This is a genomic window from Streptomyces sp. NPDC001492, from assembly GCF_053597275.1.
Genome location: NZ_JBSFHW010000016.1, coordinates 39,985 through 155,327, shown reverse-complemented (window position 1 = coordinate 155,327; position 115,343 = coordinate 39,985). Strand labels below are relative to the sequence as shown.

The 115,343-nt window shown below is 70.9% G+C and carries 91 protein-coding genes, 1 tRNA gene and 2 pseudogenes (1 of these 94 running past the window's edge); 27 read left to right on the top strand and 67 right to left on the bottom strand.

Going from position 1 to position 115,343, the window contains the following annotated elements:
- The 6 genes from ACWC1K_RS21750 to ACWC1K_RS21725 all read right to left on the bottom strand — a co-directional run.
- Positions 1 to 519 carry the 5' portion of a helix-turn-helix transcriptional regulator gene (locus ACWC1K_RS21750; RefSeq protein WP_450833469.1) on the bottom strand. The gene continues 507 nt to the left of window position 1, outside the view, so the window shows 519 of its 1,026 coding nt (coding positions 1-519); the start codon lies at positions 517 to 519; its stop codon lies beyond the left edge, outside the window.
- A gap of 19 nt (positions 520 to 538) precedes the next feature.
- On the bottom strand, positions 539 to 1,492 hold the full coding sequence (locus tag ACWC1K_RS21745) for a helix-turn-helix transcriptional regulator (protein WP_450833467.1): 954 nt from the start codon (positions 1,490 to 1,492) through the stop codon (positions 539 to 541).
- Between the two features lie 130 nt (positions 1,493 to 1,622).
- Positions 1,623 to 1,994 carry an FKBP-type peptidyl-prolyl cis-trans isomerase gene (locus ACWC1K_RS21740; protein ID WP_030945962.1) on the bottom strand — a complete coding sequence of 124 codons (372 nt, stop codon included), beginning with the start codon at positions 1,992 to 1,994 and terminating at the stop codon, positions 1,623 to 1,625.
- Positions 1,995 to 2,054: 60 nt separating this feature from the next.
- Complete coding sequence (locus ACWC1K_RS21735; RefSeq protein WP_450833466.1) at positions 2,055 to 3,056, bottom strand: FKBP-type peptidyl-prolyl cis-trans isomerase; 1,002 nt, start codon at positions 3,054 to 3,056, stop codon at positions 2,055 to 2,057.
- Between the two features lie 135 nt (positions 3,057 to 3,191).
- A complete protein-coding gene (pafA, locus tag ACWC1K_RS21730; protein WP_059196529.1) occupies positions 3,192 to 4,553 on the bottom strand; it encodes a Pup--protein ligase in 1,362 nt (453 codons plus the stop codon).
- A 9-nt stretch (positions 4,554 to 4,562) separates the two neighbouring features.
- A complete protein-coding gene (locus ACWC1K_RS21725; protein ID WP_450833464.1) occupies positions 4,563 to 5,822 on the bottom strand; it encodes an MFS transporter in 1,260 nt (419 codons plus the stop codon).
- Positions 5,823 to 5,984: 162 nt separating this feature from the next.
- Here ACWC1K_RS21725 and ACWC1K_RS21720 point away from each other — a divergent pair, with 162 nt between their 5' ends.
- Positions 5,985 to 7,001, top strand: a complete 1,017-nt coding sequence (locus tag ACWC1K_RS21720) for a LacI family DNA-binding transcriptional regulator (protein WP_450833462.1) — start codon at positions 5,985 to 5,987, stop codon at positions 6,999 to 7,001.
- Positions 7,002 to 7,073: 72 nt separating this feature from the next.
- Here the strand turns inward: ACWC1K_RS21720 and prcA are convergent, their stop codons facing one another.
- The 6 genes from prcA to arc all read right to left on the bottom strand — a co-directional run bounded on the left by prcA (position 7,074) and on the right by arc (position 13,239).
- Positions 7,074 to 7,826, bottom strand: a complete 753-nt coding sequence (gene prcA / locus ACWC1K_RS21715) for a proteasome subunit alpha (RefSeq protein WP_450833460.1) — start codon at positions 7,824 to 7,826, stop codon at positions 7,074 to 7,076.
- 61 nt (positions 7,827 to 7,887) lie between these two features.
- Entirely contained in the window at positions 7,888 to 8,733 is an 846-nt protein-coding gene (prcB, locus tag ACWC1K_RS21710; RefSeq protein ID WP_450833458.1) for a proteasome subunit beta, read from the bottom strand.
- On the bottom strand, positions 8,685 to 9,296 hold the full coding sequence (locus ACWC1K_RS21705) for an endonuclease VII domain-containing protein (RefSeq protein ID WP_450833456.1): 612 nt from the start codon (positions 9,294 to 9,296) through the stop codon (positions 8,685 to 8,687). The genes prcB and ACWC1K_RS21705 overlap by 49 nt, the downstream gene beginning before the upstream one ends.
- Positions 9,297 to 9,340: 44 nt before the next feature.
- A complete protein-coding gene (locus tag ACWC1K_RS21700) occupies positions 9,341 to 9,559 on the bottom strand; it encodes a ubiquitin-like protein Pup (protein ID WP_011027899.1) in 219 nt (72 codons plus the stop codon).
- Positions 9,560 to 9,715: 156 nt separating this feature from the next.
- Positions 9,716 to 11,227 (bottom strand): depupylase/deamidase Dop, encoded by a 1,512-nt coding sequence (gene dop, locus ACWC1K_RS21695; RefSeq protein ID WP_450833454.1) that lies wholly within the window; start codon positions 11,225 to 11,227, stop codon positions 9,716 to 9,718.
- A gap of 245 nt (positions 11,228 to 11,472) precedes the next feature.
- Positions 11,473 to 13,239 carry a proteasome ATPase gene (gene arc, locus ACWC1K_RS21690; RefSeq protein ID WP_099927637.1) on the bottom strand — a complete coding sequence of 589 codons (1,767 nt, stop codon included), beginning with the start codon at positions 13,237 to 13,239 and terminating at the stop codon, positions 11,473 to 11,475.
- Positions 13,240 to 13,797: 558 nt separating this feature from the next.
- Between arc and ACWC1K_RS21685 the strand changes: the two genes are divergently transcribed.
- Positions 13,798 to 14,103, top strand: coding sequence for a ferredoxin (locus ACWC1K_RS21685; RefSeq protein ID WP_351466187.1), 306 nt, complete (start codon positions 13,798 to 13,800; stop codon positions 14,101 to 14,103).
- A 57-nt stretch (positions 14,104 to 14,160) separates the two neighbouring features.
- Here ACWC1K_RS21685 and ACWC1K_RS21680 read toward each other — a convergent pair whose 3' ends face one another.
- The 3 genes from ACWC1K_RS21680 to ACWC1K_RS21670 all read right to left on the bottom strand — a co-directional run bounded on the left by ACWC1K_RS21680 (position 14,161) and on the right by ACWC1K_RS21670 (position 17,369).
- Positions 14,161 to 14,733: a hypothetical protein gene (locus ACWC1K_RS21680; RefSeq protein ID WP_450833452.1), complete on the bottom strand. Its 573-nt coding sequence runs from the start codon at positions 14,731 to 14,733 to the stop codon at positions 14,161 to 14,163.
- Positions 14,734 to 14,955: 222 nt separating this feature from the next.
- A complete protein-coding gene (locus ACWC1K_RS21675; RefSeq protein ID WP_351466181.1) occupies positions 14,956 to 15,855 on the bottom strand; it encodes a tRNA (adenine-N1)-methyltransferase in 900 nt (299 codons plus the stop codon).
- A 38-nt stretch (positions 15,856 to 15,893) separates the two neighbouring features.
- Positions 15,894 to 17,369 (bottom strand): site-2 protease family protein, encoded by a 1,476-nt coding sequence (locus ACWC1K_RS21670; protein ID WP_450833450.1) that lies wholly within the window; start codon positions 17,367 to 17,369, stop codon positions 15,894 to 15,896.
- A 174-nt stretch (positions 17,370 to 17,543) separates the two neighbouring features.
- On the opposite strand from ACWC1K_RS21670, the gene ACWC1K_RS21665 reads away from it, so the two are divergent.
- Together ACWC1K_RS21665 and ACWC1K_RS21660 are read left to right on the top strand one after the other, a co-directional pair.
- Positions 17,544 to 18,488 (top strand): RecB family exonuclease, encoded by a 945-nt coding sequence (locus ACWC1K_RS21665; RefSeq protein WP_450833448.1) that lies wholly within the window; start codon positions 17,544 to 17,546, stop codon positions 18,486 to 18,488.
- 482 nt (positions 18,489 to 18,970) lie between these two features.
- Positions 18,971 to 19,642 (top strand): response regulator, encoded by a 672-nt coding sequence (locus ACWC1K_RS21660; RefSeq protein WP_099927643.1) that lies wholly within the window; start codon positions 18,971 to 18,973, stop codon positions 19,640 to 19,642.
- A gap of 70 nt (positions 19,643 to 19,712) precedes the next feature.
- Here the strand turns inward: ACWC1K_RS21660 and ACWC1K_RS21655 are convergent, their stop codons facing one another.
- From ACWC1K_RS21655 to metH, 4 genes are all read right to left on the bottom strand, one after another.
- Positions 19,713 to 21,293 (bottom strand): ABC transporter substrate-binding protein, encoded by a 1,581-nt coding sequence (locus ACWC1K_RS21655; protein ID WP_450833446.1) that lies wholly within the window; start codon positions 21,291 to 21,293, stop codon positions 19,713 to 19,715.
- Between the two features lie 68 nt (positions 21,294 to 21,361).
- Positions 21,362 to 22,966 carry an ABC transporter substrate-binding protein gene (locus tag ACWC1K_RS21650; protein ID WP_450833445.1) on the bottom strand — a complete coding sequence of 535 codons (1,605 nt, stop codon included), beginning with the start codon at positions 22,964 to 22,966 and terminating at the stop codon, positions 21,362 to 21,364.
- 463 nt (positions 22,967 to 23,429) lie between these two features.
- Positions 23,430 to 24,125 carry an HAD family hydrolase gene (locus ACWC1K_RS21645; RefSeq protein WP_450833444.1) on the bottom strand — a complete coding sequence of 232 codons (696 nt, stop codon included), beginning with the start codon at positions 24,123 to 24,125 and terminating at the stop codon, positions 23,430 to 23,432.
- Between the two features lie 197 nt (positions 24,126 to 24,322).
- Positions 24,323 to 27,844: a methionine synthase gene (gene metH, locus ACWC1K_RS21640; RefSeq protein WP_450833442.1), complete on the bottom strand. Its 3,522-nt coding sequence runs from the start codon at positions 27,842 to 27,844 to the stop codon at positions 24,323 to 24,325.
- 295 nt (positions 27,845 to 28,139) lie between these two features.
- Here metH and ACWC1K_RS21635 point away from each other — a divergent pair, with 295 nt between their 5' ends.
- From ACWC1K_RS21635 to ACWC1K_RS21615, 5 genes are all read left to right on the top strand, one after another.
- Positions 28,140 to 28,904 carry an IclR family transcriptional regulator gene (locus ACWC1K_RS21635; RefSeq protein WP_099927649.1) on the top strand — a complete coding sequence of 255 codons (765 nt, stop codon included), beginning with the start codon at positions 28,140 to 28,142 and terminating at the stop codon, positions 28,902 to 28,904.
- A gap of 387 nt (positions 28,905 to 29,291) precedes the next feature.
- Positions 29,292 to 30,092: an MIP/aquaporin family protein gene (locus tag ACWC1K_RS21630; protein ID WP_450833441.1), complete on the top strand. Its 801-nt coding sequence runs from the start codon at positions 29,292 to 29,294 to the stop codon at positions 30,090 to 30,092.
- A gap of 78 nt (positions 30,093 to 30,170) precedes the next feature.
- Positions 30,171 to 31,712: a glycerol kinase GlpK gene (gene glpK / locus ACWC1K_RS21625; RefSeq protein ID WP_450833439.1), complete on the top strand. Its 1,542-nt coding sequence runs from the start codon at positions 30,171 to 30,173 to the stop codon at positions 31,710 to 31,712.
- 52 nt (positions 31,713 to 31,764) lie between these two features.
- The gene (locus tag ACWC1K_RS21620) at positions 31,765 to 33,381 is read left to right on the top strand and encodes an FAD-dependent oxidoreductase (protein WP_450833438.1); all 1,617 of its coding nucleotides are present in this window, start codon (positions 31,765 to 31,767) and stop codon (positions 33,379 to 33,381) included.
- Between the two features lie 158 nt (positions 33,382 to 33,539).
- Positions 33,540 to 34,109, top strand: a complete 570-nt coding sequence (locus ACWC1K_RS21615) for an SMI1/KNR4 family protein (RefSeq protein ID WP_450833437.1) — start codon at positions 33,540 to 33,542, stop codon at positions 34,107 to 34,109.
- Here the strand turns inward: ACWC1K_RS21615 and ACWC1K_RS21610 are convergent.
- Positions 34,098 to 34,740, bottom strand: a pseudogene (locus tag ACWC1K_RS21610) (phosphotransferase); the annotation flags it as partial. The gene ACWC1K_RS21615 and the pseudogene ACWC1K_RS21610 overlap by 12 nt on opposite strands.
- Here ACWC1K_RS21610 and ACWC1K_RS21605 point away from each other — a divergent pair.
- From ACWC1K_RS21605 to ACWC1K_RS21585, 5 genes and pseudogenes are all read left to right on the top strand, one after another.
- Positions 34,741 to 35,304: pseudogene (locus ACWC1K_RS21605) on the top strand (S-methyl-5-thioribose-1-phosphate isomerase); the annotation flags it as partial.
- Between the two features lie 153 nt (positions 35,305 to 35,457).
- Positions 35,458 to 36,129 (top strand): FadR/GntR family transcriptional regulator, encoded by a 672-nt coding sequence (locus ACWC1K_RS21600; RefSeq protein WP_344404324.1) that lies wholly within the window; start codon positions 35,458 to 35,460, stop codon positions 36,127 to 36,129.
- Positions 36,130 to 36,290: 161 nt separating this feature from the next.
- Positions 36,291 to 37,271, top strand: a complete 981-nt coding sequence (locus tag ACWC1K_RS21595) for a PAC2 family protein (protein ID WP_450833436.1) — start codon at positions 36,291 to 36,293, stop codon at positions 37,269 to 37,271.
- Positions 37,272 to 37,526: 255 nt separating this feature from the next.
- Positions 37,527 to 39,248, top strand: coding sequence for a S8 family peptidase (locus ACWC1K_RS21590; protein WP_450833434.1), 1,722 nt, complete (start codon positions 37,527 to 37,529; stop codon positions 39,246 to 39,248).
- Between the two features lie 34 nt (positions 39,249 to 39,282).
- On the top strand, positions 39,283 to 39,867 hold the full coding sequence (locus ACWC1K_RS21585) for a hypothetical protein (protein ID WP_450833433.1): 585 nt from the start codon (positions 39,283 to 39,285) through the stop codon (positions 39,865 to 39,867).
- A 100-nt stretch (positions 39,868 to 39,967) separates the two neighbouring features.
- Here ACWC1K_RS21585 and mshC read toward each other — a convergent pair whose 3' ends face one another.
- The 4 genes from mshC to ACWC1K_RS21565 all read right to left on the bottom strand — a co-directional run bounded on the left by mshC (position 39,968) and on the right by ACWC1K_RS21565 (position 43,473).
- Positions 39,968 to 41,197 carry a cysteine--1-D-myo-inosityl 2-amino-2-deoxy-alpha-D-glucopyranoside ligase gene (gene mshC, locus ACWC1K_RS21580; protein ID WP_450833431.1) on the bottom strand — a complete coding sequence of 410 codons (1,230 nt, stop codon included), beginning with the start codon at positions 41,195 to 41,197 and terminating at the stop codon, positions 39,968 to 39,970.
- A gap of 94 nt (positions 41,198 to 41,291) precedes the next feature.
- Positions 41,292 to 42,122, bottom strand: a complete 831-nt coding sequence (locus ACWC1K_RS21575) for an SCO1664 family protein (protein WP_450833429.1) — start codon at positions 42,120 to 42,122, stop codon at positions 41,292 to 41,294.
- Positions 42,086 to 42,676 (bottom strand): DUF3090 domain-containing protein, encoded by a 591-nt coding sequence (locus ACWC1K_RS21570; protein WP_389075517.1) that lies wholly within the window; start codon positions 42,674 to 42,676, stop codon positions 42,086 to 42,088. Before ACWC1K_RS21570 ends, ACWC1K_RS21575 begins: the two co-directional genes overlap by 37 nt.
- A 110-nt stretch (positions 42,677 to 42,786) precedes the next feature.
- Positions 42,787 to 43,473 carry a histidine phosphatase family protein gene (locus ACWC1K_RS21565; RefSeq protein ID WP_450833428.1) on the bottom strand — a complete coding sequence of 229 codons (687 nt, stop codon included), beginning with the start codon at positions 43,471 to 43,473 and terminating at the stop codon, positions 42,787 to 42,789.
- A 62-nt stretch (positions 43,474 to 43,535) separates the two neighbouring features.
- Here ACWC1K_RS21565 and corA point away from each other — a divergent pair, with 62 nt between their 5' ends.
- Positions 43,536 to 44,534: a magnesium/cobalt transporter CorA gene (corA, locus tag ACWC1K_RS21560; protein ID WP_450833427.1), complete on the top strand. Its 999-nt coding sequence runs from the start codon at positions 43,536 to 43,538 to the stop codon at positions 44,532 to 44,534.
- A 1-nt stretch (position 44,535) separates the two neighbouring features.
- Here the strand turns inward: corA and ACWC1K_RS21555 are convergent, their stop codons facing one another.
- Positions 44,536 to 45,324, bottom strand: a complete 789-nt coding sequence (locus tag ACWC1K_RS21555) for a ferritin-like domain-containing protein (protein WP_450833425.1) — start codon at positions 45,322 to 45,324, stop codon at positions 44,536 to 44,538.
- 264 nt (positions 45,325 to 45,588) lie between these two features.
- On the bottom strand, positions 45,589 to 46,644 hold the full coding sequence (locus ACWC1K_RS21550; protein WP_450833424.1) for an LLM class F420-dependent oxidoreductase: 1,056 nt from the start codon (positions 46,642 to 46,644) through the stop codon (positions 45,589 to 45,591).
- Between the two features lie 112 nt (positions 46,645 to 46,756).
- Here ACWC1K_RS21550 and ACWC1K_RS21545 point away from each other — a divergent pair, with 112 nt between their 5' ends.
- Entirely contained in the window at positions 46,757 to 47,743 is a 987-nt protein-coding gene (locus ACWC1K_RS21545) for an aldo/keto reductase (protein WP_450833422.1), read from the top strand.
- Positions 47,740 to 49,932 carry a helix-hairpin-helix domain-containing protein gene (locus ACWC1K_RS21540; protein WP_450833421.1) on the top strand — a complete coding sequence of 731 codons (2,193 nt, stop codon included), beginning with the start codon at positions 47,740 to 47,742 and terminating at the stop codon, positions 49,930 to 49,932. Before ACWC1K_RS21545 ends, ACWC1K_RS21540 begins: the two co-directional genes overlap by 4 nt.
- 189 nt (positions 49,933 to 50,121) lie before the next feature.
- On the opposite strand, the gene ACWC1K_RS21535 is transcribed toward ACWC1K_RS21540, so the two are convergent.
- Positions 50,122 to 50,829, bottom strand: coding sequence for a hypothetical protein (locus tag ACWC1K_RS21535; protein WP_450833419.1), 708 nt, complete (start codon positions 50,827 to 50,829; stop codon positions 50,122 to 50,124).
- Between the two features lie 47 nt (positions 50,830 to 50,876).
- Here ACWC1K_RS21535 and ACWC1K_RS21530 point away from each other — a divergent pair, with 47 nt between their 5' ends.
- Positions 50,877 to 51,065 (top strand): DUF5703 family protein, encoded by a 189-nt coding sequence (locus tag ACWC1K_RS21530; RefSeq protein ID WP_005485166.1) that lies wholly within the window; start codon positions 50,877 to 50,879, stop codon positions 51,063 to 51,065.
- A gap of 114 nt (positions 51,066 to 51,179) precedes the next feature.
- On the opposite strand, the gene ACWC1K_RS21525 is transcribed toward ACWC1K_RS21530, so the two are convergent.
- The 3 genes from ACWC1K_RS21525 to ACWC1K_RS21515 all read right to left on the bottom strand — a co-directional run bounded on the left by ACWC1K_RS21525 (position 51,180) and on the right by ACWC1K_RS21515 (position 54,137).
- Positions 51,180 to 52,298: a chaplin gene (locus ACWC1K_RS21525; protein ID WP_450833417.1), complete on the bottom strand. Its 1,119-nt coding sequence runs from the start codon at positions 52,296 to 52,298 to the stop codon at positions 51,180 to 51,182.
- 141 nt (positions 52,299 to 52,439) lie between these two features.
- Positions 52,440 to 52,673 (bottom strand): chaplin ChpH, encoded by a 234-nt coding sequence (chpH, locus tag ACWC1K_RS21520; RefSeq protein WP_030947654.1) that lies wholly within the window; start codon positions 52,671 to 52,673, stop codon positions 52,440 to 52,442.
- A gap of 138 nt (positions 52,674 to 52,811) precedes the next feature.
- The gene (locus ACWC1K_RS21515) at positions 52,812 to 54,137 is read right to left on the bottom strand and encodes a M20/M25/M40 family metallo-hydrolase (RefSeq protein WP_450833415.1); all 1,326 of its coding nucleotides are present in this window, start codon (positions 54,135 to 54,137) and stop codon (positions 52,812 to 52,814) included.
- Between the two features lie 186 nt (positions 54,138 to 54,323).
- Here ACWC1K_RS21515 and ACWC1K_RS21510 point away from each other — a divergent pair.
- The 4 genes from ACWC1K_RS21510 to ACWC1K_RS21495 all read left to right on the top strand — a co-directional run bounded on the left by ACWC1K_RS21510 (position 54,324) and on the right by ACWC1K_RS21495 (position 60,243).
- A tRNA-Leu gene (locus tag ACWC1K_RS21510) sits at positions 54,324 to 54,411 on the top strand.
- A 263-nt stretch (positions 54,412 to 54,674) separates the two neighbouring features.
- Positions 54,675 to 56,810 (top strand): glycogen debranching protein GlgX, encoded by a 2,136-nt coding sequence (gene glgX / locus ACWC1K_RS21505; protein WP_450833414.1) that lies wholly within the window; start codon positions 54,675 to 54,677, stop codon positions 56,808 to 56,810.
- Between the two features lie 4 nt (positions 56,811 to 56,814).
- A complete protein-coding gene (locus ACWC1K_RS21500) occupies positions 56,815 to 58,962 on the top strand; it encodes an AGE family epimerase/isomerase (protein ID WP_450833412.1) in 2,148 nt (715 codons plus the stop codon).
- Between the two features lie 66 nt (positions 58,963 to 59,028).
- Positions 59,029 to 60,243 carry an IS701 family transposase gene (locus ACWC1K_RS21495; protein WP_450833518.1) on the top strand — a complete coding sequence of 405 codons (1,215 nt, stop codon included), beginning with the start codon at positions 59,029 to 59,031 and terminating at the stop codon, positions 60,241 to 60,243.
- On the opposite strand, the gene ACWC1K_RS21490 is transcribed toward ACWC1K_RS21495, so the two are convergent.
- Positions 60,186 to 61,898: an ABC transporter family substrate-binding protein gene (locus tag ACWC1K_RS21490; RefSeq protein WP_450833411.1), complete on the bottom strand. Its 1,713-nt coding sequence runs from the start codon at positions 61,896 to 61,898 to the stop codon at positions 60,186 to 60,188. The two genes, ACWC1K_RS21495 and ACWC1K_RS21490, sit on opposite strands and share 58 nt — an antisense overlap.
- 174 nt (positions 61,899 to 62,072) lie before the next feature.
- Here ACWC1K_RS21490 and ACWC1K_RS21485 point away from each other — a divergent pair, with 174 nt between their 5' ends.
- The 4 genes from ACWC1K_RS21485 to ACWC1K_RS21470 all read left to right on the top strand — a co-directional run bounded on the left by ACWC1K_RS21485 (position 62,073) and on the right by ACWC1K_RS21470 (position 67,870).
- Positions 62,073 to 63,056, top strand: coding sequence for an ABC transporter permease (locus ACWC1K_RS21485; protein WP_450833409.1), 984 nt, complete (start codon positions 62,073 to 62,075; stop codon positions 63,054 to 63,056).
- The gene (locus tag ACWC1K_RS21480) at positions 63,053 to 63,934 is read left to right on the top strand and encodes an ABC transporter permease (protein ID WP_450833408.1); all 882 of its coding nucleotides are present in this window, start codon (positions 63,053 to 63,055) and stop codon (positions 63,932 to 63,934) included. Before ACWC1K_RS21485 ends, ACWC1K_RS21480 begins: the two co-directional genes overlap by 4 nt.
- The gene (locus ACWC1K_RS21475; RefSeq protein WP_450833406.1) at positions 63,931 to 66,039 is read left to right on the top strand and encodes a dipeptide ABC transporter ATP-binding protein; all 2,109 of its coding nucleotides are present in this window, start codon (positions 63,931 to 63,933) and stop codon (positions 66,037 to 66,039) included. The genes ACWC1K_RS21480 and ACWC1K_RS21475 overlap by 4 nt, the downstream gene beginning before the upstream one ends.
- 469 nt (positions 66,040 to 66,508) lie before the next feature.
- Positions 66,509 to 67,870, top strand: a complete 1,362-nt coding sequence (locus ACWC1K_RS21470; RefSeq protein WP_450833404.1) for a helix-turn-helix domain-containing protein — start codon at positions 66,509 to 66,511, stop codon at positions 67,868 to 67,870.
- 40 nt (positions 67,871 to 67,910) lie between these two features.
- Here ACWC1K_RS21470 and ACWC1K_RS21465 read toward each other — a convergent pair whose 3' ends face one another.
- From ACWC1K_RS21465 to ACWC1K_RS21400, 14 genes are all read right to left on the bottom strand, one after another.
- Positions 67,911 to 68,516, bottom strand: coding sequence for a DJ-1/PfpI family protein (locus tag ACWC1K_RS21465; protein ID WP_450833402.1), 606 nt, complete (start codon positions 68,514 to 68,516; stop codon positions 67,911 to 67,913).
- A gap of 2 nt (positions 68,517 to 68,518) precedes the next feature.
- On the bottom strand, positions 68,519 to 70,198 hold the full coding sequence (locus ACWC1K_RS21460) for a thiamine pyrophosphate-binding protein (RefSeq protein WP_450833401.1): 1,680 nt from the start codon (positions 70,196 to 70,198) through the stop codon (positions 68,519 to 68,521).
- 30 nt (positions 70,199 to 70,228) lie between these two features.
- On the bottom strand, positions 70,229 to 71,074 hold the full coding sequence (locus tag ACWC1K_RS21455; protein ID WP_123964054.1) for a type 1 glutamine amidotransferase domain-containing protein: 846 nt from the start codon (positions 71,072 to 71,074) through the stop codon (positions 70,229 to 70,231).
- Positions 71,075 to 71,308: 234 nt separating this feature from the next.
- On the bottom strand, positions 71,309 to 72,961 hold the full coding sequence (mdlC, locus tag ACWC1K_RS21450; RefSeq protein WP_450833399.1) for a benzoylformate decarboxylase: 1,653 nt from the start codon (positions 72,959 to 72,961) through the stop codon (positions 71,309 to 71,311).
- 5 nt (positions 72,962 to 72,966) lie between these two features.
- A complete protein-coding gene (locus ACWC1K_RS21445; RefSeq protein ID WP_450833398.1) occupies positions 72,967 to 74,469 on the bottom strand; it encodes an FAD-binding oxidoreductase in 1,503 nt (500 codons plus the stop codon).
- 102 nt (positions 74,470 to 74,571) lie between these two features.
- Positions 74,572 to 74,868: a hypothetical protein gene (locus tag ACWC1K_RS21440; RefSeq protein WP_450833396.1), complete on the bottom strand. Its 297-nt coding sequence runs from the start codon at positions 74,866 to 74,868 to the stop codon at positions 74,572 to 74,574.
- On the bottom strand, positions 74,865 to 75,497 hold the full coding sequence (locus ACWC1K_RS21435) for an NADPH-dependent F420 reductase (protein WP_450833394.1): 633 nt from the start codon (positions 75,495 to 75,497) through the stop codon (positions 74,865 to 74,867). Before ACWC1K_RS21435 ends, ACWC1K_RS21440 begins: the two co-directional genes overlap by 4 nt.
- 11 nt (positions 75,498 to 75,508) lie before the next feature.
- Complete coding sequence (locus ACWC1K_RS21430; RefSeq protein WP_123964059.1) at positions 75,509 to 75,907, bottom strand: cupin domain-containing protein; 399 nt, start codon at positions 75,905 to 75,907, stop codon at positions 75,509 to 75,511.
- Between the two features lie 19 nt (positions 75,908 to 75,926).
- Positions 75,927 to 77,165, bottom strand: a complete 1,239-nt coding sequence (locus ACWC1K_RS21425; RefSeq protein WP_450833393.1) for an MFS transporter — start codon at positions 77,163 to 77,165, stop codon at positions 75,927 to 75,929.
- Entirely contained in the window at positions 77,152 to 77,868 is a 717-nt protein-coding gene (locus tag ACWC1K_RS21420; RefSeq protein ID WP_450833391.1) for an EthD domain-containing protein, read from the bottom strand. Before ACWC1K_RS21420 ends, ACWC1K_RS21425 begins: the two co-directional genes overlap by 14 nt.
- Positions 77,869 to 77,906: 38 nt before the next feature.
- A complete protein-coding gene (locus tag ACWC1K_RS21415) occupies positions 77,907 to 78,215 on the bottom strand; it encodes a muconolactone Delta-isomerase family protein (RefSeq protein WP_266953722.1) in 309 nt (102 codons plus the stop codon).
- Positions 78,216 to 78,239: 24 nt separating this feature from the next.
- Positions 78,240 to 79,274, bottom strand: coding sequence for an ankyrin repeat domain-containing protein (locus ACWC1K_RS21410; protein WP_450833388.1), 1,035 nt, complete (start codon positions 79,272 to 79,274; stop codon positions 78,240 to 78,242).
- On the bottom strand, positions 79,271 to 79,708 hold the full coding sequence (locus ACWC1K_RS21405; RefSeq protein ID WP_450833386.1) for a nuclear transport factor 2 family protein: 438 nt from the start codon (positions 79,706 to 79,708) through the stop codon (positions 79,271 to 79,273). Before ACWC1K_RS21405 ends, ACWC1K_RS21410 begins: the two co-directional genes overlap by 4 nt.
- 27 nt (positions 79,709 to 79,735) lie before the next feature.
- Positions 79,736 to 80,188, bottom strand: a complete 453-nt coding sequence (locus ACWC1K_RS21400; RefSeq protein WP_450833384.1) for a nuclear transport factor 2 family protein — start codon at positions 80,186 to 80,188, stop codon at positions 79,736 to 79,738.
- Between the two features lie 353 nt (positions 80,189 to 80,541).
- Here ACWC1K_RS21400 and ACWC1K_RS21395 point away from each other — a divergent pair, with 353 nt between their 5' ends.
- Positions 80,542 to 81,417: an LLM class F420-dependent oxidoreductase gene (locus ACWC1K_RS21395; protein ID WP_450833382.1), complete on the top strand. Its 876-nt coding sequence runs from the start codon at positions 80,542 to 80,544 to the stop codon at positions 81,415 to 81,417.
- Between the two features lie 59 nt (positions 81,418 to 81,476).
- Here the strand turns inward: ACWC1K_RS21395 and ACWC1K_RS21390 are convergent, their stop codons facing one another.
- From ACWC1K_RS21390 to ACWC1K_RS21285, 22 genes are all read right to left on the bottom strand, one after another.
- Entirely contained in the window at positions 81,477 to 82,373 is an 897-nt protein-coding gene (locus ACWC1K_RS21390; RefSeq protein ID WP_351466051.1) for a LysR family transcriptional regulator, read from the bottom strand.
- 111 nt (positions 82,374 to 82,484) lie between these two features.
- A complete protein-coding gene (locus ACWC1K_RS21385) occupies positions 82,485 to 83,588 on the bottom strand; it encodes a LuxR C-terminal-related transcriptional regulator (RefSeq protein ID WP_450833381.1) in 1,104 nt (367 codons plus the stop codon).
- A 92-nt stretch (positions 83,589 to 83,680) separates the two neighbouring features.
- Positions 83,681 to 84,664: a TauD/TfdA family dioxygenase gene (locus ACWC1K_RS21380; RefSeq protein ID WP_450833379.1), complete on the bottom strand. Its 984-nt coding sequence runs from the start codon at positions 84,662 to 84,664 to the stop codon at positions 83,681 to 83,683.
- A gap of 5 nt (positions 84,665 to 84,669) precedes the next feature.
- Entirely contained in the window at positions 84,670 to 85,773 is a 1,104-nt protein-coding gene (locus ACWC1K_RS21375) for an amino acid kinase family protein (RefSeq protein ID WP_450833377.1), read from the bottom strand.
- Positions 85,770 to 86,813, bottom strand: a complete 1,044-nt coding sequence (locus ACWC1K_RS21370; RefSeq protein ID WP_450833375.1) for an aspartate-semialdehyde dehydrogenase — start codon at positions 86,811 to 86,813, stop codon at positions 85,770 to 85,772. Before ACWC1K_RS21370 ends, ACWC1K_RS21375 begins: the two co-directional genes overlap by 4 nt.
- Entirely contained in the window at positions 86,810 to 87,709 is a 900-nt protein-coding gene (locus ACWC1K_RS21365; RefSeq protein ID WP_450833516.1) for a DMT family transporter, read from the bottom strand. The genes ACWC1K_RS21370 and ACWC1K_RS21365 overlap by 4 nt, the downstream gene beginning before the upstream one ends.
- A gap of 90 nt (positions 87,710 to 87,799) precedes the next feature.
- On the bottom strand, positions 87,800 to 88,744 hold the full coding sequence (locus tag ACWC1K_RS21360; protein WP_450833373.1) for a transporter substrate-binding domain-containing protein: 945 nt from the start codon (positions 88,742 to 88,744) through the stop codon (positions 87,800 to 87,802).
- 187 nt (positions 88,745 to 88,931) lie between these two features.
- On the bottom strand, positions 88,932 to 90,209 hold the full coding sequence (locus tag ACWC1K_RS21355; RefSeq protein ID WP_450833371.1) for a methylaspartate mutase: 1,278 nt from the start codon (positions 90,207 to 90,209) through the stop codon (positions 88,932 to 88,934).
- Positions 90,209 to 90,673, bottom strand: coding sequence for a cobalamin B12-binding domain-containing protein (locus ACWC1K_RS21350; RefSeq protein WP_450833369.1), 465 nt, complete (start codon positions 90,671 to 90,673; stop codon positions 90,209 to 90,211). Before ACWC1K_RS21350 ends, ACWC1K_RS21355 begins: the two co-directional genes overlap by 1 nt.
- 85 nt (positions 90,674 to 90,758) lie before the next feature.
- The gene (locus ACWC1K_RS21345) at positions 90,759 to 90,980 is read right to left on the bottom strand and encodes a LuxR C-terminal-related transcriptional regulator (RefSeq protein WP_450833368.1); all 222 of its coding nucleotides are present in this window, start codon (positions 90,978 to 90,980) and stop codon (positions 90,759 to 90,761) included.
- Between the two features lie 16 nt (positions 90,981 to 90,996).
- Entirely contained in the window at positions 90,997 to 92,358 is a 1,362-nt protein-coding gene (accC, locus tag ACWC1K_RS21340; RefSeq protein ID WP_450833367.1) for an acetyl-CoA carboxylase biotin carboxylase subunit, read from the bottom strand.
- A gap of 18 nt (positions 92,359 to 92,376) precedes the next feature.
- A complete protein-coding gene (gene accB / locus ACWC1K_RS21335) occupies positions 92,377 to 92,874 on the bottom strand; it encodes an acetyl-CoA carboxylase biotin carboxyl carrier protein (RefSeq protein WP_450833365.1) in 498 nt (165 codons plus the stop codon).
- Entirely contained in the window at positions 92,864 to 94,570 is a 1,707-nt protein-coding gene (locus tag ACWC1K_RS21330; protein WP_450833363.1) for an acetyl-CoA carboxylase carboxyltransferase subunit alpha, read from the bottom strand. The genes accB and ACWC1K_RS21330 overlap by 11 nt, the downstream gene beginning before the upstream one ends.
- Positions 94,567 to 95,061, bottom strand: coding sequence for a DUF4188 domain-containing protein (locus tag ACWC1K_RS21325; protein ID WP_450833362.1), 495 nt, complete (start codon positions 95,059 to 95,061; stop codon positions 94,567 to 94,569). The genes ACWC1K_RS21330 and ACWC1K_RS21325 overlap by 4 nt, the downstream gene beginning before the upstream one ends.
- 19 nt (positions 95,062 to 95,080) lie before the next feature.
- The gene (locus ACWC1K_RS21320) at positions 95,081 to 96,496 is read right to left on the bottom strand and encodes an aldehyde dehydrogenase family protein (RefSeq protein WP_450833360.1); all 1,416 of its coding nucleotides are present in this window, start codon (positions 96,494 to 96,496) and stop codon (positions 95,081 to 95,083) included.
- A complete protein-coding gene (locus ACWC1K_RS21315; RefSeq protein ID WP_450833359.1) occupies positions 96,493 to 97,122 on the bottom strand; it encodes an RNA polymerase sigma factor in 630 nt (209 codons plus the stop codon). The genes ACWC1K_RS21320 and ACWC1K_RS21315 overlap by 4 nt, the downstream gene beginning before the upstream one ends.
- A gap of 140 nt (positions 97,123 to 97,262) precedes the next feature.
- Positions 97,263 to 98,072 carry a 4'-phosphopantetheinyl transferase family protein gene (locus ACWC1K_RS21310; protein WP_450833357.1) on the bottom strand — a complete coding sequence of 270 codons (810 nt, stop codon included), beginning with the start codon at positions 98,070 to 98,072 and terminating at the stop codon, positions 97,263 to 97,265.
- A 7-nt stretch (positions 98,073 to 98,079) separates the two neighbouring features.
- Complete coding sequence (locus tag ACWC1K_RS21305; RefSeq protein ID WP_450833355.1) at positions 98,080 to 99,837, bottom strand: acyl-CoA dehydrogenase family protein; 1,758 nt, start codon at positions 99,835 to 99,837, stop codon at positions 98,080 to 98,082.
- Positions 99,834 to 101,951: an acyl-CoA dehydrogenase family protein gene (locus ACWC1K_RS21300; RefSeq protein WP_450833353.1), complete on the bottom strand. Its 2,118-nt coding sequence runs from the start codon at positions 101,949 to 101,951 to the stop codon at positions 99,834 to 99,836. The genes ACWC1K_RS21305 and ACWC1K_RS21300 overlap by 4 nt, the downstream gene beginning before the upstream one ends.
- Entirely contained in the window at positions 101,948 to 103,555 is a 1,608-nt protein-coding gene (locus ACWC1K_RS21295) for a PfaD family polyunsaturated fatty acid/polyketide biosynthesis protein (RefSeq protein WP_450833352.1), read from the bottom strand. The genes ACWC1K_RS21300 and ACWC1K_RS21295 overlap by 4 nt, the downstream gene beginning before the upstream one ends.
- Positions 103,556 to 103,662: 107 nt before the next feature.
- Entirely contained in the window at positions 103,663 to 112,038 is an 8,376-nt protein-coding gene (locus ACWC1K_RS21290; RefSeq protein WP_450833350.1) for a beta-ketoacyl synthase N-terminal-like domain-containing protein, read from the bottom strand.
- A gap of 23 nt (positions 112,039 to 112,061) precedes the next feature.
- A partial coding sequence (locus ACWC1K_RS21285; RefSeq protein ID WP_450833348.1) for an SDR family NAD(P)-dependent oxidoreductase occupies positions 112,062 to 115,343 on the bottom strand: 3,282 nt, incomplete at its 5' end.

Here is a 115,343-nt window from a genome sequence, read left to right as displayed (position 1 = left end):
GTAGTAGCGGATCCACAGGCGGCGGCGCTCCGAGATCGCACGGTCGACGTCGGCGAAGACACCGCCCTCCGACTCGAAGGTCACCGACAGCCGGGAGCTGGCGCCCGCCGCCTCACCGGCCGCGGCCTCCAGCTTGGCGTTGGCCCGCAGCAGCGCCTGCCGGTCGCTCTCCCGCAGCCCGGGCAGGGTGGACACCGCGCGGGCGGCCACCAGCAGCGCCGTCGCCTCGTCGGCGGCCAGCCGCAGGGGCTCCGCTGTCTCTTCGCCGAGGGCAGCAGGGTTGTGCCACCAGATGCGCTCGCCGTCGGTGTCGATGTCGAGCAGGTCGCCGCCGCGGAAGCTGGTGCCGCACATGGGCAGCACATCCAGGTCGGAGACCAGCTCCTCCTCACTGATGCCGAAGGCGCGCGCGACGTCCTCCACCCGGGCCCCGGGACGCTCCTTCAGATACGTCACCAGGGAGAGCATCCGCCGGGTCTGGTCGATGGCGTTCACGGGCCTGACCGGTTTGCCTGCCACTGTCCTGCTCCGCTCCCCCTCAGCCCTTGGCCACGGCACGCAGCCGGTCCACCACGTCCGCACGCAGCTCGGCCGGTTCGAGGACCACCACGTCCGGCCCGAACTCCACCAGCCAGGCATCCAGCCCGTGCCCGTACGGAATCTCCAACTCGTCCCAGCCGTCGCCGAGTTCCCGCACCGCGGTGGCCTTCGCCCGAAGGGGGTATCCCGCGCCCGAACGCAGCCGGATCAGGGCGGAACGGTCGGCGGTCTCCCCCGCCCAGCTCGCCACGGTCTCCCGGACCGTGACGACATCGGGGATCTCCGCCGTGAACCGGCCGCTGCGGCTGCGCACCTTGCCGGTGATCCGCGACAGCCTGAAGACCCGCTCGGCGCCCCGGTCGCGGTCCCAGCCGGCCAGATACCAGTGGCCGCGCCAGCACTCCAGCGCCCACGGCTCCACATGCCGGGTCTCGGGGTGGGCGGCGGTGGCCTTGCGGTAGTCGAAGACGACCGGCCGGCGATCGCGGCAGGCCAGCATCAGCGGCTCGAACGCGACCTCGTGCACGGGGATACGGGGCTCCAGGGCGCCGTGCGCCTCATACGGGTCGACGTCCTCGGGCAGCCCCGCCGCGCGCAGCTTCTGCAGGGCGCCGCTGGCCGCACCGGCCAGCCGGGCCTGCTGCCACACCTTGGCGGCGAGACCGAGAGCGGCGGCCTCCTCGGCGTCGAGCGTGATGGGCGGCAGACGGTTGCTGTCACGGCGGGCCAGATAGCCCACCTCGCCGTCGAGGTTCTCCACCGTCTCGATGACCAGGCCGAGTTCGCGCAGATCGTCCTTGTCCCGCTCGAACATCCGGCTGAAGGAGTCGTCACTGCCCGCTTCGAGGTAGGCCTCGATGGACTCACGAAGCTCGCGCTTGCTGAGCGGCCGCCGCGTCCCGAGCAGACACAGCGCCAGGTTCATCAGCCGCTCGGCCTTGGCAATGGCCATCGACGCCCTTCGCCTCCCTATGGTGCTTTACGACGATGACCGTACCGCCCCCGGGTGGCGTGGCAAAAGCCGAGGGCCCATGCCCGGACAGGCATGGGCCCCAGGTGATCGGGTCCGGTCGCGGCGGCGATCAGACCGCGACGAGGTCGACCACGAAGATCAGCGTCTCGCCCGGCTTGATCGCCGGAGTCGGGCTCTGGTTGCCGTAGGCGAGGTGGGCCGGGATCGTCAGCTGACGACGCCCGCCGACCTTCATGCCCTGCACGCCCAGGTCCCAGCCCTTGATGACGCGGCCGCCACCGAGCGGGAAGCGGAACGGCGTCCCGCGGTTCCAGCTCGCGTCGAACTCCTCGCCGGTGCTGAAGGCGACGCCCACGTAGTGGACGGTGACGGTCTGGCCCGCCTGCGCCACCGCGCCGTCGCCCTCCCAGATGTCCTTGATCTCGAGGTCCGCCGGGGGCTCGCCGCCCGGGAAGTCGATCTCGGGCTTCTCGATGCTCACGTCTCTAGCTCCTGCTTGTCTGCGGAAAGGCAACACGCACAGTCTTACATCACCGGGCCGTTACATCTTGGCCAGGATGTCGACCGAGAAGACCAGCACGGAGTCCTTCTTGATGCCGCTGCCGGCCGGCGGCTTGTCCCCGTATCCCAGCTTCGGCGGGACGACGATGAGGACCCGGCTGCCGACCTTCTTGCCGGTCAGGCCCTGCCCCCAGCCCTTGACGACTTGCTGCAGCCCGAACGACGTCAGCGCCTTGCGGCTGTAGGAGGAGTCGAACTCCTTGCCCGAGTCCCAGAACACGCCCTTGTACTGCACCAGCACCGTGTCCTGCGCGCCGACCACGGGGCCGTCGCCCTCGATGATGTAGGTCGCCACCAGCTTGGTGGGCGCGGCCTTCTTGGGCACCTCGATGGAGGGCGCCGCACCGTCGGTGTTGGTGCCGACCTTGGGCAGCGCCGCGTCCTTCTGCGCCACCTCCGAGCCCTTGGCGGAGCTCTTGGCGTTGAACGTGGCCTGCACGTCCACCACGAACACCAGCGTGTCGGTGCCCTTGATACCCGCCTGCGAGTTGCCCGAGGTGCCGTACCCCCAGGTGGGCGGGACGGCCATTTCGACGCGGCTGCCGGTCTTCCTGCCCGTCAGGCCGTACCGCCAGCCGTCGATGATGCTGCCCTCGGCGAGCTGGATGATCAGGGGCGTCTTGCGGTCGTAGGAGTTGTCGAAGACCTTCGCCGTGTTCCAGATCTGGCCGAGGTAGTGGGCCTGCACATAGTCGTTCTCCGCGATCGTCTGCCCGCCGCCCGCGATGAGCGTCTTGACCGCGAGGTTCTTCGACGGCTCGCCGGTGCCCTTGGCGACGGTCGGCTTCTCACCGAACTTCGTGCCCGCCGTGATCGCCGGCAGCGGCCCGTCGACGATCTTGGGCGGCGGCGCGGCGGACGTGGCCGGTGCGGAGGGCGCCGGACTCGCTTCGGCCTTGCTCGAGGCGGACTTTTCGTCACCGCATCCGGCGAGTGTGACCAGTCCTGCGGGAACGGCGATGAGAAGGGAGCGTCGGCGCACGGTTAAGGCCTCGTATCGGTCGATCTTGTGGATGGCGTGCGCGCAACTCTACGGCGTGAGAAGGGCGCCGTACGTGAAACGTACGGCGCCCGTGTTGCGTTCCGGGCTTTCACCGGAACGCCTTGTTCACATAGCTCACATTCCTGCGATCAGCTTCTCCACCCGGTCGTCCACGGAACGGAACGGGTCCTTGCACAACACCGTGCGCTGCGCCTGGTCGTTGAGCTTCAGATGGACCCAGTCGACCGTGAAGTCCCGGCGCTGTTCCTGGGCCCTGCGGATGAAGTCGCCGCGCAGCCGGGCCCGAGTGGTCTGCGGCGGAACGGACTTGCCCTCGAAGATCTTCAAGTCGTTGCAGATCCGGGCCGCTTGGCCCTTCCTCTCGAGCAGGTAGTACAGGCCACGACGACGGTGGATGTCGTGGTAGGCGAGGTCTATCTGCGCGACCCTCGGATGCGACATGGTCATGTTGTGCTTGGCCCGGTACCGCTCGATGAGCTTGTACTTCATCACCCAGTCGATCTCGGTGCCGATCCGGTCGAGGTCCTCCGCCTCGATCGCGTCCAGCGTGCGGCCCCACAGCTCCAGGACCTGCTCGACGGTGCCCGTGCGGATACCGCGGCGCTCGCAGAAGTCCACGGCCTTCTCGTAGTACTCGCGCTGCACCTCGAGGGCGGACGCCTCGCGGCCGCTGGCCAGACGCACCTTGCGCCGGCCCGTGATGTCGTGGCTGACCTCGCGGATCGCCCGGATCGGGTTCTCCAGGGTCAGGTCCCGCATCACCGTGCCCGCCTCGATCATGCGCAGCACCAGGTCGGTCGCTCCGACCTTGAGCAGCATGGTCGTCTCGGACATGTTCGAGTCGCCCACGATGACGTGCAGGCGGCGGTAGCGCTCGGCGTCCGCGTGCGGTTCGTCGCGGGTGTTGATGATGGGCCTCGAACGGGTCGTCGCCGAGGAGACGCCCTCCCAGATGTGCTCGGCCCGCTGGCTGACGCAGTACACCGCGCCCCGCGGAGTCTGCAGCACCTTGCCGGCACCGCACAGAAGCTGCCTCGTGACGAGGAACGGAATGAGAATGTCCGCGAGCCGGGAGAACTCCCCATGACGTGCGACGAGATAGTTCTCGTGACAGCCGTAGGAGTTGCCCGCCGAGTCGGTGTTGTTCTTGAAGAGGTAGACGTCGCCCGCGATTCCCTCCTCGTGCAGGCGTCGTTCGGCGTCCACCAGGAGTCCTTCGAGAATGCGCTCGCCCGCTTTGTCGTGGGTGACCAGTTCGGTCACGTTGTCACATTCCGGTGTCGCGTATTCCGGATGTGAGCCCACGTCGAGATAGAGGCGGGCGCCGTTTCGCAGAAAGACATTGCTGCTGCGGCCCCATGACACGACACGGCGGAAGAGGTACCGCGCCACCTCGTCGGGAGACAGGCGGCGCTGTCCCCTGAACGTACACGTGACGCCGTACTCGTTCTCCAGCCCGAAAATGCGGCGGTCCATGACTGAACATTACGCCCGATCCCCTGAGCTGAAACGGGGTTCGACGGCACGGTTTGGATCATTTTCCGATGAAGCCGCAACCACCGCGCTCCCCGCGGGAGCTGCAAGGACCTTCCCGGTGGCCAGCAGAACCAGCAGCGCCACGGCCCCCGCGACACCCGGCACGGCGAACCCCCACACCGCCCCGCCCCGCTCGACGACCGGGCCCGCCAGGCCCGTTCCCACGGAGGAACCCACTGTGAACGTCGTCACAATCCACGAGAACGCCTCGGTGACCGTGCCACGCGGCGCATGCCGGTCGACGAGGACGAACGCACACGCGAGACACGGCGCGAGGAAGAGCCCCGCAACCGCCGCGAGCACCGTCATCGCCACCGGACCCGGCATCAGAGTGAGCGGCAGATAACACACCGCCAGAAGCGCCACCAGCACCCGCAGTCGCCGCTCCGGCGCACCACTCCACTGCCGCGCCCCGTACGCCGTACCGCCCACGAGAGCCCCGAGGCCGATCGCCGCCATCAGCCAGCCGTACACCGCATCCCCACCGTGTCCGTCCGCATACGCCACGGCCGCGACCGCAATGGACCCGAGCGCGATCCCCACCGCCAGGAACGCCCCCAGCAGCACCAGCAGACCAGGCGAGCGCAGCGCACCCAGCCAGTGCGCCTCACGGGGCGCGGAACGCCACACACGCGAAGGCGGCGACACGACCACCGACAGCGCACCCAGCACACCGAGGACATTGACGAGCACCAGCGCCACCTGCGCCGACCACAGCGACACGCACAGCGTCACCAGCAACGGCCCGACGGTGAACATGACTTCCTGGGCGACGGCGTCCAAGGCGTACGCCGTCTGCACCTGACCCTCGTCGCGCAGCACCGAGGACCACAGCGCCCGCAGGCCACCCTCCAGGGGAGGGGTGAACAGCCCGGCGAGCGCCACGCACACATACGCGAGCGCCGGCGGATCGATGCCGACGACAGCGAACCCGGACATGGCGAGCGCCGAAGCGAGCGCGGCGGGCAGCTGGACACGCGGCTGCCCGTACAGATCCACCAGCCGTCCCAGCAGCGGCTGCCCCACGGCATTGGCGACCCCGTACACCGCCGCGAGCCCACCGGCCAGGCTGTAGGTTCCGCCCTCCGCCCGCACGAACAGCACGACGGCGATCGCCGCGACCGCACACGGCAGCCGGCCCACCAGCGTGCCGGCGAGCAGACGCGCGGCGTGCCGCGTCCTGAAGATCTCCACGTATCCCGCAGCCATGCCCGCTTCCCCTCACCCGGACCGACGCCGGAAGTGTTACGTATAACGTCCCTTCTCATACGTACCATGTGCGCTGTTCACGCGTCCAGACGACGGAAGTGAGCCGAAGGGCAGCCGGAGCGCCCGGAGGCGCACGACCAGCAGACAAGGAGCAGGCCCACGGTGGCACCCGGCAGCACCCGCCCCACCAGCCGCGACGTCGCCCAGGCCGCCGGCGTCTCCCAGGCCGCGGTCTCCCTCGTCCTCGGCGACAAATGGCGCGGCCGCGTCTCCGCAACGACCGCCGAACGCGTACGCCAAGCCGCCCGCGACCTCGGCTACCGGCCCAACCTCGCCGCCCGCAACCTGCGCCTCGGCCGCACCCGCACCGTCCTGCTCGTGGTCCCGGCACTGACGACGGAGTTCTTCGCGGGCGTCTACACGGGCGCCGCCCGCGTCGCCGCCGACCACGGCTTCGGCGTCGTCCTGTACCCCTCCCCCGAAGGCATCGGCCCCGCCCGCGACCCCTTCGCCTCCGCCCAGGCCGCCCTAGACGGCGTCATCGCCTCCTCCATGGCCGCCGACGCCCTCACCGCCATCCGCGGCGACCAACTCCCCCTCGTCATGCTCGACAGCGACCCCAGGGGCAGCCTCGGCGCGGCCACCGTGAACCTCGACATCACGGACGGCGTCAGACAGGTCGCCGAACACCTGCTGGGCCTGGGCCACCGCCACTTCCTGCACCTCGCGGCAGACGTGGCCTCCTGGACCTTCGAGGTACGCGCGCGCGAACTGGCCGCACGCGTCGGAGCCGTCCCCGGCACCTCGGTACGGACGGTTCGGGCACCGATCTCCATCGAGGGCGCCCTGACCGCCGCCGAAGCCGCCCTCTCCGCCCCCGGCCCCCGGCCCACCGCCGTGGTCTGCGACGACGACAAACTCGCCGCCGGCGCCTACAAAGCAGCCCGCCGCCTCGGCCTGCACATCCCCGACGACCTCTCCGTCACCGGCCTCGACGACCTCGCCCTCGCCACCGCCCTCGACCCCGAACTCACGACCGTCCGCCTCGACGCCGAACTCTTCGGCGAGCGCGGCATGGAGGCCCTGCTCGCAGTCCTGGAGGGACGTGTGCCCGACGGGGGCGACATCCCCGTCCACCTGGTCGCACGAGGCTCGACAGCGCCGCCCAGCGCCCCCTGAACGCCCTGTGCCCCGGCCGCATAGACGACCGGGGCACACAGGAGCGGGACGGGGGCAAGGCGGCCTGTCGGCCTACTCCTCGTCCGAACCCTCCTCCGCACTGCTCTCGGCCTCGGTCGCCGCTCCGTCCGCCTCCAGGAGCCGAGACAGCTGGCGACCCACGATCCGCTTGAACTTCCGCGCCTGCGGACGCGTACGGTCCAGCACCGCGACCTCCAGACGCTCAGCGGGAATCTCCCGCTGCGTGCCGTTCGTATCACGCGACAGCGCCTGCACGGCCAGCTTCAGCCCCTCGGCGAGAGACATGCCCTCACGGTGCTGCTGATCGAGATAGGTGCCGATCTGCTCAGAATTGCCACCGACCGCGACCGAACCATGCTCGTCCACGATCGACCCGTCATGCGGCAACCGATAGATCTGATCACCCTCGGGCGTCTCACCCACCTCGGCGACGACCAGCTCCACCTCGTACGGCTTCTCGGCCGCACTGGAGAAGATCGTGCCCAGCGTCTGGGCATACACGTTGGCAAGACCGCGGGCCGTCACATCATCACGGTCATAGGTGTAACCACGAAGATCGGCGTACCGCACACCACCGATCCGCAGATTCTCGTACTCGTTGTACTTGCCGGCGGCCGCAAAACCGATCCGGTCATAGATCTCGCTGAACTTGTGCAGCGCACGGGACGGGTTCTCGCCGACGAAGACGATGCCGTCGGCATACTGCAACACGACCAGGCTGCGACCACGGGCGATGCCCTTACGGGCGTACTCCGCCCGGTCGGCCATGGCCTGCTGGGGTGAGACATAGAACGGCGTCGACACCGGTTATCCGTCCCTTTCTGTCGAAGTCACGCGATCACCTTCGTAAGAGCCGGTCACCCGGCTACAGCAGCGCGGCCCGCGGACCGTCGGGCTGCTCCAGCCGCCGCGCCAGGATCGAGCGAGCGATCTCGGAGGACTCGTCCTCCGTCAGCCGGCGGAAACCGTCCTCGGTGATCACGGTCACGATCGGATAGATCCGGCGGGCGACATCGGGACCACCCGTCGCCGAGTCGTCGTCAGCCGCGTCGTACAGGGCCTGCACCACGAGCGTCGTGGCGTCGGCCTCGCTCAAGTCATCACGGAAGAGCTTCTTCATGGCACCGCGCGCAAAGATCGAACCGGAGCCCGTGGCCGCGTACCCGTGCTCCTCGGAGCGGCCGCCCGTCACGTCATAGGAGAAGATGCGCCCCTTCCCGCGGTCCACGTCGTAACCGGCGAAGAGGGGAACCACGGCCAGACCCTGCATGGCCATGCCCAGGTTGGAACGGATCATGGTCGACAGCCGGTTCGCCTTGCCCTCCAACGAGAGCTGCGCCCCCTCGACCTTCTCGAAGTGCTCCAGCTCCAGCTGGAACAACTTGACCATCTCCACGGCCAGGCCCGCCGTACCGGCGATACCCACCGCCGAGTACTCATCGGCCGGGAACACCTTCTCGATGTCCCGCTGCGCGATGACGTTGCCCATGGTGGCGCGACGGTCACCGGCCAGCACGACACCGCCCGGGAACGTCACGGCCACGATGGTCGTGCCGTGCGGCGCCTCGATGACGCCCTGCGTCGGGGGCAGCTGCCGGTTGCCCGGCAGCATCTCCGGCTGGTGCTCGGACAGAAAGTCCATGAAGGACGACGAGCCAGGCGTCAGGAAGGCAGCTGGTAGACGCCCGGTGCTACGAGTGTTGGCTTCCACGCGATTCCTTCCACGTAAGCAGCAGCCCGCCTTATGGCATCGGGCCGATCCTTGAACTGCCCCAGTGCGGCATTGCAGCTGAAGCACAGTACGCCTCGGACCCTACCCGTCTTGTGGCAGTGATCCACATGCTCGGGCACAGCCGCCAAACATATGCAGCAGACGCCTCCTTGAGAGGCGATCAACTCGTCACGCTCGGCTTCGGTGATGCCGTACTGACGCTTCAGATGGTCCTGCCGGCTCTGGACCGCCCTGCAGGCCTTGCAGCGCGTCGACAGGCCGTCGGACGCAGTGGCGTTGCCATGCCACTCGCTGTGTGGCTTGACCTCGCCGCATGTCCTGCAGAGTTTGTGCCCGGTCGGGACATCCACCCTCTCCCGGACCGGCTTGCCCAGTGCCTCTCGGCGCCGCCGGTAGTGCGCGGCGCTGTACTCCGCCACGCACTCCCGGCAGTGCACCTGGAGGCCGTCACGCCGATTCTTGTCGCGCGCGAATGCAGCAAGAGGCAGGTCTCGCCCGCATTTCCTGCATTGCTTCGCGTCTGATTCGCCAGCCACCCTCATCCCCCGCCGCCTTCAATTCGAAGACAGAAGTGATCTCGCGGCCTTTACTCTCCACCTTTTTGCACGAATGAACGCACGAAATCCTCGGCATTTTCCTCGAGTACGTCATCGATTTCGTCGAGGACGGAGTCCACGTCATCGCTCAGCTTTTCCTGGCGCTCCTTGAGGTCCTCGGATGCCTGCGCATCCTGTGCCTGCTCCTCGACCTCCTCCGTGGAGCGCGTCGCCTTCTGCTGGCCGCCGCCGGTGTCCTTGGTCGCCATAACCCCTCACCCCGCTCGGTTCGACGTTCTTGATCAGACCCTACAAGCAGGGTCTGACATCGGCCCCGCAGTTGCTACAACGTACGGGGGCCACCTCGATGATTCCCTGACGTTGGACTTTCCACCCTGTCGGGCCGGTTCGGCCCTCGCGTCCGCTCAGCCGCCGGACAGCACCCTGACCAGGTCTTCCGCCGTGCGGCAGCGGTCCAGGAGTTCCTTGACGTGATTTCGCGTTCCGCGAAGCGGTTCCAGGGTTGGGACGCGCTGGAGCGAGTCCCGTCCCGGGAGGTCGAAGATCACGGAGTCCCAGGAGGCCGCCGCGACGTCGTCCGCGTACTGCTCCAGGCAGCGGCCGCGGAAGTAGGCGCGGGTGTCCTCCGGCGGCTTCGTACGGGCCCTCTCGACCTCGTTCTCGTCCAGGAGGCGCTTCATGCGGCCGCGGGCCGCGAGACGGTTGTAGAGGCCCTTTTCGGGGCGTACGTCGGCGTACTGGAGGTCGAGGAGGTGGAGCTTTGCGGCGTCCCAGTCGAGGCCGTCGCGGCGCCGGTAGCCCTCCATGAGTTCCCGCTTGGCGACCCAGTCCAGTTCGCCGGCGAGGCTCATGGGGTCGTTCTCCAGGCGGTTGAGGGTGTCCTCCCAGCGGGCCAGGACGTCCTTGGTCTGGTCGTCGGCGTCCGCGCCGAAGCGTTCCTCGACGTATTTGCGGGAGAGCTCGAAGTACTCCATCTGGAGCTGGACGGCGGTGAGTGTGCGGCCGCTGCGGAGGGTGACCAGGCGCTTGAGGGTGGGGTCGTGGGAGACCTGGTGGAGGGTGCGGACGGGCTGGTCCACGGCGAGGTCCACGGCGATGAAGCCGTCTTCGATCATCGACAGCACGAGGGCTGTGGTGCCCAGTTTCAGGTAGGTCGAGATCTCCGAGAGGTTCGCGTCGCCGATGATCACGTGCAGGCGGCGGTACTTCTCGGCGTCGGAGTGGGGCTCGTCGCGCGTGTTGATGATCGGGCGCTTGAGGGTGGTCTCCAGGCCTACTTCGACCTCGAAGTAGTCGGCGCGCTGGCTGAGCTGGAAGCCGTGTTCGTGGCCGTCCTGGCCGATGCCGACGCGGCCGGCGCCGGTGACGACCTGGCGGGAGACGAAGAAGGGCGTGAGGTGGCGCACGATGTCCGAGAAGGGGGTTTCCCGCTTCATCAGGTAGTTCTCGTGCGTGCCGTAGGAGGCGCCCTTGTTGTCGGTGTTGTTCTTGTAGAGGTGGATCGGCTGGGCGCCGGGGAGTGCGGCGGCCCGTTCGGCGGCTTCGGCCATGATGCGTTCGCCGGCCTTGTCCCAGAGGACGGCGTCGCGGGGGTTGGTGACCTCGGGGGAGCTGTATTCGGGGTGGGCGTGGTCGACGTAGAGTCGTGCGCCGTTGGTGAGGATCACGTTGGCGAGGCCGATGTCCTCGTCGGTGAGCTGGCTGGCGTCGGCGGCCTCGCGGGCGAGGTCGAAGCCTCGCGCGTCGCGCAGCGGGTTCTCCTCCTCGAAGTCCCAGCGGGCCCGGCGGGCCCGGTGCATCGCCGCCGCGTAGGCGTTGACGATCTGGGACGAGGTGAGCATGGCATTGGCGTTGGGGTGGCCGGGGACGGAGATGCCGTACTCCGTCTCGATGCCCATTACTCGCCGTACGGTCATGCGGCCCTCCTTGCCCGGCGGCGCCCTCGGTCGGGGACGCTGCTCAAGTACCGCTGGCGCTCCGGTGCGTGTGCGGTGCCCGTCCCCGCACTGCGCGACTCGGCGGTACCGAAGAGCCTAGAACGGCTTTGCGCTGGTGGGGAGATCATTTGCGTCATTGCCTTGCGCGCCTCTTGTTGCGGTCTTGGCCTGAAAAACAGTCGACTGCGGGTACCCGGTGAGGGCACCCGCAGCCGCCCTGTTTTTTACAGGTACTGACCGGTGTTCGCCACCGTGTCGATGGAGCGTCCGGTGTCGGCGCCCTGCTTTCCGGTGATGAGGGTGCGGATGTAGACGATCCGTTCGCCCTTCTTTCCGGAGATTCGGGCCCAGTCGTCCGGGTTGGTGGTGTTGGGGAGGTCTTCGTTCTCCTTGAACTCGTCCACGCAAGCCTGGAGGAGGTGGGAGACGCGGAGGCCCTTCTGGTTGTGGTCGAGGAAGTCCTTGATCGCCATCTTCTTGGCGCGTCCGACGATGTTTTCGATCATGGCGCCGGAGTTGAAGTCCTTGAAGTAGAGGACTTCCTTGTCACCGTTGGCGTAGGTGACCTCCAGGAAGCGGTTCTCCTCGGATTCCGCGTACATGTGTTCGACGGCCGTCTGGATCATGCTTTCGACGGTGGTCGTCTTGCTGCCGCCGTGCTCGCCGAGGTCGTCGGCGTGCAGGGGGAGGCGTTCGGTGAGGTACTTGCCGAAGATGTCCTTGGCGGCTTCGGCGTCGGGGCGCTCGATCTTGATCTTCACATCGAGGCGACCGGGGCGCAGGATGGCGGGGTCGATCATGTCCTCGCGGTTGGAGGCGCCGATCACGACCACGTTCTGCAGGCCCTCCACACCGTCGATCTCGGCGAGCAGCTGGGGGACGATGGTGTTCTCCACGTCCGAGCTGACACCGGAGCCTCGGGTGCGGAAGAGGGACTCCATCTCGTCGAAGAAGACGATGACCGGGGTGCCCTCGCTGGCCTTCTCCCTCGCACGCTGGAAGACGAGGCGGATCTGCCGCTCGGTCTCACCGACGTACTTGTTGAGGAGCTCGGGGCCCTTGATGTTGAGGAAGAAGCTCTTGCCGGCGGCCTGGCCGGTGACTTCGGCGACCTTCTTGGCCAGCGAGTTGGCGACGGCCTTGGCGATGAGCGTCTTTCCGCATCCGGGGGGCCCGTACAGCAGGACGCCCTTGGGCGGCCGCAGTTCGTGCTCCTTGAAGAGGTCCGGGTAGAGGTACGGCAGCTCGACCGCGTCGCGGATGGCCTCGATCTGGCCGCCGAGTCCGCCGATCTGCTCGTAACCGATGTCGGGAACCTCTTCGAGGACGAGTTCCTCGACCTCGCTCTTCGGAACGATCTCGTAGACATAGCCGGAACGGGGTTCGAGCAGCAGGGCGTCACCGGGGCGGATGTTCACGTCCAGCAGTGGCTCGGCGAGCCGTACCACCCGCTCCTCATCGGTGTGCCCGAGCACCAGGGCTCGTTCGCCGTCCTCGAGGATCTCCTTGAGGGTGACGATGTCCCCGACGCGCTCGAACTCCATGGCCTCGACCACGTTGAGCGCTTCGTTGAGCATTACTTCCTGGCCGCGCCTCAGTTCTTCGAGGTCGACGCTGGGGCTGACGTTCACGCGGAGTTTGCGGCCTCCGGTGAAGATGTCGGCCGTGCCGTCCTCGTTCGCCGTGAGGAAGACTCCGAAGCCGGCCGGTGGCTGTGCGAGCCGGTCGACCTCTTCCTTGAGGGCCACGATCTGGTCGCGGGCCTCACGGAGCGTGTTGGCGAGTCGCTCGTTCTGGGCGGACACGCCGGCCAGGTTGGTCTGCAGCTCGACGATCCGCTCTTCGAGAATCCTCGTGTGTCGCGGAGAGTCGGCGAGCTTGCGTCGCAGGACGGCGATCTCCTGCTCAAGGTAGGCAATCTGCCCGGCCGGGTCGTCGGACCCTCGTCCCGGGCGGATGCCGCGGTTCATGTCGTCGTCGTGGGCTGCCACGGTCCTCACCTCCTCCAAGGGGAGCTGGACGCTTCCAGACCCTACCTGGGTGGGTGTCGATTGAAACCCCTAGATCACAAAGACGGTAGGGGCGTGTCCGATCTTGCCCCTTGCGCCGTTCCTCACGCCAGGGGAATACCCATTCATCAACCTTCGAAAGCAGGCAGTAGTCGGTGATGGAGTGTTCAACACCCATCGGTGTCGAGCCTAGTTGTCAACGCCGCGCACCTGCGAACAGGAGCGCGGCGGCTCGGTGGGTGGCGTGCGGCGGGGCCTGGGGCTACGCCGTGCGCCGGTGACGTGACGCGGTCCACAGGGCAGACTCGTACGGCGATTTTCGGCCATACAGGAGGTTCTCTTCGGTCGATGTCGGGAGGATCACCCCAGGCGAAGAAGTGTTCGAGGCTTGCGGTCCGGGCAGTACCTGCAGGGGCCGGTTGAAACCCGGAGTACCGCCGAAACGGACGGGGAGGTGGCCGGAGGTAGGGTCGAGTCGGTCAGCACCCGTCAGAGCCGGCCCGATTTTTCGCCGGCTCGACAGCCGAAACGGCAGGAGACATGAGCGTGCAGCAGGAGGTCGCGACCGGCGGCGAGGAGCTGGAGGTCTGGATCGACCAGGACCTGTGTACCGGCGACGGAATCTGCGCCCAGTACGCGCCGGAGGTGTTCGAGCTGGACATCGACGGTCTGGCCTATGTGAAGGGCGCGGACGACGAGCTGCTGCAGGCCCCGGGCGCCACGACCCCCGTCCCGCTGCCGCTTCTGACGGATGTGGTGGACTCCGCCAAGGAGTGTCCCGGCGACTGCATCCATGTGCGTCGGGTTTCGGACAAGATCGAGGTCTACGGCCCGGACGCGGAGTGACCGGGCGGACACGGGCCGTCACATCTGTCTGTTTTCTCACACGGCGGGCGCTCCGGCTCAGACGCTGTGCGCCCCGGCGGGCGTGGAGCGCGTGAACGCGCCGTTCTTCCACTGCCACTTGGCGCTCTGCGTCACGTCCGGGCAGCAGCGGGGCACGTCGTCGGACGAGTAGCCGAGCAGCGTCGCCGTGACGGCTCCGTCGTGTACGGCGAAGGCGCCGACGGTGTCACCTGTCTTGGGGTCGAGCAGGGTCGCCACCACGCGCGGCTTTCCGTCCGTGCCGCGGGTGAGGACGTACACGCCGTCGGGCGGGGTGCCCATGGGGGCGTCGCAGTGCACGACGGCCACGGTTTCGGGGTTTCCGTCGCCGTCGAGGTCCCCGGTGCCCTTCTTCTCTACGACGGCTTTGACCGGGCCGCAGGTGAGGGGGAAGTCGATGCCCGCGGTACTGGGTGCGGTCGCCGTGCGGGCGGTCCCGGCCCGGGGGCCGGCCGGCTGGGCCGCCGTCGCGGAGTTGGGCTGCAGCAGCGAGGAGAGGGCCATGACGCCCGAGACGGCCGCGGCGGTGGCGACCCAGTGGATGGGGCGGGTGTGCGTGTGTGCCAGTTCCGGGACGGCGGATTGCTGCACTAGGAGTGTCTCCTGTGAGGGCTGTGCCGGTGGGGGTGGCCTGCATCGTGCCACACGTCACAGTGCGGGGGAACGGCGGGGTGTTCGGTTCCTCGAATGAGTGGTGCCGGGTTTGTTCGGTTTGTAAGGTTGTGTCAACAGAAGGGCGCTGCGGCCGAGTTGCGGATGATGTCCGGGAACTCGGCGGCAGCGCCCTTTCGTTGGGTGCGGTGTGCGGCCGCGTCAGCGGCCGCCTCCGTCGGCGTTGGGGCCGGCGTAGTCCTCGCCGTAGGCGCCCTTGGCGGGGCGGCGGCGGCGCATGGGCGGCTCGACGCCGTCGGCGAGGCGGCGGGCGGTGAGCAGGAAGCCGGTGTGGCCGATCATCCGGTGGTCCGGGCGGACGGCGAGGCCCTCGATGTGCCAGTTGCGGATCATCGTCTCCCAGGCGGTCGGCTCGTTGAAGGAGCCGATCTCGCGGATGGACTCGACGGTCCGGGCGAGCTGGGTGGTGGTGGCGACGTAGCAGCAGAGGATGCCGCCGGGGACGAGCGCCTTGGAGACGGCCTCCAGGCACTCCCAGGGGGCGAGCATGTCGAGGATGACGCGGTCGACGTCGGTGTCGGAGAGGTTGTCCTGGAGGTCGCCGACGGTGAGCTGCCAGGCGGGGTGCGGGCCGCCGAAGTAGCGCTCGACGTTCTGCTGGGCGATCTCGGCGAAGTCCTCGCGGCGCTCGTAGCTGTGCAGCATGCCCTGGTCGCCGATGGCGCGCAGCAGGAAGCTGCTGAGCGAGCCCGAGCCGACGCCGGCCTCGACGACGCGCGCGCCGGGGAAGATGTCGGCGAAGGCGAGGATCTGCCCGGCGTCCTTGGGGTAGACGACGGCGGCCCCGCGGGGCATGGACAGGACGTAGTCGGGGAGCAGGGGGCGCAGCGCGAGGTAGGCGACGTTCCCGGTGGTGCGGACAACGCTGCCCTCGGGAGCACCGATCAGCTCGTCGTGCGGGAAGGAACCCTTGTGGGTGTGGAAGTTCTTCCCGTCCTCGAGCGTGAACGTGTAGTGGCGGCCCTTGGGGTCGGTCAGCTGAACCTGGTCCCCGACCTTGAAGGGCCCGCGCCTGCGGGCGGCACCGGTCGGTTCGGACATGTGAACAGACTACCGGGGTTTGCGGGGGCCGCCGACCACTAGGACGAGGGCCTGGCCATGGCTTTCACGAAGGCGCGCTCGACGTCGGCGGCGGACAGGACGCCGTAGATCTCGCCGGTCTCCTCGACCACGAGGTATTCGGTGGCGGGGGTGGCCCGCAGGACGTCGAGGAGGTCTTCGCCGGCGAGTTCCGCGGAGACGCGCATGCCGTCGGTGAGGTCCTGGGCGAGGCCGCTGACGGCGACCCAGGGGCGGCGGTGTTCGGGTACGCCGACGATGGCGGCCTCGCGGACGAGGGAGAGCGGGTTGCCTTCGGGGTCGACGACGACCAGGGCGCGGGCGCCGGCGGCGTTCGCGCGGCGCAGTGCCTCGGACAGGGGGGTGTCGGTCTCGACGGGGACGGCGCGGCGGGTGAGGTTGCGGGCGCGCAGTTCCGGCAGGTGTTCCCTGAGGCGGGCCATGCGGAGGCTGTTGCCGGCGCCGGTCCAGATGATGGCGGCGAGGATGGCGGCGAGCAGGGCGTCGGTGACGGTGTCCATGCCGACGCTGTCCTCGGCGGTGGTGCCGAGGGCGCCGGAATGGGTGAGCAGCGGGAGGCCGATGAGGACCGAGACGGCGAGGGCGCGGCCGACCCAGGCAGCGGCGATGGTGCCGCTCATGGGCCTGCCGGTGATCTTCCAGACGACGGCGCGGAGCATCCGGCCGCCGTCGAGGGGCAGGCCGGGCAGGAGGTTGAAGGCGGCCACGATGAGGTTGGAGATCATCAGGCCGGCCAGCAGGACGCCGGGGACGGTGCCGGGCTCGACGGGTTGCAGGGCGACGTAGAAGAGGCCGGCGAGGACGAGCGACAGCAGCGGGCCGACGAAGGCGAGGACGAATTCGCGGCCGGGTGTCTCGGCCTCTTTCTCGATCTCGGAGACGCCGCCGAAGAACTGGAGCTGGATGCGGCGGACGGGGAGTTTGAAGCGCAGGGCCGCGACGGTGTGGGCCAGTTCGTGGACGAGGACGGAGGCGTAGAACGCGACGGCGAAGAAGAGGGACACGAGGTAGCGGGCGGCGCCGAGTTCGGGCAGGACGCGGTCGAGCTGGCCGCCGAAGACCCAGGTGATCAGGGCGGCGACGAGGAACCAGCTGGGCGCTACGTACACGGGCACGCCGAAGGGGCGGCCCATGAGGAGGCCGCCGCCGGGTTCCCGGGGGCGCTTGGGCGGGCGGTTCTTGGCGGTGGCGGAGTGGGCGAAGGTGCGCTCGTCCACCGGGCCGTTCGCCTCGGGGCCCTCCGCGGGGCTCTTCTCCGGGGCGGGCGTGTCATCTGGCGCGGGCCGGTTCTCGTGCTCGCCGGTGGTCGCGGGTTTGGTGCCGTTGTCCGGCGCGGGGTTGTCCTCGGCGGCCGTCGGGGGCTGTTGGTCGGCCGGGGCGGGCTCGGGGGCGGCCGGGGCCGCCGACCCTGCGTGGTGCTCGGCCGGCTCGTCGGTGCCGGGCCGCGGCTGCCCGCTCCCGCCGCTCTCGTCCACGATGTCCCCTCGTTCGAAGCGTCTCCCGCGCCTGCCGGGCGGAAGGGTCTCGGGTCGATGGTATGCGGCCGCCGGGAGGCGTTCCGCTCCGGCACCCCTTCTCTTTCCCCAGGCGTCGCAGGTGTCACGGCCGCGGGCGGGTCACTGTCAGTGGCGGGCCGTATGGTCTGGGGCATGGAGACGAGTACGGAGGGCGCGGCGGAGGCCCCCAGCAGCGAGGTGGCGCAGGCGGATGCGCCGGTGGCGGTGGAGCAGGCGGAAGCGGCGCCGCCGGTCGAGACGGCGGGCACCAGCCCGCGCGTCGCCATAGCGCCGGCCAGTCTGTCGCCCTCGCGGGCCAGTGACTTCATGCAGTGCCCCCTGCTCTACCGGTTCCGTGTCATCGACCGGCTGCCCGAGAAGCCGAGCGAGGCGGCGACCCGGGGCACGCTGGTGCATGCGGTGCTGGAGCGGCTCTTCGACGCCCCGGCCGCGGAGCGGACCGCGCCGCGCGCCAAGTCCCTGATCCCCGGGCAGTGGGACCGGCTGCGGGAGAGCCGGCCGGAAGTGGTGGAGCTGTTCGAGGACGATCCGCAGGGCGAGCGGCTGGCCCGCTGGCTGGGCGAGGCGGAGCAGCTCGTCGAGCGCTGGTTCACGCTGGAGGATCCGACCCGGCTGGAGCCGGCCGAGCGGGAGCTGTTCGTGCAGGCCGAGCTGGACTCGGGACTGATGCTGCGCGGGATCATCGACCGGGTGGACGTGGCGCCCACGGGCGAGGTGCGGATCGTCGACTACAAGACGGGCAAGGCGCCGCGTCCGGAGTACGCCGAGGGCGCGCTGTTCCAGATGAAGTTCTACGCCCTGGTGGTGTGGCGGCTGAAGAACGTGGTGCCGAGGCGGCTGCAGCTCGTGTATCTGGGCAGCGGGGACGTGTTGACCTACGACCCCGTCCTCGCCGACCTGGAGCGGGTCGAGCGCAAGCTGCTCGCGCTGTGGGAGGCGATCCGCCAGGCCACGGAGTCGGGAGACTGGCGTCCGCGCCCCACCAAGCTGTGCGGCTGGTGCGACCACCAGGCGCACTGCCCGGAATTCGGCGGCACTCCCCCGCCGTACCCACTGCCGCTCAGAACCGGCGAATAAACCCCCCTGCGCCCGAGGGGCGGTCCGGCAACACACCGGGCGAGCCTGCCGCGCTCCGCCGCGCAGGCACCGGCTTGCTCTGCCGTGCCGGGCCGCCTGGGCCCACCGCCAGGGCGGCACGGGAGGGCACCCCCGCAGGCGCGGGCAACCGAAGCCGACAAGGCAGGCAGCCACTCCGGCGAGGCAGCGACGCACCGCGCGTGCATGGCGCACGCCGCCGCGCAGGCACCGGCTTGCTCTGCCGTGCCGGGCCGCCTGGGCCCACCGCCAGGGCGGCACGGGAGGGCGCAGACGGCACCCCCCGCAGGCGCGCGCAACCGAAGCCGACAAGGCAGGCAGCCACTCCGGCGAGGCAGCGACGCACCGCCTGTGCATGCCGTGCGATGCCGTGCAGGCTTGGGTTTGTTCGCCGGTCTGAGGGCGGCCGAGTCCGCGGGCGTCCCGCAGGGCAGAATGGGGCCGGACTAGCGAAGGAGACTTACGTGGCCATCCGCGTCCTACTGGTCGACGACCAGCCGCTGCTGCGTACCGGCTTCCGGATGATCCTGGAGGCCGAGCAGGACATCGCGGTCGTCGGCGAGGCCGGAGACGGCCTCCAGGCCCTCGACCAGGTGCGGGCGCTGCAGCCCGATGTGGTCCTGATGGACATCCGTATGCCCCGTATGGACGGGGTGGAGGCGACCCGGCAGATCACCGGGCCCGGGCGGGACGGCCCGGCGAAGGTGCTGGTGCTGACCACGTTCGACCTCGACGAGTACGTGGTGGAGGCGCTGCGGGCGGGTGCAAGCGGCTTTCTGCTGAAGGACGCGCCGGCCAACGAGCTGGTGCAGGCGATCCGGGTGGTGGCGGGCGGTGAGGCCATGCTGGCGCCGAGCATCACCCGGCGGCTGCTGGACAAGTACGCCACGCATCTGCCCTCCGGGGACGAGCCCGTGCCGGACACGCTGCACACGCTGACCGAGCGCGAGGTGGAGGTGCTGAAGCTGGTGGCCCGCGGCCTGTCCAACGCGGAGATCGCCGCCGATCTGTTCGTCAGCGAGACCACCGTCAAGACGCACGTGGGTCATGTGCTGACGAAGCTGGGGCTGCGTGACCGGGTGCAGGCCGCGGTGTATGCGTACGAGAGCGGGCTGGTGCGTCCCGGCGCGCAGTAGCGGCAGCCGGTACGACACGAAGGGCGCCCTCTCGCGCTGAGGGCGCCCTTCGTCTGCGTACGGCCGTCGCTCAGCCCTTGCTGAGTTCCCAGAACCGGAAGACCGTCGACGCGTCGAGGCAGTACTCGAGGCCGTAGACGTTCTCGCGGGTGACCGCGTACTGCTTGGCCTGCCAGACCGGGAGGACGGGCAGCTGGTCGGCGACGATGTCCTGCAGTCTGCCGTAGTCGTTGTCGGTCGCGGCGCGGTCGCTCTCGGCGGCGGTACGCGGGATGAGGGTGCCGGTGATCATGCGGTTGTTGTAGTTGTTGCTCAGCACGTTGCCCCGGCCGAAGAAGGGCGCCGTGAAGTTGTCGGCGTCCGGGTAGTCGGGCACCCAGCCCTTCACGTACACGCCGTACTTGCCCTTGGCGATGTCCTTCTCGTACTGGTCGAAGGCCACGGACTTGACGTCGGCCCGGAAGAGGCCGCTGGCGTTGAGCTGGCCCGCGATCGCCTTCAGCTCCTGGTCGGTGGCCGGGCCGTAGCGCGACGGGGTGGACCAGAGAGTCAGCTTCACCTTGCCGGTGATGCCCTCGTTCCTCAGGGCGGCGGCGGCCTTGGCCGGTGAGGGGCTGGCGCCGTAGGTGTCGAAGAAGGCCGTGTTGTGGCCGGCGATGCCCGCCGGGATGATCGAGTACAGCGGGGTGGCCGTGCCCTGGTAGACGTCCTTGATGAGGGCGTCGCGGTCGAGCAGGTAGGCGATGGCCTTGCGCACGCCCAGCTTCCCGGTGACCGGGTCCTTCATGTTGAAGACCAGGTGCTGGACCTCGGCGCTGCTGCCCTCGACGACCTCGGCCTTGGAGTTGTTGTCGGCGTTCTGGATGTCGGCGATGTCGCGCGCGCTGAGACCCCGGTAGGCGATGTCGACGGTGCCGTCGAGCAGCGCCTTCTTCAGGGCGGACGGGTCACCGTGGAAGAACTTCAGCGTCACGCCGGAGTTCTTCGCCTTCGCGTTGCCCCGATAGTTGCCGTTGACCGAGAAGACGGCCTTGTCGCCGCCGAACGAGTCCAGCTTGTACGGGCCGGAGCCGACCGCCTGGCCGTCCTTGCGCAGCTTGTTCCCGTCGTACTGGGTGTGGTCGACGATGGAGCCCGCACCGGAGGCGATCTTGCTCGGGAAGGTGGCGTCGGGCACCTTCAGCCGGAAGACGACGGTCGTGGCGTCCGGCGTGTCGACCTTGTCCAGCATGGGGAACATGATGGCCGGACCGGCAGCGTCGTTGATCTTGAGCATGCGGTCGAAGGAGAACTTGACGTCCTTCGAGGTGAGCGGGTCACCGTTGCTGAACTTGAGGCCGTCCTTGAGGGTGCACCGGTAGACCTTGGTGGACGTGTCGGTGAAGGTGCACGACTTGGCGGCCTCCGGCTCGGGCTCCGTGCCTCCGTCGGGGAAGCTGAGCAGCGACTGGAAGACGTTGTTGAACAACAGCCAGGAACCCGGGTCGTAACCGGAGGCGGGGTCGGTGGCCAGGACGTCGTCCGACATTCCCATGACGACGGATGAGCCGGTCCCCCCGGAGTCCGAGCCGCTCGTTCCGCATCCGGTCAGCAGGCCGGAGGCCAGCCCCGCCACTACGGGCAGGACTGGCCACTGGTTACGCATGTTCACTGCTTGTGCCTTCTCGTCGGGTTCGGAACCCCGGGGCCACACTCCCCGGGCCCCGGGGACGAGAGAGATCAGCCGCTCACGCCACGGCCGAGCTCCCACAGCTGCAGGGTCGAGGAGGAGTTGAGCGCGTACGCGGTCCCCGTGACGTCACCACGGGCGGCGACGTACTGCTTACCCTGCCACAGCGGCAGGATCGGGACGTCGTCGGCCACGATGTCCTGGATCTCGGTCAGGTTGGAGGAGGCCGCGAGGCGGTCGGCCTCGCGACGGGACGCCGGGATCAGCGTGTTGATGATCTTGCTGTTGCGGTAGGGCGACTTGAGGAAGTTGTCCTTGTCGAGGAAGGGCGCGAGGTAGTTGTCGGCGTCCGGGAAGTCCGGGAACCAGCCCATGCCCCAGACGTCGTACTTGCCCTTGCGCTCGGCCGGGACGAACTTCGTCCAGGGCGAGCCCTGGATGTCGACGTCGAACAGTCCGCTGTCGTTGAGCTGCTTCTGAAGGACCTCGAACTCCTTCTTGGTGGCCGAGCCGTAGTGGTCGGTCGTGTAGTGCAGCGTCAGCTTCACCGGGGTGGTGATGTTGGCGGCGGTCAGCAGGGCCTTGGCCTTGGCGGTGCTGGGGTCGCCGTACTTGTTGAAGAACGAGTTGGAGTGGCCGGTGATGCTCGCCGGGACCAGCGAGTACAGCGGCTCGGCCTGGGTGCCGTAGACCTTGGCGACGATCTCGCCGCGGTTGATCAGCTGGGCCATCGCCTGGCGGACGGCCTTGTTCTTCACGGTCGGCGCGTCGGTGTTGAAGGCGAGGTAGCGGATCTCCAGACCTGCCATCTCGACCAGGTCCTCGTTGGTGTCCGTGCCGGCGGACAGCTTCTGGATCTGCTCCGGCGCCATGGTGCGGGTCATGACGTCGATGTCACCCTTGTCGAGGGCCTTGCCCATCGCGTCGCCGTCCGCGTAGGAGATCATGTCGACCTTGGAGTTGTTCACCTTCAGCGTCCCCTTGTAGTTGGGGTTCTTGGTGAACGAGGCCTTGACGATCTCGTCGTTCTTGACGTCGGCGGAAAGGGTGTACGGGCCGGATCCGTCGACGTCGAAGCCGTCGCGCAACTTGTTCTTCTCGTAGTCGGCGGGATTGACGATGCCCGCGACCGGAGTCGACAGCTTGTACGGGAAGGTGGCGTCCGCGGTCCTCAGGTGGAAGATGACCTGGTTGTCGCCCTGCGTCTCGACGGTGTCGATGGTGTTGAGCAGGGCGGAGACACCGGAGTCGGCCTTGATGGCGCGAGCGCGGTCGATGGAGTACTTCACATCGGCCGCGGTGATCTTGTCACCGTTGGAGAACTTCAGGCCGTCGCGCAGCGTGCAGGCGTAGCGCTCGTTGCCCGAGTCGGTGAAGCCGCAGCTCTGCGCGGCCTCGGGCACGGGGTCGCCCTCGCCCTTCGGCTGGATCATCAGGGTCTGCACGGTCTGGCGCAGGATGTTCCAGGTGCCGACGTCGTACGCGTACGCCGGATCGAGCGGCGCGGGTGCGTCCTTCGTGGCGGTGAACCGGTCCGTGGTGCCGACGACGATCGCGTCCCCGCCGCTGCCGCTGCTGTCGGAACTGCCACAGGCGGCGAGCACGGGTGCGAGCAGGCCGACCACGGCCGGCAGCACCAAAGTCTTGCGGTTCATGCTCGTGTTTCTCCAGAGCTGTTCAGGTCCGTGTATCCGGCATGCAGGGGTGTCGCGGCGGATCACGGGGGTACAGGCGATGGTTCTCGCGACGAGATTAGTCCGCACCAGCACAGCGGTTCGCAGTCACCGGAGTTGAGGCCCCATCACGCAGCGAAACCGGTTGCGGACAGACCGAAAACCCGACCGGGGAAGGATTCGTGCAGCGTTCCATCAATCAGGACACAAGGGCACGTCCTCGCACCCCGAAACGGGGCGAAGAGCACAGCCTGCACGACCTGTCGAGGCCCGGGTGAGTGGGGAACCTCACATGCCCAATGGTCGGGATGGGCGCCGGAATTGGACCGCCCACCGCGCTTCGAATTCCCTCGTACACCAGCCCCGGGAATTCATGTCCTATCAGCTCTGCACGCTGGGTGAACGCTCAGCGCATTTCCGTCATCAAGTATCGATCAGTGGATGATCAGAGCGTGATCAATCCGCGCAGAAATGCCAGGTCGACGTCTTCGAGAGAGGGGACGACGGTGCGCCGGGCGGCGGGGGCGATGGGGGCCACCGAGGGCACCGCGACCACATGGCAGCCGGCCGCCTCGGCCGACGCGACACCGGTCGCGGTGTCCTCGACGACCGCGCATCTGCCCGGATCCACTCCCAGTCCGGCGGCCGCGGTCAGATACGGGTCGGGGTGCGGCTTGGTGCGCGGCACCTCGTCGCCGGCCACCGACAGGGCGAAGTGCTGCGGGCCGAGGGAGGTGAGCACGCGGTCGATGATGCGCCGGTGGGAGGCGGAGACCAGGGCGGTGGGGATCTCGTACTCGGAGAGTTCGGCGAGCAGCCGGGCGGCGCCCGGCATCAGCGGCAGGGCGCGGTCGATGCGGTCCTCGAAGCCCTGGTTGAGCAGCATCGAGAGTTCGGCGAGGGTGATGTCGGCGCCGGTGGCCTCGATCAGGAACCCCGCGCTGCGGGTCATGGGGCCGCCGACCACGACATGGCGCCAGGTGTCGTCCAGGGTGTGGCCGAGGCCGGCGAAGACCTCCACCTCGACGTCCCACCAGAAGCCCTCGGTGTCCACGAGGGTTCCGTCCATGTCGAGAAGTACGGCCTGCAGGGCTGAGCCTTCGGCCGTACGGGTTCCGAGCGCGGGGACCGTACTGGTCATCCGGGCGCACCTCCTTGAGGGGCGAGCAGGCCGGTTCCCGCGCGGGGAACCGGCCTGCAGTGGACCGACCAGTGTACGACTGTTGCGGCCGAAGCGCCTCGTTTATCCGGCGTGGTCCGGGGCACATCGTGTATACCGCCGGGGGCCGCCTTGACGTGCGCCGATGTGCCGTCGGGGGACCTTTCCGCCGGGCTTTTTCAGCGGGCGTTGAAGTACTTCGCCTCGGGGTGGTGGATCACGATCGCGTCGGTGGACTGCTCCGGGTGCAGCTGGAACTCCTCGGAGAGGTGGACCCCGATGCGCTCCGGCTGCAGCAGGTCGGCGATCTTGGCGCGGTCCTCCAGGTCGGGGCAGGCGCCGTAGCCGAGGGAGAAACGGGCACCGCGGTACTTCAGGGCGAACATGTCCTCGATCTCGCTCGGGTCCTCGCCGGCGAAGCCCAGCTCGGAACGCACGCGCGCGTGCCAGTACTCGGCGAGCGCCTCAGCCAACTGGACGGACAGGCCGTGCAGTTCGAGGTAGTCGCGGTACGCGTTGGCCTCGAACATACGGGCCGTCTCCTCGCCGATCCGCGAGCCGACGGTGACGACCTGCAGGCCGACCACGTCAGTCTCCCCCGCCTCCTCGGGGCGGAAGAAGTCCGCCAGGCACAGCCGGCGGCCGCGGCGCTGGCGCGGGAAGGTGAAGCGGGTGCGCTCGTTGCCCTGTTCGTCCAGGATGATCAGGTCGTCGTCCTTGGAGACGCACGGGAAGTAGCCGTAGACCACGGCGGCTTCCAGCAGGTTGTCGGTCTGCAGCCGGTCCAGCAGACCGCGCAGCCGCGGCCGGCCTTCGGTCTCGACGAGCTCCTCGTACGTCGGTCCCTCGCCGGTGCGGGCCTGCTTGAGGCCCCACTGGCCCTTGAACAGGGCGCCTTCGTCGAGCCAGCTCGCGTACTCCTTGAGCTGGATGCCCTTGATGACGCGGGTACCCCAGAAGGGCGGGGTGGGAATCGGATTGTCGGTGGCGACGTCGGAGCGGACGTGCCCCTCCTCGGGGTGCTCCTCCACCTCGACGGCCGAAGTCGCCCGCACCCGGCGCTGCTTGAGCTCCGGCAGCGTCACGCCGGGCACGCCGCGCTTGACGCCGATCAGCGCGTCCATCAGGCGCAGGCCCTCGAACGCGTCGCGGGCGTAGCGGACTTCGCCCTCGTAGATCTCGTGGAGGTCCTGCTCGACGTAGGCGCGGGTGAGGGCCGCGCCGCCGAGGATGACCGGGTAGTCGGCCGCGAGGCCGCGCTGGTTGAGCTCCTCCAGGTTCTCCTTCATGATCACCGTGGACTTGACCAGGAGCCCGGACATGCCGATGACGTCGGCCTTGTGCTCGGCGGCGGCGTCCAGGATCGCGGAGACCGGCTGCTTGATGCCGAGGTTGACGACGTTGTAGCCGTTGTTGGACAGGATGATGTCGACGAGGTTCTTGCCGATGTCGTGCACGTCGCCGCGGACGGTGGCGAGCACGATGGTGCCCTTGCCGGCCTCGTCACCCTCGACCTTCTCCATGTGCGGTTCGAGGTGGGCGACGGCGGTCTTCATGACCTCGGCGGACTGGAGCACGAACGGCAGCTGCATCTGGCCGGAGCCGAACAGCTCTCCGACGACCTTCATGCCGTCCAGGAGCGTCTCGTTGACGATGTCGAGGGCCTTGCGGGTCTGGAGGGCCTCGTCGAGGTCGGCCTCCAGGCCGTTGCGCTCGCCGTCGATGATGCGGCGCTTGAGGCGCTCCTCCAGCGGGAGGGCGGCCAGCTCCTCGGCCTTGCCGGCCTTCAGCGACTTCGCGGTGGCGCCCTCGAAGAGGGCCATCAGCTTCTGCAGCGGGTCATAACCCTCGGCGCGGCGGTCGTAGATGAGGTCGAGGGCCGTCTGGACCTCTTCCTCGCTGAACCGGGCGATCGGCAGGATCTTCGAGGCGTGCACGATCGCCGAGTCCAGGCCCGCCTTGACGCACTCGTCGAGGAAGACGGAGTTGAGCAGGATGCGCGCGGCCGGGTTGAGGCCGAAGGAGATGTTCGACAGGCCCAGCGTGGTCTGTACGTCCGGGTGGCGGCGCTTGAGCTCGCGGATCGCCTCGATGGTGGCGATGCCGTCCCCCCGGGACTCCTCCTGACCGGTGCAGATGGTGAAGGTCAGGGTGTCGATGAGGATGTCCGACTCGTGGATGCCCCAGTTGCCGGTGAGGTCGTCGATGAGCCGCTCGGCGATCTCGACCTTCTTCTCCGGAGTGCGGGCCTGGCCCTCCTCGTCGATGGTCAGCGCGATCAGTGCGGCGCCGTGCTCCTGCGCCAGCTTGGTGACCTTCGCGAAGCGGGACTCGGGGCCGTCTCCGTCCTCGTAGTTGACGGAGTTGATGACCGCGCGGCCGCCGAGCTTCTCCAGGCCCGCCTTGATGACGTCGACCTCGGTGGAGTCCAGCACGATCGGCAGGGTGGAGGCGGTGGCGAAGCGGCCGGCCAGCTCCTCCATGTCGGCGACGCCGTCCCGGCCGACGTAGTCCACACACAGGTCCAGCATGTGGGCGCCCTCGCGGATCTGGTCGCGGGCCATCTCCACACAGTCGTCCCAGCGGCCGGCCAGCATGGCCTCGCGGAACTTCTTGGAGCCGTTGGCGTTGGTGCGCTCGCCGATCGCCAGGTACGAGGTGTCCTGGCGGAACGGCACGGTCTGGTAGAGGGAGGCGGCACCCGACTCGGGCTGGGGGTTGCGCTCGGTGGGGGCCAGGTCACGGACCCGCTCGACGACCTGGCGCAGGTGCTCGGGGGTGGTGCCGCAGCAGCCGCCGACGAGGGAGAGACCGTACTCGCGGACGAAGGTCTCCTGGGCGTCGGCGAGCTCCGGCGCCGTGAGGGGGTAGTGGGCGCCGTCCTTGCCGAGGACCGGAAGGCCCGCGTTGGGCATGCAGGACAGCTGGATGCGCGAGTGGCGGGCCAGGTAGCGCAGGTGCTCGCTCATCTCGGCCGGGCCGGTCGCGCAGTTCAGGCCGATCATGTCGATGCCGAGCGGCTCCAGGGCCGTCAGTGCGGCGCCGATCTCCGAGCCGAGCAGCATGGTGCCGGTCGTCTCCACCGTCACCGACACGATCAGCGGGACCTGGTACCCGGCGGTCTCCATGGCCCGGCGGGCGGCCAGGACGGAGGCCTTGGTCTGCAGCAGGTCCTGGGTGGTCTCGACGAGCAGCGCGTCCGCGCCGCCGGCGAGCAGGCCCTCGGCGTTCTGCTGGTAGGCGTCACGGATGGCCGTGAAGGTGGTGTGGCCGAGGGTGGGCAGCTTGGTGCCGGGGCCCATCGATCCGAGCACCCAGCGCTGTCGGCCGTCGCGGGCGGCGAACTCGTCCGCCGTCTCACGGGCGATGCGGGCGCCGGCCTCGGACAGCTCGGCGACACGCTCGGGGATGTCGTACTCGCCGAGAGCGGTGAGGTTCGCACCGAAGGTGTTGGTCTCCACGCAGTCCACGCCCGCGTCGAAGTACGCGGAGTGCACCGAGCGGACGATGTCGGGGCGGGTGACGTTGAGGACCTCGTTGCAGCCCTCCAGCTGCTGGAAGTCGTCCAGCGTGGGGTCCTGCGCCTGCAGCATGGTGCCCATGGCTCCGTCGGCGACCACCACTCGGGTGGCGAGCGCCTCACGAAGCTCGGACACACGGGTCCGGCTGTCGGCGGAAGGGGTCTGTGGCGACGAGGCCATGAAGGGGCTCCCTTAGATGCGACGGCTGTCGGCTTTGCGTCTGTCCGGGATCTGCCCCCGGCAGGCGCACCTCGCCAGGGTAACCGTGGTCGGCCTGGGATGGTCAGGGGCGTCCACGGGACGGACGAGGATGACGGGCAGGTCACTGCCGGGATACCAGTGACACAACAGAACCCGACGGAAACGGACCGACCATTAGCGGGAGGTCGACATCGACCGGTAGTGTTCGACATTGCCGAACAGCGGCAGCGACGTCGCTACGTCGACGGTCGAAGGGGACGGAGGCAGTACGGCGATGGCACGGAACATCCAGTCGCTCGAACGGGCGGCCGCGATGCTGCGGCTGCTCGCGGGCGGCGAGCGACGGCTCGGCCTCTCGGACATCGCCTCGTCACTGGGCCTCGCCAAGGGCACCGCCCACGGGATTCTGCGCACCCTCCAGCAGGAGGGTTTCGTCGAGCAGGACGACGCCTCCGGGCGCTATCAGCTGGGCGCCGAACTGCTGCGTCTCGGCACCACCTATCTCGACGTGCACGAGCTGCGGGCGCGCGCCCTGGTGTGGACGGACGACCTGGCCCGGTCCAGTGGGGAGAGCGTGTATCTCGGCGTCCTGCACCAGCAGGGCGTACTGATCGTGCACCACGTCTTCCGGCCCGACGACAGCCGTCAAGTGCTGGAGATAGGGGCCATGCAGCCCCTGCACTCCACGGCCCTGGGCAAGGTCCTGTCGGCCTACGACCCGGTCGCGCACAGCGAGGCCATCGAGGCCGACCGCAAGCCCTTCACCGACCGCACCGTGTGCGAGCAGGAGGACTTCGAGCACATCCTCGACCTCTCGCGTGCGCGGGGCTACGCGGCCGACGTCGAGGAGACCTGGGAGGGCGTCGCGTCCGTCGCCGCGCCCATCCACGACCGGCGGCGGATGCCCGTGGGCGCGGTGGGGATCACCGGCGCCGTGGAGCGGCTGTGCCGGGACGGCGAGCTGCGCCCGGAGCTGATCGCCGCGGTGCGCGACTGCGCCCGTGCGGTCTCGCGGGACCTGGGCGCCGGGCGGTTCTGAGCGGCACAGCGAGACGCGGGAGAGGGCCGGGGCGTCGGGCGACGTCCCGGCCTCTGCCGTGCCCGGAGACGGCCGGGCGAACCGCCCGGTCGGTACGCGCGGTGCTTGTTACCCGGCCGTACGCAGTCATACGCATCTGACCTGCAAGATCGACTGTTCACAGGCGATCGATAACGATCGCATTTTCGCGAACAGAGCCCTTGACGCACCCCTGACGCCGGAGCAAGACTCCCGTCCATCGGTCGGCATTGTCGAACACCTACCGGCAATACGCGCTAGAGTGTGACAACGCCAAGGGCCGGTATTCGCTCTCACCCCCGAGGGCAGCTCGAACTCCCGGAGGGACCCGGGGTTCGGTCCCCTGGACGAAGGACAAAGGAGTCGCGGGTGTCCAGCTCCGACATCTTCATCGGCGAGACCATCGGTACCGCCATACTCATCCTGCTCGGCGGCGGCGTCTGCGCCGCCGTGACGCTGAAGGCCTCCAAGGCCCGTAACGCCGGCTGGCTGGCCATCACCTTCGGGTGGGGCTTCGCGGTACTCACGGCGGTCTACACCTCGGCGCCGCTCTCCGGCGCCCACCTCAACCCGGCCGTCACGCTCGCACTCGCGCTCAAGAAGGACGGCATCGCCTGGAGCGACGTCCCGGTCTACTGGGGCGGGCAGCTGCTCGGCGCCGCGATCGGCGCGGCCCTGGTCTGGGTCGCCTACTACGGTCAGTTCCACGCGCACCTCACCGACAAGGAGATCGTCGGCGGTCCGGGTGCGCAGGCCACGGCGGCCAAGGCCGTCGAGGCCCAGGAGAAGGGCGCCGGCCCGGTCCTGGGCATCTTCTCCACCGGCCCCGAGGTCCGGGTCGCCTGGCAGAACATCGCCACGGAGGTCATCGGCACCATCGTGCTGGTGCTCGCCGTCCTCACGCAGGGCCTCAACGACAGCGGCAAGGGCCTGGGTGTCCTGGGTGCCCTGATCACCTCGCTCGTCGTCGTCTCCATCGGTCTGTCCCTGGGCGGTCCGACCGGCTACGCGATCAACCCGGCCCGTGACCTCGGTCCGCGCATCGTGCACGCCCTCCTGCCCCTGCCCAACAAGGGCGGCTCCGACTGGGGTTACGCCTGGGTCCCGGTCGTCGGTCCCCTGATCGGCGCCGCGATCGCTGCAGGCATCTACAACGTCGCTTTTGCTTAAGAGCACCAGCCTTCACCGCACTTAAACAGCACCGCGCCGTACAGACAGCCCCTATCCACGGAACTTCAGGAGCACACCGTGACCGACGCCCACACCGCCGGCCCCTTCATCGCCGCGATCGACCAGGGCACCACCTCTTCCCGCTGCATCGTCTTCGACCGCGACGGACGTATCGTCTCCGTGGACCAGAAGGAGCACGAGCAGATCTTCCCGAAGCCGGGCTGGGTCGAGCACAACGCCAACGAGATCTGGACCAACGTCCAGGAAGTCGTCGCCGGAGCCATCCAGAAGGCCGGCATCACCCGTGACGACATCAAGGCCATCGGCATCACCAACCAGCGCGAGACCACGCTGCTCTGGGACAAGAACACCGGTGAGCCCGTCCACAACGCCATCGTCTGGCAGGACACCCGCACCGACGCCCTGTGCAAGGAGCTCGGGCGCAACGTCGGCCAGGACCGCTTCCGCCGCGAGACGGGCCTTCCGCTGGCCTCCTACTTCGCCGGCCCCAAGGCCCGCTGGCTGCTCGACAACGTCGAGGGCCTGCGCGAGCGCGCCGAGGCGGGCGACATCCTCTTCGGCACCATGGACACCTGGGTCATCTGGAACCTGACCGGTGGTGTCGACGGCGGCAAGCACTACACCGACGTCACCAACGCCTCCCGCACCATGCTGATGAACCTGCACACGCTGGAGTGGGACGAGAAGATCGCCGAGTCCATCGGCGTCCCGCTGGCGATGCTGCCGGAGATCCGCTCCTCCGCCGAGGTCTACGGCGAGATCAAGGGCGGCAAGCTGGGCGAGCTGCTCGGCGGCATCCCGGTCGCCTCCGCGCTCGGCGACCAGCAGGCGGCCCTGTTCGGCCAGACCTGTTTCGCGGAGGGCGAGGCCAAGTCGACCTACGGCACCGGCACCTTCATGCTGCTGAACACCGGCGAGAAGATCATCAACTCGTACAGCGGCCTGCTGACCACCGTCGGCTACCGCATCGGCGACGACAAGCCGGTCTACGCCCTGGAGGGCTCGATCGCCGTCACCGGTTCGCTGGTGCAGTGGATGCGCGACCAGATGGGTCTGATCTCCACCGCAGCCGAGATCGAGACGCTCGCGCTCTCGGTCGAGGACAACGGCGGCGCCTACTTCGTGCCGGCCTTCTCCGGTCTGTTCGCCCCGCACTGGCGCTCCGACGCCCGCGGTGTGATCGCCGGCCTCACCCGGTACGTCACCAAGGCGCACCTCGCGCGCGCCGTCCTGGAGGCCACCGCCTGGCAGACCCGTGAGATCACGGACGCCATGACCAAGGACTCGGGCGTCGAGCTCGCGGCCCTCAAGGTCGACGGCGGCATGACCTCCAACAACCTGCTGATGCAGACCCTCTCGGACTTCCTGGACGCCCCCGTGGTGCGCCCCATGGTCGCCGAGACGACCTGCCTCGGTGCCGCCTACGCCGCCGGTCTCGCCGTCGGCTTCTGGACCAGCACCGACGACCTGCGTGCCAACTGGCGCCGGGCCGCCGAGTGGACCCCCCGCATGGACGCGGAGACCCGCGACCGTGAGTACAAGACCTGGCTCAAGGCCGTCGAGCGGACCATGGGCTGGATCGAGGACGAAGAGAGCTGACGAGGGCTCTGCCAAGTCCCTCGAAAGCTCTGATGAGGAGTAAGAACCCGAAATGACCAGTCAGTCCACCCTGCAGTCCGTGCCTGCCCTGGGGACGCGCCCGGCCTCCGGCTCCAACCCGAGCCGCGCCGAGACCCGGGAACAGCTCGCCAAGGCGTCGTACGACCTCCTCGTGATCGGCGGCGGCATCCTGGGCATCTCCACCGCCTGGCACGCCGCGCAGTCCGGCCTCAGGGTGGCGCTGGTCGACGCCGGCGACTTCGCCGGCGCCACCTCTTCCGCCTCCTCCAAGCTGCTCCACGGCGGTCTGCGCTATCTGCAGACCGGCGCGGTGAAGCTGGTGGCGGAGAACCACTTCGAGCGCCGTGCGGTGTCTCGTCAGGTGGCCCCCCACCTGGCGAACCCGCTCACGTTCTACCTCCCCGTGTACAAGGGCGGGCCGCACGGCGCTGCGAAGCTGGGGGCGGGCGTCTTCGCCTACTCCGCGCTCTCCGCGTTCGGTGACGGCGTCGGCCACCTCCTGTCCCCCGCCAAGGCGGCGCAGGACGTGCCCGAGCTGCGCACCGAGAACCTCAAGGCCGTCGCCGTCTACGGCGACGACCAGATGAACGACGCGCGCATGGCGCTGATGACGGTCCGCGCGGCCGTCGAGGCGGGCGCCGTCGTCCTCAACCACGCCGAGGTGACCGGTCTCCGGTTCACCAAGGGCCGGGTGACGGGTGCGGACCTCAAGGACCGTACGACGGGTGACGAGTTCGGCGTCAACGCCCGTCTGGTGCTGAACGCGACCGGCCCGTGGGTCGACCACCTGCGCCGTATGGAGGACCCGAATGCCGCGCCGTCGATCCGGCTCTCGAAGGGCGCGCATCTGGTCCTGAAGCGCACCTCCCCCTGGAAGGCCGCGCTCGCCACCCCCATCGACAAGTACCGCATCACCTTCGCCCTCCCCTGGGAGGACATGCTGCTTCTCGGCACGACCGACGAGGAGTTCGAGGGCGACCCGGCGGATGTCTCGGTCACCGAGAAGGACATATCCCAGATCCTGGACGAGGCGGCGTTCTCCGTCCGGGACCAGCAGCTCAGCCGAGACCTGATCACGTACTCCTTCGCGGGTCTGCGCGTGCTGCCGGGCGGCCCCGGCGACACGGCGAAGGCCAAGCGCGAGACCGTCGTGACGGAAGGCCGGGGCGGGATGCTGTCCGTCGCCGGCGGCAAGTGGACGACCTTCCGGCACATCGGCCGTACGGTGATGCAGAAGCTGGAGGCGCTGCCGGGCGCTCCCCTGGGTGACGACTTCGAGCCCATCTCCTCGCTGCCGAAGAAGCTGCCGCTGCCGGGTGTCGCCAACCCGCGCGCGGTCGCCCACCGACTGCTGGTGGACAACCCGGCGCCCGGTCCGCGCATGGCTGCCGACACGGCCAAGCACCTGGCCACGCACTACGGTTCGCTGTCCTTCGACATCGCCCGCCTCGCCAACGAGAACCCGGAGCTGGGCGAGCGTGTCCACCCCGACGCTCCGGAGATCTGGGCGCAGGTGGTGTACGCCCGGGACCACGAGTGGGCCGAGACGGCGGACGACGTACTGCGGCGTCGTACGACGCTGACGATCCGGGGCCTGGCCACGGACGAGGTCCGCGCCAAGGTCCAGGACCTGCTCGACAAGAAGTGACCTCGCGCCGGCCTTTTCCCTGACCAGGGCCGGCACGATCGGGGATCGGCCTCTCTCCCCTAGGGGGCCGGATCCGCGAGAAGGGCGACTCCGCGCCGACGGAGCCGCCCTTTTCGCGTACGCCCGTCGTTGTCAGTGGCGGGTGTTTTCATGGGCGCATGAACAGTGATCAGGCCGGTGCCGAGGATCTCGCCGCGCTCCGCGCGGCGTTCGGCGTGGACGACGGCGGGGAGTCGGCACTCGGCTGGGACGCGGTGCGCGCCTTCGAGGCGGAGCACGGGGTGGTGCTGCCCGAGCCGTATCGGACGTTCGTGGCGGAGCTGTCGGACGGGTCGCGCCAGGGGCCGCCGGAGTACGGGCTCGTGGGGCTGGCCGACCTGCCCGACGACTGGGCGGACGACGGGACGGGGCGCAGGCCGGGCGAGCCGTTCCCGCTCACGGCGGCCTGGCTCTGGGAGGAGGACGACGGGCCGTACGAGGATCCCGAGGCGGTCATCGGGCAGGTCCTCAACCACGGGTCGATCGTGCTGGGTACGGACGGGTGCGCGATGAACTGGCATCTCGTCGTCAGCGGCCCTCACCGCGGGCACATATGGCACATCACCGACGTGGGCGCGATGCCGTTCGGCTCGGAGTTCGGCTTCACGACCTCCGAGCCCGGCTTTGCCGGCTGGGTGAAGCACTGGGCGGCCGGCAAGGAGTGGTTCGACGCCCCGTCAGCCCAGTGAGGTGGCGAGCTCGCGCACGGCTGCCACGTCCGCCAACTCACCGCGGCGCACGATCAGTTCGCGTCCCAGCAGCAGGGCACGCCGGGACGCCGGTACCGGGTCCTCCAGGTCCGTCAGATCCGTCGGGTGGGCGAAAGCCGATGATGCGGCGGATGATTTCCGTGCCCGCGTAGCCGAGGGACTCCGGCCAGACCCGGCGCAGGAAGCGGTCCAGGTAGGCGTCGCCGAAGAAGGTGTCCACCCGGGTCGGCCACAGGTGGCGGAACTCCGTCTCGAACGCCTGCCAGGACAGGCGGAGTTGGTCCGTGTGGTCGGAGAGTGCGCCCAGGGCTCGTGCCCGCTCCTCCGACACCAGCGCGTTCGCCCAGTACAGGCCGAGGTCGAAGCCGATCGGGCCGACGAAGGAGAACTCGGGGTCGAAGACCCGCACCACCGGGGCGCCTTCGCGGGTGCCGACCATGATGCTGCCGGTGTGCAGGTCGCCGTGGAGAAGGGCCTGGGCGCTGGTCATGAAGGCGTGGCGGAGGTCGGCGACCTCCGTGCGCAGGCGGGTGTCGGCGCGGAAGGCCGTCGCCAGGTCGTCCAGGCCCTCGTGCCAGTGGTTGTGCTCGTGCTCGATGTACGGCTCGGACGCACCGCCCTCGGCGTCATCCGTGAACTGCACGCACGTGGACGCCTCGAGGTCGTCTACGCCGACGAGACGCGCCCCCTCCTGCAGGGCTCCCGCCTGACGGCCTGGGAACTGGCCCAGGAGGGCATCCCGCACTACGTCCAGGCCGACGGCGCCGCGGCCGGCACGCTCCTGCGCGGCGGGGTGGACGCGGCGGTCGTCGGCGCGGACCGCATCGCCGCCAACGGCGACACCGCCACCAAGGTCGGCACCGTCGGCGTCGCCCTGGCCTGCGCCGACGCCGGCATCCCGTTCCTGGTGGCGGCCCCCACGACCACGGTCGACCTGGCCACCAAGACCGGCGACGACATCCACATCGAACTCCGCGGCGCGGCCGAGGTGTTGGAGTGGGGCGGCATACGGATGGCGCCTGCCGGGTCGCGGGGCCACAACCCTGCGTTCGACGTGACGCCGGGCCGCCTGGTGACGGGGCTGGTGACAGAGCGGGGGGTTCTGGAGGTCGCCTCCGGCCGGCTGCCGGATGACCACCTGCATGGACGGGCGGGTGCTGATGCGGGACCGTGACCTGAGGACCCCGACGAGGGCGCCGTCCTCGCCGACCTGGAGATTCTCGCCCCGAGCTGAGCATTCGGCACCACGTTCAGCCCACTGAACCCGCATAATGACCTGATACATCGGATGTCTGAACGACAGGTCTGAACGACAGGGAGGCCGCCCATGGCAGTCACCGACGAGGCGATCGAGAAGATCAAGGGAATGATCGTCTCCGGCGCGCTGCGCCCCGGCGACCGGCTGCCCAAGGAGAGCGAACTGGCCGCCGAGCTGGGGCTGTCCCGCAACTCGCTGCGGGAGGCCGTGCGGGCTCTGTCGCTGATCCGGATCCTGGACGTGCGGCAGGGCGACGGCACGTATGTGACCAGCCTCGATCCGCAGCTGCTGCTGGAGGCGCTGAGCTTCGTCGTCGACTTCCACCGCGACGACACGGTGCTGGAGTTCCTGGCGGTGCGCCGCATCCTGGAACCGGCCGCCACGGCGATGGCCGCCTCCAGGATCAGCGAGCAGCAACTGGACGCGCTCTCCGCCCAGTTGGAGAAACTCGGGGACACTCCGTCGGTGGAGGAGCTGGTCGCCTGTGACCTCGACTTCCACCGGGGCATCGTGCAGAGCTCCGGCAACTCGGTGCTCTGCTCGCTGCTGGACGGTCTGTCGGGGCCGACCACCCGAGCGCGCATCTGGCGCGGTCTGACCCAGGAGGACGCGGTCAGCCGCACCCTGCACGAGCACCGCGCGATCCTGGCCGCGCTGCGCGACCGGGACGCGGAGGCCGCGCGGTCCTGGGCGACGGTGCACATCGCGAGCGTGGAGCAGTGGCTGCGCTCGACGCTCTGAGCGCTTCCCGCACGGGGGCCCGCGACGGCGATCATGGGTGTTCGAGGGCCCCGGACGGGGCAGTGATCCGTTCACTCCCCCGTGCAAGGGGGCTGCGAGCGCCCCCGCCGCACGCCGTAAGGTTGGGTGGTCAAGCGAGGGCACGTCGGAAGGAGGCCTGGGTGATCGAGCTCGAGGGGGTTCCCGAGCTGATCGACCCGGTCATGGTGGCCGCGTTCGAGGGCTGGAACGATGCCGGCGACGCCGCCTCCACCGCGGTCGCGCATCTGGACAGGGAGTGGAAGGGCGAGGTGTTCGCGGCGCTGGACGCCGAGGACTACTACGACTTCCAGGTGAACCGCCCCACGGTGTGGATGGACGGCGGGGTGCGCAAGATCACGTGGCCGACGACAAGGTTGTCGGTGGTCCGGGTCGGCGGCGAGAAGCCGCGCGATCTCGTACTCGTCCGGGGTATCGAACCGTCGATGCGGTGGCGCTCGTTCTGCAACGAGCTGCTGGGCTTCGCGCACGAACTGGGTGTGGAGCTGGTGGTGGTGCTGGGCGCCCTGCTGGGCGACACCCCGCACACCCGGCCGGTCCCGATCAGCGGCACCACGTCCGATGCGGACCTGGCGCAGCGCATGGACCTGGAGGAGACCAAGTACGAGGGCCCGACGGGCATCGTCGGCGTCCTCCAGGAGGCCTGTACGCACGCGGGCGTGCCGGCGGTTTCGCTGTGGGCGGCGGTGCCGCACTACGTGTCGCAGCCGCCGAACCCGAAGGCGACGCTGGCCCTGCTCAACCGCCTGGAGGACCTGATCGACGTGCGCATCCCGCTGGGCGAGCTGCCCGAGGACGCGCGCGCCTGGCAGGTCGGCGTGGACCAGCTGGCCGCCGAGGACAGCGAGGTCGCGGAGTATGTGCAGACGCTGGAGGAGGCCCGGGACACCGCGGAGCTGCCGGAGGCCTCGGGCGAGGCGATCGCCCGCGAGTTCGAGCGGTATCTGCGGCGCCGGGACGGCGGAGGCCCGTCGAGCGGCGGACACGCGACCGCGGACGGCAGCGACAGCACGTCGTACCTGCGGGACAACCCCGGCGGTCGCAACAAGCCGCCGAAGCCACCGAAGCCGGGTCCGGACGACGAGGAGTCCTCGGAGGACTAGCGGGATCGACCGGTGAGGGCGGTGCGCAGCTTGCGCACCGCCCTCTCTGCGTTCCCTCGCCCCGTCCCATGACGGACGACACCGCAGACTTTGGCCGGTTTGCTACGTGACCTCTGTTTCAAGACGGATTGCACACGCTACCCAATTCAACTTGTTTTCAAACCGAGTTGGTGAAGACGGTCTGGACGCCTCGCCGAGACCGTGCTTGGTTGTGCACCGATGGCGCACCCGCACGGACCGAAGGGAGCGGTACCGATGAGCGACCAGGTACAGCCGGCGCAAGGGCCGGGAACGTCCGGGCCGGGGCCAGACGGAGCGGGATTCACCTATCGAGGAGCCGAGCGGGAACTGATCGTCGTCGCCCGTCCCGAGGCCCGGCTGCGCGCCCAGGCCGAGGGCGTCCGCTCGGCCGCGGGAGCCGACGTCTCCGCTCTCAACATGTTCCTCAGCGATGAACAGCTGGCGCTGGAGCCGCTGTTCGGCAGCGAGGAGCGGCTCCAGCAGTCCGCCGCCCCGAGCGACGGCGGCGTGCCCGATCTCGCGATGTTCTACCGGGTGCGCGGCGGCGAGAGCCGCCGGGAGGAACTGCGCTCGCGGATCGCCGCGCTGCCGGGCATCGAGACGGCGTACATCAAGCCCGGTGCCGTACCGGCCTCCCTGGCGGAGGAGAGCGGCCGGCTGAAGGAAGGGGCGCCCGTCACCCCCGACTTCAGCAGCCGGCAGGGCTATCTGCGCCCCGCACCCGAGGGGATAGACGCCCACTGGGCCTGGCAGCGCCCCGGTGGCTCGGGTCAGGGGGTGACGGTCATCGACGTCGAGGGCGCCTGGCAGTTGGGCCATGAGGACCTGGCCGCCAAGCTGGCCGGCGTCGTGGTCGGCACCCCGCTGACCGACCTCGCCTGGCGCAACCACGGCACCGCCGTGATCGGCGTGATCGGCGGCGACCGCAATGAGTACGGCGTCAACGGCATCGTGCCCGAGGCGGTGACCGCGGCGGCGTCCTTCCAGGGCATCGGCACGGCGGCCGCGATCCATGCGGCGGCCGACCGGCTCGGCCCCGGCGACATCGTGCTGATCGAACTGCACCGCCCCGGACCGCGGTTCGAGTACGCCGAGCGCGACGACCAGCGCGGTTATGTCGCCGTCGAGTGGTGGCCGGACGACTTCGCGGCGATCCGGTACGCCACCGCCAAGGGCGTCCTGGTCGTCGAGGCGGCCGGCAACGGCGCCGAGTCGCTGGACGACGCCGTCTACGAGCGCCGGCCGGACGACTTCCCCGAGTGGTGGCGCAACCCCTTCAATCCCTCCAACCAGTCCTCCGGTGCCGTCCTGGTCGGCGCGGGCGCTCCGCCGCCCGGCACGCACGGCCGCGACCACGGCCCGGACCGCTCCAGGCTCGCGTTCTCCAACTACGGCGCCCGGCTGGACGCCCAGGGCTGGGGGCGCGAGGTCACGACCACCGGCGGCTTCTGGGACAAGCCCGGCGATCTGCAGGGCGGGCCCGAGGAGATCGCCTGGTACACGGACACGTTCTCCGGGACCTCCTCCGCCTCCCCGGTGGTGGTCGGCGCGCTGGCGGCGCTGCAAGGGATGCTCAAGGCGGCCGCCCAGGAGCCGATGTCCCCGGAGCGTGCGCGCGCCGTACTGCGGGCCACGGGCTCCCCGCAGCAGGACGCGCCGGGCCGGCCCGCCTCGCAGCGGATCGGCAACCGGCCCGACATCAAGGCGGCGGTCACCCATCTGCTGCCGGAGGCGGTCGGCTCGGGCCAGGCCGAACGGTACTGGGACGAGCTGCTGCCGTACCCCCGTGAACTCCCGCCCAGGCTCAGGCTGTTCGTGGCCGGTGCCTGGCGGAACCTGAACCACCCGTCCCCGGAGATCCGCCAGGCGGTGCACTCCGCCTTCGCGGGGGGACGGCCCGACGTCCGAGTGTGGTTCTCGGACGACGAGATCGTCGGCCTGGTCGTCACGGGCTGACGAATCCCAACCATCAAGGGAAGGTGACACCCGCATGAGCACCACCCCGCAGATGAGCCAACTGGGACAACAGCAGGGCCAGCAGTTCCCGAGCACGTCGCCCTACCAGCAGTACCAGCAGCAGCCGTTCGGACAGCAGCAGGGCTACGGCCAGCAGCAGCCGTTCGGGCAGCAGCAGCCCATGGGTACGGGCATGGGCATGGGCTCGCTGGAGCAGCTCCAGCAGCTCGGCCAGCAGCAGCCCTTCCAGCAGCTGCTTCAGCAGCTCGGCCAGCACCAGGGCTACGGTCAGCAGCAGCAACAACAGCACGAGCAGCAGGTGCAGCAGCAGCTCCACCAGATCGCCCAGCTCGCCGTGCAGCACGCTCAGCAGCAGGTCCAGCAGCAGGTGCTGCAGGCCGGGATCGCGGACGGCTACATCGACGTCGTGCAGCCGCTTCCGGGGCAGCCCAGCCTGATCGCGCTGCGCATCAACGGCCAGCTGAGGATCTTCGCCAACCCGAACCCCCAGACCCACGACCAGGTCCAGGAGGCCTTCGCGTTCGGCCACCAGGTCGTCGGCATCTGGGACTCCGGCTCACCGCAGGTCCTGCGCAGCATCCAGATCCGCAGGATCTGATCCACACGTCTGATCCAGGCGGTCCGACCCACACGAAGTGACACAAGGGGCGCTTCCTCCACCGAGGAAGCGCCCCTTGCCCGTGCCCAGCCGGCTGCGGCTACAGGGCCACGCCCAGCAGAGCGTCCACGGCCCGCGACACCACACCGGGTGCGCCGATGTCCGTACCGCCCTCGGCGTCCTGCAGCGCGGCCCAGCGGTCGACCGCGGCGAGCGCGGCCGGGGCGTCCAGGTCGTGCGCGAGCGCCTCGCGCAGCTCCTCGACCAGGGCCTCGGCGGGCGGCCCGTCGGGGCGGGAGACGGCGGCGCGCCAGCGCCCGAGTCGCGCCACGGCGTCTTCCAGCACCTGGTCGGTCCACTCCCAGTCGGAGCGGTAGTGGTGGGCGAGCAGCGCCAGCCGGATCGCGGCCGGGTCCACGCCGTCGCGCCGCAGCTTGGACACGAAGACCAGGTTGCCCTTGGACTTGGACATCTTCTCGCCGTCCAGGGCGACCATGCCGGCGTGGACGTACGCCTTGGCCATGGGGAACTCGCCGGTCAGCACCTGGGCGTGCGAGGCGCCCATCTCGTGGTGCGGGAAGGCGAGGTCGGAGCCGCCGCCCTGCACGTCGAAGCCCATGCCGAGGTGGTCCAGGGCGATGGCGACGCACTCGATGTGCCAGCCGGGGCGACCGCGGCCGAGCGAAGCCCCGTCCCAGCTGGGCTCGCCCTCGCGGGCGGCCATCCACAGCATCGGGTCGAGGGGGTTCTTCTTGCCGGGACGGTCAGGGTCGCCGCCGCGCTCGGCGGACAGCAGCCGCATGGCCGCCGCGTCGAGACCCGAGACCTTGCCGAAGTTCGGGTCGGACTCCACGGAGAAGTAGATGTCGCCTTCGAGTTCATAGGCGGCGCCCGCGTCCCGCAGCCGCTCGACGAGCGGCACGATGCCGGGTATCGCCTCGACCGCGCCTATGTAGTGCTGCGGCGGCAGCATCCGCAGGGCGGTCATGTCCTCGCGGAAGAGGGCGGTCTCCTTCTCGGCGAGGGCGACCCAGTCGATGCCGTCGCGCTGCGCCCGCTCCAGCAGCGGATCGTCCACGTCGGTGACGTTCTGGACGTACTGAACCTGGCGCTTGGTGTCGAGCCACACGCGCTGAACGAGGTCGAACGCGTTGTAGGTCGCCGCGTGACCCATGTGGGTCGCGTCGTACGGCGTGATGCCGCAGACGTAGATACGGGCGACGGGACCGGGGGCGAGGGTGACGAGGCCGCCGGTCGCGGTGTCGTGGATCCTCAGGTCGCGGCCCTGACCAGGCAGGGCGGGGACCTCGGAAGCGGGCCAGGCATGCATGTCATGAGCCTAACCGGACGGAACTTCCGTATACGAACCGGACCGGGCCGGATGGCTGGTAAGGCCCTCTTGCGAGATGCCCGCCAGTCTGCTTCTACACCGGTGGCCAGGGAATCGCAGGCCACTCGCCGCTCGGCTCGGGATGCCTGCCCGACTCCAGGAGTACGGCGACACGCGCGCGCGTGGCGTCGAGTTCGGCCTCCGTGATCAGGCCCGCCAGCCGCCTGGCCAGCGCTCCTTGGGCGCCGAGGGCCTCCTGGAGGGTCTTGAGGACGTCGACCGCCGCCGGGTCCAGCGGCTCCCCCGCCCACCCCCACAGCAGCGTCCTGAGCTTGTTCTCGGTGTTGAAGGTCACGCCGTGGTCGATCGCGTACAACCGGCCGTCGGCCGTGGGCAGCAGATGGCCGCCCTTGCGGTCCGCGTTGTTGATCACTGCGTCGAGCACGGCGAGCCGGCGCAGCCTCTCGTCGTCGGCGTGCACCAGCAGCGCCGTCTTCCCCTCGCCGACCTCGGCGAAGCCGATCGCCTTCCAGCCCGGCTCCGGCTCCTCACCGTCGACCAGGGCGAGCAGCTCGGCCTCGGGGCTCACCTCGATCCACAGCTGGACCATCCCCTCGCCGTACGGCCCCTCCCGCAGCACGGTGGGCGGGACGAGCCCCCAGCCGGTCGCCTCGGAGACCTCGTAGGCGGCCACCTCGCGACGGGCGAGGTTGCCGTCGGGGAAGTCCCACAGGGGCCGCTCACCGGCGACGGGCTTGTAGATGCAGGCCGCTTCCCGGCCCTCGTGGGAGAGCGTGCAGTACAGCGCCGCGTTGGACGCCTCGCGGATACGGCCGCGCACGGTGAGCTCGCCGTGGGTGAGCAGATCGGCGAGCGGCTCGTCGGTCGTCACGCTCCGCGGCGGTATCCGTTCTGGCGCGGACATACGTGTCCTTCCGGGTCGAGCGGGAGGCTGCACAGCGGGCACGGCGGCCGCCCGGCGTTGACGACGTCGAGGGCGCGCTTGGCGAAGGCCCGTGCCTGCGCGCCGGTCAGCCGGACCCGCAGCATCGGGGGTCCGTTCTCCTCGTCCTGGAGCAGGCGCTCCTCCGCCTCGGCCAGGTCCTCCTCGGAGTCGGCGTCGAGCTCCACGAGGGCCTGCGCCTCGACGATCATGCGCTGTTCCTCGCCGTCCCAGGCAAGGGCCATGGTGCCGACCCGGAACTCCTCCTCGACGGGGGTGTCCAGCGGATCGGTGTCGGAGATCTCCGCGGAGGCCACGGCCGGGACGGCGGCGCTGCCGCCACTGCGGCGTACGACCTCGTCGAGCAGTTCGTCCATGCGCTCGGCAAGGGCGGCGACCTGGGTCTTCTCCAGGGCCACGCTGGTCACACGGGGGCCCGCGGTGGCCTGGAGGAAGAACGTACGGCGTCCGGGCATACCGACCGTACCGGCCACGAAGCGGTCCGGGGGGTCGTAGAGGAACACCTGACGGGACACGTCCTGTCTCCTGGAATCGTGGATCGACATCGGACCGGATGACCGCACGGCCTGCTGGTGCGGACGGGGGCGGCGCTACTGCGACCGCTTCACCCTACTGCGCCCGACGATCACGGTGCGCCCGCACCGCCCCCGACCGGGGCGTCCCCGGCCGGGGGTTCCTCGCGCGGCGCCAGCGACGCGAAATCGCCGGTGTCACCGAGCCGTACAAGAAACGGCCTCAGACGTGTGTAACGGATCGCGGTGATGGAACACGGTTCAACGGAAATCCTCTGGAACAGGTCGAGATGAAGCCCAAGTGCCTCAGCGACGAGCGACTTGATGATGTCGCCGTGCGAACACATCAGATAGACGGCGTCGGCGCCGTGGTCGCGCTCCACGCGCGCGTTCCATTCTCGTACGGCTTCGGCGGCGCGGGTCTGCATCGCGCGCATCGATTCGCCGCCGGGGAACGCGGCGGCCGACGGATGCGCCTGCACGACCTCCATCAGCGGCTCGTCCTTGAGCTCGGCCAGCTTGCGGCCGGACCAGTCGCCGTAGTGGGCCTCCCCGATCCGCTCGTCGGTGTGCGCGGTCAGCTCGGGGCGGGCGTCGAGCAGCGGCCGGATCGTCTCCTGGCAGCGCTGCAGCGGGCTGCTGACGACCTCGGAGATCGGCAGCCCGGCGAGCCGCCCGGGCAGGGCGGCGGCCTGCGCGGCGCCGCGCTCGTCGAGGGCGACACCGGGCGTCCAGCCGGCGAGCACCCCCTCGGTGTTGGCGGTGGAACGTCCGTGCCGGACCAGGATCAGCGTGGGCATGCGGCCAAGGGTAGGCATACGCCGGGGTGCGTCGGGGGGCCTGGGGCGGGAGAATACGCTCCGTGATCGTCGACTGCGCCATCTACCGGGACGGGCGCCGGACGGAGGGGCCCGCGGACTTCTCGCACGCCCTGGCGCAGTGCCGTCGCGGGCACGACGCCTTCGTCTGGATCGGTCTGTACGAGCCGACGGAGAAGGAGTTCGAGCGGGTCTCCGAGGAGTTCGGGCTGCATCCGCTGGCCGTCGAGGACGCCCTGAACGCGCATCAGCGGCCCAAGCTGGAGGTGTACGACGACTCGCTGTTCATGGTCCTCAAGCCGGTCGGATACGAAGCGAAGAGCGACATCGTCACCTCCGGGGAGGTCATGGTCTTCATCGGCGACTCGTTCGTGGTGACGGTGCGGCACGGCGAGGAGGCGCCGCTCGCGGCCGTGCGGCACCGGCTGGAGGAGGAGCCCGACATGCTCCGGCACGGGCCCACGGCGGTGCTGTACTCGATCGCCGACGCCGTGGTCGACCACTACCTGGAGGTGGCGGCCGAGCTCGGCACCGACCTGGAGGAGCTGGAGGCCGAGGTGTTCTCGCCGATCGCCGGGGGCTCGCGGCACACGGCATCCCGCATCTACGCCTTCAAGCGGCAGGTCCTGGAGTTCCGCCGGGCCACGGGCCCGCTGGCGCAGCCGCTGGCCCGGCTCGCGGGCGGCGGCGTCTTCGGCGTCCGGGTGCCCTTCGTGCACGAGAAGGCACAGCCCTTCTTCCGGGACGTCAGCGATCACCTCACGCGCGTGAACGAGTCGGTGGAGGGCCTGGACCGGCTGGTCTCGGACGTCCTGTCGGCGCATCTCGCGCAGATGAGCGTGCGGCAGAACGACGACATGCGGAAGATCTCCGCGTGGGCGGCCATGGCGGCGATCCCCACCATGATCGCGGGGATCTACGGCATGAACTTCGACCACATGCCGGAGCTGCACTGGCGTGTGTCGTACCCGGCGGTGATCCTGGCGATGGCCGCCCTGGAGGTGCTGCTGTACCGCCTCTTCAAGCACCGGGGCTGGCTGTAGCTCAGGCGAACTCGGGTGCCGTCGTGGCGGGTCCGCCCAGCGCGTCGCGCCGCTCGGGCATCCGCAGGCTCACCATGCGCCGCCAGCCCGCGCACCGCTCGTACGCGTAGACGGCGTGGATACCGGCCGCGAGCAGCGCCGACTTGGCCCTCGGCCAGCCGAGGATGCGTCCCATGTGGTCCATGACGGCGAGGCTGACGTCCCGGTAGATGCGGATCTCCGCGAGCGCGCACTCCCGCAGCGTGCGCTGGATGGCACGGCCGTGTCCGGCGTATGCGAAGCGCAGCAACTCCTCGTGGCAGTAGGCCAGGTGGTTGTCCTCGTCGTCGGAGATCATCCGCACCGCGCGGCCGATGTCGGGGTGGTCGGCGAAGTGCCGGCGCAGCAGGTCCATCTGCTCGGAGGCGCGCTGCTCGGTGACCCGGCTGTGGGAGAGGTAGGTGACGATGTCCTGCACGGTGAGCGGCTCGTCGTTCCTGAGCTTCTCGTGGGGGAGCCCGATGCCGTTCTTCTCCAGGAGCATCGTGTAGTCGGTCTCGGGCGGTACGGGGACGGGGTCGAGCCCGCGCTTCTTCATCAGGGCGTTGAAGATCCGCCCGTGCTTGTCCTCGTCGGCGCCGTGCCGGGTGATCCTGGGGGCGAGTGCGCGGTGGCTGTCGGGGACCAGCGCGGCGATCCGCCCGTTCTCCCAGCCGCCCTGGGACTCACCGCTGGCCGCGATGGAGCAGAACAGGGCGAACGACTCGTCGTCGTCGAGGATCTCCTGGAAAAGACTCCTGGCCGAAAGCATCGCGGGCACCTCTCTGCCGGTCTCGGTTCTGCCAGTCCCTGCCGGATTCCGGCGGGTTCCGCAAAGAACGAGTCAAATGCGCTGTCAGAGGTGCTGCAACAGCTGTGTCGGACAACTCGGCCAAAAGGAGGACCCAAGGGGTCGGTTCGGAAGCGTAACCGCGCGCGCCCGGGCGCGTTGTTCCCCGTGACGGCCGTGGCGGGGAAGACCCCCGAGCCCCCACCACGGCCGCAGAAACCTCTCCCCCGCAGCCCGGCTCGTGCGTTACGCCAGTCCGGCGCGCTCCAGGGCCTCGGTGCCGGCGCGGAGCGAGGCGATCCGCTCCTGAAGCGTGAAGCCGGCCGGGTTGAGGCTCAGGGTGGTGACTCCGGCCTCCGCGTACTGCTTCATCCGGTCGGCGATGCGGTCCACGGAACCGAGCAGCGCCGTCTTGTCGATCAGGTCGTGCGGGATCGCGGCCGCGGCGCCCTGCTTGTCGCCGGACAGGTACTTCTCCTGGACCTCGGCGGCCGCCGCCTCGAACCCCATGCGCTGGGCGAGCTGGTTGTAGAAGTTCTGCTTTGCGCTGCCCATGCCGCCGACGTACAGCGCGGTGTAGGGCCGGAACGCGTCGGCGAGGGTGGCCACGTCCTTGTCCTCGCCGACGGAGAGCGGGAGCGTCGGGCAGACGTCGAAGCCGTCGAGGGTCTTGCCGGCCTTCTCCCGCCCGGCGCGCAGGTATTTGATCGTGGTCTCCTCGAGGTGCTCGGCCGAGGGGAAGATCAGCAGGGCGCCGTCGGCGATCTCACCCGTCTGCTCGAGGTTCTTCGGGCCGATCGCGGCGATGTACAGCGGGATGTGCTCGCGCTCGGGGTGCACGGTCAGCTTGAGCGGCTTGCCCGGGCCGCCGGGCAGCGGCAGCGTCCAGTGCTCGCCCTCGTACGACAGCCGCTCGCGGGTCATCGCCTTGCGCACGATCTCGACGTACTCACGGGTGCGTGCCAGCGGCTTGTCGAACTTGACGCCGTACCAGCCCTCGGAGACCTGCGGGCCGGAGACGCCGATGCCGAGGCGGAAGCGGCCGCCGGAGAGCGAGTCGAGGGTGGCTGCGGTCATCGCGGTCATCGCGGGCTGGCGGGCCGGGATCTGGAAGATGGCCGAGCCGACGTCGATGCGCTCGGTCTGGGCGGCGACCCAGCTGAGCACGGTGGCCGCGTCCGATCCGTAGGCCTCGGCGGCCCAGCACACGGCGTACCCGAGCCGGTCGGCCTCCTTCGCGACCTCCAGGTTGTCCGCGTCCATTCCGGCACCCCAGTAGCCGAGGTTGATCCCGAGCTGCATGCCGATACCCCTTACCGATCAGTAACGTCCCTGTTCGCCAGACCCTAGCGTGCGGAAACTGGTTGTCCACAGGCCCCCACGCCGAAGGGTCGGGCCAGTAATCTCGGCGTTCATGGAGCAGAGGTATCTCGGCCGGACCGGCCTTCGCGTGTCCCGCATCGGACTCGGCACGCTCACCTGGGGCAGGGACACCGACGAGCACGACGCCGCGGACCTCTTGAAGACGTTCTGGGAGGCGGGCGGGAGCCTCGTCGACACGGCGGACGTGTACGGCGACGGGGAGGCCGAGTACCTGCTCGGACGCCTCATAGAAGGCCTGGTTCCGCGCCGGGACCTGGTGATCTCGACCAAGGCGGGCAGCGTGCCGGACCCGGACCGCCGGGTGGACGGCTCGCGCGGGCACCTGCTCTCCGCGCTGGACGCCTCGCTGACCCGGCTCGGCACGGACTACGTCGACGTCTGGCACATCCACGCCTTCGACCCGTACACCCCGCTCGAGGAGACCCTCCAGGCCCTCGACCTGGCGGTCAGCAGCGGCCGGGCGCGCTATGCCGGCGTCTCCAACTTCTGCGGCTGGCAGCTCGCCAAGGCGGCCACCTGGCAGCTGGCGGCCACGGGGCCGCGGACCCGGCTGGCCAGCACGCAGATGGAGTACTCGCTGCTGCAGCGCGGCGTGGAGCGCGAGGTGCTGCCGGCCGCGCTGGACCTGGGCATCGGCCTGCTGCCGTCCTCGCCGCTGGGCCGCGGGGTCCTGACGGGCAAGTACCGGGGCGAGGTCGTGCCGTCCGACTCGCGCGGCGGCTCCGAGCACCTTGCGCCCTTCGTCGCGCCGTACCTCGACGACACCGCGAGCCGCATCGTGGACGCCGTGCAGACCGCGGCGGACGGCCTCGCGGTGACGCCCCTCCAGATCGCCCTCGCGTGGATCCGCGACCGGCCCGGGGTGGCCGCGCCGATCGTCGGCGCACGCAACTCTTCCCAGCTCACGGCGGCATTGTCAGTGGAGGCCCTTAGTCTTCCTGACGAGATCTGCCGGGCGCTCGACGACGTGTCGGCGCCCGTGCACCGCTATCCCGATCACGACTGGAGCACGCTGTGAGCACGGAGCCCGAACCCACCGAGGACGCAGAGAACGCCGAGCCGGGGACGCCGGGCGCCGCGGAGCAGAGCGGCGAGGGCGAGACCACGGCGGACGGCGGCGGCGAGGCCGCCGCTCAACTGTCCGAAGCCGAGGCCGAGCTGGCGGCTCAGCGGCTGGAGCGGGAGCGGATCGAGCGGCGCAAGGCGGAGAAGGCGGGGCCCATCGAGGCCGGAGCGAGGCTCAGCGGGAAGGCCGCCGATCTGCTGGCCGCCGTCCGTGCCGTGGAGAGCGGCGCGAAGCCCGTGGCCACGGTGTTCAGCGAGTCCGCCCCGCGCCGCCCCGCCCCCGAGCCGGTACGGCGTCCACAGCCGACGCCCTCGGCCGTGCCCGCTGCTCCCGCGCCGGAGGCCGTCGACGCGGTACGGCGGGTGCTGACCGACGGCGGCGCGCCGGACGCGCTCGCACCGCAGGTCGCCGCGGTCCTCGGCGAGGGCGCGGAGGACGTTCTGCGGGAGGATCCCTGGCTGCTGTTGCGCGTCGGCGGTGTGCGGCCCGAGCAGGCCGACGGCTTCGCGCGGGCGCTGCTCGGCGCGGAGTGCGGTCCGGACGACGAGCGTCGGGGCCGGGCGCTGACGGGCTGGCTGCTGGAGCAGGCGGCACTCGCCGGGCACACGGCGCTGGAGATGCCTGCGCTCACCGCCGCGCTGGCCCAGCGGGGCGTGCCCGACACCGACGCGGCCGTGCAGAGCGCTGTCACGGAGGGCGAGGCCCTGGTCTTCCAGGACGCCCTCGACCCGACCGCTCCGGCACCGGAGACGGCCGAGGAGGCCGAGGAGCGTCCGGTACGGATCCTGGTCGGCCTGGAGCGGTACGCGCTCGCGGAGGAGAGCCTCGCCGACGGACTCACCCGCCTGATCAACTCGGTGCCGAAGGAGGACGGTTCGGCCGAGGCCTGGGAAAACGCCGCCGCCTCCGCACCGGACTCCACCGCCGAACTGGTCCGCGCGGTCGCGGGCCACGGCCTGGTGCTGCACACCGGCGGCGAGGCATCCCTCGCCGAACCGGCGGCACTGCTCCAGACGGCCACCGCCCTCGGCCTGCGTGCCTGGGCCGCCACCCACAGCCCTGCCGGCCGCGACCGCTTCGCAACGCTGTGGGCGGCGGCCGGGCGCCGGGGTGGCAACGCGGCGAGCGGCGCCCTGCCCGACCGCACCACGGCAAGCGCCCTGCGCGACAGCGATATGCCGGAAGGCTGCGTCGCCACCGTCGCCGGGCTTCTCTCCGGTGACGAGGGGCCCGGGCGGGACGCGGACGGGGCGTTGGATCTGGATCTTCTCGTCGTGCTCGACGCGCCCCAACTGGACGTCGAGACGGGGGCCCTGCTCGTCGAGTCCTTGCCCGACGGTGCCCGGCTGGTGCTGGCCGGGGACCCGGGGGTGCTGTGGTCGGCCGGGCCGGGCCGGGTGTTCGCCGATCTGCTGGCGGCGCGGGTCTGCCCCCGGATCGCGTCCCGGCGGCCCGACCTCGGCCCGCTGGGGGAGCTGGTTTCCGGCATCGGCATCGGTGAGCTGGGCCAGGTCGAGGCTCCCGGCAAGGAGGTCGTGATCGTCCCGGTGCGGGACGCGGGCGAGGCGGTCCACCGCACCGTGCAGCTCGTCGCCGACTCGGTGCCACGGGCGATCGGTGTGCCGCCCGAGGAGACCGTGGTGATCACCCCCGGCCATGGCGGCGCGGCCGGCACCCGCGCGCTCAACGCGGCCCTGAAGGAGCGCCTCAACCCCGGCCCCGGCCGCTTCGGAGGCTTCGACCCCGGCGACCGGATCGCCTACTCCCCCGCACCGGGCCGTACGACAACGGGCAAGGTCGTGACGGCCGACGCCGAGGGGCTGCACCTGACGTGCGCGGGCACCCCCGTCGTCGTACCGAAGGAGCGGGTGGAGCAGTCCGTGCGGCACGGGTGGGCGCTGACCGCGCACCAGGCGGTGGGCAACCGGTGGCCCGCGGTGGTCGTGGTGCTGCCCGGGGACGCGGCGCAGTCCCTGAGCCGCCCGTGGGTCTACACGGCCTTCGGCAGGGCGGACCGCCATCTCTCCGTGGTCCACGGCGTGGACCAGGCACTCCCCCGTGCCGTGGCCGAGGTCCCGGCAAAGCCCCGCACGACCCGTCTGCCGGCACTGCTCAGCACACAGGCACCGGCCACCGACTGACCAGGGGGCCCGGCACCCACCTCAGGGGCACGGGGCTGTCTCGATGTGCGGCTCCGCCGCGTGGGCGCGACCAGCCACAGACGGCCCGCAGCCAAACACTCACCACGTACCCGAACAGCGGCGGCGTTCACGGAGATCATCCGTGAACGCCGCCGCCGTAACGGTTCAGCCCTGCGCCAGCGGCCCGCGCTAGCGGTCCGCGTCCAGTGGCTCCAGGTCCTCGTCGCCGTCCAGATCCGTGTCCAGTTCGTCCTCGATGTCGTCGTCGACGCCGGCCAGGCGGCCGTCCTCGATCTCGTCGTCGAAGACCGCGCTGACGTCGAAACGGCAGACCACCCGCTGCGGATCGATCTGCTCGAACGGCGCCTCCAGCCAGTCGCCCGGCTCGGCCGGTTCGTCCGTGGCCGTCACCCAGAGCGTGGAGTCGCCCTCCTCCAGGCCGAACTCCTTGTGCCGCGAGGCGATCTCGTCCGGTTCGAACTCGCCGAACAGAACGCCCAGCGCCCCGTGCACGGTCGCGGAGGCCGCCGCCCCCCGACCGTCGTCGTCCGCCGCCTCCACCCGCTGCGCCTGCGCCAGCAGCCGATGCTGGTCCGCGACGGCGTAGTCGCGGCGGATCAGCACACTCAGCGCGTTCGGCTCCTCGGGACCCGTGTACGGCGGCAGCGTGTCCTCCGCACCGGGGATCTCGAAGGGCGTGACCTCGTCGTAGCGGTCGTAGAGCAGCTCGTCGTACGTCTCGGCGGCCGCGGCCAGCTCGTTGAACGCCTCGTAGACCGCCTGGTCATCCTCCCCGGACCTGCGTTCGACCGCGGCCAGGTGGCGGTCGAGCGCGGTCTTGACCGCCTCGGCGGCGGCTCGTACCTCGGCAGCGGTGGGCTGCGCAGCATCAGACATAGTGCAGACGCTATCCGTACCGGGCCCCAGCCCGCACAATAGATGCGATGCCGGAATACGAATTTGTCGACGTGTACGTGCCGCGCGGGGTGTCCCGCAAGGACGCCACACGTCTGCTGACGGACCATGCCGAGTACGGACACTGGGAGTTGGACCGTCTGAGCCTGCTGCGCGACGGCAGCCGCAGGGTGCGGTTGCGCCGGCGGATCATCCGCCAGGTGCGCGCCACGTGGTGAGCTGAGGCGAGGACGGAGACGACGGAAACGGAGCGGGCCCCGCCAGCACGGGGCCCGCTCCGTTCTGCGCACCTCAGGGGAAGTTTGCGGTGCTTGGCGTGGAGATGCGCCGGTTCAGACCGAGGCGCGTGCCTTGCGGTACATGACCGCACCCGCCAGCAGCGCTCCGGCGCCCACCGGGAGCACGACGCCGATCGGCAGGTCACTGCCGGTGTGCGCGAGCTGTGCGCCGCCCTGCGGCTGGGTCACCGTCTGGGTGCCCGGGTGGTTGGTGTGCGAGGAGCCGCCCGGCGTGCTCGGGTTGCCGGGGTGGTTCGGGTTGCCGGGGTGGTTCGGGTTGCCGGGATGTCCGGGGTGTCCCGGGTGTCCGGGGTGTCCCGGAGTACCGGGGTTCCCCGGGTTTCCGGGCGGCGGCGTCTGGTGGCCGCCTCCAGGAGGCGTCGTGTGCCCACCCGAACCGCCGTTGGAGCACTCGTTGTCCTCGGCGGCGTTGCCGATGCCGACGATGTTGACGGTGTTGCCGCAGGCATTGACCGGCACATCGACCGGCACCTGGACGGTGTTGCCCGAGCCGATGCCGGGCGAGTCACTGGAGTGTCCGCCGGCATGGGCCCCACCGCCGGAACCGCCGTGACCGCCCTCGTTGCTGCACTCGTTGCCCCGCGCCGGGTTGTGCAGTCCGACGACGTTGACCGTGTTGCCGCAGGCATTGACCGGCACATCGACCGGCACCTGGACGGTGTTGCCCGAGCCGATGCCGGGCGAGTCACTGGAGTGTCCGCCGGCGTGGGCCCCGCCGGAACCGCCGTGACCGCCCTCGTTGCTGCACTCGTTGCCCCGCGCCGGGTTGTGCAGTCCGACGACGTTGACCGTGTTGCCGCAGGCATTGACCGGCACGTCGACCGGCGCCTGGACGGTGTTGCCCGAGCCGATGCCGGGCGAGTGACTGGAGTGTCCGCCGGCGTGGGCCCCGCCGGAACCGCCGTGACCGCCCTCGTTGCTGCACTCGTTGCCCCGCGCCGGGTTGAGGAGTCCGACGACGTTGACCGTGTTGCCGCAGACGTTCACCGGCACATGCACCGGCGCCTGCACCGTGTTGCCGGACAGTACGCCGGGCGAGTCCGAGGTGGAGCCGTTCGCGGCCGAGTCGGCGTGGGCGTAACCGCCCGCCGCGGCGAGCACACCGGTCGCCGCCATCACGGTCATCAGGCCCTTGCGGGTGACCTGTCGCATTGCTGAATTCTCCCTGCCTTCATTCCTGACCTGGAATCCCGCGAAATTCCGTGCGGAAATTCGCGAAACTGCCGGTCGGCTCCGGAGCGCATGGCCGCGCTCCGGAGCCGACGGGCGTGCACGACCCTCAGCGGGTCGACGTCACTTGTTGATGCAGGTGTTGCCGAAGGCGGGGTTCAGCAGCCCGATCACGGAGATCGTGTTGCCGCAGACGTTCACGGGGACGTGCACGGGCACCTGAACGACGTTGCCGGAAGCGATACCCGGGGAGTGCACCGCGGCACCCTGGGCACCGGCGTCGGCGACGGCCAGGCCCGCACCCGCGAGAACCAGACCACCAGTGGCAGCCGCAGCAGCGACGACCTTCTTGAGCATTATTCCTCCTTGTTGGCAAAAGCGATCTCGTGTTGCTGATCGCATTACCTGTAACGAGGAGGAAGTAATGGAGCTACGAGCTGATGGTCGCATTCACCCTTCTCGGGCCCGTTCCGTACGCGCGGCCGATTACGAAGGTCACGAGGCGTCGATGAAGCGGTCCAGCACGCGCACGCCGAACTTCAGGCCGTCGACCGGCACCCGCTCGTCGACACCGTGGAACATGCCGGCGAAGTCCAGCTCCGGGGGCAGCTTGAGCGGTGCGAAGCCGAAGCCGCGGATGCCCAGCTCGTCGAAGGACTTGGCGTCCGTGCCGCCGGAGAGCATGTACGGGATCGCCTTGGCGGCCGGGTCCTCGGCCACCAGCGCGGACTGCATGGCGTCCACCAGGGCCCCGTCGAAGGTGGTCTCGACGGCCTTGTCGGCGTGTACGTCCTCGCGCCTCACCTTCGGCCCGAGGATCTTGTCCAGGTCGGCGAGGAACTCCTCCTCGAACCCGGGCAGGAAGCGCCCGTCGACATGCGCCGTGGCCTCGCCCGGGATGACGTTGACCTTGTAACCGGCGCCCAGCTGCGTGGGGTTGGCGGTATTGCTCAGGGTGGCGCCGATGAGCTTGGCGATGCCGCCGAGCCTGGCCAGGGTGCCCTCCATGTCCTCCGGGTCCAGCTCGGTGCCGAGCGCGTCGCCGAGTTCGTCGAGGAAGGCCCGGGTGGTCTTCGTCACCCGCACCGGGAACTTGTGCCGGCCGAGCCGCGCGACGGCCTCCGACAGCTCGGTGATGGCGTTGTCCCGGTGGATCATCGACCCGTGCCCGGCGGTGCCGGCCACGGTCAGCTTCATCCAGTGCATGCCCTTCTCGGCCGTCTGGATCAGATAGAGCCTCCGCTGCTCGTTGACCGTGAAGGAGAAGCCGCCGACCTCGCTGATCGCCTCGGTGACGCCCTCGAAGAGGTCGGGGTGCTTGTCGACCAGGTGCCGGGCGCCGAACGTGCCGCCCGCCTCCTCGTCGGCGAGGAAGGCGAGCACGATGTCGCGCGGGGGCCTGCGCCCGCTGCGCAGCCGGTCGCGCACGACCGCCAGGGTCATCGCGTCCATGTCCTTCATGTCGACGGCCCCGCGGCCCCAGACGCAGCCGTCGGTGACCTCGCCGGAGAAGGGGTGGTGGGTCCAGTCGTCGGCGTTGGCCGGTACGACGTCGAGGTGGCCGTGGATGAGGAGCGCGGGCCGTGACGGGTCCTCGCCCTCGATCCGGGCGACCGTGGACGCCCGGCCCGGGTGCGACTCGAAGATCTTCGAGTCGAGGCCCACCTCGGCGAGCTTCTCCGCGACGTACTCGGCCGCCTTCCGCTCACCCGGACCCGAGTGGTCGCCGTAGTTGCTGGTGTCGATCTGGATCAGCTCGCGGCAGAGGTCCACGACCTCGTCCTCGCCGGTGACGCCCCTGGCCGTGTCCGTCTCGCTCACGCTGCTTCCTCCCGCTGTCACTGCTGGTGGTTCCCCTCATCCTCCCCCTGAGCCCGGCGCTCCCCAAGACCGGGCTCCGCCCGTCACACGCCGTTCACGCGGGACGGGGGGTGACCGGGGACCTCGCGAAAGCCTGGTAATGTTTCCTTCGTCGCCGCGGGGGAAAACCCGCACGACAGACACCTTGTCCGGGTGGCGGAATGGCAGACGCGCTAGCTTGAGGTGCTAGTGCCCTTTATCGGGCGTGGGGGTTCAAGTCCCCCCTCGGACACCAGCCGAAGCCCCCGGCCGCTCAGCGGCCGGGGGCTTCGTCGTTCGTTGAGGCCGTTGTGGCCGCAACCCGCCCTCCGGCGCCGTGCCCGCGCTGATTCCGCAAGATTCCCCGAGGTCCGGCGAAGCCCCAGCTCCCCTGGTGCGCTCCGGCGCGCGCCGGGCTCCGCGACGCCCTCCGGATTTACAATTTACTTGACTCGACCTTACAGGGCTTGTTGACTGGTTCGGAGCCAGTGACTCCCAGGTGACAAGAGGTGAAGCTCTGTGAAGACCCAGGGAAGCCTGACGATCGAGCGTCTGCCGGAGGCCGTCCCGAGAGTCACAAGGGGGCGCCCACAGCCCCTGGGCGCCACCGTCGACGCCGACGGCGTGAACTTCTCGCTCTTCTCCGAGCACGCGACACGCGTCGACCTGCTGCTGTTCGACCGCTGTGACGCGCCCCTGCCGTCCCGCGTCGTACGCCTGAGCCCCGAGCGGCACCGCAGCTTTCACTTCTGGCACTGCCATGTGGCAGGGATCGGTCCGGGGCAGGTGTACGCGTACCGGATCGACGGCCCCCGCAACACCCACCACTCGGGGGCCCGCTTCAACCACCGCAAGGTGCTCCTCGACCCCTATGCGCGGGCCAACATCAACAGCTGCTGGGACCGCGCCCACGCCATCGGCGGCGGGGACAACGTGGAGCACTGCATGCGCAGCCTGGTCGTCGACCTCGACGCCTACGACTGGGAGGGCGACCGCCCGTTACGGACGCCGATGGCGGACACGGTCATCTACGAGATGCACGTACGCGGCCTGACCGCCTCGCCCACCTCGCGCGCCGCCCATCCCGGCACCTTCTCCGCGGTCGTGGAGAAGATCCCGGAGCTGAAGCGGCTCGGCATCACCGCCGTGGAACTGCTGCCCGTCTTCGACTTCGACGAGACGCAGATCCTGCGCACCGGCCCCGACGGCACACCGCTGCGCAACTACTGGGGCTACGACCCGTACGGCTTCTTCGCCCCGCACACCGGCTACTGCGCCGAGCCCCACCTCGCCGGGCACATCACCGAGTTCCGCGACATGGTCAAGGCGCTGCACCGGGCGGGCATCGAGGTCATCCTCGACGTGGTGTTCAACCACACCAGCGAGGGCAACGAGTACGGGCCGACGATCAGCTTCCGGGGCCTCGCCAACGAGGCGTACTACCACCTGTGGCCGCAGGACCGCAGCCGCTACATGGACTTCACGGGCTGCGGGAACGCGGTCAACGCCAACCACCCCATGGTCACCAAGTTCATCCTGGAGTGCCTGGAGTACTGGGTGACCGAGCACCATGTCGACGGCTTCCGCTTCGACCTGGCCTCGGAGATGTCCCGCGGTCCCATGGGCTACGAGATGGCCGTACCGCCGGCCCTCTGGGCGATCGAGCTGTCGCAGGTGCTCGCCGAGACGAAGATCATCGCGGAGCCGTGGGACGGCGGCGGGCTGTACCAGGTCGGCCGGTTCCCGGGGAAGCGCTGGGCGCAGTGGAACGGGCCGTTCCGCGACGATGTACGCCGTTTCGTGCGCGGGGACGCCGGCCTGGTCGGGGAGATCGCCTCCCGGCTCGGAGGTTCGGCCGACCTGTTCTTCCCGCAGCAGGTGCTGCCCACCAACAGCATCAACTTCGTGACCTGTCACGACGGCTTCACCCTCAACGACCTGGTGTCGTACCAGCACAAGCACAACCACGCCAACGGCGAGTCCGACGCCGACGGCGCGCACGAGAACTTCAGCTGGAACTGCGGGGTGGAGGGCCCGACGGACTCCGAGGAGGTGGAGCGGCTGCGGGTGCGGCAGATCAAGAACTTCCTGTCGATCCTGATGCTCAGCCGGGGCGTGCCGATGCTGCTCGCCGGGGACGAGTTCCGCAACACCCAGCACGGCAACAACAACGCCTACTGCCAGGACAACGAGACCTCCTGGCTGGACTGGGACCAGGCGGAGAAGGAAACGGAGATACGTTCCTTCACCGAACGGGTCATCGGGCTTCGCAAGCGTTTCGGGACCTTCCGTGAGGCCCGCTTCTTCACCGAACGCCGCAATGAACGGGGTCAGGCCGACGTCACCTGGCACGGCACCAAGCTGCTGTGCCCCGGCTGGGACCACGCGGACGCGCGGGTGCTGGCGGCCACGCTCGGCGGCTTCGACGGCGACCCCGACCTGCATCTGATCCTGAACATGTACCACCTGGGCCTGGACTTCGAGCTGCCGCCCGTCGAGGGCCACCGCTGGTTCCGGGTCCTGGACACGGCCTGCTCCGGGCCGCACGACCTGCCGCCCGCCGGCGCGGAGGAACCGGTCGACGGGGCCGTCTTCCACGCCCACGGCCGCAGTGTCGTCCTCCTTGTGGCGCTACCCGACGAGAAGGGCACGTGACGAGATGAGTGCCACCACCGACCGCCGTATCTTCTCCGACACCCTCGCGGGATACGTGACGTACCACAGCCCCACCCAGCACCGGTTCGGGCTGCGCACCTCCGACGGCCGCGAGTTCACCGTGCACCTGGCCCGCAACGTCGTCTCCCGCATCGTCCGCAACCTGGGCGACCCCTACCACGACACCACCTCGCGCACCCGGGACATGCTGGGCACCGGGCGCTTCCTGTTCGCCTACGGGATCTTCTACGAGTGGGAGGGCGGCGCGCGCTTCGAGGCGAAGGAGATCACCTTCCCCGAGGAGAGCCGTGGCCACTACGTCTTCGAGCACCCCAACTGGTGGGTGCAGCAGGCCGCCGCGATCGCCGACTTCTATCTGCGCGGCCAGTTCCCCGACGGCAAGTTCGACTGGCGCAACTACCGCACCCACCTCACGCTCGACGGGGCGCACCTGCCCGAGCACGCAGGGGAGAACGTGCGGCAGGAGACCGACACCATCTCCCGGCTGGTGTACGGCCTTTCGACCGCGTATCTGCTGACCGGCGAGGACCGGTTCCTGGACGCGGCCGAGAGCGGGACCGAGTACTTACGGCAGTACATGCGCGTCGACGACAAGCAGGACGGGATCGTCTACTGGTACCACGGCATGGACATCACGCCGACCGGGCGGCGCAAGGTGTACGCCTCGGAGTTCGGGGACGACTTCGACGCCATCCCGATGTACGAGCAGATCTACGCGCTGGCCGGGCCGACCCAGACGTACCGGGTGACCGGCGATCCGCGGATCCTTCAGGACATCGACCGGACGGTCGCCCTGTTCCAGCGGTACTTCCGTGATGAGGAGCGCGGGGGCTTCTTCTCGCACATCGACCCGATCAACCTCTCCCCCTGTGACGACGCGCTGGGCCGCAACCGCTCCCGCAAGAACTGGAACTCGGTGGGCGACCACGCCCCGGCGTATCTGATCAACGCCTATCTGGCCACCGGCCGCGAGGACTTCGCCGCGCTCCTGGAGGAGACCGCGGACACCATCGTGGCGCGCTTCCCGGACGAGCCGGACAGCCCGTTCGTCCAGGAGCGCTTCCACGAGGACTGGAGTCCGGACCGCACCTGGGGCTGGCAGCAGGACCGGGCGGTGGTCGGGCACAACCTGAAGATCGCCTGGAACCTGACCCGGATCCGGGCCCTGCACGACAAGCAGGAGTACGCCGAGACCGCCCGAAGGATCGGCGAGATCATGCCGCCGGTCGGCAGCGACCAGCAGCGCGGCGGCTGGTACGACGTGGTGGAGCGGCGGGCGGACGCGGACAGCGGCATCCACCGCATGGTGTGGCACGACCGCAAGGCCTGGTGGCAGCAGGAGCAGGCGATCCTCGCCTATCTGATCCTGGCGGGGACCGCCGACGACCCGGAGTCGCTCAGGCTCGCGCGGGAGGCCGCCTCCTTCTACAACGCCTTCTTCCTGGACCACCAGGACGGCGGGGTCTACTTCAATGTGCTGGCCGACGGGATCCCGTATCTGGTGGGCACCGAGCGGCTCAAGGGCTCGCACGCCATGGCCGGCTACCACTCGCTGGAGCTGTGCTATCTGGCGGCCGCCTACACCGGTCTGCTGATCAGCCACGAGCCGCTCACCCTGTACTTCCGGCCGCGCCCCGACGACCTGCCGGAGCGCGAACTGCGGGTGGCGCCCGACCTGTTGCCGCCGGGGTCCGTGGAGCTGACCCGGGTGTGGGTCGACGGACGCGAGCACCATCACTTCGACGCCAAGCAGCTGACCGTGAAGCTCCCCGAGAGCGACGGGCCGGTGCGGGTGCGGGTGGAGCTGGAGCCCGTGCAGATGCGTCTGAGGATGCGCAGCGAGTTCGACGGCGGGACCGCGCACGTCCGCTGCGGCGGCGCGGTCGACGCCGGTGAACTGGACAAGTTCCGCCGGGTCCTCGGCGAGGTGATGGCCGCGGGGCCCCGGCGGGTGGAGTTCCATCTGTCCGAGGTCAGCGAGATGTGCCGGCCCGCGGTCAACGAACTGCTCGTGCAGCGCACCAAGGCAGGGCTCGACGTCGACTTCGTCGTCGTCGGCGCGGTCCTGCCCGAGGTCCGCGAAGCCCTGATGGCGACCGACGCCTTCCTGCTAGAGGGCGAGGAGGACTGAACCGTGACCACCACCCTGCCCCCCGGAACCCTCGCCGCGGAGCCCGGCTTCGGCCCGCCCTACGAGGTGCCCGTAGAGCCGGTGGACCTCTCCGCCTACTGCCAGGACCTCTTCGGCACCCTGAGCCGCTCCGACCAGCGGCGCTGGGGCGAGGTCTATGTCCGTGGACTGCTCGGCGTGCCCGGCCGCAAGACCCCGGCCCGCATCTCCGAGCAGGTCCTCGGCCGGCGGGCCGTGCAGCAGATCCAGCAGTTCGTCAACCAGAGCCCGTGGCCGTGCGGTCCGGTGCGCCGGCGGCTCGCCGGGCAGCTGAGCCGGGCCTTCCGCTCGGAGGCCTGGTGCGTCGACGAGGTCGTCTTCGCGAAGAACGGCGACCGCTCGGTGGGTGTGGCCCGGCAGTACGCCCCCTCGCTGGAGCGGACCGTCAACTGCCAGCTGGCGCTGGCCACTTCGCTGGTGGGGCGGCACGGCGGCGTCCCGGTCAGCTGGCGGCTGATGCTGCCGGCCCGCTGGGACCGCGACGAGCGGCTGCGCACCCAGGCGCATCTGCCGCCTCAGGAGCGCTCCCGGCCGCGCTGGCGGTACATCCTGGAGGCCGTCGACGAGATGCTGGAGGAGTGGTACCTGGAACCGCTGCCGGTGTTGGTGGACTGGCGCGGTGAGGCCGATGTGGCGCCCCTGCTGCGCGGGCTCGAGGCGCGCGGGCTGGCCTATCTGGTCGAGGCCTCGCCCAGCACCGCGGTCACCCTCCCCAGGCCGTGCGCCGGATCCCCGTACGGCAGTGGGACGTTGACGGAGCTCGCCGTGCACGCCGTCCAGCACCGCAAGCGGATGCCGATCGCCTGGCAGGACCGGACGACGGCCCGGATGCGGCAGTCCCAGGTCCTGTCGGCTCCGGCCCTGCTGCTGACCGAGGCGCCCCACGGCGGGGGTGCGGGCGCCCGGTCCGCGGGGGCGCAGCCGCCGCAGCGGCCGAGGCATCTGGTCACCGACTGGCCGTACGGCCGGCCCACCCCGCGTACGTACTGGCTGACCAATCTGCCCGGGCGCAGGCTGTCGGACGTGCTGCCGCTGGCCCAGCTGCGGACGGTGTCGGGCGAGAGCCTCGGGCGGCTCCAGCAGGACTTCGGGCTCGCCGACTTCGAGGGCCGCTCCTTCCGCGGCTGGCACCATCACGTCACGCTGGCCTCGGTGGCGATGGGCTACGACACGCTGAGCCGGCCCTACCGCGGCCAGCCGACGGCGGTGAAGTCGATGTCGCCGAGGCCGGGCACGCCGTAGTTGGCGAGGCCCTTCCTGACGGCCAGCACCTGCGGGCGCTGGTAGAGCAGGACGTCGTGGCCCAGCTGCCAGATCAGGCGGTCGGCCTGGTTGTAGAGCTGGTCGCGGCGTCCTGCGTCCAGGGTGTGCACGGCGCGGCCGAGCAGGGAGTCGATCTCGGGGCTGGAAATCCTGCCGTAGTTCTCGTAGAACTGGCCGCCGCTCGGCCGCCGGTAGACGGGGTACAGGGTGCTGGGATAGGTCAGTCCGGTGAATCGGAAGATCGCCAGATCGAAATTCCCGCGGTTCAGATACTTCGACAGGTAGTCGTCGGCCGGGACTTTCTGGATCTCCACCGAAATTCCCGCGCGCTGGAGCATCTGCTGGATCAGCTGGGAGAGGTCGAGACCAAGGCGGTTGGTGGACTGGCTGAGTACGAAACGCAGGCGCAACTCCTGCCCGTTCTTGCTGCGGGTGCCGCTGCCGCCGGTGCGATGCCATCCGCGCTGGTCCAGAATTCGCTCGGCGGCCTTCAGGTCGTAGGTGCCGAGCGCAGCGGAATTGTCCGCGTATCCGGGCTGGTTGGTCATGAAGAAGTGGTTGCCGAGCAGGGGCACCCCGACCGGCAGGCCGGTGCCCGCCACCTCGGCGAGGGCATGGCGGTCGATGGCCCGCAGCACGGCCCGGCGCACCTGGACGTCCGCGAGGGGGCCCGGGGCGCCGTTCAGGGCGACCTGGACGTCGTCCCAGGCGGAGCCGGTGCGGATGTCGGTGTCGTCGGCTTTCCTGAGCCGGTCGTAGAGGTCGGCGGAGGCGGCGTTGACGGCGTCGATCTCGCCGTTGAGGAAGGCCTGGACGGCGGTCGTGGGGTCGAGGGTGCGGAAGACGACCCGGTCGAGGCGGGGGCGGGTCCCCCACCAGGCGGGGTCGGGTACGAGGGTCAGGGTCTGGCCGGTGTCGTCCAGCGAACCGATCCTGAAGGCTCCCGCGGTGATCGGCGCCTTTCCCTGCCAACCGGTGTTGAAGTCCGCCGGGTTGCCGAAGCCGGCGGCCGGGTACAGCGGCGTGAACAGCCGCTGCCAGTCGGCGAACGGCCGCTTGAAGGTGACCTTCACCTCGTGCGCGTCCGCCCCCTGACGTACCGAGGCGATGTCCTCGTAGCCACTCGGATCGGCGATCCGGTAGCGCGCGTCGCCCCTGCCCAGCGCGCGCCACTGGGCCGCGAAGTCCCGCCAGCCGAGCGGCTTTCCGTCGGACCACCTCGCTTCGGGGTTGAGGCGGTAGGTGACCGTCTGGGGAGTGGTGGAGGTGACGGAGGCGGAGCGCAGGTAGGCGGGCGCGGGACGGGGAGCGCCCTCGGCGTCGCGGGTGAACAGGCGCGGCTCCAGCAGGCCGGCGACCGTGAAGACGTCGTCCAGGGTGCCGTCCGCCTGGTAGTAGTTGAACTGCGTCAGCCACTGGTAGATCGGCAGCGTCAGGGTGCCGCCCTGGCGGAGTTCGCCGCGCGGGCGGGGGTTGACGTCGGTGCGGCCGTAGGCCGGAACCGCCGCGCTGGAGCTGCTGTCGCCGGGGGCGGCGCGGCCGTGTGCCCCGGTGCAGCCGCCCAGCACGGCGCAGAGGGTGATCCAGACCAGCGCGGGCCACAACCTTCTGCCGCGTATCAGGAACCCCGTCATTGCGATGCCCTCTCCCCCGTGTGACCGCAACACCTGCCGCTGACGCGGCGGACGCTTCAGCGAGCAGTCTGCCGCAAGAAAGCGCGAACACGTCTTCAAGGGGCGTCCGCGAGCTTAACATTGGCCCATGTCAAGCACATGAAGCCGACGGGTTGCCGAGGAGTCCGACACCCGATGCTCGTATTGTTGGCAAAACGTCTGACAAACTGCCTCGTATTGCTTCTCGCTTCAACTTTTCTCTGCTATTTGATTTCCTCCGCGGCGCTCGATCCGCGGTCCTACTTCGAGGACCGGACACCCCGGCCGCCGGCCGCCGTGGTCGATGCGCGGCTCACCGAAATCGGGCTCGACGGCGGCACTCCGGTGACCGAGCGTTTCGGCCACTGGGCGTGGCGGGCCCTGCACGGGGATCTCGGCCGCACGCTCGACGGCACGCCGGTGGACGCCGAGTTCGGCCGGCGGGTGGGGGTCACCGCGCGGCTGCTGATCGTCGGGACGGTCGTGGGCACGGTGCTGGGGGTGCTCGCGGGGGTGTGGGCGGCGGTGCGGCGGGGCCGGCTGCCCGACCGGGCGCTGACGCTGTTCTCCTTCGCGGTGCTGTCGGTGCCGCCGTTCGTGCTGGGGCTGCTGCTGCAGGCGGGTGCGCTCACGGTCAATGACGCGGCGGGCCGCACGGTGATCCGGTACACCGGCGAGCGCACGCCCGGTCTGGAGGGCGGTCCGATGGCCCAACTCCAGGACACGGCAGTGCACTTGGTCCTGCCGACGATCTCGGTCGCCTTGGGGGCGATCGCCGCGTACAGCCGCTACCAGCGGGGGGCCACGCTGGACGTCCTCGCCTCGGACCATCTGCGCACCGCCCAGGCCAAGGGGCTCACCCCCGGGCGCGCGCTGCTGCGGCACGGCCTGCGGACCTCGCTGATCCCGCTGACGGCGTTCTTCTCCTTCGGATTCCTGACGCTGTTCACGGGCGCCGTGTTCACGGAGAGGATCTACGGCCGGCACGGCATGGGCAGTTGGTTCATCGAGTCCGTGCAGCGGGGCGATGTGAACGCGGCCATGGCGGTGGAGGTGTTCAGCGCCGCGCTCGTCCTGCTGGCCGGTCTGGTCGCGGATCTGCTGCACAGCGCGCTCGATCCACGGGTGCGGTACGCGTGAGATCCGCTCGGGGGGCGCGGGTACGGCGGCGGCTGGTCCGCTCACCGGGCGCGGTGGCGGGCGGTGCTCTGCTGCTCGGTCTGTTCCTGTTCGCCTTCGCCGGACCGCATCTGTCCGGGTGGGGTTACGCCGACATCGACTACTCGGCGCTGCACCGGCCGCCGGACGCCCGGCACTGGCTCGGCACCAACCGGATCGGCCAGGACGTCTACGCACAGTGCGCCCGGGGACTGCAGAAGTCGCTGCTCATCGGGGCGCTGGCGGCGGGCTTCTCGACCGGGCTCGCGGCGGTCGTGGGGGTGTGTGCGGGGTACTTCGGGGGCTGGGCGGACCGGGCGCTGATGCTTCTCGTGGACCTGATGCTGGTGATGCCGGCACTCCTGGTCCTGGTGGTGGTGGCGCCGCGGCTGCGTCCTCTCGGCTGGCTCGCCTACGTCGGGCTGATCGCCGCGTTCGGCTGGATGGTCACGGCACGGGCGGTGCGGGCCATGACCCGCTCTCTGATGGAGCGTCAGTTCGTGCTGGTGGCGCGGTACATGGGGGTCGGCCCGGTCACGGTCGTCCGGCGGCACATCCTTCCCCACATGGCGTCCTTCCTCGTCACGGACGCGACGGTGGCGGTGGCCGGGGCCGTCATCAGCGAGACCGGGCTGTCGTACTTCGGCTTCGGGGTGCAGCCGCCCGACGTGTCCCTCGGCACGCTGATCGCCGATGCCGCGGATGTCCCCACGGCGTATCCGTGGATGTTCTCCTTCCCGGCGGGGCTGCTGGTGCTGCTCGTGCTGGCGTTCCACCTCATCGGGGATGCGTTGCGGGACGCGCTGGATCCGGAGGCGGAGACGGAGGCGGTGCACGGGGAAGCGGGGAGCCGGGTGTGACGGACGAGGTGGTGCTCGACGTGCGGGGGCTGCGGGTCGGGCGGACGGGGGGCCGTCGGGCGGCCGGGGTGCCGCTGGTGCACGGTGTCGATCTCCGGTTGCGCCGGGGGGAAGTCCTCGGACTGGTCGGCGAGTCGGGGGCGGGGAAGAGCCTCACCGCGCTGGCGCTGCTCGGTCTGTGCCCGTCCGGGGTGCAGGTGAGCGGTTCGGTGCGGCTGCTCGGGCGGGAGCTGGTCGGGCTGCCGGTGCGCGAGCTCGCCCGGGTGCGGGGGCGGCACATCGCCATGGTGTTCCAGGACGCGCTGAGCGCGTTCACTCCGGTGCAGCGGGTGGGGGACCAGATCGGTGAGGTGCTGCGCATCCATCAACGCCCGCGTCCGGGGCGGGAGTCGGCGCTGCGGGCGGCGACCGAACTCCTGGACGCGGTCGGGGTGCCGGAGCCGGACCGGGCCGCCCGCTCCTACCCGCACCAGTTGTCGGGCGGGATGCGGCAGCGGGCCATGATCGCCATGGCGATGGCGGGTCACCCCGAGGTGATCGTGGCCGACGAACCCACCAGCGCCCTGGACGTCACCGTGCGGGCCCAGGTGCTCGAGGCGCTGACGACGGCACGGCGGGCCACGGGCGCGGCACTGCTGCTGGTCAGCCACGACCTGGGGGTGGTGGCGGGGACGGCGGACCGGGTCGCGGTGATGTACGCCGGGCGGATCGTCGAGAGCGCCGGCGTCGACGCGCTCTTCGCGCGCCCGCGGATGCCGTACACCAAGGGGCTGATCGGGTCCGTGCCCCGGCTCGACGGGGAGACACCGCCCACCCCCGTGCCGGGCGAGCCGCCGGTCGCGGGTGACGGCGGGCCCGGGTGTGCCTTCGCCCCGCGGTGTCCGCTCGCCGAGCGGAAGTGCCGGGAGCTGATACCCGAACTCATGGGAGACGACGGGCATCTGGCCGCCTGTCATCGGGACGACGAGGCGGTCAAGCGCAGCTCCGTCGAGCTGTTTCCGCCGTCGGTGTTCCGCAGGCCGCCCGCCGGAGGACCGGTGTCCGAGACGGTTCTGAGGATCACCGGGCTCGCCAGGTCCTATCCCGCGCCCGGCGGCTTCGGGCCAAGGAAGCCGCCGAGCCCGTGGCGGCTGCGGCTGGGGCGGCGGACGGCGGACGAACGCGTCGTGCGCGCCGTGGAGTCGGTCGATCTCGAGGTGCGCCGGGGGGAGACCCTGGGGCTCGTGGGAGAGTCCGGGGCCGGGAAGTCCACCACGCTGCTCGAAGTGATCTCCCTGGCGGTCCCGCAGAGCGGGACGATCGAGATCCTCGGGCAGGACACCTCGTCGTTGTCGCGCGAGGCGGCGCGGCGGCTGCGCAGCGCGGTGCAGATCGTGCCCCAGGATCCGATGTCGAGCCTGGATCCGCGGATGCCGGTGGGCGACATCGTCGCCGAGCCGCTGTGGGTGCAGCGGATGCCGGCCGACCGGGTCGCCGCGCGGGTGGCGGAGGTGCTGCGGCTCGTCGGGCTCGGCCCGCAGGACGTGTCCGCCTGCCCCCACCGGTTCTCCGGTGGACAGCGGCAACGGATCGCCCTCGCCCGGGCGTTGGCCGCCCGGCCGGAACTGCTGCTCCTTGACGAGCCGCTCTCGGCGCTCGACGTGTCCGTGGGGGCGGGGATCCTCGATCTGCTGCGCAGGCTGAGGGAGGATCCCGGCCCGTCCTGTCTGTTCGTCTCGCACGACCTGGCCGTGGTGCGTCAGATGGCCGACCGGGTCGCGGTCATGCATGCCGGTCGCGTCGTCGAGACCGGCGAGGTCCAGGAGGTGTTCGCGTGGCCTGCCCACCCGTACACCAGGGCGCTGCTCGACGCGGTGTCGGTGCCTGATCCCGCGCTGCAGCGGACGCGTACGACCGTGGTCCTGCGGGGCGATCCGCCGGCGGTCGGCGCGTACGTGACGGGATGCCGGTTCCGGACACGCTGCCCCGTGTTCGCTTCACTTCGACGGGAGGAACAGCGCAGGTGTGAACGGGAAATCCCGGCGACCCTGGAACAGGCTGTGGGGGGTGGCCGTTCGGTCGCCTGTCATTTTCCGCTCACGGACCCTCGGGGCGTATCCGGGTAGGACTCCCTTTACGGCAGCCGGCCGAGGTGCGCCGGCCGGTTCAGCAGCAGCCGCCGCCCGCCGGGCCGTTCACCTTCGCGGGCTCGACCGTCTGCACGGATGCCCCTCCTTCTGCGAGGAAGGTTCCGCCGCCGACCAGTCCGGCGACGAACAGCACAGCCACAAGTATTGCGGCGAGTTTGTGAATCACTCCTTTTCTCCATTCCCCCTAGAGGTTTTTTATTTACGATGAGAGTTAATCGAACATTACTTCGCCAGTCAAGTGCGTTCCGGGAAAATAAAAGCTGTATGGGGAATTATTGGAATCGGAATTTCCGTCTCCTGTTCACACACGCGGCAACCACAAGTGGAGCAGGGTGTTTTCGGCCGCTCCAGGCCACAGGCCGGTCAAGCCCATTGGCGTGGCCCAGTCATGCTGGTATTGTGATCTATGACATCTCAAGTCATGTGCGCACCCCTGGGAAGCCAAATGGATCAAACGGAAAGCGCATCTCCGGTCGAGGTGGGCAGGCGCATCCGGACCCTCCGCGTCAAACTCGGGCTGAAGCAGCAGGACCTGGCCTCCTCGGATATCTCGGCGAGCTACATCTCGCTCATCGAATCAGGGAAAAGGGCTCCCTCGGATGCGGTGCTGTCCGCTCTCGCCGGGAAACTGGGGTGCTCGCCGGACCATCTGCGCACAGGTCGTGACGACCACGCCCTGGAAGACACCAGGCTGAAGCTCTCTTTCGCCGAAATGGCGCTGCGCAACGGCGACAACGGCGAGGCCCTCCAGGCCTTCGGTGAACTCCTCGCCAAGCCCGCCCTGCTGGACCCGCACATGCGGCTGCGCGCGCGCATCGGCCAGGCGACCTCGCTGGAGAAGCTGGACCGGATCGAGGCCGCCATCCCCGTGCTCGAGGAACTCGGCAAGGACCCGTCTCTGGCGGCCGGCTCCGACGAGTGGTGCCGCGTCCAGGTCGCCCTCAGCCGCTGCTACCGCAACATGGGCGACATCACCCTCGGCATCGAGATCGGCGAGCGGGCCATGGCCAGGCTCGACGCGCTCGGCCTGGACGTCACCGTGGACCACATCCAGGTCGGTGCGACGCTCATCGGGTCGTACCTCATGCGCGGCGACATCACCCGCGCCCACCTGCTCGCGCAGAAGCTGGTTCCGGTGGCGGAGGAGCACGGCGGACGTGCGGGCCGCGGCGCGGTGTACTGGAACGCCGGGCTGGTGGCCCTCTCCCGCCGGCAGCTGCCCGAGGCGCTCGCGCTGACCGAGCGGGCCCTGGCGATGATGGCCGACGACGACAACCTGCGGCATGTGGCGATGCTCAAGATGACGGTCGCCTGGCTGGAACTCCAGTCCGAGGTGCCCGACCCCGCCCGGGCGCTGGAACTGCTTCAGGACGCGGGACAGACGCTCGCGGAGCTCGGCACCGCCGTGGAGCAGGCCAGGTGCGAGATCTGCCTGATCGACGCGAACACCCAGCTCGGCAGGTGGGACGAGGCCGTCTCCCATGCCCGGCGCGCCCTCGGACTGCTCAGTTCGGGTCCGCGCGTCGAGGCGGTCGGGGCACGCGTCAGGATCGCCGAGATCCATCTGCTGCGCGGGGAGACGGAGGAGGGCCTGCAGGGCCTGCACGCGGCGACCCGCCAGCTGAGGCATTTCGCGGCGTCGTACGAGACCGCGCAGGAATGGCGCCACCTCGGTGACGTGTGGAAGCGCCAGGGCCGCGCGAAGGAGGCCCTGGAGGCCTACGACCAGGCGCTGCAGGCCTCCGGGATGCCCACGACCTACGATCCCGCGCAGGCCCTGACCGGCCAGCAGCAGCGCCAGAGCTGACCGGCCCGCTCGGCGCGTTCCCCCGTGAGTGTTCATCAGCTCACCGCGCCCACGAACCGGTGCCGGTGCTTCTCGTCCCGTGTGCGGCGAGCAGGTCGATGATGGTGCGGGCGAAGAGATGGCAGTGCTCGCCGGTGCGGGCGGTGACGAGGTCGTCGTCGACGACGACGTCCTGGTCGACGTAGCTGCCGCCCATGTTGCGCAAATCGCCCAGCAGGTTGTTGTGGACCACGGCGCGCCGTCCGCGGACCAGACCCGGCACCGGTGCCGCGAGCCACATGCCGTGGCAGATGACCCCCTTGAGGATGGCGGGGTCGGCGAACGCCCGGCGCAGGAACGTCGCGGCGGGCGGGAGCCGCGCCGGGTCCTCGGTGTAGCGCAGCCGGTCGGCGACCATGCCGGACGGGACGATGACCGCGCTGAACTCCTTCAGCGCGAACTCGTCGACGTCCTCGAAGGATTCGCCGACCGTGAACGGCATCCGGTGCTCGTGTCCCTGGAAGGTCATCTCCTTCTCGCCCCACAGCCGGGACAGGAAGTGGACCTCGGCGCCCTCCTCGGGGAAGCGGCGCGCGTAGTAGAGGATCTCGGGTTCGTAGAAGTCGCTCTCCATCAGTACGGCGATCTTGTGACCCGTCAGTCGCACCGCTACCGTCCCCTCCCCCGTTCGGTGACCAGGTCGATCAGGAACGGGCCGCGGTGCGACAGCGCCTCGTCGACGGCCGCCGCGACCTGGCCCGGTTTCTCCACCCGCAGCGCGGGCACGCCCAGGGACCTCGACAGGGCGACGAAGTCGATGGCCGGCCGGGAGAGGTCGAAGATCCCCGGGTGTTCGTGCTCCGGGATCCCCTGCTCCCTCCAGTACTGGTCGATGTTGAGTTCCAGCAGCCGGTAGCTGCTGTTGTTGCAGACAACGAACTTGGCGCCGATGTCGTGCCGGGCCGCCGTCCACAGCGCCTGGAAGGTGTACATGCTGCCGCCGTCGCCGGTGAAGCCGACCACCGTGGCGTCGGGGCGGGCGAGTTGGGCGCCGAGCGCGCCGGGGATGCCGACGCCCAGGGAGCCCCCGCGGGTCTGGTGCCAGCGGCCGGGCTCGGCCGCCGGGAGAGGACCGAAGAGGTCCGGGGAGGCGGTGAGGGACTCGTCGAACAGGACGACGTCGTCGGGGAGCCGGGCCGCCAGCTCCTCGGCGAAGGCGATGTGCGGGAGCTCCACCCCGTCGGCCCGCTCACGGGCGCCGCGGGCGGCGGCCGCCCGGGCTTCGGCCCGTGCGGCGGCGCCGCGCCGCAGCCGGTCCTGGGCCGCCGTACGGTCCTCGCGGCTCATCCGGGCCTCGATCGCGTCGGCGAGCAGCGCGAGGGACCGCTTGGGATCGGCCACGAGACCGAGGTCGACGGGGAAGTTCTTGGCGATCGCGTCGGTGTCCAGGTCGATGTGGACCACCGGCACCCCCTCGCCGAAGACGCCCTCCAGGGCCGGGAAGACCTCGGGCAGCGCGTAGGTGCCGCACAGCAGCACGGCGTCCGCGGCTCCCGTGACACGTCGGCTGCTCTCACCGAACATGTGGCCCAACTGGCCCGCGTAGGCCGGGTGTTCGGCGGACAGGTTCACCTCGGCCCAGTCGGCGCCCCACACCTCCGCGCCCCACACCGAGGCCAGGTGCCCCAGCTCTTCCTGTGCGCCGGAGAAGTGGATCCCGTCGCCCGCGATCACGATCGGTTTGCGCGCCCCGGCCAGCAGCTCCGCCGCCCGCGCCAGCGACTGGGGGTCTGGTGCGGAGGCGGTGTCGGGGTACGACACCGGCACCGCCTCCTCGCGCGTGGGCCGGTCCATCACGTCGGCGGGCAGCACGACGAGAACCGGCCCGTACGGCGGGGTGCCGGCCACCTTGAACGCGCGGCGCAGCACCCGCAGCGTGGAGTCGGGGTCCACGACCCGCGTCGCCCACTTGGTCACCGGCTCGGCCATGGCCACCAGGTCGGCGGCCATCTGCGCCTCCATCGCCTCGTAGCGCAGGCCGGCCTCGCCGACCAGGACGACGAGCGGGGCGTGGCCGCGCTTCGCCTGGTAGAGCATGCCGATGCCGTTGCCGAGGCCCACCCCGGAGTGCAGCTGGACCACGGCCGGGCGGCGGGTGGCGCGGGCGTAGCCGTCCGCCATGCCCACGGCCACGGCCTCCTGAAGGGTCAGCACGTACTCGATGCCGGGGAAGTGCCGCAGCTCGTCCAGGAAGCCCTGCTCGACGGTGCCGGGGTTGCCGAACATGTACGGCACCCCGTCGACGGCGAGCTGTTCGAGGAACGCCGCACGGGCCGGCCTGCTGTCCATGGTGGTACCGCCTCTCGTCGGGATCGGTGGCTACGACTGGGCGGCGGCCCGGAAGCCCCACTGGCGCAGGCCCTGGTCGAGCACCTCGACCGTCTTCTGGCCGGTGAGGTAGGAGTCGGGCGTCGAACGCCCGGTGATGAACGGGTAGTCGACGATCACCGAGGTGGTCTTGCCGAAGTTGCCGTGGTAGGCGCCGCCGGGGGCGGTCGCGTCGCGCAGGATGTACTCCAGCGGGTACGGCGGCGGGCCCATGTTGAAGTCGGTGCCGACGAACCCGGTGCCGTCGAGGTAGTCGTACTCGATGCAGTGCCCGGTGACGTGCTTGCCGCGGATGATGCTCTCCCGGTCCTCCTGGTCGCGGGCGAAGGCCAGGCAGGCCACCCCGTAGCACTCGGCGGCGATCGGGCGGTCCAGGTGGTGGAAGGCGAGGATCAGGTCGTGGACGCGCCAGTTGTTGGCGAGGTCGACGATCGGGCCGCTGCCGCCCACGATGAGGAGGGCGTCGTAGCGGTCGGCGATCTGCTCGCGGACCTTCTCCACGCGGCTGTTGTACGCCTCCCAGTCGCGCAGGAAGTACGGCTTCGAACGGTAGGGCCGGTCGGGCAGCCAGGAGGACAGGTCGAGGGGGTTGTCGAGGCGGTCGGAGGCCTCGACGGCCTTGACCTTCGCCGCCATCTCCGGGGTCGTGACGGAGCGGCCGAGCGGCGGGTCGACGTAGTCGGGGTCCATGCTCGGGGGCAGCGCCACGGGCCGCTTGCCGGTCGGGGTGGCGAAGGTGAGGTGGTATCCCGCCTTGTCGAAGGTTTCCAGGGGGCCGATCAGTTCCTCGCCCCAATAGCCGTACTCGGACAGGACGACGAGGATGCGCCTGCTCATGAGGTTCCTCTCGGTCGGCTCGGTCGGCGTTCGCTTCGGACACGTGAACTGCCGAACTCATGTCTAGTTTTCGGGGTTTGACCCGTACCAGAAGGGAGGGCTCCGGGTGGCGCACATCCCCAAGTGGCAGACCGCACTACGGCAAATCGGGCCGTGGCCGGGGCTGTTGTCCACTGCGCAACGAACGATGCCCCCCGCGCGGGGCGGAGGGCGTCGGTGTCGGTCTGCCGGGTGTCAGAGGCGGAACAGCCCCGGGTCGGCGACCACGACGTCCAGGAGGACGGGTCCGTCGGCCGTCAGGGCGCTGCGGAGGGACTCGCGCAGGTGCTCCGGGGTCTCGATGCGTTCGCCGCGCACGCCGAAGCCGCGGGCCAGCTGGGCCATGTCGACGCCGCTGAGGTCCCATCCCTTCTGCCAGGACTTCTGGTCCTGGAGGTAGTACTTGAGGGACAGGTAGCCGGAGTTGTCGGGGATGACGAAGGTGACCGGCAGCCGGTGCTGGGCCGCGGTCCACAGGGCGTGCAGCGTGTACTGCGCCGAGCCCTCGCCGACGACGACCACCGCTCGCTTCTCGGGGTGCGCGAGGGCGTAGCCGACGGCGCCGGCGAAGGGGAAGCCGAGGGCGCCGCTGGCGGTGGCGAAGTAGCCGTTGTCCGCGCCGAGCGGGATCTGCTCGTGGAAGTCGGCGCGGGCGATGGGCAGTTCCTCGAACAGCTGGGCGTCCTCGGGGAGTTCCTGGGAGAGGACGTGGAAGAGGTACGCCTGGGTGAGGGGCGTCGAGGGCTCGGGCACCGCCACGGGCTCGCGCACCGGGGCGAGTTCGACCCGCTCGCGCTGCTCCACCAGCGGCACCAGGCCCTTCACGACCGCGCCGGGCGGGGCCACGAAGCCGGTGTTCGCCAGGGTGGCCGCGGCGGCCTGCGGGTTGTCCGTGACGTGCAGGAACCGTACGTCGGGGGTGAGTTGAGGCCGAGGCGTCCTGTCCAGGTCCGCGGGCGCGGTCGAGAACAGGTCCCACGCCGTGAAGAGCGTGAACGCGGGGCCGCCGAGGACGACGACCACGTCGTGCTGCTCGCCGAGCCGCTGGTTGACCAGCTCGGGGATGGGCGGCAGGACGCCGGCGAACAGGGGGTGGTTCTCGGGGAAGGCGCCGCGGTTCCACACGGGCGCGCCCCACACGCGCGCGTTCAGCTTCTCGGCGAGCGCGATCAGGTCGCCGCGCGCGCCCTGCGCGTCCACCGGACCGCCGGCCACCAGACCCGGCCGCTCGGCACCGTTGAGTGCCTCGGCTATGCGGGCGAGGACCGCCGGATCGGGGACGACGGCGCTCTCCACCTCGGCGATCCGCACCGGCTCCGGATCGGCCGGGCGGACCCAGTCGTCCTCGGGGACGGCCACGAACACCGGGCCCTGCGGGGCCTGTTTGGCGATCTGGTAGGCCTGGGCGATCAGCGCGGGCACGTCCTGCGGACGCCCGGGCTCACCGGCCCACTTGATGTACGGCTTGGGCAGCTGGGTGGCGTCCTTGGCGACCAGGAAGGGGTCCCCGAGGAGCATCTTGCGGGCCTGCTGCCCACCGAGGATGACCATCGGCGTGTTCGCCGCGGCCGCCGTGTACACGCTGCCCATGGCGTTGCCGAGGCCGGGTCCGCCGTTGATGAGGACGAGGGCGGGCTCGCCGGTGCCCTGGGCGTAGCCGTCGGCCATGCCGACGACGGCGGCCTCCTGCAGGCCCATGACGAAACGGAACTCGTCCTCGGGCCAGTACTCGAACAGCTTCATCTCGGTGTGGCTGGGGTTGCTGAAGACGGTCGTCAGTCCTAGAGCGCGCAGGACGTCCAGGGTCGCGTCCCGCACGGTGCGGGCGGTGCTCGCCGCTTCGGTCATGGTGATCAGGCTCCTGAGTTCCTCGGGTTTGCCTCGCGCTGTCCGCGCCGGTCATCCGGGCCGACCTGCTTTTCTGCTGGGGGTCCGGGGGCCCGCGGCGGAGCCGCTGATGTCACGCCCCGGGAAAATGCAGTGGTATCGGGGGGTTCGAGCGCCGCCACCGCGCTGAAGACGTGGTCCGGGTCGTAGCGTTCCTTGGTCTTCAGCAGCCGGGCGGCGCCCGGGCCGAACGCGGCCGCGGCGCGCCGGCTCTCCTGGGGGCCGAGCAGATTGGGGTAGCCGCCGGGCAGGGCGTGTGCGGCGAACGCGGTGGACACCTCGCGCGCCCAGCGCCGGTGCGGCGCGGCCCGTTCGGCGCCCTCCCAGGCCGCGGCGACCTCGACCAGCAGATGGTCCCGGCGCAGCGCGAAGGCGGTGTCCGCGGCCGGTACGCGGGCGGCGGCGCCGTGGAAGTGGTGGATGTACATGCCGGAGTACGGCGAGGTCGCTCCGGCCGCCGCCTCGACGATCAACTCGATCGTGGGGTCGGTGAGTTCGGGCAGCCACCGGGTGCCGACCTCGTTGTGCCGGCCGTCGACCACGACCTGGTCGAACATGCCGAGGACGCCCGCGTACTCCTGGGGACAGACCTGTCCGGCCAGGGGGGTGCCGAGGGCGGTGAAGCGGTCGATGACCGGGCGGCCGCGGGCGATGTCGCCGCACCACACCGGCAGGACGTAGATCAGGGGCTGGCCGTCGGGTCCGCCGAAGAAGCCGGTCATGACGGTCAGTTCGTCGGCAGCCGAGGCGATGATCTCGCGGTAGCCGCGCAGGACGGAGGCGGCCTGTGCAAGGGGGTGGAGGATCATGCCGGCGAGGACGGTGCTGATGGGGTGCAGGCGCACGCGCAGTTCGGTGACGACGCCGAAGTTGCCGCCTCCGCCGCGCAGCGCCCAGTACAGGTCGGGGTTCTGCTCGGCACTGGCGACGACGGGGCGGCCGTCGGCGAGCACGACCCGGGCGGCGACCAGGTTGTCCAGGGCGAGTCCGCACCGGCCGGCGAGCAGGCCGTAGCCGCCGCCGAGGGTGAGGCCCGCGAAGCCGACCGCCTTGACGGTGCCGGTGACGGGGGCGAGGCCGAGGGCCCGGGTGGCCTCGACGAGGTCGCCGGCCCGGGCGCCGCCCTGTGCCACGGCGGTGCGGGAGGCCCGGTCGACGGTGACCCTGCGCATCGCGGACAGGTCGATCATCAGGCCGTCGTCCGCACTCGCCCGGCCCGCCCAGTCGTGACCGCCGCCGCGGACGGTCAGCGGCAGCCGGTGGGTGCGGGCGATACGGACCGCCCAGGTCACGTCCGTCTCGTCGGCGGGCCGGACGATGACCGCGGGCCGTGCGTCGACCGCGCCGTTCCACACGCGCCGCGCCGCATCGTAGGACGGGTCGCCCGGCGCGAGCACGGTCCCCCGCAGGGTGGTGCGCAGTGCGCGTACGGCGGCCGCCGACGCGGGAGTGGTCGTTGAGGGTGCCATGGCTCCCCCTTCTCTTCTTGTCGACAGGTGGGCCGGGCCGGCTCCGGATCCCTCACAGTCCTGGAGCCGGCCCGGCCGGGGAGGAAGACCGAGGAGCCGGCCTCAGCTCTCGATCAGCTCGTAGCGGCCGGGCTGTACGGTCTCCAGGTCGACGGCGGCGAGGAAGGCCTGGGTCTCGGGGGCGGCGAAGAAGGCCGCGATGGTGGCCTCGGCGTCCTCGGGGGAGGCCCAGTGGACGGTCACCAGGTACTCGCCGTCGGCGCTGCGGGCGGTCGAGCGGGCGAGGAACCCGGCGCGGGTCTCCAGGTACTCCTTCTCCATCGTGTGGTTGAGCTGCTGGAACTCGGCGTCGTCGATGTCGGCGCGCAGCTTGAACCGGATGGTCTCCACAGTGGTCATGTGCTCCACCTCTCTTGGGCGAGACGTGCGTCGAGGGGGCGGTTGAAGACGGGCGTGCCGGGCTGCTGCCGGCGTCCTCCCCGGGCGAGGGAGCCCGTCCCCAGGGGCGCGAACCCGAGCTCGTCGAGGAGTTCGGTGACGAGCCGGTTCGCCTCGGGGTCGTCGCCCGCGACGAACAGCGCGGTCCGTTCCTCGCGCGGGGCGCCCGGCCGGGCGAGGTCGAGCAGGTACTTGTAGTTGAGGGTGTTGACCGCCTTGACCACGCGGGCGCCCGGCAGGTGGGCCGCGATCAGCTCGGACGACGTGGTCCGGCCCGACTCGAGGTCGGGGAACGTGCCGTCCCTGCCGGGCGTGTAGTTGGTGGTGTCGACGACGACCTTCCCGGCGAGGACGTCGGCGGGCAGGCTCTCGTAGGCGCCGAAGGGAATGGCCACCACGACGAGCGGGTCGCCGAAGGCGATCGCCTCCTCGACGCCGGCCGCGCGGGCCCGTCCGCCGAGCTCCGCGACCAGCCCGGCGAGGGAGTCGGGGCCGCGCCGGTTGGCGACGGCGATCTCGTGTCCGGCGGCGGTGAGCAGCCGGGCGAGGGTGCCGCCGATCTCGCCGCTGCCCAGGATGCCGATCCTCATGTGCGGTCCTCTCAGGCGCCCGGACGGTTGTACGCGTACGACTCGTTGGTGTCGGCCTCGTCGGGGACGAATTCGGTGACGACGTCCTTGGCTGCATGGATGTTGACCATGCGGGCCCGGCCGGGGCCGAGGTTGGCGAACTTGTGCGGCATTCCGGCCGGTACGACGCAGATGTCGTCCGGGGTCGCGTCGACGCTCTCGCCGCCGGCCTCCAGCCGTACCGTGCCCTCGACGATCACGAAGATCTCCTCGTAGGGGTGGGTGTGGCGCGGGGGGCCCGCGTCGGTCGCGACGTCGACGATGAACGCCGAGACGCTGAGACCGGGGTGGTCGCTCGCGTTGAGGATGTGGGCGGCCACCTCGCCGTTGATCTGCACGGTGGGCAGGCTGTTCTTCGCGATGATCTGCATGGGTCGGTCCTTGGGGTCCTCAGGTGGGATCGGCGACCGGGTCTGCGACCGGGGACACCGACTGGACGGGCTCGTCGGCAGCCGGGCGCAGCCGCGTCGCGGCCCAGGTCGCGGGCAGCGCCACGACCATGACGATCAGGGCGAGTACGAACACCGAGCCGACGCCGTGGGCCTCCACGGCCCAGCCGCCGGCGGCCGCTCCCCCGGCGATGCCCGCGTTGACGGCGGAGGCACCGAGGGTGGCGGCGAGATCGCCGCCGGGGCCGGCCAGCGTGATCACCCGGAGCTGGAAGGAGGGCACCAGGCCGAATCCGACCAGCCCCCACACGGCGAGGGCGACGGCGGTCAGCCCCGCGTTGTCGCCGACGTAGTGCAGGGCGGTGAGGATCAGGGCGAGCGCGACATTGGCCACCACCAGGGTGGTGGCCGCCCCGCGGTCGGCGAACCGGCCGCCGCCGAACACGCCGACGGCGCTGGCGATTCCGTAGACCAGCAGGAAGGCGCTGACCGCTCCGCCGGAGATGCCGGTGACGTCCTCCAGGTAGGAGGCGAGGTAGGTGAAGGCGGCGAACTGGCCGCCGAGCAGCAGCAGTCCGACGCCCAGCTGGGCCAGCACCCTGGGTGCGAAGGCATGCCGGACCTGGGAGCCGAGCCCCGTCGGCCCGGTGATGCCGACCCGCGGGACGAAGGCGAAGGTGGCGACCAGGGCCAGCGCGCCCAGGGCCACGATGCCGACGAAGGTGGCCTGCCAGCCGATCGCGTTGCCGACGAGGGTGCCGAGCGGCACGCCGATCACGGTGGAGACGGCGATCCCGCCGAACACCATGGCCACGGCCCGGCCCTGCTGCCCGGCCGGGACGAGGTGCGCGGCGAGCGCGGAGGCGACACCGATGAACAGGCCGTGGATGGCGCCGGTGATGACACGCGCCACGATCAGGGCACCGAAGCTGGTGGTGACGGCTGCAAGGAGGTTCCCGACGAGGAACACCGACAGCGCCGACCACAGCAGCAGATGGCGGCCGAGCCGGATGGTCACGGCCGTGAGCAGGGGGCCGCCGATGCAGATGCCGAGGGCGTAGGCGGTGACCAGCAGGCCGGCCGTGCCGACCGAGACGCCGGTGTCCTTGGCGATGAGGTTCAGGATGCCGACGATGACGAGTTCCGCCGTGCCGATGACGAACGCGCCCAATGCCAGTGTTCCCAGGGCGAGTTGGGTGCGACGCGCCTGGTTGTCGTGCGTGTGCTCAGCGGTGGTCACGTGCTTCGCCTTCCGAACCGATGATCCAGTGCTCCTTGACCGCCATGTGGTGCAGATAGCGGGGTTGTACGAAGGTGACGAGGTCGTCCTTGGCCCTCGCGTACTCCTCGGAGGCCGCGGCTTTCTCCAGGTCTTCGAGGCTGTCGAAGGAGAGCAGGTAGGCGGCGTCCAGGAGGGCCTCGCCGATGGCGTACGCGCCGTCCCGGGTGAAGCACTGGAGGTAGCGGCGCAGGCCCGGCACCTGGAGCATCAGCTCGGCGTGCTCGCCGAGGCTGCGCTCCCGGAACTGCTCCACGGTGGTGCCCTCGGTGCGCTTGACCAGGGCGACGATCTTCACACCGTCCTCGGGCGCCGGGTGGTCCCCGGCCCGCAGGACGTGTGCGTCGGTGTCGAGGACGACGGTGCGCCAGAAGGCGGCCCACTTGGGCTCGTCGAGCCGGGCCCCCTCCAGGAACTCCGGGGTCTGCAGGGAGGCGAGCTGGTCCTCCTCGTTCTCCAGCCAGATCTCCGCGATGCCGCTCCACAGCGGGTCGGCGTTCTCTTGGGGGTCCGGGCCGAAGGGAATGCGGGTGTCGATCAAGTACTTCTTGATCTGCGGGATCTTGCTCGCGTACTGCACCGCGTGGACGTCGACCCAGTAGTCCTGGAACTCCTGCTCGGACATTCCGGGTTTGGGATGGGCGAAGATCAGCTGGTGGATCATGGCGGTCTCCAGGGGAGTCGGTCGGTCGGACGGTCGGGTCAGACCTTGTAGGCCTTCTTCACGTCCTCGGCGAAGCCCAGGTAGTCGCGCAACGGCCAGACCTCCTCGAACTCGAGGTACTCGCGCATCGGCAGCCGGCCGAGGGCGGTGCGGTCGAGTTCCTCGGCGCTCGGGGACTCGATGATGCCGATCACCCGCTTCTGCGCGGCGACCTTCCACAGGCCGACGGCGAATCCGGAGTCGAGGGTCTCCTGGGCGTGTTCGGCCTCTTCGCGCTCGAGCTCCCAGAGTTCGTCCAGGGAGATCCGTCCCTCGTGGTTCCAGCGCATCTGGACGTAGAACAACATGGGGGTTCCTTAGGGGAGTTGGGGTCACGCCGCCGCGAGTGCCGCGATCCGCCGGGTGATCGGGTCGTCGTCGCCGAAGACCTCGACGGCCAGGTCGAGCGGGCTCTTGCCGTCGTGGCCGACCAGGTCGGTGCGGGCGCCGGCGTCGAGCAGGACGCTCACGCAGTCGGCGTAGCCGTGCCACAGGGCGTCGTGCAGCGGGGTGTAGCCGTTGGTGGCGCCCTGGAAGTCGAGGTCGATGCCCGGGTGGGCGACCAGGTCGGCGGTGATGTCGGCGTGGCCGTTGTAGACGGCCTTGTGCAGGGGTACGGCGCCGAAGCAGGGTTCGACGGCGTTGATGTCGGCGCCCGCGCCCAGCAGCAGCCGGACGATCTCGCCGTGGCCGTCGCGGGAGGCGACGAGCAGCGGGGTGTGGGCGTCGTTGAAGCCGTTGAGGAAGGGGGCGCGGGCGTCCACTTCGGCGCCGTCGGCGAGGAGCCGGCGTACCGTCTCGGTGTCTCCGGCGGCGGTGGCGGCCATCAGGGGCTGGGCCTCGACGGCGCTCGCGTCGGCCTCCCGGCGCTCCTTCAGGAGCTGCTCGGCACGGAGCAGCTTGTCCTTGCCGAAGGTGTTGACGTTCAGCTCGTAGGCGAAGTGCTCCTCGAGCGAGAAGCCGTAGTGGGTGTGCAGCTTGAGGCCCGCGCCCTGGTCGAGCAGGTACTCCACGAGGTCCGGGTACTTGTACCAGAGGGCGTCCATCAGCGGGGTGTGGCCGGTGGTGGGGGCCACGGCGTCCACGAAGGCGCCGGCCTCGACGAGCTGCCGGGTGACGTCCAGGCTGCCGCCCTGGCAGGCCTTGTGCAGCGCGGTCGCGCCGGCCCTGGTGTCGGCGGTGTGGACGTCGGCGCCGGACGCGATCAGCGTCTCGGTGGTCGCCGGGTCGGCCTGGCCGGCGGCGATCATCAAGACGGTGAGCCCGGAGGAGTGCTCGCGCGTGCTCGGGTCGGCGCCCGCGTCGAGCAGCCGCTGGACCTCCTCGGTGGCGCGGCCGCGTACGGCCGCGATGAGAGCGGCGTTCATGAGGCCACCGCCCGGCCCCGGATCGCCCGGATGATCTGCGAGGGGTCGGTGTGGGACTCCCAGCGGACGATCCGGCCGTCGCGGACGGTCAGCCAGTGCGTGAAGATGATCTCGAAGTCGATGCCGGTCTCCTTGACCCGGGAGATCTCGTGGATGATCCCGGCGGCCTTCTCGCCCTCGACGACGAGGTCGAGCAGCTCCTCGGAGATCACGTCGCACTGGCCGGCGAACACCCCGACGCTGTCGGCCACTTCGGCGCTGCTGTGCAGGGTGCCGATCCACTTCATGTCGTCGTTGTAGCCGGGCACGGGGCGGTAGTTGATCCATTCCACGTCGTCGGCGAGGAGCCCGAGCGCGGTGCCGAAGTCGCCGCTCGTCAGGGCGGCGAACCACCGCTTGGCAACGTCCCGGGTCTGCTCGGTGAGGTCGCTCATGTCGTCTCCTTGTGGCCGTCTCGCGGCCTACTGGCTGTCCGGAGGGGTCATGATCTGCTGGTTGCCGTCCGCCCACACCGCGGTCATCACCACGCCGGCGATGAGCCAGCCGGACCCACCGCGGGTCAGGCTGAAGCGGTAGCGGCCGCCGAGCGTCCAGGTCGGGCCGCCATGGGCATGGGGCAGCAGGTGGGTGGCCTGGAAGTGGGCGGTGAGGACCGCCTCGTCCCCGTGCACCTCGGCGATCTGGTTGCCGATCATGTGCTGGGTGGCCTTGAGGTGGCCGAGTCCGGCCCGCCAGTCGGCGATGACCCGGTCGCGGGCGCTGACCACGGGTTCCCCGCCGAACAGGCTCGTGTAGTCCAGGGTCACCTTCTCCGCGAGCAGGGCCGGCAGGGCCTCCCACTGGCGCAGGTCGACGTGCCACAGCATCCTGGTGCAGGTCTCGATCACGTCGATCCGGTCTTCGGCGGAAGTCATCGGCAACTCCGTGGGGGCGCGCCCGGGTCGGGGCGGGCGTGCTGGACGATCGGTCCCGGCCGAAGCTAGTGACGGGGCCGGACGCGAGGTCCCGGCGCCGGGTCCGCCCGGCACACTCTGCGAGCTCCACCTGGGTACTACGTCAGTTCTTTCGAACTGACCGCTCACTTGACGCAGTGTCATCCGGCGTGTGACAGAGTGCCGGAACCTGCGGCGCGGCGCCGCCCCGGCGAGGAGTCGGCTGGGGACGGTGGGACGACCGGATCAGCCCACGAGGAGGCACTGATGGTGAACAGCAGCGCACTGCGGACCAGGTCCCCAGAGGACGACGGCTGGGGTCTGGTCGGCTGAGCATGCGTATCGGAGCGGTTTTCCCGCAGACGGAGATCGGCGCGGACCCGGGCGCGGTGCGCGCCTGGGCCGAGGCCGTGGAGGAACTGGGCTTCCGGCACGCGGTCGCCTTCGACCACGTGCTCGGCGCGGGCACCGCCGGCCGCCCCGGCTGGTACGGCTACACCAGCGAAGACCCCTTCCACGAGGTCTTCGTGCTGTTCGGCTATCTCGCCGGCATCACCCGCACCCTGGAACTCGTCACCGGGGTCCTGGTGCTGCCGCAGCGGCAGACCGCCCTGGTGGCCAAGCAGGCCGCCGAGGTCGACGTGCTCAGCGGCGGCCGGCTGCGACTGGGCGTGGGCATCGGCTGGAACCGGGTGGAGTACGACACCCTCGGCGCGACGTTCACCGACCGCGGCGCCCGCAGCGCCGAACAGGTCGAGGTGCTGCGTGCGTTGTGGGCGCAGCCCACGGTCACCTACGAGGGGCGCTGGCATCGCGTCGAGGACGCGGGGATCCTGCCGCGGCCGGTGCGGGGGCGTATTCCGGTGTGGTTCGGCGGCAACGCGGAGCCTGTTCTGCGCCGGGCGGGCGAGCTGGGGGACGGCTGGCTGCCGCAGCGTCCTCCGGACGGGACCGCTCGTGCCATGGTGGAGCGTGTGCGGTCTTATGCCGCCGCGGCCGGGCGTGATCCCGGGGGGATCGGGTTCGAGGCGCGCCTCAAACTTGCGGAGGTGCCGCGGGCCGAGTGGGCGGATTTCGTTACCGGTTGGCGGGACTTGGGGGCGACGCATCTTTGTCTGAGCACGATGGGGTTGGGTCTGGCGACCGTGGACGATCACATTCGGATGCTGGGCAGTACGTTGCAGGAATTGGGGCCAATTGCCTGTGTGTGAGACTGCGGGCCGGTGGGGGCTGGTCGCGCAGTTCCTCGCGCCCCTACCGGGGCGCCGGCTCAGCGGCCGTATTCCTCAGCCAGGAACCGGATCGACTGGTCCGTGAAGACCCGCATCTCACGCGTGAGGTTCTTCCCGCGCCGCCAGGCCAATTGCGTGAACACCTCGAACGGGATGTCCCAGTCCAGTTTCACGAGAATGCCGGCGTCCAATGTGTCCTGTACGCAGGCCGTCGGCAGCAGGCTGATGCCGAGGCCCGCCGCAACCCCCCGCTTGATGGATTCAATCGTGCCGAACTCCAGGAACGGCAATGCCTCCCCCGTTCCGTCGTTCAGTTCGGCCTCGAACAGTTCCCGGTAGGCGCAGCCCGCCTCCGCGGAGATGACCTGGGTGCGGCGGAGTTCCTCCGTGGTCACCTTCGGGAGCTGGGTGAGCGGATGGTCGGGGGCGGCCACCACCGTCAGTGGTTCGGAGCCGAGGACTTCGGTCTGGACGCCCGGGTGCTGTGTCTCGGCCTCCATCAGGAAGCCCATGTCGAACATTCCCTGCCGCAGCGCATGGCAGGTCTCCGCGCACAGGCTCGGGCGCAGCACGATGTGCAGGGCCGGGTAGCGGTGGTGGAAGAACTCCAGCAGCGGCGGCATCCGGTAGGACGTGATGCTCTCCATCGAGCCGATGGTCAGGACGCCGGAGGGGTCCCCGGAGCCGACCGTGGCGCCGCGTGCCTCGCCGGCCAGGGCCAGCATCTGCTCGGCGTAGGGCAGCAGCCGCTGGCCCGCCTCGGTGAGCTGGATGCGGCCGCCGAGGCGGTCGAAGAGGTCGACGCCCAGGGACATCTCAAGTCCCTTTATCTGGCTGGTGACACTGGACTGCGCGTACTTCAGTTCCGTCGCCGCCTTCGAGAAACTGAGCAGCGTGGCCACCTTGTGGAACGCCGCCAGCTGCCTGATATCCATGGTTTTCTCCTGCATGGGCCGACAACGGATGGATTTCCTTTTCCAGCGAATCACCGGGCGGGCGCGGACGCCATGTCCCGGCGGTGTCCCCTTGGGGACAGGCGACGTCAGCTAGCGGCCAACATCCCCGTTTTCCCGGTCCTCGCCGTTCTCCCGGTTCTCGCCGTTCTCCCGGTTCTCGCGGCCGATCATCAGACCCGCCTGGAACCGGCTGACCGCGCCCATTTCCTCCATGACGGCGGAGATGTGACGCCGGCAGGTCCGGGTCGCCATGCCGAGCCTGCGCGCAATGACCTCGTCCTTCAGCCCGAGTGCCATCAGGCGAATGATGGAGTGCCGTACTTCTTCCGCGACTTGCGGGTATTCGGCGGTCTGCTGGTCCACCTCGAAGGAGCGGCCGATCTGCCACACGGACTCGAAGGCGCGGGCCAGATAGCCCACGACCGTCGGTTCGGTGATGACGGCGGCGCCGGGCGGCTGCCGGCCGGTGCGCTCCTTGGGGATGAAGGCGATCCTGCGGTCGTAGATGATGAGCCGCTCGGAGAGTTCGTCGACGGTGCGCACCTCGGCGCCGCGTCGGCTGATCTCCTGGACGTAGGTGCGGGTGGCGAGGCTGGTGCGGGCGGTGTGCTGGTAGAGGGTGCGCACGCGGACGCCTCTGCGCAGCAGTTCCAGGGTGTGTTCCCGGTCGGCCTCGAGGAGTTCGGGCGGGCGGCCGCCGCCGGACTGCAGGCTCATGCGCTCCTGGGTGCAGCCGTAGCGGGCCCGGTCGATCTCGCGGCGCACCTCCTCGACGTCGTCGAGGACGGTGATGGGTACGCCGGCCGGCAAACCGCCCGGCTGGGCGCGGTAGTCGGCGGCCAGGGAGCGCAACTCCTCGTGGATACGGCCGATCTCGCGGCGGCGGCGGCCGATCTCCACCTCCAGCGGGGTGACCAGCTCGGCCTCGGCGACCTCGGGGTCGAGGGGGACCACGGGGCGCCCGGGTGCGCTCGGGCTGAGCAGGTGCAGGTCCTGGAGGGACTTGCGAACCTCCTCGGCCGCGGTGATGTCCGCGCCGAGGGCGGTGGCGATCTCCTCGTCGTCGAAGCGGCCCTTCTCCAGAGCCGTTGCGTAGGCCTTCACCGCGAGGTCGCCGAGAAGAGGAATCCCGTCCGTCAATTCCTCACCCCCGAAACCGCCCGAACCCCACGAGGCCGGCGCGTCGCCGCGCACTGCTCCTTGCCGTTCCACCCTAGGACTGCGCTCCCCACCCGAACTCCCGTGCGGCGCACGCCGGCTTGAGAGCGTTAGGTACGGCACCGCATTCAGTAATGAACGCGCCGGTCCTCGGGCGTGGCCCGGTAACGCACGTTCCACAGGTTGCGGCGGATGTAGGTGCGTTGGAGCCAGCGGTCACGGCCGTCGTGGTGGGCCCGGAAGGTGGAGCGTGCGTGGACGCCCTTGCGGTTGTTGATCAACAGGGCCTGGCCCGGTTCCAGCCGTACGGTGTGGGCGACGGACCGGCAGGCGTCCTGCAGCGCGTCGAGGGCGGTCCTGGCGCCGCTGGTGAGCGGTCGGGTGCCGTTGGCGGAGACCGTGATCTCCGGGAAGCGGGCGGCGCCGCTGAGGATGGGCACCGGCTCGGACAGCACCTCCTCCCCGACGCTGCGGGTGTAGCTGCCGGGGGCGTTGAGCCGGTACAGCGGGCTGCGCAGGGTCTCGACCAGGGGGTCCGGCAGGTGCCGGCACAGGTCGCGGGCGTCGGCGTAATAGGTGTAGGCGTCGTTGCCGGCGGCGCCGCGCAGGCAGTTGAGGACGAGGAAGTCCGGGTTGGCGACGTCGTAGCGGCCGGTGGTGTCGTAGGTGATGTCGCTGTGGAAGTTGAGGAAGACCGCGGAGCCCTGGTTGGTCTGCGCGCGGGCGCCCTCCTGGACCGGGACGACGTCGTGGACGAGCCGGCCGGCCTTCTCGGTGAGCACGCCGATCGGCTCGCCCAGCAGTCCGGTCAGGCCGAGCAGCACGCCTTCGGCGACGAAGCTGTTCTTGGCGGCGGACGGTTCACCGTCGACCGGGGTCGGCGGCAGGTCCGTGTCCAGCGGCAGGTTGCGTACGAGCATCACGCCCGGGGAGTCGTTGTGCCGGCCGAAGTCCATGATCTGCTGCAGGAGTTCGGTGGGCAGGGCGGCGAAGACGCGGTGGTAGCGGGTCAGTGCCCGGTCGACGTCCGCGGTCGGGTCGGGCAGCAGACACAGCTCCGCACCGATGGTGTCGCGCACCCGGTCGGGCAGTTCGAGGTCGGCGAAGGTCAAGGCGGTCACACTCCGGCGAGGTGGGGCTCTGGTGCGGGTTCCATGGCGGGCAGGTCGATCCGGTCGTGCAGGCGCTGGGCGACGTGCAGGGCGTCCTCGCCGCTCTCCGCGATGTGCGTGGTGACCTTGGAGCCGCGGATCTCGGCGACCGGGACACCGACGTAGGCGCCGGGTTTGAGGTTCTGGCGGCGCTGCACGGCCTCCAGGTCGACGAAGCCGCCGACGACCGCGACCCACGGTTTCTCGGTCAGCCGTACGGTGTCGATGCCGGCCGCGTGGAAGACGCCGTGCGCGAGGTCGGCGCAGTCGTCGGAGTCGTAACCGAGCACCACGGAGCGCTGGTTGAAGACGATCGCCGCCATCTGGTCGCCCTCCCGGCTGATGGTCGTGCCGCGGGAGAACGGCGCCCGGTTGTAGCGGCAGACGATCTCGATGCCGTGCCGCAGGGCGAGCTGCACGGCCCTGCGGTGCAGCACCTTCGCCCCGTACAGGGACATCAGGGCGGCCATGTTGAAGGAGACCTTCGGCAGCAGCCGTGCGCCGCGCACCAGGTGCGGGTCGGAGGTGTAGATGCCGTCGACGTCGGAGTGGATCTCGCAGGCGGTGCCGCCGAGGGCGCGGGCGACGGCGATGGCCGACAGGTCGGAGCTGTTCTTGCCGAGCCAGGTGGGCCGCCCCTGCGCGTCGATGGCCTGGCCGCCGGGGACGACGACGACCTCGTACTCGGCCAGGGTCCTGTCGAGCGGTCCCGGGTCGGTCTCGATGACCCGGGCCCACAGGAAGGACGAGTTGGTGATCAGGCCGATCTGGTGGCCGGCCAGGACCGTCGCGGTGCGGCCCCTGCGGTGCAGGGCGGTGGCGAGCAGGTGGGCGCTGATCAGGTCGGCGGTGGCGAGCATGCCGGCCGGGGTGGCGTCCTCGGGATGGGCGTTGACCTCGTGCAGCCGGCCCCGCAGCTGTTCGGTCTCCCCCTGCATGGCGCTGACCACGACGGCCAGCCGGCGGCCCTCGCGTTCCAGCCTGGCTTCGAGGCCGGCCGCGAGCTTGTCGTAGGCGGCATGGGTACGGAAGGTGGAGCCGCCGAACTTCAGAATGGCAGCGTCGGTCACAGCAACCCCCGGTCGAGAACGGTCTCGGCGATCTGTACGGCGTTCAGGGCGGCCCCGATGCGCAGGTTGTCGGCGACCAGCCAGAGCCAGAAGCCGCGCGGGTTGTGCGGGGCAACCCGGACCCGGCCGACATGGACGTGGTCCGGGTTGCCCGCGGTCAGCGGGGTCGGGAAGCGGCCCGGGGTGTCCTGGTCGTGGACGGTGACCTCGGGCAGGGCGGCGAGGCGGGCGATCAGCTCGGCGCGGTCGACGGGGGCCGCGGCCTCCACCCACACCGCCTCGGAGTGCGAGTTGACGACCGGGACACGGACGCAGGTGGTGGTGACGTCGAGGTGCGGCAACCCGAGGATCTTGCGGGACTCCTGGAGCATCTTCTGCTCCTCCATGGTGAACCCGGTGTCCAGGAGCCGGTCGATGAAGGGCACGACGTTGAAGGCGAGCGGGGCGGTGAAGCGTTCCGCGGGCAGTTCGGCGTCGGGGTCGTGCAGGGCGAGTTCGGTGCCCTCCTGGAGTTCCTCGATGCCGTGCTGGCCCTGCCCGGAGGCCGCCTGGTAGGTGCTGACGACCACCTGCCGTATCCCCCACCGCTGCTCGACCGTCTGCAGGAGCCGCACCAGCGGGATGGTCGAGCAGTTGGGGTTGGCGATGATGCCGCTCGCCGGGCGGCCGGTCAGGACGTCCGCGTTGACCTGCGGGACGACCAGCGGGGTGTCCGGGTCCATGCGGAAGGCGTTGGTGTTGTCGATGACCAGCGCGCCCTGGGCGGCGGCCGGCCGGGCCCACTTCTGGCTGACGGACGTACCGGCGGAGAAGAACGCGATGTCCACGTCCGAGAAGTCGAAGCCGTCCAGGTCCTCCACGGTGCAGGAGAGGCCGTCGACCTCCATCTGCCGCCCCGCCGAACGTGCGGACGCGGCGAGCCGTATGCCGTTGTGGCGCAGGCCCCGGGTCTCGATCAGCTCGATGAGGGTGTGGCCGACCGCTCCGGTCGCGCCGACGAGGGCGATGCTCGGCGCCTTGGTGTCGCTGACGAAGGTCATCGGGGTTCTCCGATCCGGGTGAGCGCGGGTGCCGCCGCCTTGTCCCCGTGCGTACGGCGGCCTCCCGACGGCAGCAGCCGCCAGCCGAGGTTCACGCCGAGGCCCGCCAGGACGATCAGCGGGACGCCCAGGGCCTGAAGGAGCGTGATGTGGTGCCCGTACACGGTGAAGTCGGCGAGGATGGCGACCGCCGGGTAGACGAAGGACAGGACCGCGATCTTCGCGGTGGGCAGCTTCTGGTACGAGGCGTACAGCAGGATGTACATCAGGCAGGTGTGGATGACGCCGAGTCCGACCAGCCAGGCCCAGTCGGCGCCGAGACCCGCGGTCTTGCCGAGTGCCGTGAACGGCAGGAGCAGCGGGATGCCGACCAGTACCTGGGTGAGGGCGGTGAGTTCGGGGCGTACGGACTTCAGGTGCTTGGCGATGACGGTGGCGAAGGCGTACAGCAGCGCGGCGAGCAGTGCCTGGCCGACGCCGAGGAAGTAGGCGTCGCCCTTCTTTCCGTCGGCGGAGGTGAGGTCGGCGACCAGGAGCACGCCGAGGAAGGCGAGCACGATCCAGCCGGCCTGGTGGCGGTTGAGCTTCTCCTTGAAGAGGACCAGCCCGAGGATCACGACGTAGAACGGCTGGGTGTGGTAGACGACCGTCGCCACCGATATGGACGTCTTGGTGTAACTGCTGAACAGCAGCACCCAGTTGAAGACGATGCACACGCCGCCGAGGACCGCGAGGGCGAAGGTGCGGCGGGTGAAGTTGTGGTTCCTGAACAGGCCGCGGGCCAGGCAGTACGCGGCGAGGGCGACGGCGCCGAAGACGCAGCGGAAGAAGACCACGTTGAAGCTGGGCTGGCCGGACTCGACGACGAAGACGCCGAGGGTGCCCGACAGGACCATGGCCGCGGTGAGTTCGACGGCTCCTCTGGTCTGCTGCTGACGGCTGGGGGTGCTCACAGTCGGTACCTCTTCTCCGGGTGGATCCGCGTCTCAGTGCAGGGGCACGGCGTAGTGCAGACCACCTCTGGTCCACAGCTCGTTGGGGCCGCGCGGCACATCGAGGCCCGAGGCGCGGCCGAGGTTGCGTTCGTACAGGTCGGCGTAGCTGCCCACGGCGTCGAGGACACGGGCCGCCCACCGCTCGTCGAGGCCGGCGGCGGGTCCGTGCCGTCCGGCCTGGCGGGCGACGGCCTCGCGACCGGCCTCGCCGGTGCGGTGGCTCTCGTACTCGGCGGCGAACAGGAGCTGCAGCACCCAGCGGCAGATCCGGAACCAGCCGGGGTCGTCGTCCCGCACCACGGCGGCCATGGGCTCGCGGGAGATCTCGGCGGGCAGGATCCGGTGCGCCCCGGGGTCGGGGAGGGTTCGTCGCGCCCCCGCCAGGGCCACCTTGTCGAGGACGTACGCGGCGCACTCGCCACGGGCGTAGGCACGCAGCGCGTCGGCGGGCCGGTCGAAGGGGACGGGCTCCACGGCGAGGCCCCGCGGCCGGTACCAGGCGGTCAGGTTGGCCGGCGAGGTGGAGCCGGCGTGCACGGCGAGCCGCCGGCCCGCCAGCTGGACGGGGTCCTCGAAGCCGGATTCCGCGGGCACGAGGAACCCCTCGCCGTCGTAGCAGGTGACCCCGGCGAAGAGGAGCCCGTGCGCGGCCTCGCGCCCCATGGTCCAGCTCACGTTGCAGACCGTCAGATCCGCTCGCCCCGCGGCCAGTTGGCTGAGCCGGGCGGCGGATCCGGCCGGACGCCACTCGACGGCCTCCGGATCGCCCAGCACGGCGGCGGCGACCGCACGGGCGATGTCCGCGTCCAGCCCGGTCCACCGTCCGTCGGCGCCGCACAGCGAGAGCCCGGGCTGCCCCTGGGACACCAGGGCCCGCACGGCACCGCGGGTACGGACGGCGGCCAGCGTGCCGACCAGGGCCGTACGGGCGCTCATGTCCCGCTCCGCGGCAGCGAACCGGCACAGCACACAGGCAGACCGAACCGGGTACGGGTGCCGAGCGGCCACCGGCCGTGCGCCGAAACGGCCGTGCGCACGGCACCGGCACACCATCCGGAGCGACCGCACCGGCCGCCACCGGTGCCGAACCCGGCCAAGGGGGCGGCGGCCGTGGTGCGGGGGGTCATGCCGCGCTCCGCAGGAGGGAGCCGACCAGGTCCTCGCGGTCGTAACGGCGTTCGTTGTAGGCGAGCATCGTGGTCAGGCGGTCGGCCGTGAGGGGAGAGGTGCAGGCGGTGTCCGTGTCGCGGATCGTGACCGGCATGCCGCCCGCCTTCGACCAGCTGAGCATGCCCTGCTCGTCGATGACGGCTCGGGCGGCGCCCGCGTTGTCGCGGTGCAGGCAGTACGGCACGTCGAGGACTCCCCGGGCGAAGGCGGTGACCAGGGCGGAGCCGACGGTGCGGCCCAGTTCGAGGGTGGCGCCGATCAGGGTGCGGGCCTCGGTGAGGAGGCCGGTGTCGGTGGGCGGGGGGCACTTGGTGACCGCGCAGTCGGCGGCGGCCTGGCGGGCGACGGCGTCCGCGAACTCCAGGGCCTCGGCGTTCTCCTCGATCGCGGGGATACGGCGGGCCTCGGCGGGCGTCTTGACGATGAGCCGCTCGGTGCCGCTGTGCACCGCGAGACGGACGCTGTCCTCGACGAGTCGGTAGGAGCCGATCGGGGTGCGCGGGAAGACACCCATGTAGGTGTAGAGGGTGACGTGCCAGTCGACGCCGGGGAGATGCTCCCCGGCGAGGCGGCGCAGGGCGGCCAGGGCCTCCAGGTCCTGGCCCAGGTGCACCTGTTGGGCGTAGCTGAGGGAGATCGAGCGCAGCCCGTGCTCGTGGAAGAACATCGCCTCCAGGACGCTGAGCGCCACCAGCAGGGAGGGCGGGCAGAGCTGGCCGAGCATGCAGCCGCCGAAGGTCTCCAGGTGCATGGGCTCGGGCGCGGCCGCGGCGAGTTCGCTGCAGCGGGCCCAGTTGTCGGTCGCCTCGGGGAGCGGGACACGGCCGTAGGGCAGGCAGTACGACACCGGGCCGCCCTCGGTGGCGTCGACGCCCGCCGCGACCATCGTGCGGAAGAGGTCGAGCGGCAGCGGCGAACCGTGCCGTACCTGGACCGGGAAGTCCGGACCGGAGACCTCGCGCAGCAGGTCGCGCACGGTTCCCGCGCCGTGGGCCTGCAGCGGGAAGCCGTTGAGCTCGGCTCCCTCGCGCAGGGCGCGGCGGGCGGAGGCGTAGTCGCCGACCCGGGTGTAGCTGTCGAGCGTGATGGTGCCGACCGTGGTGGCCCGGCAGTCCCGCACCGCGCTCAACCCGGCCCGCATCCGGGCGAGTTCACCGAAACCCATGCGCGGCTGCACGACCAGCCGCCCGGTCGCGGCCGCCGTCCGGACGAAGTCGGCGAAGCGGGGCATCAGCGCGGCGCCCCGGCGACGAGAGGCTCGCGTGCGGGCGCTGTCCGGGCCAGCCCCGCGAGGAAGTCGCCGAAGGCGGACAGGGTGCGCCCCGCCGGCTGGTCCGACTCGTTGAACACGGCGTCGAAGCCCGCGTCGAGCAGCCGCCGCCCCTCCTCGGCGTCCGCGCCCCGCACGCCCAGCTTGCCCCCGATGACGACCGGCAGGGCGGCCAGTTCGGGATCGCGGCGCAGGGCACGGATGAGGCGCAGACCGTCGAGGTGGCCGTGGCCGTTGACGGTGCTCAGCACCAGGAGGTCGGGGCGGTCGGCGCCGCGGCAGGCGTCCATGACGGTCCCGTCCGGCGGGCACACGCCGAGATTGGTCACCTCGTGCCCGGCCTCCTCCAGCAGCAGCTGCAGATAGACCAGATTCCACATGTGCGCGTCGGAAGAAACGCTGGAAACGACAATACGGAGAGACATACCCATCACTCTTGGATTCGCCCGGGCGAAAGTACAGAAGCCGCCCAACGGAGTTCCCGGACCGGAGATCAGGAATTTCCATACGTCAGGTGTCCGGGGTGTCCACGGCGCCGAGCAGGCCCAGCCGGGCGGCGGCCGCGCCCAGCTGGAAGCGGGTCACCACGCCGAGTTTCGCGCACATTCCGGCCAGATAGCGGCGCAGGGTGCGGGTGGAGACGCCGAGGCTGCGGGAAATGAATTCGTCGGACCTGCCGCATTCCAGTTGACGTAGGATCGCGACTTCCATGTCGCAGATGTCGCCGGCCATGTCGGCCTCCGAGCGTCTAAAGAGCGAAGTGCCGCTCCAGGAAATCCGTGGCGACTCCCCCGCGGCGGAACTCCGGGTGGCCGAGTATCTCCTGGTGCATGGGGATCGTGGTGTGGACTCCCGGACCCGACACCTCGAACTCCGACAGGGCGCGCAGGGCACGGTCCAGGCAGGTGGCGCGGTCCGGTCCCCAGACGATGAGCTTGCCGATCATCGAGTCGTAGTAGGGGCTGACCCGGGAGCCCGGCACGTAGTCGGTGTCGACGCGGACCCAGGGGCCGCCCGGGGTGCGGTAGTTCTCCAGCAGGCCGGGTGTGGGCGCGAAGCCGCGGTCGGGGTCCTCGGCGTTGATGCGGCACTCGATGGCGTGGCCGCGGACCTCGATGTCCTCCTGCTTGACGGTGAGCGGGGAGCCGGAGGCGACGCGCAGCTGCTCGCTGATCAGGTCGACGCCGGTGACGAGTTCGGTGACCGGGTGCTCGACCTGGATACGGGCGTTCATCTCCATGAACCAGAAGGCGTTCTGCGCGTCCGGGTCGGCCTCCAGCAGGAACTCCACGGTGCCCGCGCCCCGGTAGCCGACCGCGCGCGCCCCGGCGACGGCCGCGGCTCCGAGCCTGGCCCGCAGTTCGGGCGGGATGCCGGGGCCGGGCGACTCCTCGACCAGCTTCTGGTGGCGGCGCTGTACGGAGCAGTCGCGTTCGCCGAGGTGGACGGCGCCGTCGAAGTCGTCGCACAGGACCTGGATCTCGATGTGCCGGGTGCGGGTGAGGTAGCGCTCGATGTAGACGGAGCTGTTCTTGAACACCGCCTGGGCGTTCGCCCGGGTGGTGGTGTAGGCGTCGCGCAGGTCCTGCGGCCGGCGTACGACCGTGATGCCGCGGCCGCCGCCGCCCGCCGCGGCCTTGATGATCACCGGGTAGCCGATGTCCCGCGCGATCTCCTCGGCCGCCTCCACCGAGTCGACGGGCTCGGTGGTGCCGGGCAGCAGCGGGAGGCCCGCGGCCGTCATGAGCTTGCGGGCCGTGGCCTTGTCGCCGACGTTCTCCATCACGTCCGGCGGCGGGCCGATGAAGGTGATGCCGTCGTCCGCGCAGATCTCGGCGAAGTACGGGTCCTCGGAGAGGAATCCGTATCCGGGGTGGATGGCCTCGGCGCCGGTCTTCACGGCGGCGCCGATGATGTTGGGGATGTTGAGGTAGCTGCGGGTGGGGGCGCCGGGGCCGATGTGCACGGCCTCGTCGGCGGCCTTCACGAACTGCGCGTCGGCGTCCGGGGTCGAGTACACGGCGACCGTGCGGACCCCGAGGTCGCGGCAGGTCCGGATGATCCTGAGCGCGATCTCGCCGCGGTTGGCGATGAGCACCTTGTCGAACATGTCGTCGTCCGCCTCGTCTCAGCCGGCCGGGACGAGGTCGATGAGCGGCTGTGCGTACTCGACGACGTCCCCGTCCTGTACGTGGATGGCGTGCACGGTGCCCTTGACCTCGGCGGTGATGGAGTTGAGCAGCTTCATCGCCTCGATGATGGCGAGCTGCTGCCCGGCCTCCACGGTGTCGCCGACCTTGACGAAGGGCTCCGCGCCCGGGGAGGAGGCCTGGTAGAACGTGCCGACGAGGGGCGCGGTGACCCGTACCAGGCCGGCGGGGGCGGTCTCCGGCTCCGGAGCAGCGGCCGCCGCCACGGGGGCCGTCTGCACGGGCGGGGCGGCCGGAGCCGTCTGCACCGGCGCGTTCTCCCACTCCACGTCCACGCTGAGGGCGCCGGCCCGCAGCGTGATCCGCCGCAGTGTGCCGGGGAGTTCACCGGCGAGGCGCAGGGTGTGGGCCCGCAGTTCCTCCACCGTCATGTCGGTGCTGTCCTCGGCTTTGGTGGTGGTCACCTCAGTGCTCATCGTGCGTCTCCCAGTCCACTACGGGCTGCAGTTGGGGGTCCCCGAAGCGGTCGTACCGCCTCCGTCGGGCGTCGACGAGCTGCTCGCCGGAGAGGTCGAGCAGCGGGGCGAGGGTCCGCGCGAGGGCGCTCTTGACCGTCAGCGCGGTGGTGTGCGGGGCGGTGTGGGCTCCGTCGGGCGGCTCGGGCACGATGCCGTCGACGACGCCGAGGCGCAGCAGTTCGGAGGCGGTCAGACGCAGGGCGTCGGCTGCGCGGCCCGCGTGCTCGGCCGTGCCGAAGAGGATCGTCGAGCAGCCTTCGGGGCTGATGACCGAGTAGTAGGCGTTCTCCAGGATGAGGACGGAGTTGGCGACACCGAGGGCGAGCGCGCCGCCGCTGCCGCCCTCGCCGGTGACGACGGAGACGACCGGGACGCGCAGCCGGGACAGTTCGAGGATGCACTCGGCGATGGCCACGCTCTGGCCGCGTTCCTCGGCGCCGATGCCCGGGAAGGCGCCCGGGGTGTCGATGAACGCGATCACCGGCAGCCCGAACCGGTCCGCGAACCGCATCAGCCTCAGTGCCTTGCGGTAGCCCTCGGGGTTCGGCATGCCGAAGTTGCTGCGCACCAGCTCGGCCGTGTCGTGGCCCTTCTGGTGCCCGAGGACGACGACGCTCTGCCCGCCGAACCGGGCGATCCCGCCGACCAGCGCCTCGTCGTCGCCGAAGGCACGGTCGCCGTGCAGGGCGACGAAGTCGTCGAAGACGTACCCGATGTACTCCAGGGTGGTGGGCCGCTGGATGTCGCGGGCGAGGGCGACGGTCTCGCGGGTGGTGCGGGTGGTGGGCACCGGGTGCGCGAGCACCGAGTCCGCGGAGCTTCCGGGGAGTTCGGGCACGGACGGGCCCAGCAGGGCCAGCAGTCGTGCCAGCTGCTCGCGCTGGCTCTCCCGCGGTACGACGGCGTCGATCATGCCGTGTTCGAGGAGGAACTCGGCGCTCTGGAAGCCGGCCGGCAGCTCCTGGCGGATGGTGTTGCGGATGACCTGGGGCCCGGCGAAGCCGAGGAGGCTGCCGGGCTCGGCGAGGACGACGTCCCCGAGCATCGCGAAGGAGGCGCTGACCCCGCCGAAGGTCGGGTCGGTGTTGAGGTTGATCACCGGTACCCGGGCCTCGCGCAGGGCGGCGATCCACTGGGAGGTCTTGGCCATCTGCATCAGCGACAGCGCGCCCTCCTGCATCCGCGCACCGCCGGAGGCGGCGACCAGGAGCAGCGGCAGCCGTTCGGCGAGGGCGGTGCGGGCCGCGGCGGCGACGGTCTCGCCGACGACGGTGCCCATGCTGCCGCCCATGAAGGTGAAGTCGAGGACGGCGACGACCAGGTGACGGCCGCGCACGCTCATCCGCCCGGCGAGCACGGCGTCCTGCCGCCCGGTCCGGGACTGGGCGTCCCGCAGCCGGTCGGGGTACGCCTTGCTGTCGCGGAAGCCGAGCAGGTCGCGCGGCGCGTAGTCGTCGGGGAACGCCTCGAAGCTGCCCGCGTCGGCGAGCTGGGCGATCCGCACGTCGGGCGGGATGCGGAAGTGGAACTGGCACTCGGGGCACACCTTGCGGTTGCGGTCGAGTCGTTTGCCGTAGATGTACGCGCCGCAGGACGCGCACCGGCGCCACTGGACGTCCTGTCCGGCCCGGATGGGCCCTGGTGTGGTCGTCACGTTGTGCTCCGCTCTTGTCGACTGCCGCTGCCGCGCTCCCGTGGCACCGGCACGGCCCGCTGGGGCCGGCTGTCGGTGGCCGCGGCGATGCCGAACGGCGGCATGTTGCGGTAGACGGTGTGCATGCGCGCCGGGTCGACGACATACGCCTCGTGGTAGATGCCGACCGCGCCGTTGTCGGCGACGGTGCGGTTGAAGCGGCCCCAGGCGGGCCGGTGGGCGGCGTCCGTGTCGTGCGCGTACGCCATCAGCTCGTCCATGGAGCGCCAGTACTGGATCACCACGACCGTGCGGCCGATCCAGGTGCGGGCGCCCAGAAAGCCGTACTCCTTCTGCTGGTGGAGCTCGACCAGCATCGGGACCATCGCCGTGAAGGACGGCAGCCAGCGGTGCACCTTCCAGAAGCTGTTGATCCGCATGCCGATGAGGAACACCACGGTTCCCTCGGGCGGGTCCGCCACCTGGGGCACTAGCTCGACCTTGGCTGCCACGGAAGCTCCCATCGGAGTCTTAGAAGGGGTACGTGCGCGGGGGCGTGCTGGTGGTGAGGGTGCGCCAGCGGGTGAAGGCCTCCAGGCTGGCGCGCCCGCCGAAGCCGGAGCCGTTGCCGGAGGCGCCGACACCGCCGAAGGGCAGGCCGGCGTCCTGGACGACGGTCTGGTCGCCGATATGGGTGACACCGCACCGGAGTTGACGGCCGATGGCCTCCCCCCGTGTCGTGTCGCCGGTGTAGACGGCGGCCGTCAGGCCGTGGTCGCTGGTGTTGGCGAGGCGGACGGCCGCCGCGTCGTCCGCGAAGGCGGTGACCGTGGCGACCGGTCCGAAGACCTCCGTGTGGAAGACGTCCATCTGCTCGGTGACGTCGGCGAGGACCGTCGGCGGGTAGTACGGCGGCTGCGGGCGCCCCCCGGTGACCAGTCGGGCGCCTTGGGCGACGGCCTGCTCGACGGCGTTCGCGACGGTCGTGAGCTGGCGCCGGTCGATGAGGGGGCCGATCTGGGCGTCCGAGCGGTACGGGTCGCCGATGCGCAGGGCGGCCGCGTGCCGGGCCAGCGCCTGCGTGTACTCCTCGACGATCGACCGGTGGACCAGGTGACGGCGGGCGGACATGCAGATCTGCCCCTGGTGCAGGAAGGAGCCCCAGGCCCCGGCGGCCGCGGCCTGCTCCACGTCGACGTCGTCGAGGACCACGAAGGCGTTCTGGCCGCCGAGTTCGAGCACGACCCGCTTGAGCAGCCGCCCGCACTGCGCGCCGATCTCGCGGCCCACCTCGGTCGACCCGGTGAACGACACCATGGCCACGTCGGGCGCCTGCACCAGCGCCGAGCCGGCCTCCGCGTCGCCGTGCACGACCTCCAGCACGCTCGGCGGCAGCCCCGCGTCGGCGAACGCCTCGACGAAGAGGCGGCCGCCGCTGAGCGGGGTGTGCGGGTCGGGCTTGAGGAGCACGGTGTTGCCGAGGGCGAGCGCGGGGCCCAGGGAGCGGGCCGCGAGCAGCAGCGGGAAGTTCCAGGGCACGATCACACCGACCACGCCCAGCGGGACGCGGGTCACCTCGGCCGCGCGGTCGGGGTCGTCGGCGGGCGGGTGCGGGAGCCCGGGATGCCGGGCCAGCCGCGCGCCGTGCCGCAACTCCTGTGCGGCCTGGTGGACTTCGAAGAACGCCTTGCCGGGGATCGCGCCGCCCTCCCGCACCAGCAGCTCCTGTGCCTGCTCGGCACGCTCCACCAGCAGGTCGGCGGCGCGTTCGACGATCGCGGCGCGTTCCTCGGCGGGCGTGGCCGCCCAGGCGGGGGCCGCGGCGCCGGCCCGGCGGGCAGCGGAGGTGACGCGGTCGGGGGTGGACAGCTCGACGGCGCCGAGCGGTTCACCGGTGGTGATCTCCCGGCTGACCAGCCGGGTCTCGGACGCGGTGAGGGCGGTCACCTGGGCACCTCGGTTTCGGCTGTGTCGTGGGTGCGTACGGGGCAGCGGGCGCAGTCCTCGTCGAGGGCTGCCGGCGTGCCGTCCCGGTCGAGGGCGCGCCGCAGCCGGCGCAGACAGCGGGTGCGGATCGGGCCGACCGAGCTCACCGGCATGGACAGCGCGGCGGCGATCTCCTGGTACGAGGCCGGCGGGTCCTGAAGGGCCCGCAGCAGGAGTTCGCGGCACTGGTCGGAGAGGCTGTCGAGGGCGCGCAGCACCTCCTGGCCGCGGTCGGCGCGCAGGGTGATCTGCTCCGGGCTCTCGTGGTGGTCGAGCAGATGCTCCAGTGAGGCGCTGTCGCCGACCATGACCAGACGCCGGTCGCGGGTGGCCGCCTTGATGGCCTCGCGGCGGGCGACGGTGGCGAGCCAGTCGCCGAGCCGGTCGGGGTCGCGGATGCGGTCGGCGTTCTGCATCAGCCGGAACCAGGTCAGCTGACGCACGTCCTCGGCGTCGACCCGGCTCACCCGGTGGCTGCGGGCCACCGACCAGACCAGCCGGCCGTACCGGCCGACGGTCTCGTCCCAGGCTTCCGCCTCGCCACGGGCACAGCCCGCGAGCAGCTCCGCGTTCCCCTTCGCCGGCATCGCTCGTCCTCCGTCTGCGACCGCCCGCACGGCAGCGGGCTCCGGCTTCCATGCAACACACCGCGCGTTACGGCCGGAAACGGATGACGGCGTCAGGTAGCGGTCAGACCAGGAGTGGACAGCGTGGAGTGGGCAGTCGCTCATCGGGGGCCGCCCGCGGGGGCCTTGGGCAGCAGCTCGGCCATGGCCGAACGCAGCCGTACGGGGATCGGCCCGGGCTCGTCCTCGCTGCCCCGGATGGCGATGCCGAGCGCGAACCGGTCCCACACCTGGAGCACCTGGATCTGCCACAACGGCCGCTCCTCCTGCGGGATCTCGTCATCGACGACGGCCAGCCCGCCACCCCTGAGCCGGTGTACGGAGAAGGCGTCGAAGCCGCGGGCCATGCCCATGCCGGTGGCCTTGGTGTACGCCTCCTTGGCCACCCAGGAGTCCGCGAAGGCGTGCCCCTGCTGGTCCTCCCGGTCGCGGCGCAGCACCTCCTGTTCCAGCGGGGTGAAGACCTTCGGCGCGAACTGGAGGGCCTCGGGGCGGGCCGGGGTGTTCTCGGCGTCGACGCCCGCGGTACGGCCGCGTACCACGATCGCGGCGATCAGCCCGTTGGTGTGGGTGATGTTGAAGTCGAGCCCCCAGTCGGCCCCTTGGACGGTCGGGCGCCCGAACCGGCCCTTGTCGAACCGCCACTCCCCCGGCGCCACGTCGGCGTACTGCGACAGCACCTGGCGGGAGAGCAGCCGGGCGCCGAGGAAACGGGTGCGGGCGGCGGGGAAGAGCAGCCGGTCGTGCCGGGCCCGCTCCTCCTCGGTGAGCAGTTCGAGGCCGCCGGTGGCCTCGGCGAACCGTTCCACGTCCTCCTCGGCGAGAAGCCATACGTCGGCGCCTTCGGCCAGCGGGTCGTGGAGGGCCGCCCCTTCTCCCGGCAGACCGGGGGCCTCCTCGCTCGTACGCATCTTCCGGTCACCAACCCACCTGGAACGGACGGAAGGAGAACAGCAGCCCCTCGCGGTGGGCGCCCGCCATGATCTCGGCGACGGCGTCGACGTCCTCGGGTCCTGTCACCCGGCGCGTGGGGTGGAAGCGCCGCAGCAGCCGCTCCAGGCAGAGCAGGAGGACGGCCGGTGAGCGCAGGGCGGGCGCGAAGCCGGCGCGTCCGCGCAGGTAGAGGTGGACGCAGGCGGCTGCCGCCGACACGGCCGCGTACTGCTTGGCGAGGTCGTACAGCTCAGCGGACTGCCCGGCCTGCCGGCCCTGTTCGGCGGCGAGTTTGGCGTGCTCGTCGGCGAGGCGGTGCACTTCGTCGGCGAGCTGCCCCGCGGTGTCGGCGCACCCGGCCAGCCATGCCGCCTCACGGCCCTGCGCTTCGTCCGCTGCCCGGCGCAGTTCGGCGACGGCCGAGCGGAGGGCGAGTACGGAGTCGTCGCCGCCGCGGCTGAAGAGCTGCTGCGCGGCGGGCTCGTAGGGGTCCATCGGGTGGGCGGGATCGAAGAGCCGGGTGGTGGCGGCGAGGGCCTCGGCCACGGGGGCGGGTTCCTGCGCGACGGCGTTGGCGAGCAGGTTCTGCAGTTGCAGGGCGATGTTCTTGAGGTTCACCACGGTGTTGCCGTCGGCGAAGTTGGAGATCGCGAAGTCGCGCAGGACCTTCTGGAAGATGCCGTGGCGGGGGTGGTCGCGCAGGTAGTAGCGGGCGCCGAGGACGGTGGCCAGCCGGGAGAGGGTCTCCTCCAGCAGGGTCGGCACGAAGTACTTGACGACGGAGGACCAGATGCTGGCCTGGGCGGGGGCGAGCTGGAGCGAGCGCACGGCGCCGGTGGTGAGCGCGTCGGCGATCAGCAGCTCGGCGAAACACTCGGCCAACTGCCGCTTGGAATACGGAACTTCGAGCACCGTCCCGCCGAAGATGACACGGCGGGAGGCGAAGTCGAGGGTGCTGCGCAGGGCGGTGTCCACGCAGCTCATGGCAATGCTGGAGATCGCGATCCGCGCCAGCTGACTGCTCTTCAGGGCGACTTCGAGCCCTTGCCCGACCCGTCCGACGAGCGCCGAGTCCGGCACGAAGCAGTCGGTGAGCCGCACTCCGCTCATGTCGAGGCCGCGCAGCCCGTGGAGCGGCTCGTCGCGCAGGTGCTCCAGTTGCCGCGCCGGGATGCCGGCCTTCTCGACGGCGAAGACCGAGTACCCGCCGGGCCCGCCCTTCTCCGAGGTACGGGCGAAGACCATGACCGTGGCGGCGACGGTGGCGTTGCCGATGGTCCACTTCTCGCCGCTGAGCAGCCAGCCGCCGTCGGTGCGCCGGGCGACGGTCTCGTTCGCCAGTACGTCACTGCCGTGCCGGCGCTCGGACAGCCCCCAGGCCAGCTTCTGGCCGTCGCGGATGGCGTCGGCGAAGTGCTGCCGCTGCTCGGGGCTGCCGGCGATCCACACCGGCATATAGCTGAGGCTGGTCAGCACCATGGCGGTGGCGGAGGTGGGGTCCCGGCGGCCGACGAGGCGGTAGAGGTTGAAGCCGTCCTCGACATGGACGGCCCTGCCGCCGTTGGCGGCGGGGACGATCCAGTCGTACAGGCCCCATGCGGCCAGGGCGTCCACGAACTCGTGCGGGTACTCCTGGCGTTCGTCGAGGTCGAGGATGCGCGGGTACGGCATGGGGCCGCCGGCGTCCCACGGGTCGCCGAGGTACCGCTCCAGGTCCGCCATCAGCGCGGTGAGGTCGGTCATGTCGTCTCGTCCTCCTCGGGTGCCGGTCCGTCGGACAGCCGGACCGGGAACGCGGTGAACAGGAGCCGCGCGCGATCGAGCGAAGTGAGCGCGCGGGCCGCGGGCGCCAGATCGGAAGCCGCCCGCCGGAGATCGCGCCCCTCGGCCAGGGCGACCAGCGCGGCCAGAACGGCGGTGAGCCACCCGGCCCCGGCGGGCTCCTCGCCGTACAGACCGCGTTCGGGGTGCGCACGCCATGCAAGGGCGGCCGCGGCGGCCGTGTACAGCAGGCAGCACCTGTCGGCGAGGTCGAGCAACTCGGGCGAGGCCCCGAGACCGCGGGCCCGGTCGCGCTGGGCCTCGGCGGCGGTGGCAAAGGTGTCGGCGAGGGCGGTACGGACGCCACGCACGAGGACGGCGGCCCGGTCTTCGCCGCGTGCCGTGAGGTCCCGCGCGAGTTCTTCCGCCTGTGCCGCAAAGCCGAGGAGCACAAGGTCCTTGGGCCGCGCGGAGAGGTCAAGCGCCCCCGGATCGAGGTCGGGAAGCGGCTCGCCGAAGGCGAACAGGGCGTCGAGACCGGCCGGGGTCCCGGAGCCGGCCGCGGGCAGTTCACCGCCGGTCGGCGCCTCGAAGCGGGCTGGGGCACCGGACTCGGCCACGGCGGGACCGCCCGCCGGGCCGGTCGCAACGCCGGGCCCCGGCCCCGCCGACGCCCCGAAGCGACTCGGGGAACCGACACCGTCCGCGGCCGGCACCACCACTTCGGACACAGCCGCAGAACCGGATCCGGAGGCCAGAGGCCCACCCGCGCCGACAGCCCCGGCATGAGGCCTCCGCCCCGCCGCCCCCTCACAGCGAGCCGGGGAAGCGGAACCAGCCGCGGCCGGCACCACCACATCGGCGCCCGGGTGCGGCTCCGGTCGCCCCGAACCCTCTGACGGTGCCGGAGAACCCGATCCCCTCGCGGCGAACGTGGGGGCGTAGCCCGGGAGTTGCAGGGTCACCGCGCGCAGGACGCCGAGTGGGCTGGTGTCGATGGACTCCACGACGGTGTTGTCGCGCTGGGCCTTGTCGACGACGGCGCCGGGGCCGTGAGCCAGGACTCCGCGGGCGCCCAGCAAGGAGCGGGAGCGGGCCACCGTGGAAGCCGTCAGGCGGGTGGAGACGCGCTTGACGACCGACGAGCACAGGCCGAACGTCGCCGGTGAGAGGTGGGCGTAGCGGGCGGCGGTCAGGGAGAGGAGGTCCGCCGCGAACAACTCGGCTGCGGCGAGGGCCAGTTCGCGGGAGCCGTGGGCGGTGTCCGCCACCGTGACGCCGCCGACCCGCCTGCCCTGCGTGAACCGCAGGGCCGTGCGCAGCGCCGTGTCCGCCGTTGCCAGGCAGGCCGCCGTACTGAGCAGCCGTACCACCTGCTGGGCCCGCATCGCGCCCGCGAGGCCGCCGCCCAGGTCCCCGATCACCGCCTGCTGCGGTACGGGAGTGCCGTCGAAGGTCAGGTCGGCGAAGTCGATGCCTCGCATTCCGGTGACGGGCTGCGCGGGCTGCCGCCGTACCCGGGGCATCTCGCCCGGCCCCAGCAGTACCGCCGTGAACGCTGCCGGGCCGCGCTCCGCCGTGCGGGCCACCACCACCGCGGCGTCCGCGGTGGCGCCCCGCCCGACGAGCCATTTGCGGCCGGTCAGCCGGAAGCCGCCGTCCCGCGCCGGGTCGAGGCGGCACTCGCCCGCCAGGATGTCGCTGCCCGAGTGTTCCTCGGAGAGTGCGAAGGCGATCGTCCGCCCCTCCTGCACCCAGTCGGCGACGGTCTTGGCCTGCTCGGGAGTGCCCGCCGCGAGCACCGTCATCACGGCGGAGCAGGACAGCAGGGTGGCCGGCATGATCGCGGCATCGCGCCGGGCGGCCACCCGCACCAGCAGCAGGGTGTCGTCCAGGCCGCGCAGTGCGCCGCCCAGTGACAGGGGCAGATGGGCGAGCGGGAAGTCGACGGAGTCGAGGCGGGCGGCGAAGGCGTGGGGGAAGTCGCCGCGGTCGTCCCGCGCGACGCCGGCCGCGAAGCCGTAGACGTTGTCCGTCCGCCAGGGGTCGCCGAGCAGTTCGTCGAGGAGCGCCGCGGCGGTGAAGGGGACCGTCATGGCCGTACCTCCAGGGCCGGGTCGGGCTGCGGCACCGGGTAGTCGGCGATCGCGGGCGAGAGCGCGAGGCCCGCTGCCCGCAGCATGGACAGGCGCTGGTGGAAGGCCGCCCCGGTCATGATGTGGCGGGCGACGTCGGCGACGCGGCGGTTCTGCGGGGCGGCCAGATACGTGCCCCGGACCCAGGAGTTGAAGCTGCCCATCGCGGGGCCGCACCAGATCTGGTAGTCGACCGCCCGGTCCGCCTCCCCCGTCTTGGCCCAGCGCGAGGCCATGCCCAGGTACCAGCGGAAGATCAGCGCGGCCCGCCGTTTGGGGCTGGCGGCGGCGCGGGCGAGCTGGTCGGGGTCGCGGCGCTCGAAGTAGGCGACGGTCTCCGCCCAGACGTCCTCCAGAGGGCGCCTGAAGAGCTGCTTCTCGATACGGGCGCGGGCCGCGGCGGGGATCGCGTCGATGCCTTCGTGGTCGCGGTACAGCTCGTAGAGGAGCCGGGCGCGCATCGGGAAGAGCGTGCCGCGCTTGAGGACCTGCAGCTCCACGCCCATCTCGAACATGTCCGCCGCGGGCGCCATCTCGAAGTCCGCGAGGTCGGCCTGCGCCAGCATCTCCTTGACCTGCGCGGAGGTACCGGCCTCGACGCAGGACTGGTTGACGGAGCCGGTCACCACATAGTCGGCGCCCATGGCGAAGGCCGCCCAGGCCGCCTCGGGCGTGCCGATGCCGCCCGCCGCCCCCACGCGGATCCGCACCGGGTACCCCGACTCCCGCATCAGTCCGTCCCGTTGCCGGATGATCACCGGCAGCTGCGCGGGCAGCGGGCGCCGGTCGGTGTGCCCGCCGGAGTCGGCCTCCACGGTGATGTCGTCGGCGAGCGGCACCCGTTCGGCGAGCCGCGCCTGCTCCGCGGTGATCGCGCCCTCGTCGAGCAGCGCCCGCACCATCGGCTCGGGCGCGGGCCGCATGAACAGCTCCGCGAGTTCGGTACGGGAGATCTTGGCGATGACCTTGTTGCCCGCGACGACCCCGTGCGGACCGCCGGCCCGCAGCCCGGCCAGCCGGTAGCGCACGATGTGCGGGGTGAGCGCCAGGAACGCGGACGCCTCCACACACGGCACCCGGTGCTTCAGATACAGGTCGACGGCGGTGCGCTCCAGCCGCTCCTCGCTGGGGCTGTGGATCAGATTGCAGGCGTACGGCAGCCCCGGGATCTCGGCCGCGAAGCGCACCAGCGCCTTCTCCACGGCCTCGGGCAGGAGTCCGGCCGCCCCGTAGGAGCCGAGGTAGCCGGCCCGGGCCATGGCGATCACCAGGTCGGCGGAGGCGATGCCGTTGGCCATGGCGCCGCTCATGTACGCCTGACGTACCCCGTACGCCTCCAGGAAGGCGGCGCTGCCCAGGCGTTCGGGCCCGAGCGGTGGCACGGCGGCGACGACCTCGTGCTCCCCGCCGGGCCGCACGCCTCCGCCTGAGGCGGCGCCGAGGCCGTAGGGCCCCCGCAGGATGTAGACGGGCTCGTCGAGGCGCATCAGCGCCTCCTGGATCCCGGTGTCGCCGACCGCGGGTGCGGGTCCGCTCCAGCGCGGCCGCGGCTGTTCGGTGCTCATGAGTGCGTCTCCTTGGTCCGTTGGCCGCTGTTCGCTCCGCGGGTTGTGCTGCGATTGGCCGTCGATCGACTCGGCCCCGCGCCCCTGTGGGGGCGCTCCCGAACCGCCTAGTCGTGATGGATCTCGATGGCGAGGTCGCCGAGGCGATAGATCCGCAGCGTCGACTTCCAGACGTGGGCGTCGCCGATGACGACGACCCGGCCGGGTTCGCGGCGGATCTCCTTGATGTGGACGTCGAACTCCATGTCGGGGTCGGTGCGCAGGATCTGGCCCCGGTAGCTCCAGGTCGTGTCGACGCCGGTCGCGAGGGCGAAACGCGGGTTGCGCAGGCCTTCGGTGAGGCCGGTCTCGACGGCGTACACCTGCATGCCCTGCAGCAGTGCCTCGACGCCGAGGGAGCCGGGCATCACGGGGTCGCGGTGGAAGTGGCAGGAGAAGTACCACTCGTCGGGCCGGATGGAGCGGTGCCCGCGCAGATATCCCTGGCCGTGTTCGCCGCCGCCGGGCAGGATGTCCACCCATTCGACGAGGTCGAGGTGGCCGCCGGCCAGCCGCGGGCCGCGGCGGGCGGTCTCGGCGGTCCGGAAGTCGCGCAGGTCGATGCGGCGGGTGCCGGACGGCCTGGCCGACTGCGTGTCCAGCCACGGCAGCACGTGCTGCCCCTTGTCCAGGCCGACCTGGTGGACGAGCGCCTTCTCGGTGAAGTAGCCGAAGAGGGACTCACCGGTGTAGAAGACCTCGCCGTCGCAGGAGAGTTCGTAGGAGAAGTTCTGCAGGATCGAGCCGGGCATCCGGTCGCTGGACAGCAGCGTCGAGCGGTGCTGGACGGTCTTCCCGCGCAGGTCGACGTCCTTGACGAGGGTGGCGTGGCCGTCCAGGTTGCGGATGCTGAACTGCTCCTCGGGGAAGGGCAGGGTGGCGCCCAGGTAGTAGCCGAGGAGGATGGCCGCCTGGAGGCTGGACTCCATGTAGACGCAGTTGGGCATGGACGGGTGGCCGTTGTCGGCGTAGTACCAGGCGTCCTCGGGCGAGTCGTACTCGGTGACCATCACGGCCCCGCGCTTGAGCGTGCCGCGTGTGCCCTCCAGTTTCATCACCCGGTCGACGAACAGGAAGTCGCCATTCGGGATGTACGGTGCCCGGCTGTCGGCGTAGATCTCGAACTCGGGCCCCATCGCGATGGCGAGGTCGCCTTTTGCCGCGTGCGCCATGTGGAACTCGTTGAGCAGCGCGGGCTCGCCGGTGGCCGGGGAGAGCCGGCCGAGGAAGTGCGGGACGGTGCCGGCGGTCTCCGGGCGGTAGGGCGTGCCGGGCTTCTCGCGCAGGCGGATGCCGAGGCCGGTGACGCTGATCGAGGGGGTGCCGTCGCGCAGCACGACCACGTCGGCGACGAGCGAGGGCCGGGGCAGCAGGTTCAGTTCCGTGATGTCGATGCGGTATTCGATACGGGCGTTGCGCGGGGTGATCTGTCCGCGCACCTTCACCTCGGTCCGCAGGTCCGGCACGGGCTGGAAGCGGGCGTCGGGGAGGGTGAGGTGCAGGCCGAGGGAGAGCGCGTAGGTCTCGAGGAGCTGTACGGCTCCTTCGGCGACGAGGGAGCCGGCCAGCACCGGGTCGTCGGGGAAGTGGCTGGTGAAGTACCAGGCGTCGGGGGCGAGTTCCTGGACGGCCTCGATCCGGCCGAGGCCGTGGCTGCCGCCCTTGCGGTCGAGGACGGTGACCTCGTCCGCCATCAGCAGCGGCCGGGTGGGCAGCCGCAGCGAGGTGTTGCAGCCGGGGGGCTGCCGGTGGCCGGGGCCGAAGACCTCGGCGATCCGGCCCTCGGCGAGGGCGTCGAGGTCGGCGGAGGTGAGGGAGGTGCGGTGGGTGGTGGCGAGCGGCTTGAAGGCCGTACGACCGGGGTCCGCGGTCACCTTGAGACCCGGGGCCACCCGGCCTTGCACCAGGCCCGGCGAACTCTCCAGCTCCTCGTCCGTGAAGAAGCCCGCGCAGGCGTTGTTGAGCTTGAGGATGAGCTCGCCGTCGGCGTAGCAGTCGTAGTGGAAGAAGAAGAGCAGGGTGTCGCCCTGGCGGACGAACTGGTCGATCCAGATGTCGTAGCGCAGGGTCTGCCCGGTGCGCGGCAGATCGCCCAGGAAGCTGAGGCTGCTGTCGAGGAGGCGGTAGACGCGCTGGCCGCGGTTGGTGAAGTCCGCGCCGAGATAGCTGATGAGCAGCAGGTCGCACTGGCCGGCCTCGATGGTGACGGCGGGCGGGACCTGGCCGTCGACGGCGTACCAGGCGTCCTCGGGCACGTCGTACTCGGTGCGGATGAAGGACGGCTTGAACTCCCCCGGTTCGGCGTCGAGTTGAGTCACACGTGTGGCGAAGAGATAGGGCGGGGCGGGGAGCCGTACGCGGCGGTCGTAGCCGTCGATGCGGGTGAAGCGGGGGCCGAAGACGTTGCCGACCTTGCCGACGGCGAACTCGAGGAGGTCGTGTTCGTCCCAGACGACACCCTCGGGTTTCGGCGGGCGCGGTGTGGTTGCCGGCGCGGCCGGTACGGACGTCGAGGCGGACAGCACGGCGGTGAGCTCCTCCCGCAACTCCCGCTGGGCGTCCAGGACTTCCTGGTGCGCCTCCAGGATCTCGGCCCGCAGGCTGCGTACGAGGGTGAGCGTGGCCGCATGGTCGTCCGGCTGCCGCGGCTTCTCCGGTACGGGCAGCGGGGCACCGAAGATCGCCGGGCGGGGCGGCACGTCGGCCCGCCCGGCCTGCGGCGGAACGACCGGCGCCGACACCGCGGCGGCGGGGAGCATCGTGATCGGTTCCCGCTCCAGCGAGAGCGCGGGTACGGGCGGACCGTCGGGGCGGGTCGGCATCGCGGTGTCCCATTCCGTGGCGTGGAATGCCGTGTCAGGCAGTTCCGGGGCTTGGTCGGGGGCCCCGGCGGTCACCGGGACGGAGGGTGACGCACCGAGCGGAGCGACGGCGGTCACTGCCGGCACGGGCGAGACGGCCGCCGAGCCGGGGGCTGCGGCTGCGGGCCCCGGCACGGGGGCACCACCGACCGGCACGGCACGGCCTTGCGGCACGGCTTCCCGGCCCAACGCGGGCGCCACCGGCAGGGGGGCGTCGGCGGGCGGGACGGTCGCCGCGGCCGGGGCGGCGGCTCCTAGCCCCGGCACGGGTGCGCCGACCGGCATCGACGAGACGGCAGGGCCCTGCGGCACGGCGTCCCTGCCAGTCACGGCCGCCACCGACGCGGGGGCGACGGGGGGCGCCGGGGAAACGGCCGCCGCGACCGCCGGCACCGACGGCACGGCACGGCCTTGCGGCACGGCATCCCTGCCCGACGCGGGCGCCACCGGCACGGAGGCGCGGGCGGGCGCAGGTGCGGGGGAAACGGGCGCCGAGTCCGGGGCCGCCCGTGCGGGCCGCGGCACGAAGGCACCACCGACCGGCACCGACGGCACGGCACCGCCCTGCGGCACGGCGTCCCTGCCAGTCACGGTCGCCACCGATGCGGGGGCGACGGCGGGCGCCGGGGAAACGGCCGCCGCGGCCGGGGGTGACCCTGCTGCCGCCGGCACCGGCACCGATGACACGGCGCGGTCCTGCGGTGGGGCGGGGTGGTTTCGCCGTGCGGCTCCCGGTGGAGGTGCCTGTGGTGCGGTTGGGGTCCGCGGATCGGCCTCACCCACCGGCACGTTCGTCGGCGCCGCACCATGTTCTTCCCGCTCGGCTCCGCCCATGACGGCAACGGCGGGCACCCGCCGTACCGCATCCAGCACCGGCGCAGCCGCCTCCTTCACCAGCGGTGCCACCGGTGTGCCGCCCACCGTGAAGGTGCGCAGACCGGGCGCGCGCCGGTGTGCTGCCGTGCGGGGGCGGAACGGGGTCAGGTCGACCGGGACGCCGTGGGTGGCGAGGCGGGCGACGAGGCGGGCCATGTCCGTGGCCCCGCGGGCTCCCCGGCGGTCGACGGGGACCGAGAGGTGCGGGTCGTCGCCGAGCGTCTCGTGGATCCAGCGGGTGCAGGTGCTGGAGGGGCCGACCTCGATGAAGCAGCGGAAGCCGTCCTCGTAGGCCCGTCGTATCAGCCGGGGGAAGTCGACCGTCTCGCGCAGGGTGACGGCGATGTTGTGGGCGACGACGTCCTGGTCGAGGGCGCCTACGGGAGCGTAGTGGCGGCTGCTGTAGAGGACGAGGTCACCCACGTCGCCGGTCGGGTAGCGGTTGAGGTCGGCGAGTTCCGGAAGGACCCCGTCCACCACCGGGCAGTGCATGACGTGGTTGGCGGGAGAGCGTGCGCTCTGGCAGCCCAACTGGTCGATCAGGTCACGGCATTGGGCGGGGTCGCCGGCGACGACGACCTCGGTCGGCGTGTTGACATGGGTGATGAAGACGCGGTCGTGGCGCTGCACGGCGGCGCGGACGGCGTCCGCGGGCGCCAGCAGTACGTGCGTGGCCCAGACCTGCTGGTCCGGCACCTCGTCGCCGATGCCCCACAGCGCCCGCACGGTCTTCTTGGGGCCGCGGAGCCGGTCGACGAAGAGCGGCGAGGCGTCGATCTTCGTCGTCGCGCGGGCCTCCTTGATCCAGCCGCCGGTCGCGAACAGCATGCTGCTCTCGCCGAGGCTGTAGCCGAACGCCCCGTGCACCGGCACCCCGAGCACCTCGCGCACCAGGTCGGTGGAGAGCAGGGCATAGCTGGTGCCGACGGCCAGCATCAGCGGGATGTCCTCGATCAACTCCGCCTCGCGGCCCATCAGTTCACGCCGGTCGAGCGGACCCAGGGCACGCGGGTACAGTGCCGCCGAACGCAGCATCTCCGCGGGCAGTTCGGCCTGCGCCTCGAAGCGGGGCAGGAGTCCGGGGAAGGCGCGGAAGAGCGCACGCCCGAGGCCGAGATACGAGTTGAAGGCGCCCGGGTAGACCAGTGCCGTCCTGGTGCCCGGCCCGCCCGCCGGCCGGGCGGCGAAGCAGCTCCCGGACGGCGAGATCCACTCGCCGCCCGCCCGGTACACCCCGGGCAGGTCCTTGGCGGCCTGGTCCAACTGCCGTACCAGCCCCGCCGGATCGTCGGCGACCAGGACAGCCTTGAGCGCGGCGGGCCGGTCCTCGGCGAGCCGTGCCGTCCAGTCGCCACCGCTCTCGACGGCATCGCGCAGTTCGCCCAGCCGCCGCATCAGGGTGTCGATGTCGTCGGCGCCGACCGGTACGACGAGACTGCCGCCGGAGCGCACCCAGTCGGTCGCCGCCACCTCGCCGCGCGTCTGCGCGCCGCCGAGCACCACATGGGCGTGGCTGCCCGCACTGCCGATGACGCTGACGCCGGCCGTACGACGTCCTTCGCGGCGCTCGCGGAGCCAGGGCCGCGAGTCGCCGGCGAGGAAGAACGCGGACCCGGCGAGACGGGCGCCGTCGACGCCTTCGGGCGCGACGGGCTGGTAGCCGTAGTGCAGGCACAGTGCGGCCCGGATGACGGAGGCGAGCGCGGAGGCACAACCGGTGTCCCCCACCGCGGAGTTGACCGCACTGACCGCGGTCCGCAGCGCCCCGCCGGCCCGCTCGGCGGACCACACGCGGCTGAGCCCTTCCAGCGTGCCGTCGTGCGCGGCCCCGGCCTCCACGAGCTCGACGTCGGCCGGTGTCACTCCGGCGGCGGCGAGGGCCTCCTCGGCCGCCGCGGCCACGAGGTCCGGCGCCGGCCGGGGGTCGAGGGTCGGCGAGTGGTGGACGGCCAGGGCGTCGACGGTGGCGTACACCGTGCGCTCGGGCGGGACGGAGCCGGGCCGGGTCACGATGACGGCACCGGCGCCGTCACCGAGCACGCTCCCGGGTGCCAGCAGCCCCCGGGCCCGCGTGGACTCCGGACCGGCCGCCAGGTCGACCGCTCCGACCAGGACCGCCTCGATGCTGGGGTCGAGCAGCAGCAGCCGTGCCGTGTCCAGGGCGTCGACACCGACGGCGCTGTCGGAGGAGACGGTGAAGGAAGGGCCGGTGAAGTTCCACAGGGAGGAGATCCGCGCCGCCATGATGCTGCCGATGTAGCTGAGGACCTCATTGGCCTCGATGGAGTCGTGGATGCCGTCCCGGGCGGCCCGGGTCAGCGCGGCGAGCTGCTCCTGAGTCGGCTCCAGACCGGCCGCGGCCGACCAGGCGGCCAGCTTGCGTCCGAGCGCGTAACGGGCGCCGTGCCCCTCGGCGCTCGGCTCCATCTCCATGCCGAGGACGACGGCGACCCGCCGCCCCTTGGCCCCGTCCTTGCCGCCGGGCGCGGGCCGCTCGTACCCGGCGTCCTTCAGGGCCTCCTCCGCGACCCGCATCATCAGCAGGTGCTGCTGGTTGAAGTGGTCGAGGTCCTTGGGCGGGATGCGGTACGAGGTGGCGTCCACCTCGAACCCGTCGATGTACGCGGCACGCGGCGCCCCGCCGTCGCCCAGGGTCTCGAACCCGCGCCACCGGTGGGACGGCAACTCCCGTACGGTGCCCGTGCCTTCGTATCCCGCCCGCTCGAACTCGTCGAGCGTGGTGAAGGACCCGAAGTGCGCGCCCATGCCGATGACGGCGAGGGACTGCGGTGTCCGCCGCTCGGTGCCGTCGTCCTCGGCGTCCGTCTCGGGTCCGGACAGGACGACGTGCGCGTTGGTGCCGCCGAAGCCGAAGGCCGAGACGGCGGCCCGGCGTGCGCCGCCGGTGGCGGGCCAGGGCGTGGGTTCGCGCACGACACGGTCCGCGACCGTGCCCGGCAGCGGCTCGGCCACTTTGATCGTCGGCGGAATGACGCCGTGTCCGAGGGCGAGGACGACCTTCACCAGGCTGCTCATGCCGGCCGCGGTCAGCAGGTGCCCGATGTTGCCCTTGACCGAGCCGAGCAGCGGGGTGCGCCCGAAGTGCCGTTCCACACCGTCGAGTTCGGTGCGGTCGCCCAGCGGGGTTCCGGTGGCGTGGCACTCGACGTACTGGATGTCCTGCGGTTCGACACCCGCTTCCCGGTGGGCGAGTTCGTACGCGGCGAGCTGGCCGCTGACGTTCGGGGCGAGCAGGTGCTTGCCGGGGCCGTCGTTGCCGAGGGCGACGGCGTCGACGACGGCGTACACCCGGTCCCCGTCCCGGCGGGCGTCGGCGAGCCGCTTGAGGGCGACCATGGCCGCGCCCTGCCCGGTGATGATGCCCTTCGAACGGGCGTCGAAGGGCTGGCTGAAGCCGTCCGGCGGGTAGGCGTGCAGATCGGAGAAGGACAGGTGGATGACGGTCGGGTCGGGCGCGCAGACCCCGCCGGCCAGCATCAGGTCGGCGCGCCCGGTGGCGAGTTGGGCGCAGGCGAGCTTGATGGCGTACAGCGCGGAGGAGCAGGCCGCGTCGAGGGTGTGGCGCGGGCCGTCGAGCCCGAGCGCGGCGGCGACCACATGAGCGGGAAGCCCGCCGGGCCACAGATTGTGGGCCTCGGCCCGGGCCCCGAACGGCCCGAGGTGGCGGGCTTCGGACCGGGTGTCCGGCGGCCCCTGCGCCGAAGAGCCGCCCCCGTCACCGGCCGGGCCTGCGCCCAGCCGCCCGAGGTCGTCGACCCCGACACCGGCCCCCAACGACCCGAGGCGGTCAACTTCGGACCCGGCGCCGAGCAACCCCTGCGCCGAAGAACCGCCCGGGTCACCGGCCGGGTCGGCGCCCAGCCGCCCTGGGTTGTGGGCCTCAGCCCGGGCCCCGAACGGCCCGAGGCGGTCAGCTTCGGACCGGGTGTCCGGCGGCCCTTGCGCCGGAGAGCCGCCCGGGTCACCGGCCGGGCCTGCGCCCAACCGCCCGAGGTCATCGACCCAGACCCCGGCCCCCAACGACCCGAGGCGGTCAACATCGGACCCGGCACCGAGCAACCCCTGCGCCGGACCAGCGGCCCGGCCACCGGCCGCACCGGCGCCCAACCGCCCGAGGTCGTCGGCCTCGGCCCGGGCGCCCGACGGCCCCTGTGCCGGACCGGCGGTCCGGTCACGGGCCGGGCTGCCGTCCGCCGCACCGGACGGCAACCCGGCCGCGGGGAAGCCGGCCGCCGCGAGGCCCTCGGAGACCGCGGCGTCCCACAGCTTCCCCGCTGTTCGGCCGGAGGCCGGGGTGGGGAACGGGTAGTTCCCGAACACCACCCCGGTCCTCCGGCCGGCCGCCCGGCCGTCCGCGGCAGCGGGGGATACACCCGCGTCGGCCAGGGCGTCTGCGGCGACCCGGAGCGCCCAGTGGAACGAGCGGTCCAGGCCGGCCAGGTAGTCGGCGGGCAGCAGGTACCCGGAGGGGTCGAGGTCCGGCGCGGCCTGGAGGAATCCACCGCGCGTGCAGTAGATGCGGTGCCGGTCCTCGCCGTCGCCCTCGGCGAGCGGATCGTGTCCGAAGATCCGTTCACCGCCCTCGGTGCGCGAGTCGACCGCGCCCATCAGGTTGCTCCAGTAGGCGTCGGGCGTGGCCGCCCCCGGGAAGAGGCAGGACAGTCCGACGATCGCGTACTTGCCCATGACGGATCAGCCTCCGAGCCTCGTCAGACCGTGACCGCGGCGGCCGCCCGGCCCTGCTGCCTGAACCGTGCGTCCAGCTCCGCGTCCTCGACCGCGACCACGTCCTCCAGGACGGCGAGCACACGGCCCTGCGGGTCGAGCGCGGTCACCGTGCAGGTGACGCCGGTCCGGCCGGGCCGTACGTCCTCGACCGCGATGAGGAAGTCCCCGTCGGACGGCAGCGGCGCATACAGGCTCAGCCGTCCGATCTCCATCGGCAGGCAGGCCCGCCCGCGCTGCTCGCGCACCCACACCAGCACGGCCTGCAGCAGCAGGTCGGCCAGGACGGGGCTGTGCAGCCGGGTGTGGTAGCCGCCGAGCGCGGGCCGGTCGTCGGTGAGCCGGGCCCGTACGAGGAGCCGCTGCTCGTCGCCGGCCAGCAGCGTGCGCAGTCCACGCAGGGAGGGCCCGTGGAAGAGCGTGCCGTCGCGGTACAGCCGTGCCGCGTCCTGCCCGGCCGCGCCGCGGGCGATCCCCGCCAGGTCGGCGCGGTCGGCGGGCCGCTGCCCGGCGTCTCCCGTGGTCAGCCGGACGCTGTACGCGGGCCTGCTGCGACCGCTGCCGTCCACGGAGGAGGCGAGCACGTCGATGCCGTCGTCGGCGGGCTCGACGGACAGCCGCAGCCGCTGCGGCTGCTGTGCGTCGGGCTCGTCCCAGGCGACACCCTTGAACACCTTGAACCCGCTCGCCCCCACGACGGCTTCGCCGGTCGCCGTCTCGACGGCGTTCGCCAGCACGCCGAGTGCCGCGGTGGCGGGCAGCACCCGCCGGCCGCCGATGGTGTGGTCGGTCAGCAGCGGCTGGTCGGCGAGGTCGGTCAGGGGCCGGTCGACGACCAGGGGGGTGAACGCGGAGGCCTGCGCCGCGGGCGGCGCGGACAGCGGGGTGAGCGGACCGGTGACGATCACCGTGTCGTGCCCGTGCCCGGCCGTGAACTGCTCCGCGAACATGCCCGCACCGGTCGCCAGCGGCACCAGGGCGATCCCGCGCGAGGCGAACATGGCACGCAGGTCGTCGGAGACCATACCGCCGTCCCAGGCGCCCCAGTTCATCGCGGTGACACGCGCGGAGGGCAGTTTCCGCTTCAGCCGTACGGCGATGCGGTTCAGCGCCTCGTTGGCCATGGCGTAGTCGGACTGGCCGCGGTTGCCGAAGAACCCGGCCACGGAGGAGAAGAACACGAGGTGCCGCAGCTCGGCGATCCCGCGCAGGGCGTCCAGCACATTGCCCAGCCCGATCAGCTTCGTGCCCAGCACCCGGCGTATCTCGTCCGCCGACTTCTGCGCGATGAGCCGGTCGGCGAGGACACCGGCCCCGTGCACGACACCCGTCACCCTTCCGGCGTACGGCGTCAGTGCGCGGCGCACCTCGCCGGCGTCGGTGATGTCGGCGGTGAGGTACTCGACCCGGGCGCCGGTGGCGGTGAGCCGGGCGAGGTTGGCGGCGATCTCCCGGGAGGCGGTGATCTCGCGGAACTCCCCTTCGACTGCCCGTGGATTGGGCTTCTGTCCGCTCTGCGCGGCCCGCCGGGCGATGAGCCCGCGCAGTGCCGGGCCTTCGTGCCCCACGGCCCAGTCGGGCTCCGGCGCGGGCCGGCTGCGGCCGAGCAGCAGCAGTCCGGCGGGCCGGGCGGAGACCAGCGCGTGCAGGCAGTCGGCGGTGATGCCGCGGGCGCCGCCGGTGACGACGAACAGGTCGTCGGAGGAGATCTCCGGGACGACTGCCGCGTGTGCCTCGTGCGGCTCGGCCGCGAGTGCGATCGTGCGCCGCCCGGCCGGGTCGTGCGCCACGTCGGCGTGCTCGGCCGACAGGTCGTGGATCTCACCGAGGAAGCGCGCACCGACGGTGGTGGGGGCCAGCTCCGGCGCGAAGTCGACCGTGCGGGCGAAGAGTTCGGGCACCTCGATGCCGAGGGTCTTCACCAGTCCGCCGACCCCGCCGAGCAGCGGGGAGGCGTCGCCGCCACCGCGGTAGCCGTTCGCCCCGTCGAGCCGGGTGACGGCGACGAAGGCGGCGCGGGTGCCCTGTGCGGCGACCGGCTTCAGTGCGGCCAGGCTGTGCTTGGCGACCAGCAGGCAGTGCTCCAGGCGCTGCACTCCCTCGCCCCACTCCTGCCCCGCCGCGGCGGCCATCTGCACGACGAGATCGACCCGCCCGCTCACCAGCGTCCCGGCGAGCTCACTCTCCTCCCAACTCGCCAGCCGCCGCACGGCATCCGCCTCCGGCACGACACCGTCGACACCGGGCAGCGCGACGATCTCCACCCGCCAGCCGTCCCCGCGCAGCGCCCCGGCGAGCGGCCGGGTCAGCGTCGACCCGTCGTCGACGAGAACCGCGGTACGCGGTTCGGCGTACGCCCCGACCAGGGTGTGCGGCGGGGCGATCTCGACGACGTCGGCGTAGGTGCGGCCGATGCCGGGGGCCGGTGGGTAGGTGACGGCGAGGGGGGCGGTGGGCGCGGGGGCCGCTGCCTGGGGAGCGGGTTCGCTGGAGACGGCGGACACGGAGGCGAGGAACCCGGCGATGTCGTCGAGGGTCCGCAACTCCGCGAGCACCTCCGGATCGACATCCTCCGAGACGGGATACGCCTCCTGCAACGCCCCCAGAATCTGCACCCGCTTGATCGAATCGATGCCCAAATCGGCCTCGACATCCATACCCGGCTCCAACATCTCCACCGGGTAGCCCGTCTTCTCCGCCACCGCACCCATCAACGCCTCCATCACACCGGCGGCGACAGTCGAGTTGACGACGGGGGTGGGCTCGGGCTCGGGCTGCGCAGGGGCACGCTGTGGTGCGGGCTCGGCGGAAACAGTGGAGGCCAGGAACCCGGCAATGTCGTCCAGCGTCCGCAACTCCGCGAGCACCTCGGGATCGACATCCTCCGAGACGGGATACGCCTCCTGCAACGCCCCCAGAATCTGCACCCGCTTGATCGAATCGATGCCCAGATCGGCCTCGACATCCATACCCGGCTCCAACATCTCCACCGGATAACCCGTCTTCTCCGCCACCGCACCCATCAACGCCTCCATCACACCGGCGGCGACAGGCGAGTTGACGACAAGGGCGGGCTCGGGCTCGGGCTCGGGAAGGTTCACGGTCTCGACCGCGGAAGTGATCGGCTCCGGAGCCGACTCGGCAGGCACCGTGGAGGCGAGGAACCCGGCGATGTCGTCCAGCGTCCGCAACTCCGCGAGCACCTCGGGATCGACATCCTCCGAGACGGGATACGCCTCCTGCAACGCCCCCAGAATCTGCACCCG

Bases quoted from the DNA above. Each gene is read 5' to 3' on its own strand.
- ACWC1K_RS21305 (WP_450833355.1), bottom strand. From the start codon at position 99,837: ATGACCGACCTCACCGCGCTGATGGCGGACCTGGAGCGGTACCTCGGC.
- ACWC1K_RS21420 (WP_450833391.1), bottom strand. From the start codon at position 77,868: ATGATCCACCAGCTGATCTTCGCCCATCCCAAACCCGGAATGTCCGAG.
- ACWC1K_RS21645 (WP_450833444.1), bottom strand. From the start codon at position 24,125: ATGACCAGTACGGTCCCCGCGCTCGGAACCCGTACGGCCGAAGGCTCA.
- ACWC1K_RS21315 (WP_450833359.1), bottom strand. From the start codon at position 97,122: ATGCCGGCGAAGGGGAACGCGGAGCTGCTCGCGGGCTGTGCCCGTGGC.
- ACWC1K_RS21555 (WP_450833425.1), bottom strand. From the start codon at position 45,324: ATGCTTTCGGCCAGGAGTCTTTTCCAGGAGATCCTCGACGACGACGAG.
- ACWC1K_RS21390 (WP_351466051.1), bottom strand. From the start codon at position 82,373: ATGGATATCAGGCAGCTGGCGGCGTTCCACAAGGTGGCCACGCTGCTC.
- metH (WP_450833442.1), bottom strand. From the start codon at position 27,844: ATGGCCTCGTCGCCACAGACCCCTTCCGCCGACAGCCGGACCCGTGTG.
- ACWC1K_RS21490 (WP_450833411.1), bottom strand. From the start codon at position 61,898: ATGACGGGGTTCCTGATACGCGGCAGAAGGTTGTGGCCCGCGCTGGTC.
- ACWC1K_RS21590 (WP_450833434.1), top strand. From the start codon at position 37,527: ATGAGCGACCAGGTACAGCCGGCGCAAGGGCCGGGAACGTCCGGGCCG.
- ACWC1K_RS21430 (WP_123964059.1), bottom strand. From the start codon at position 75,907: ATGCAGATCATCGCGAAGAACAGCCTGCCCACCGTGCAGATCAACGGC.
- ACWC1K_RS21500 (WP_450833412.1), top strand. From the start codon at position 56,815: ATGAGTGCCACCACCGACCGCCGTATCTTCTCCGACACCCTCGCGGGA.
- ACWC1K_RS21445 (WP_450833398.1), bottom strand. From the start codon at position 74,469: ATGGCACCCTCAACGACCACTCCCGCGTCGGCGGCCGCCGTACGCGCA.
- ACWC1K_RS21665 (WP_450833448.1), top strand. From the start codon at position 17,544: ATGGAGACGAGTACGGAGGGCGCGGCGGAGGCCCCCAGCAGCGAGGTG.
- accC (WP_450833367.1), bottom strand. From the start codon at position 92,358: ATGTTCGACAAGGTGCTCATCGCCAACCGCGGCGAGATCGCGCTCAGG.
- mshC (WP_450833431.1), bottom strand. From the start codon at position 41,197: ATGCATGCCTGGCCCGCTTCCGAGGTCCCCGCCCTGCCTGGTCAGGGC.
- ACWC1K_RS21410 (WP_450833388.1), bottom strand. From the start codon at position 79,274: ATGAACGCCGCTCTCATCGCGGCCGTACGCGGCCGCGCCACCGAGGAG.
- ACWC1K_RS21635 (WP_099927649.1), top strand. From the start codon at position 28,140: ATGGCACGGAACATCCAGTCGCTCGAACGGGCGGCCGCGATGCTGCGG.
- ACWC1K_RS21585 (WP_450833433.1), top strand. From the start codon at position 39,283: ATGAGCACCACCCCGCAGATGAGCCAACTGGGACAACAGCAGGGCCAG.
- ACWC1K_RS21295 (WP_450833352.1), bottom strand. From the start codon at position 103,555: ATGAGCACCGAACAGCCGCGGCCGCGCTGGAGCGGACCCGCACCCGCG.
- ACWC1K_RS21550 (WP_450833424.1), bottom strand. From the start codon at position 46,644: ATGCAGCTCGGGATCAACCTCGGCTACTGGGGTGCCGGAATGGACGCG.
- ACWC1K_RS21345 (WP_450833368.1), bottom strand. From the start codon at position 90,980: ATGGCCGGCGACATCTGCGACATGGAAGTCGCGATCCTACGTCAACTG.
- ACWC1K_RS21460 (WP_450833401.1), bottom strand. From the start codon at position 70,198: ATGGACAGCAGGCCGGCCCGTGCGGCGTTCCTCGAACAGCTCGCCGTC.
- ACWC1K_RS21525 (WP_450833417.1), bottom strand. From the start codon at position 52,298: ATGCGACAGGTCACCCGCAAGGGCCTGATGACCGTGATGGCGGCGACC.
- ACWC1K_RS21350 (WP_450833369.1), bottom strand. From the start codon at position 90,673: ATGTCTCTCCGTATTGTCGTTTCCAGCGTTTCTTCCGACGCGCACATG.
- ACWC1K_RS21650 (WP_450833445.1), bottom strand. From the start codon at position 22,966: ATGAACCGCAAGACTTTGGTGCTGCCGGCCGTGGTCGGCCTGCTCGCA.
- ACWC1K_RS21360 (WP_450833373.1), bottom strand. From the start codon at position 88,744: ATGAGCGCCCGTACGGCCCTGGTCGGCACGCTGGCCGCCGTCCGTACC.
- accB (WP_450833365.1), bottom strand. From the start codon at position 92,874: ATGAGCACTGAGGTGACCACCACCAAAGCCGAGGACAGCACCGACATG.
- ACWC1K_RS21365 (WP_450833516.1), bottom strand. From the start codon at position 87,709: ATGGTCCTGTCGGGCACCCTCGGCGTCTTCGTCGTCGAGTCCGGCCAG.
- ACWC1K_RS21675 (WP_351466181.1), bottom strand. From the start codon at position 15,855: ATGTCCGAACCGACCGGTGCCGCCCGCAGGCGCGGGCCCTTCAAGGTC.
- ACWC1K_RS21310 (WP_450833357.1), bottom strand. From the start codon at position 98,072: ATGCGTACGAGCGAGGAGGCCCCCGGTCTGCCGGGAGAAGGGGCGGCC.
- ACWC1K_RS21700 (WP_011027899.1), bottom strand. From the start codon at position 9,559: ATGGCGACCAAGGACACCGGCGGCGGCCAGCAGAAGGCGACGCGCTCC.
- ACWC1K_RS21405 (WP_450833386.1), bottom strand. From the start codon at position 79,708: ATGAGCGACCTCACCGAGCAGACCCGGGACGTTGCCAAGCGGTGGTTC.
- mdlC (WP_450833399.1), bottom strand. From the start codon at position 72,961: ATGACCGAAGCGGCGAGCACCGCCCGCACCGTGCGGGACGCGACCCTG.
- ACWC1K_RS21415 (WP_266953722.1), bottom strand. From the start codon at position 78,215: ATGTTGTTCTACGTCCAGATGCGCTGGAACCACGAGGGACGGATCTCC.
- ACWC1K_RS21685 (WP_351466187.1), top strand. From the start codon at position 13,798: ATGAGCGTGCAGCAGGAGGTCGCGACCGGCGGCGAGGAGCTGGAGGTC.
- ACWC1K_RS21355 (WP_450833371.1), bottom strand. From the start codon at position 90,209: ATGCCCCGCTTCGCCGACTTCGTCCGGACGGCGGCCGCGACCGGGCGG.
- ACWC1K_RS21615 (WP_450833437.1), top strand. From the start codon at position 33,540: ATGAACAGTGATCAGGCCGGTGCCGAGGATCTCGCCGCGCTCCGCGCG.
- ACWC1K_RS21440 (WP_450833396.1), bottom strand. From the start codon at position 74,868: ATGACCACTGTGGAGACCATCCGGTTCAAGCTGCGCGCCGACATCGAC.
- ACWC1K_RS21530 (WP_005485166.1), top strand. From the start codon at position 50,877: ATGCCGGAATACGAATTTGTCGACGTGTACGTGCCGCGCGGGGTGTCC.
- ACWC1K_RS21535 (WP_450833419.1), bottom strand. From the start codon at position 50,829: ATGTCTGATGCTGCGCAGCCCACCGCTGCCGAGGTACGAGCCGCCGCC.
- ACWC1K_RS21470 (WP_450833404.1), top strand. From the start codon at position 66,509: ATGGATCAAACGGAAAGCGCATCTCCGGTCGAGGTGGGCAGGCGCATC.
- ACWC1K_RS21705 (WP_450833456.1), bottom strand. From the start codon at position 9,296: ATGAGGGTGGCTGGCGAATCAGACGCGAAGCAATGCAGGAAATGCGGG.
- ACWC1K_RS21435 (WP_450833394.1), bottom strand. From the start codon at position 75,497: ATGAGGATCGGCATCCTGGGCAGCGGCGAGATCGGCGGCACCCTCGCC.
- dop (WP_450833454.1), bottom strand. From the start codon at position 11,227: ATGACCGTACGGCGAGTAATGGGCATCGAGACGGAGTACGGCATCTCC.
- ACWC1K_RS21400 (WP_450833384.1), bottom strand. From the start codon at position 80,188: ATGACTTCCGCCGAAGACCGGATCGACGTGATCGAGACCTGCACCAGG.
- ACWC1K_RS21290 (WP_450833350.1), bottom strand. From the start codon at position 112,038: ATGGGCAAGTACGCGATCGTCGGACTGTCCTGCCTCTTCCCGGGGGCG.
- ACWC1K_RS21485 (WP_450833409.1), top strand. From the start codon at position 62,073: ATGCTCGTATTGTTGGCAAAACGTCTGACAAACTGCCTCGTATTGCTT.
- ACWC1K_RS21565 (WP_450833428.1), bottom strand. From the start codon at position 43,473: ATGCCCACGCTGATCCTGGTCCGGCACGGACGTTCCACCGCCAACACC.
- pafA (WP_059196529.1), bottom strand. From the start codon at position 4,553: ATGGACCGCCGCATTTTCGGGCTGGAGAACGAGTACGGCGTCACGTGT.
- ACWC1K_RS21395 (WP_450833382.1), top strand. From the start codon at position 80,542: ATGCGTATCGGAGCGGTTTTCCCGCAGACGGAGATCGGCGCGGACCCG.
- ACWC1K_RS21725 (WP_450833464.1), bottom strand. From the start codon at position 5,822: ATGGCTGCGGGATACGTGGAGATCTTCAGGACGCGGCACGCCGCGCGT.
- ACWC1K_RS21300 (WP_450833353.1), bottom strand. From the start codon at position 101,951: ATGACGGTCCCCTTCACCGCCGCGGCGCTCCTCGACGAACTGCTCGGC.
- ACWC1K_RS21545 (WP_450833422.1), top strand. From the start codon at position 46,757: ATGGAGCAGAGGTATCTCGGCCGGACCGGCCTTCGCGTGTCCCGCATC.
- ACWC1K_RS21745 (WP_450833467.1), bottom strand. From the start codon at position 1,492: ATGGCCATTGCCAAGGCCGAGCGGCTGATGAACCTGGCGCTGTGTCTG.
- ACWC1K_RS21575 (WP_450833429.1), bottom strand. From the start codon at position 42,122: ATGTCCGCGCCAGAACGGATACCGCCGCGGAGCGTGACGACCGACGAG.
- ACWC1K_RS21600 (WP_344404324.1), top strand. From the start codon at position 35,458: ATGGCAGTCACCGACGAGGCGATCGAGAAGATCAAGGGAATGATCGTC.
- chpH (WP_030947654.1), bottom strand. From the start codon at position 52,673: ATGCTCAAGAAGGTCGTCGCTGCTGCGGCTGCCACTGGTGGTCTGGTT.
- ACWC1K_RS21370 (WP_450833375.1), bottom strand. From the start codon at position 86,813: ATGACCTTCGTCAGCGACACCAAGGCGCCGAGCATCGCCCTCGTCGGC.
- ACWC1K_RS21455 (WP_123964054.1), bottom strand. From the start codon at position 71,074: ATGAGCAGGCGCATCCTCGTCGTCCTGTCCGAGTACGGCTATTGGGGC.
- ACWC1K_RS21620 (WP_450833438.1), top strand. From the start codon at position 31,765: ATGACCAGTCAGTCCACCCTGCAGTCCGTGCCTGCCCTGGGGACGCGC.